The sequence below is a fragment of the Sphingomonas echinoides ATCC 14820 genome (genome assembly GCF_000241465.1).
Lineage (GTDB): Bacteria > Pseudomonadota > Alphaproteobacteria > Sphingomonadales > Sphingomonadaceae > Sphingomonas > Sphingomonas echinoides.
The window spans coordinates 1548478-1663820 of the sequence record NZ_JH584235.1 but is presented as its reverse complement, the minus strand read 5'-3'; the positions used below and the strand labels follow the sequence as shown (position 1 = coordinate 1663820).

Below are 115343 nucleotides of genomic sequence, written 5' to 3'. Positions count from 1 at the left end.
GCGGTGAGCGCGGGCGAAATTGTGCCTTATTATCAGCCGCTAGTTGCGATCGATGGCGGACGGCTCGTCGGGTTCGAGGTGCTGGCGCGGTGGATTCATCCGCATTGCGGGGTCGTCATGCCCGACGTGTTCATTCCAGTAGCGGATGAAATCGGCGTGCTGACGGATTTGACCTATCGGCTGTTGGAACGGGTTTGCCGCGAGGTTCAGGAATGGCCGGAGACGCTGACCTTCTCGATCAACTTGGCACCAAGCCAATTGCGCGATCCGCAGATCGCATCGAAGCTGGTTGCTATCCTGGATCGCTATGGCATCGCGCCGCAGCGGATCGAGGTGGAAATCACCGAAAATGCCCTGATCACCGACTTTGGTACGACCAAGAAAGTGCTCAGTCGTCTGCAAAAGAACGGCATCCGCGTTGCGCTCGATGATTTCGGGACCGGCTATGCCAGTTTGAACCATCTGCGCGAATTCAAGTTCGACAAGATCAAGATCGACCGGTCATTCCTGCGCGGGCTCGACCACGGCAGCAAGAACGAGGGGATCGTGCGCGCCATGATCACACTCGGGAAAAGCCTTGATCTTGCGATCACTGCCGAGGGCATTGAAGAGATGAGCCAATGGGCACATCTGTCCGATTGGGGGTGCGATTTTGGCCAGGGCTATCTGTTCGGCAAGGGCATGCCCGCCGGCAAGGCCAAAGCCCTGATCGCGACCGGTGGGCGGGAACTGGGCGGGCTCGCACGGCCGTCGCTCCGCGCGGTGCCGATGCGCTCTTGACGGTTGCGATCGTGGATTCAGCTCGCGAAGATGGTGCGGAGGCGTTGCAGCAGGTCGCGCGCGCGTAGGGATTGCGCGCTGGCATCCTTGACGAAGCCGGTGATCGTTTCGGGCGCGGAGCCCGCCATCAGGGCGATTTGCGCGGCGGCCAGAAAATTGGTCATCGCGGTCATCGGTTGGTTCAGCTCATGCACCAGCAGTGCCGCGATATGCTCCGATCCAATCGCGTTCGCCTCCCCGTCGTCCAGATGCGCGGTTGGGGCACCGGTGCCAAGCCAGTCCGAAAGGGTCTGCAAGGAACAGGCAAATACCCGTTGCCCGTCGATCACCACTTCGCTGACGAGGCCCGCCACCGGAATGTCATAACCGTCGCGATGGCGCGCGATGAACACGCGACTTTGCGCGATCCGTTCGCCGTCCACGCTGGCGGCATAATCCGCAACGGTCTTATCGCAAATGTGATGATACAGTTGCGGTATCAAGTCGCTGATATTGCGGCCCGGGGCGATCCTGCCCTCAAGGCCGAACAACATCTCGGCATGTTGGTTGGACGACTGCAGAATGCCGCGATCGTCGACGATCATCATCGGAAACGGAACAATGGCCAAGATGGCGCGCGCGACCGCATGATCGTCATCCGCTGGCTTGTCCGATTCCCGCGCACCGTTCATCACCGTTCGCTCACAGCCCATGATGCCGGGCACCATACACCATATCGGAACGGTTATTGGGGCGAATAGTGGAGCGCCTGTCTGAAAAAGACGACACCGCACGGAGAGCCGCACGCAGTGTCACCGCTGCCGCCGCGGACTGAAGCTCCACCACAGTGCAGCTTGATCAATCCACCAGCCCGGCAGCAAACGCGATGCGCAGCGCATCGGGTAGCGACCGGACATGGAGCTTGGTCATCAAATTGGCGCGGTAAACCTCGACCGTGCGCGGGCTGATGTCGAGTTCGTGCGCGATCACTTTGTTGACCTTCCCCGCGATCAAACCCATCAAGACGTCGACCTCGCGTGGAGCAAGGCGCGCGATCGATTGTTGTGCGGCGAGGACACGCGCGGCGTCCGCCCCGACCTTTTGCAGGCGATCATAAGCGCGTTCGATGGTGTTGATCAGCGACCCGTGATCATACGGCTTTTCCAGAAAATCGATCGCGCCCGCTTTCATCGCCTCGACCGCCATGCTGATATTGCCATGCCCGGTGATGATGACGCAAATCAGCGGCAAATCGCGCGCGCTGATCGCCGTCAACACGTCCATCCCGGACGCGCCCGTCATGTGCACATCCAGCAGCACGACGCCGGGTTCGAGGGTTTGCGCCGCCGCCAGGAATTCGTCGCCCGAGCTGAAGGTGCGAATGATGAATTCGGAACGCATGTTGAGCAAGGATTGCAGCGACTTGCGCACTGGCTCATCGTCGTCCACGATATAAATCTGTTTCAACATACCTACCCCGCTGGTCGTGGCGAACTTGTTCTCTGAAACCCGTTCTTCGCAACAAGGAACGGCGGCGCACGGATCACATGGCGATCCGCGCGGTCGACGGAAGCAATTTCACCGCAATAAAAGCGAGTCGACCAAAGCGGTCTCTCTTGCACTGCAGCAATATTGTGCAAATGCACATCCGCGCCCGGGGCGTTGTCGCTGTTGTGACGTGTCCGATGGCGACATGAAAAACGTACAACAGATTCAAGCCGACAATTGCGCCGGTTAGATGTATGGATCGAGGATACTGCTCGTAAAACCACATTTCATCATTACACCTAAAAAAAGCACTTTCCATAACAAAAATGGATGATGAGATTGGGGAAAAAAGGGATTTACTTTGGCGACAAAGCTGCTCTCGGTCACGCACCGAGGCCTGCGTCCAGGCGTAACCAACGGGTCGCTCCCGTCATCGCACGCTATCGCGTGAGACGATAGCGACGCGCTCGCGCGCGACGGCCGCAGGCACGCGACAAGCTTTGGCCGGTCTTGAATTTCCACCCGACTGAGTTTGCGGATCGCCCGTTGGGCGCGAGGTAGCGCTCCAGCATCGCCCCGACGTCGATTTGTGCTTTGAGCCGTGCCGCCAAAAGCGCGGTGCCGCTGATCTTGCGCTGGACAAACAGCATGTCGGGCGGGGGGATGTGCCACGCGGCGCGATCGGCGGCGACCTCCATCCCTTGGTTGCGCAGCACTTCGACAAAGCCGCGGTCGCCAAAGTCGAACGGGCCGGTCCGCTGCATCTCGGCCACCACCACCGCGATCATCCGGTCAATCGAGTCGCGGTGGTGGGTGATCGCGCCCGCACCGACAAAGCCCGCGGCCAGCGCTGCCGCGCGGACCGAATCGGGATCGCCCGCCATCGCGGCGCGCAGCAGATCCAGATAGCCCGTTGAAATGGCCGCCGGAACCGGGCGCGCCGCGCCAAAGTCCAAGAGCACCAACCGACCCGTCGCCGGTTGATACCGATAATTGGCGAAATTCGGATCGGTCTGCATCACGCCAAACTCGAACAGCTCGCGCAGCACCAAGGCGATGAAGGCACCCATCACGCGATTGCGCGTGGCGGGTGGGGCATCGGCCAGGGTTTCGATCGGCTGGCCTTCGACAAAGTCCATCGCCAGCACGTGCTGCGTGGTGAAAGCGGGGTCGAGCGCGGGAACGACATAGTCGGCATCGGTGGCGAGCAGCGCGCCGAACAGCGTCATCTGTTCGCCTTCGCGCAAATAGTCCGCCTCTTCGCGCAGCTGGCTTTTGGCGACCGCGAGCAGCGGCGCGATGTCGAGATCGCGCGGCAGCAGGCCCGACACGCGCAGCAAGGTGGCGACATTGTCGACATCGGCATCGATGCTTTCGCGCACGCCGGGATATTGCACCTTGATCGCTAGGTCGCGGCCATCGCGGGTGCGCGCACGATGCACCTGCCCGATCGAGGCGGCTGCGATCGGTGTTACCTCGAAGCGGGCAAAGCGCGTCCGCCAGTCCTTGCCCCATTGCGTGGCGAGCACCTGCTGCAATTGCTGGGGCGGCATGCGGTGGGCGTTCTGGCGCAGCCGCGCCATGATGTCGGCCAATTCGGGCGGCAACATGTCGCCGGCATCCATCGAAATCATCTGCCCAAGCTTCATCGCTGCCCCGCGCAAATGCGACAGCCGGTCGGCGATGCGGCCGACATTGGCAGGGGTCAGCAGCATGTCGCGCATCTGCGGGCGTTCGCCCTCGGCCAGCCGCCGCGCGCCCTCGGCGATCATGCCGCCCGCGACTCCGCCCGCCAGCCGCCCGAACTGGCCCAATCGCGACAATCGACCGCTCGGCACCGCGCGCGCCTTTGCATCGCGCCGTCCGTCCGTGTTGTCGGTCATGCGGGCCACCGTGTCCTGGCGAGGCGCTGCAAACGCGGCCGTATGCGCAAGAAGGCTTGGTAGCCCCGTTCCAGCAGCCTCAACACCCATGGAGTGCGCGCAGCCAGCCCGAGCGGGCGCAGCACCGGGATGGCGCGCCACATCGCCGCGAAGGCGGCGGCCCCGCTCAGCATCGCCCCATCTTCGCAAGCGTGAAAGCGCGCCAACAGCGCGGCCCGGTCAATCGGGCAGACCGTGTCCTCGGCGGCGGCATCGATGAAGCGAATTGCGCCGCAGCGATCGAGCCGCCGCATTACTGCGATTTCCCGGGCGCAGAGGGGGCAGGCACCATCGTGCCAGACGATAAGCGTGGTCATGGGCACTATGTAGGGCGGCATCGTCGCCGTCGCACAGCATTCTTGAAATTATGATGGTCGGGAAGGGGTAGGGTGTTTGAGATGCGCCCGATTTTGGGAATGGTGCGCCCGACATAGCGAAGATGGGCACTGCAATCATTGGGAAATTTCGCTACCCTTGATAAGCGAGCGCGAAGTTAAGCGCGAGTAGACCAATCGGATCCAGCGGAACAGCTATCAGTGCGATAATCGCGATGATGAGGCGTATCGACATCGGTAGTTTTAATGCGCAGTTGATTCCTTGAAGTTACAGTGAAACCGCAGATGGCGACAGCCACGTATCCAATACCAAACGTCCGACGTTCATGACTATGCCCTCTGCGAGTCGCAACAGCGGCTACGCTCGGGCAACAGCAGATGAACGGCGATAGACACATCGGGAAGCTACAGATCACGAATTTAAACGAATGTTCTGCAAAATGACGCAAAAAAGCAGCCACTCATTAGGAGCGGCTGCTCTTTTTGTGCTGGATCAGAGATCGTCGCCCAAGGCGCCCTTGATCTTGCCCTTCAGTTCCTGGCCTTTGCCCTTCAGCTCCTGGGCAGCACCTTCGTCACGCTTCTTGGGGTCGGCGGATTTCTGTTTGGCCTTGCCAATAGCCTCGTTGACATTGCCCTTGATCTTGTCGGTCAGTTCACCCATCGGTCGTCTCCTCGTGGAACACGCTTAAACGAAGATATAGAATGCCTGTTCCGGCGGACCCAAGGCCCGCTGAGAATGGCGCTCCGCTGACAACTTATCAATCTGGTCGCGCTCCGGGCAGCGTTCCTCAGGGGCGCTTTCAACCAGCGATTGAAAACTCCTTTCAGGAAGATCCCCTCGGCGCCTGACAAATATCATGCGGTTTGCTGACGCCGTCGACCTGTCGAAAATGGTCGCGATTTGTTAACGCCTGAGCTATAGCGAGAGGTGGCTCACGGATTTCGTCCGTGAGCCGGGGCGTGGAAACCCCGAATCGAGAGCCGGCCGAGAGGTCGAGGTCGCAGGACCCATTCTGTGGCCGGGTGGCGGACGCGTATGTCCAGGCACCCGCTAAAGGCGTTCGCGCCTGTCTCGTTTCAGGTTTCCAACATCCGGTTCAGGGCCGGCATCCCCGTTTATCGAGGATGCCGCCGGCTGTCTGGACGACGCCGTCGCGGTCTTGGGGGCACGCGATGGGGGATTTTTCGAAAACTAAGCTGCAAATTCTGCTGGCCGGCGCGGGAGCTTTCGCTCTCAGCGCCTGCGGCGGCGGTGTAAACTCAGCCGGGTCGATTCCGGCGGCGGGTGGCGGTGGCCCGTCGATACCTGTACCGACGCCGACGCCGACGCCGACGCCGACGCCGACGCCTGCGCCAGCACCCAGTCCCACGCCCTCACCGACGCCAGTTCCAACTCCAACACCCGCGCCAACTCCCACGCCGACGCCGACGCCAATCCCGATACCTACTCCCACCCCGACTCCGACTCCGACGCCCTCGCCGCCGCCGACCTATTCGGCGCCCGTGCCGCCGCCCGCCGGTTACACCATCACGCCATCGAACCAGCAGCCGACCCGTTCCGCCAACGACACGGTCGAGTTCCGCCGCAACTATGGCGCGAACGAGTTCGTCAACGCGCTCTATGCGCTGGACCACGGTTTCTCGGGCCAGGGAGTGACCGTCGGCGTCATCGACGATGGCGTGAACACCTCGCTCTCGGCCTTCACCGGCCAGATCGACACCAGCCTGTCGAAGGACTTTGGCTACATCACGACTGGCGGGGTGCGCACCAAGCGCAACGAGCTCGGCAGCGTTGACGTCTCCACACATGGCACGCCGGTTGCCGCGATCATCGCGGCCCGTCGCGACGGTGACGGCACCATGGGCTACGCGCCGGATGCCCGCATCGCTGTGCTGCGCGTCGACGACTACAACACCGACACTGGTGAGAAGATGCTGACGCACGCCTACGAGGCCATGGGCTTCGCGGCGGACCACGGCATCAAGGTGCTGAACATGTCGCTGGTCAGCGGCGGTGATCCGAACTTTGGCACCGCACTGACCAACTACGCCACCAAGGCGAAGGGCCTCGTCGTCCAGTCCGCCGGCAATGGCGGTCCGACCGCAAGCGGCGGAAACCCTGCCGACTATTCGGTCGTCAACGGCACCAACGCGGATTCGATTATCTTCGTGGTCGCGTCGAACGGCGCGCTGCTGACCAGCCAGTTCGGTCTGGCAAGCTATTCGAACCAAGCTGGCTCGATGATGCTCCGCACGCTCACCGCGCCCGGTACCAACGTCACGACGCTGGTCGACGGTTCGGTCGGTAACTTCGGCGGCACGAGTTCGGCCGCGCCGGTGGTGGCGGGGATCGCCGCGGACATCCTGTCCAAGTGGCCGCAGCTGACCGGCCAACAGGCGGGGTCGATCCTGCTGAACACCGCGCGCGACATCGGTGCACCCGGTCCGGATCCCGTCTACGGGATGGGCATGGTCGATGCGGAGCGCGCGCTCTCGCCGATCAGCCCGACGCTGTCGAACGGCATGACGCAGTCGAGCATCGACACCTCCGTCATGGTCGTGCCGGGTCCCTTCAATATGACTCAGATGCAGGCGGTGCTGTCGAACGTCACCGTCCTCGACAGCTACGGACGCGACTATGCGGGATCGGTTGCCGGCATGGTCATCAAGCCGCAGGTGACCGACGGTCACTGGCTGCGTCGCCGGGTCAACCAGATGGCGCCGGGCGGCGGCACGAGCTTCGCGCTCGGCGGTCTCTCGGGCAGCTTCGGCTTCGCCACCGAGCAGTTCGCTGGCCGCCCGGGCGACGTGCGCTCGTTCGTCACGAACGGCCGCGTCGACTACATCGCCGGCGGCTACGGGGTGCGTGCAAGCTGGAACGGCTCGGACGACCTGCAATCGGACGTGATGGGTCTCGCACCCTTCGCGGACGGGGTGCTCGCCTATGTCCCGCAGGCTGGCAACAGCTTCGGGGTTGACCGCTACCTCGGTGACGGTTCGAAGGTCGGCGTGACGGTCGCCTTCGGACGCTACGCTGGCTCTTCGGCCAACGCCGCGACGCTCAACTGGTCGAAGGGCCACACCGAGGTGCGCGCTTCGCTGATCGACGAGCAGGGCACCCTGATGGGCATGCCGACCGGTTCGGGCGCGCTGCGCCTGGGCCGCGGCGCGACGACTGCGATGGTCGAGGCGCACCGAACGTTCGAGCTGGCCGATGACTGGACAATCGAAGGCTACGGCTCGCTCGGCATCACGCGCCTCAAGATCGACAGCGTGTCGTTGGTGACCGGCTCCACGCCGATCCTCAGCTCGCGTCTGGGAATCCAGGCGAGCGCACCGTTGTTCGGCGGCATGGCGAGCTTCGGCATCGCCCAGCCGCTGACGGTCGAGGCGGGTGCGGCCCGACTGACCTACGGCAACGGCTACGACCTCGCGTCGCAGTCGCTGACCTATGCGACAACGGACGCCAGCCTGGCGGGACAGCGACGCTTGATGCTGACGACCGGTTTCGCTCGCGGCGGGCCGCGCAGCAGCTTCCGTCTCGGCGTCGGACAGTATGTCGGCAACGGCTCGGTGCGCGCGCTCGGCAGCTACGCCTTTCGCTTTTAACCCAAAACGAGGAGAATGAAATGCGACGACTGGCTGGTATCCTGATGGTGGCGGTCGCTTCGGGCGGCGCGAGCGCGGCTCAAGCCCAAAACAACGTCTTGGCACAGCTGCTGAAGCGGGTGACGGGATCGAACAGCGCGGCGAGCCCCTCCCGACCTGAGGCCGCCACATCCGCCACCCCGACACCGGCGCAGATCGACACAGTCCGCAGGCGATTGTCGGTCGTCACCGCGACGCCGGCAATCCGCCAGGATCTCGTGGCGGCCGGCCCGCTCATCGAGACCACCATCGTGACGTTGGCCTGCGCGACCGATGCCACCGCGCTACGGGGCCTGAACAGTCGCCGGCTCACCCCGCGAAACTACGGCACACCCGACGACACGCTCAATTTCACCGCCATGGGTGGCATGCGTTATCATGACCGGACCGCCTGCGTGGACCTGAACCGCATCGGTGCGGTAACGAAGCCGGCACTTAATGCGCTGCAATTAACATTGAACTTCGTCTCGGCGTCGAGCGGCGAAGCCAAGGTCCAGATAGTCTCGTTCCGACGCGTCGGCGATGAATGGCTGCTCGACCGGCTGACCGATTTCGAGGTGTTGTGACGATGTAACCGGCGTATCTGGAGCGGATCCGTTCTTGCTCCAGATACGCCGATTTCACGTCACGCCGCCTCGACGCTTAGCCAAGGTGCCAATGTCGCCGCGTCATTCGCTGCCTTTGCAAATTTGGCCGCGAAGCGAGTGCGCCGATGCTCTTCTAGCGCGGCAATGTAGCCGCGCCCTTCGCGTAGTTCGATTGCACGTCGGAAGATACGGCACATCGTCCCACCGGCCGGCGTAGCTGAGGTTTTTCACGGCGAACGGTGGGCAAGTCATCTTGCCGGGAATGTCCACCGCCGCCAGCACTTCGGCGAGATGAATCGGTTTCATCTTCATGCCCGCGGTCTTGGCACGAGCGAGATCGAGATGGCACTCTTTGTGAAACCCGCCATGTGCAAGCCAGTCCCAGCCGCGAGGTAGCGTCAGGCATGCCGCATGCAGCCGCTGATGAAAATCGGGATGTCATGTGCGAGTCACATCCATGTGCATCGTTCGGCGTTGGCCGGCGCCTCGTTAAACACCTGCAAAATGCCAGTGAGCACGTCGGATTCGCTATGGTCCGGCATCGAGAGTGTGACGAACCGGCTGACGTCGATGCCGCCCTGCGGATCTTCGATCAGCACCATCATCGCGGCGGTCGCGATGGTCTGAAACACCCACGCGGGTGTTCTATCAGCGCCTCGACACCTTCGAGGACGCGGATGCATTTCCCCGTCGAAGGCGAATCATCCGTGCGATGATGGTGGTCGCCACTACGGCCGCCATCGCGATCAGTCCCAAACGACCTGTTGGAGATACGCTCCACTCAAGCAAAAGAAACAGGCTCGCCAGCACAACACATATCAACGGCAATAGTGGGTGTGCCGGTGCCATAAATCGCGACCACTTTGCACGACGACGTCCCACAAGCACTGCAAGTGCGACAAGCAACGGGCTGATCAGTTCTGCCGATAACACGATCAGCAGCGTCTTCTCAGACAAGAACAGCAGCAGTATGGCAGCGATCACCAACAGTGCCGTGGCGGCGATCGGCACATCATGGCGATTGAGGCGGGCGAGCGAGATCGCCAGTCGCGCGGGCCAGATGCCTCCCCGTCCAGTAGCAAAGACAAACCGCGACAGCGCGATCGTCATAGTCAACATGTTGGCGAAAATCGCCACGACGACGACAAGGCTCAATGAGAGCGCAAGTCCGGTTCCGGCGCGCTCGGCCACGAACGTCACAAGCGGCGAATCGCTGCCGATAGTGCTCGCGAGATCGGGAATAGCGAGGGTGACCAGAATCAATGGCACTGCGACCAGCAGCGCGCCAAGAAGCCCCGCCAGTGCCAGCGTGCCCCCGAACTGTCGTGGCCCTTGACTTGTCTCCTCACCCAGATAGCTACCCCACACGGCCCCGGAACAGGCAAAGGTGGCTGCGATCGTCGCAAACGCCAACGCGACATTTGTGACGGGGTGGATTGCGCCGGCTGCAACCAGCACCGGCGCTGCAACAATCTCGTGCAGCGGGCGCACAACGTGGGGCGCAGCCAATACGATGAGTGTACCGACCGCCAGCAGCTCGATCAGCAACAGCATCGATGCGATGAGAATGCCGCTCCGCAATCTCAGGCCCGCACCAATGCCCGCCGCGATCAACGCCGCCCCAGCAATCGGCAACGTGCCGGGCAGCGAGACGACTTCATTCAGGTAGCGCGCGAGGCCTTTGGCCGAGAACGCTAGATAGGCCGGAGCGGTCAACAAGGTGAGTGCGACCGTGATGTCGCTCGCCCACTGTCCGAGCAAGACGCGAAGCCCTGCGTAAACACCACCTGCGTGCGGCGCCGCCCCCGCGACTTCGGCGTAAAGCAATGCCGCCAGCACTGCGATGATCGAACCCGCGATTAACGCGGGCGCAGCGCCGGTCCCTACCAACTTCAGCAAGACCGAGCCGGTAATGAAGATCGATGCGACAGGGGACAGCGCCGAAAGCGTGAATCCGATTAACCCGAGTCGGCGAAGTCCCGTTGCGCCTTTGCGATCGTCGGCCGCCACTCGCTAGCCGTCCGCGCATGAAGGCAAGTCGAGCGCTATCAATGCGCGAATCAAATCCTGCTGTCGGCTGCATCCAGTCTTGTGAAACACCGATTTCAATTGATTGCGGATGGTGTGAATTGATACTGTATTCTGATCCGCTGTCGCCTGCAAGCTTGCTCCCGCCAAGAGGGATAGCGCGAGCCTTGCCTCGGCACCGGTCATGCCGAAGCGCTCGCGGAGTATGTCATGCGAAGTGGATTGAGTCGGACTACTCTTACTGACCGCAACGAGCAGGCAGCGGAATGTTGAAAATCCGGCCATGATGCGTTCGCTCATGCGCGAAATGGTTATGCTAAGATTGGAGTCTGGCCGAAGACCCTGCAGGAGCAACGGTTCGGGCGGCGGACCCGACCGGAATGCTGCTTGCAGCGCCATCTCGAGGGACGCGTTGGCCGCGGGAACGGTGGCGCGCAGTCGGCCATTTACTAGTCGAAATAATGGATTGTCCCGAATAATTGCTTCGGCGGCCGCCGTGCATCGAATTACTCTCAGATCGTCAGCAACGAAGAACAGCGCATGCGAGGAATCTTCGAGCAGGACGTCCAGCCGATCCAATTGGCTTTGCTGCAGAGCAACAAGACGCCGAACTCGTGAAGCACGAATGAGATGGGAGTGAAACGGCGCAATTGCCGCAATGTCGCGCGTCTCGAACTGACCTTTCCGCTTTGGCCGCCCTAACCCAATCGTGGTGAGCCATGGGCCTTCGAGCGATAGTCTCATTGTTAAATTATACGATGCCTCGATCGGAATCAGGAACTCGTTCATGTAAGCGCTTCGCTCGAAATCGTCGCGATCAATCCAGTCGTTGTCGCGCAAAATGCGCGGTGTCCAACCCGCCGAATAATCGAACAGGTTATCCACCAATAACAAAGGGTTGGCCTGAGTCCACCGAGTACGATAGACCTGCAGAGTGTCAGACGGGGTTCGCACGGACAAGCCGTCGCCATGCCCCTCGATGACATTGAGTTCCGTGATGTTGGCCGGATGGGCCCCGCAGCGATCTGCCAACTCGCTCAGCAATGGCGTCCATAGCCGATCGTCAAAAGGCGAATCGTAGATCAGGTCGATCAGTCGTTCGTCGCTTACCTCACCGGTTCCGCTAACCCTCATGGCCCACTCCCCGTGTCCGCCCGAATGTGAAGCGGAAGCAGTTAGAGGAGATTGTCAGCAGATCATAGCGCAAATGGGTCATGCGCCGCCCACGTAAACCCGCGAAGTGATCGCGGGAAGAATTCGGTTCAGCATTTGCAAGGGGTTTAGCATGTACGCGCAATTCAAATTGTCGGCCACAGTCGTTACGCTGGCCACAGCAGCGTCGATCGCGGTCGCTCCAGTGCTCGCGCAAAACGTCGCGTCAACGCCGACCACACAGGTCTCGCCAAAAGCCAAGCCAAAAACCAAACCGCACCACAAATCTCGCCTACATCTGAACACTGCCCTGCCTGCTGTCTTCGCTGCGGGAATTGCAGGTGGTGCAATTGCGCTCGCATCTCATTCCCCGACGAGAACGCCGACGCCAACCCCGACCCCGACACCGACGCCAACCCCGACACCGACGCCGGCTCCCACGCCGACGCCGACGCCGACCCCGACACCAACCCCGACACCAACCCCGACACCGACGCCGGCTCCCACGCCGACGCCAACCCCGACGCCGACTCCCACGCCGACGCCAACCCCGACGCCGACTCCCACGCCGACGCCAACCCCGCCGCCCACGACAACCACGTTCTCCGGGCCTCCCGCGCCCGGTACGGTTGGTACCACGGTGCCCACGACACCCGCTGCTGGGTACCAAACCGCTACCTCAGCCGGCTATAATTTCTCGGATGGCCAGCAACGTTACCCCAATCAAGTTGATCAGCCAGGTAATATTCCAGCCAGGCCAGCCCCTGCCGGTACGACGTTTGCGCTCACGCAATCAGCTCTCGCATTTTCCTCAAGTGGGCAGACACTCGACGCAAACGGCCATGCGCAGGGCGGCGCGGCGAGTTATGGTGCGGATGCCGCCACCAATGCGCAGGGCGCGACAATCTCGATTGTCTCGCCACAGCCCGGGCCGATCGAGAATTCGGTTCTCTCAATCAGCATCCCAAGCCTAGGCGTCAACCAGACTTACGACCTGACCAAGGCAGTTGATCCCAATGTGTCGTCTGGCTCGGTTCCGATCACAAGTGGAGCGAGCGCAGGAAAATATTTGGAGATAAGCATCTCCTCATTGGGCTGGCTGGCATCGGGCAGTTGGACTGTAACCAATGTTCCGACGGTCGCTACTAAAGACACAATCAATGCCTCCGGCAATGTCAGCGTGTTTATTATGGGGTATCAAACGCCGACATCGGCGATGCCGACGACGGGCAGCGCCATTTACCACGCAGGTAGCGCTGCGCAGCCGGTGGGTTTAGGTGCCTTCTTCAACGGCAATGGCGGGCCCTCAGCGGCCCTCGCGGGACAGATTGATATCACCGCCGACTTCGCCGGGGGAACCGTGAACGGCACCCTTACCAACACGGTGGCTGTATACGGAACCGGTACTTACAACAGCAACGGCGAGATCTTCGCAAAACTCCCCTGGAACAATGTTGCTATGACCGGTTCGATCTCGGGTAACACCATTTCCGGCACGTCATCCGTTACCAGCAACCCTGCCAACCTGACATCCATCGGCCCCGGGGCAACAGGCACGATTAAAGGCGGCTTCTACGGCCCAACTGCCGACCAAATCGGACTCATCTGGACTTTGAGTGACGGCAAAAGCGCGGCGCTGGGTACGATCACGACAATCAGCAAAAGCAACGTGATTGTATTGCCGTAAAGAGAATTGGCGGTGATTATTCGCCTCACCCACTGTTTTCGGTCGATTTTGTTCGTGACTGTAGGATGTTTTGCATTTTGTCTGCATGTTGGTGCACAGACGGTTGGCCAAAAGCCAACCGTCATACACCAAACCGTATCAGATAATGAGGCAGCGGCACTGCTGATGCAGCATGGTGATTTCGATGACGCCCGCAAAGTACTGCTGCGCGCGGAAAAGTCCGATCCGGACGAACCGCAAACGCAATTTTTGCTGGCGATGCTTGATCTACAAGACAAGGATTACCCGGCAGAAATTCGCAGGCTGCGTAGAATGCTGGTGCGCCATCCCAAGGCAGCGCGCGTGCGGTTGGAACTGGCGAGAGCATTCTTTCTTGCGCATGATTACGACAATGCGGAGCGCCAATTTCGTTTTGCGAGTGCCGGAAAATTGGAGCCGGGGATCCAGATAAATATCAACCGCTTTCTTGCCCGGATCAGACAGCTACGGAAATTCACCTATAACTTCTCAATTGCCTTTGCCCCGGACTCAAATTTGAATGCTGGCCCAGCAATTGATTCCGTCAATTTATACGGCTTACCGTTTCAATTGTCGCAAGCAGCGCAGAAGCACAGCGGGGTTGGCCTTGCGCTTGATGTAGGCGGGCAATGGGCACAACCGGTGACCGGCAAGATCAAGTTCTTGTTCGCCGGTCAGCTCCACCGTTCCCAATACGTCGACGGTGCATTCAACGATATGACATTGTCGACGAGCGCGGGCCCACGCATTGTTCTGCGGCGCTGGGATGTCAGCTTGCAAGGATTTGCCGCGCGGCGCTGGTATGGTGGCGCGGTCTATAGCGACACGCTCGGTGGAGGTATTGATGCCACCTACTACGTGAACGCTCGCTTTGGGCTTCAGTATGGCGCGTCGCGCCAGCACACCAACTATCCCCTGAACCCATTGCAAAGCGGTCTAGGAACAACGTTGTCACTGGGCGGCTTCTATACGCCAAACTCGAGCACGGTTATAAAGACATACATATCAGAAAGCCGCCAAACGGCCGCTATTGCAAGTTATGCAAATCGATCGAGTCTGGTCAGCTTTACAGCTTATCATGATTTTTCGGGCGGATTTTCTGCGTCTGTTCAGCCAAGTTACGCGCGCACAAAATACGATGCCCCATTGGCCGCCTTCGGAGTCGTGCGTAATGATCGATTGGTGGCGGCTCAGCTGGCAATCCTTAACAGGCGGATTGATTATTTTGGCTTCACGCCTCGAGTAATAGTCTCATATGCCAGTAACCGAAGCAATATTTCGCTTTACACTTTTAATCGCACACGTGTTGAAATGGGTTTGACGCGGGTATTTTAGGCATCTGTAGGGAGGTTATGTGGACTTAATCTGCTATCTATTCCCGAATTGGGCGCCCCGTATTCGGTCGGCTAATTCGCGCCGTGACTGGATGGACAATTCAGTTGAATCGTTTGCCTATCGCTGCCTGCCGCTGAGCATCGCGAATGCGCATGGCTGGGAGATTCTGAGCCCCTGCGGCTTTGAAGCAGTGTGGAATGGCGGCCCAAATCCGGATGACGTCGCCATTCGAGTCGATGAGGGAACAGCGCATCCGATTGTTCCGGTGGCCTTGTTTGGTCAAGCGACACTAACGTTTCATGTCGAAGGGATCATGCGGACACCCCCTGGTTGGAACCTGTGGGTCGGTGGGTGCCCGAATATCGCGAAAGACGGCATCGCCCCGTTAAGCGGAATTATCGAGACGGATTGGTCGCCTTATTCCTTTACAATGAACTGGCGGTTCACTCGTGCCAATCACCCGGTACGATTTGAGGAAAATGAGCCGTTCTGCTTCTTCTTCCCGGTTCAGCGGCAGTTGATCGAGGCGGTTCAGCCCCATTTCCAATCGATTGAGGCCGCGCCGGAACTCAAGGCGCAGTATCAGGAGTGGAGCCAGTCGCGCGACGCCTTTCAAGCCGATGTCGCTGCTCATCCTCCTTCAAAACCCTCCGATAAATGGCAGAAGCTCTATTATCGTGGCGTAGACGCTAACGGTGAAGCGCAGGTCGATGATCACAAATCCAAGTTGCGCATTGGCGACTTCGACTCGACGGCCGCCGCCGGTTACGCCTCCCCGAAATGCCCCGTCGCGCATTCGGCGCGAGGGCAACAAACTGCTGCCGCGCCCGCTCCCGATGCACCCACAGTCGCGCTGAGCAAATGTGATTGGATGATCCGCACCCAGGCGGAACTTCGTGGGTTGTCACCGGCCGCCAGCGGCATCTTCCGCAAAGAGGGCGTGACGGGGCAAATGTTCCTCGATGAATATTACGCACGCAATCATCCCGTTGTGCTGGCCAACGCGGTCGCGGAATGGCCAGCGCATAAGCTCTGGTCCCCGACCTATCTGCGCACAAAAATCGGCGATGCGCTGATCGAAGCGCAGGTCGGCCGCACATCCGACCCTCAGTTTGAGCGCTACAAAGACGCACACAAACAGACTCTTCCGTTCAGCGCATTCGTTGATCAGATCATGTGTTCTGGCGCCGGCAATGATTTATACGTCACTGCTTATAATTCTGCGTCCAATCGCGATGCACTTTCGATCCTCCACGACGACCTTGGCATGATCGAAGGCATAATCGATCCTCTCGCTGAAAATGCGCGTGGCATGATGTGGATCGGCCCTGCGGACACCTTCACGCCGCTCCATCATGACCTCACCAATAATCTTCTGCTCCAGATCACTGGGCGCAAGCGTGTGATCATGGCGGCACCGAGCGACACTTGGCGACTGTACAACGATCACCATGTCTTCAGCGAAATTATCGACCTCCAAAGATCAGATCTCGATTTTGAACGCTTCCCGCTGCTGCAAGGCGTCACATTGCATGAGATTATCCTGGAGCCTGGCGATGCACTCTTTCTGCCCGTCGGCTGGTGGCATCAGGTAACGGCGCTCGATTTCAGCGTTTCGATCACCCACACCAATTTCGTTTGGCCGAACGACGCGCATTCTACCTATCCGACTTAGCCGGCATCCAACTATATTTCTGAATTACGAAAATACGAACGGAGTAACAACTATGTATTTCTCTATAATACTTCGATCCGCATGTTTGGCAGGCCTGCTTTCTGCCACAACGGTGCAAGCGCAGAGTTATCGGAGTTGCGGTGGACGCCCCGATTTTGACGCGTGCATGGCGCGGATCACGACAGGCAACCAAAATCGCCTGGCGCAGGCGCAGCAGGCGACATTTGCACGCTATATGAAAATCTACGGTCCATGGGTGCGCAAACAATACGCTAAATATCGTGGACCACCCATGAGCTTCGAGCGCTTTGCCTATTTTGAAATGATGTCCGCCAACGGCACTAATGTGGCCGGCGGCCTGCAAGCCCAGCGAGATCAGTTTGCGGGCCAGCAGCGCGCGCAAAGAACGCGCGAGCAGGGATATTCCAGCTACCGACAGGGCATGTACGCCAACAGCGCTCGCATGGACCGTAGCGCGGAGCGCTTTGATCAGAATGTAGTGCGCGGCAATGTTGCGCAGATCGATCCAAATACCGGCGAAAAGCGCTGGCTGCCGAATAATGCCCCTGAAAATCGGCCGTTCCAGCAAGGCGGGCACACCTATGTGCAGCATCAAGGTGGTTTTTATCAGTGGAACGGCAATGGCTGGGCGCCGATGCGGCGGGGTCAGTAAAAACGATCGGAAAAGATCGCGGTGAAAACGATCCTCCGTTCGCTGATTTACAAATTAAGGGGCGCCGAGAATGCATTTATATTTTATGAAACCAGCAACTCGAGGCACGAATAATGCGGCAGCTTTGCCGTGTAGTAGTGATCTGGATTCAAATCGGACCAGAAAAGTCGGCGCAAAGCGGACCTTGCGCATAGTTCTACAGGCCTCCGGATCGATCGCGGCAATGCTGACGGCGAATGCCGCCCACGCGGATTGCTCCAACACCGCTCCTGCGACCGGGGCCAATGTTGCGTGCACCGGCGCGAGCACCACGGGCGTGATCGCGGCAAGCAGCGATCAGGTGACGCTCGATCTAGCGATCGGCGGGTCGATCGTGCCGGCGAGTGGCCCGTCGATCTGGCTCGGCAAGCAGACGCATGTCCATCTCGAAGCCAATACGACGACCGGCAACCCGGCGCTGCCGAACAATTCGGCGCTGCTTCTGGGCGACGGTTCTACCGTCATCGTCGACGGCCTGATACAGAGTCAGGGCGGCATCACCGGCCCTACCCAGGGCGGCAATGCCACCGGTCTGGCCGGCGCGACGGTGACGGTCGGCCAGACCGGCGCCATCACCACCAACGGCACCGCCAACAACCGGGCGATCGATGGTCGTGCTGGCGGCAATGTCTATGTCATCGACGGCAGGATCAGCGCGACCGGGACCAGCGGCCAAGGCATCTCGGTCGGCAATGGCGACATGCTGACGATCGGCGCCACCGGATCGATCGGGACGCTGTCGGGCGACACGTCCAACCCGATCGACGGCTTCGGCAAGACCGGCGTCACTGTCGTGACCGCAGCCGGCTCGTCGATCAGCCTCCACGGCATCGGCCGGGCAATCCAGCTCGGCGCCAACGCCAACGTCACGATCGGTGGCGCGATCACGTCTCTCGGCGACACCGCGATCACCAATTCGTCCGGGGGCGTCGCCGTCGAGGTCGGCGTCAATTCGACCGTGCACCTGCTGTCGACCGGCAGCATCACGACAGGCAACACATCGGCACTCGGCAATGGCGGCAGTGGCGCCACCGGCATCAGCACCTATTCGACGACCGGCACGAGCCATTCGACGATCATCGTCGATGGCACGATCAGCACGCAGAAGGCGACGGGCATCCTGGCCGGCGTCGGCGACAGCATCACGATCGGCGCGACGGGGAAGGTCACCAGCCGGGGCGCTTCGCGTGCGATCTTCGTCAATGCCTATTCGGCTGTCGGCAACGATACGGTGACGATCGACATTGCCGGACGCGTCGAAGCGTTGGGAACCTCGAACGCACTCTATATTTCGGGGAGCCGAGCCTCCGGGCAAACGGTGAAAACGCCGGTGCATGCGAACGTCACGATCGAGCAAGGCGGCTCGTTGTTCAGCCAGAGCGGGGTCACCTATGGTCAGGATCCCGGCAGCAGCGTCTATCCCGAAGTCATCGACAACCTGGTGGTCGCCGGCACCATCCAGCGCGGCACGCCAGGGGTCGCGATCAATCTTGGCGATGGCGCGGACACGATCACGCTTCTCCCGACCTTTGTGATTGGCGGCTCGATCGATGGCGGCATCAATAGCGGCGGTCCCTCCGTGATCGACACCTTCGCACTCGACGGTGCAGCCGGTACGGCGGGTGTCTTTGATTTCGGCGTCAACGCATTGGCCAATTTCGGGGCCGCCCGAAAACAGGGAGCCGGAGTCTGGGCTCTCAACGGCGTGTCCGGCGCAGGCTTGACCGGCACCTTTTCCGTCAACGCAGGCACATTGCTGGTCAACGGCACGCTAAGCAATGCCAGCGTGGCGGTCGCCTCGGGTGGCTCCCTGGGCGGGGCTGGTCAGATCGTCAACGCGGTCTCGATTGCCGATGGTGCCACGCTTGTTGGAATGACCGGCCAGACACTGACAATGGGGCAACTCACCTTGTCCGGCGGGTCGATCGTCAATGCGACGCTCGGTGCGCCGGGCGGCGCCGGCTTGTTCAACGTGGGCGGCAACCTCACGCTCGACGGAACCCTCAACGTCACCGGTGCCGGCGGCTTCGGCGCGGGCGTGTACCGACTGTTCGATTATGGCGGTACGCTGACCGACAATGGCCTCGCGATCGGCAGCGTGCCGATGGGCACCAATATAGCCGATTTGACCGTGCAGACCTCGGTCGCCAACCAGATCAACGTGGTGGTCACCAGCGGGCCGGGGCCGATCCAGTTCTGGAACGGCGCCACGACCGCACCAACCGGCACGATCGTCGGCGGATCGGGCACATGGAGCGCAGGGCCGACCGCCAACTGGACCAATGCCGCGGGCGCACGCTCGGATCGCTGGCTGGGCAATTTCGCGGTGTTCCAGGGCGGCCGCGGCGCCGCGAACGGGACCGTGACGATCGACGACAGCCTGGGCGCGGTATCGGCCAAGGGCGTGCAGTTTATCGGCACAGGCTGGACGGTCGCGGGCGACGCGCTGACGCTGGCCGGCGATGGCGGGGCGACCACCATCCGGGTCGGCGATGGCTCAGCGGCGGGCGCTGGCGACAGCGGGACGGTCGGCGCGACACTGACCGGCGCCAGCCGGCTGGTGAAGGACGATCTCGGGACGCTCATTCTCACCGGTACAAACACCTATAGCGGCGGCACCACGATCAACGCCGGCACCCTGCAATTGGGCAATGGCGGCACGACCGGCACGGTGACCGGTGACATAGTCGACAATGGCACACTGGCTTTTTCGCGCAGCGACGCGGTGACCTTCGGCGCGGCGATCGGCGGCACCGGCCTGGTGCGCAAGCTCGGCAGCAACATGCTGACCCTCGCCGGCGATTCGAGCGCCTTTACCGGCGAGACGCGGATCGAGGCAGGCACGCTGTCGGTCGGGGGACGGCTTGGCGGCTTGCTGACCATCGCGTCGGGCGGGCGGCTGCAGGGCACCGGCACGGTCGGCTCCGTCACGGTCGCCTCCGGCGCGACGATCGCCCCGGGCAATTCGATCGGCACGCTCAACACCGGCGCGATCACCTTTGGCGCGGGATCGATCTACGAGGTAGAGGTCGATGCGGCGGGAAACGGTGACCGTATCGCGTCGAGCGGCGTCGCGACGATCAACGGCGGTACCGTGCGGGTGCTGGCTGGCGCTGGCAATTATGCGCGCGGCACCAACTACACGATCCTGACCGCGAGCGGCGGCGTGACGGGCAGCGGCTTTTCGGGCGTCACCAGCAACCTCGCCTTCCTCACACCGACCCTGACACAGGGCGCCAACAGCGTGATCCTCACATTGACCCGCAACGACATCGACTTTGCCGCGATCGGGGGCAGTTTCAATGAACGTTCGTCGGGGCATGCGCTCGACGCGATCGGCAGCGGGACGATCTACAATGCTGTAGTCCAACTCGACGCGCCGACGGCGCGCGCCGCGTTCGATGCGCTGTCGGGCGAGGTGCACGCGTCGGTCCGCACCGCGATGATCGAGAACAGCCGGCTGCCACGCGAAGCGGTACTGCGCGCCCTGGCGGCCGATGGCACGGACGGAGCGCGCTCCTGGGCGCAGGGTTACGGCAATTGGGGCCGCAGCAATGGCGACGGCAACGCCGCACGGTTGGATCGCGACGCGGCTGGTTTCGTCATCGGCCTGGATGCGGCGCTTGGTGCGAACTGGCGGTTGGGCGTGGCGGGCGGCTATACGCGCACCGACCTGCGCATTCCCGCCCGCGCCAGCGCGGCCAATGCCGATCAGGTGCAGGTGCTGGCCTATGCCGGCGCGGCCTATGGGCCGGTGCGGATCCGGATCGGTGGCGGTTATGCCCATGCCGCTATCGCTACCGCGCGCTCCGCCGGTTTCCCCGGCTTCAGCGACAGCCCGAGCGCCAGCTATGACGGATCCGTCGTGCAGGGCTTTGGCGAGCTCGCTTATGATCTGAACGCTGGGCGCGGCAGTATCGAGCCGTTCGCCGGCGTGAATGCCGCGAACGCGCGCACCGGCGGCTTCACCGAACGGGGCGGCGCGGCGGCGCTGACCGGCGACAGGGCAAGCGAGACGATCGTGCAATCGGTGGTCGGCCTGCGCGCGTCCACGGCGGCAACCGCGCCGGTGTCCTTCAATGCGCTCATCGCGTGGACGCACGATTATGGCAATCTCACACCGCAATCGATGCTGCGTTTTGCAGGTCAGGCCTCGTTCCCGATCGCCGGAACGCCGCTCGCGCGCGACGGCGCGTCCGTCGATCTCGGCCTGACGTGGCACGTCACCACGCGCCTGTCGCTCGCGGCGACCTATTCAGGCGTATTCGGCGATGGCGTGCGCGATCACGCCGCGAAGGGCGGGCTGCAACTCACGTTTTAACGGTGACGAAACAGGGGAAAAGCAATGAAGTTCGACGACATCAAGACCCGCTGGCAGGGCTATAGCGCCCGTAAGAAATGGACCATTGCCGGGATCGGCGCGGTGCTGTGCATCGCGGCGGCGGGCGGCGATCGCAATCAACGTGACGGCGGCCGTAGCGACGCGACAGGCTATGCCGCGGCCGGCGGCGCGCCCGGTTATCGACAGCAACCGGGTTATGCCGGGCAGGGTCAGGATGGTCCGGGCGATGGTAGCCCGGCCTATGTCGGCGGCGGTGCGCCGGCCAGCGGCTCGGCGTCTGCCGGTGGCTCGGTCGACATCATGTCGGGCTGGCAGCACAATCAGGAGGTGCAGGACCGCGCGGCGCGCGCCTTCGACCAGAATATCCGCGACGAGTCGACGATCCGCTCGAACACGGACGGCCAGGTTTACAGCGGCGTGTCCAACCCGGTTGCCGATGGCGCGGTAGAAAGCGGCGCCGCCGTTCAGGTGCCGACCGCGGAATTGCCGACGACAACCACGACCAGCGAGCCCGAACAATGACCCGCCGGCGCACGCTGTGAACGTCGCAGATTTGCAACCGGCGGCCGACATTGCGACGCCGATCGCGGCGACGGTCGCGACATGGGTCGGCTTTGCCATGATGTGCCTCGGTCTGTTCATGGCGATCCTCGACATGCAGATCGTCGCCACCTCGCTGCCGACGATCCGCGGCGCGCTCGGCATCAAGCCCGAGGCGATGAGCTGGGTGCAGACCGCCTATATCATCGCCGAGGTCATCACGATCCCGATCACCGGTTATCTGACCCGCGCCTGGACGATGCGCGGGCTGTTCGTCGTCGGCATCTCGGTGTTCACGATCGCGTCGATCGGCTGCGCGGCGAGCAACGGCTTCATCGCGTTGATAATGTGGCGGGTGGTGCAGGGCTTTGCTGCGGGCACGTTGATCCCGGCAGTGTTCTCCGCTGTCTTCCTGCTGTTTCCGCCGCGCGTCGAGGCGCTCGCCACCTCGATCGCCGGCATCCTGGCGGTACTCGCGCCGACGGTCGGGCCGATCGTCGGGGGTGAGATCACGCACGGCCTTTCCTGGCACTGGCTGTTTCTCGTCAATGTCTTGCCCGGCGTGCTCGCTTGTGCCGGCGGCGCGCTGTTCCTGCCGCGCGGGCGGGCGCAACATGGTTTGATCCGCCACATCGATATCACCGGCCTGCTGTGGCTGTCGGTCGCATTGGCCACACTCGTCATCGGACTGAAGCAGGCGCCGGACCTGGGCTGGGCGTCGCAAATCGTGCTCGGGCTGTTCGCCGCGGCCATTTTGACCGGGTGCCTGTTCTTCCGCCGCGCGCTCGATCGCCCCAATCCGGTAGCGTCGGTACGGGTTCTGGCGGATGCGCGCGTGGCGGTCGGCTGCACGCTCAACTTCGCGCTCGGCTTCGGCTTTTTCGGGGCGACCTATCTGATGCCGGTGTTCCTCGCGCTGGTGCGCGATCACGACGCGCTGGAGATCGGCCGCATCATGCTTGTCACCGGTCTTGCACAACTCGCCGCGGCACCGGTCGTGGTCGTGCTGGAAAAGCGCATGGATGCGCGCCTGCTCAGCGCCTTCGGTTTCGCGCTGTTCGCGATCGGGCTGGCAATGAGCGGTTTCGAAACGCGCGAGACCGATTATGACGCGATGTTCCTCCCGCAGATCATACGCGGCATCGCCATCATGTTCTGCCTTGTGCCGCCGACGCGGATCGCACTCGGCCATCTCGCGCTGGCCGACATTCCCAATGCCAGCGGGCTGTTCAACGTCGCGCGCAATCTCGGCGGCGCGATCGGCCTGGCTTTGGTCGATTCCGTCATTTACGGTCGAGCGCCGGGTTGGGGCGAGACGATCAAGAACCGCTTGCTGGCCGGCGACGTGCCAACGGCGCGCGCGGTCGGTATCCCGATCGATGCGTTTCTAGCCGCGCGCGGCCAGCCGATCGACGACGAGACGCGTGAATTGCTCGCACCGATGGTCGAGAAGCTCGCGCTGACGCACGCCATCAACGAGGCATGGCTGGTGCTGGCAGCGATCACGCTGGTGGCCATCGTCTCGCTTGCGTGGCTGCTGCGCCGGCGCGTCGAATCCTCGGAGAGAGCGGTCTTGGGAAAGGAGTTTTCGGACGTATGAACCAGAGGCGATCAATCCGCGGTAGCGATGGCCTGAACGCATTTTGGGTGAGCGCGACTCTCCTGCTGGCATCTACACCGGGCCATGCCGAAGACATCGGCCGCAAGGCCTGTTTCGCGGATGCCAAGCTGCTGTGCCCCGCGGCGGTTCACGCGTTCAACCGGAAAGCGGCAGAGGCGTGCCTGTTCGAGAAAATCGCGCAGACGACGCCGCACTGCCGTGACACGATATTGCTCATCCACGAGCAACGACTCCGGAAAAACTCGAAACCCAACAACCGCTGACAGCGGTGGGAACTGGGGAGACTTGTCAGAACAATCTGGCAGGCGGCGTCGGCTGGTGATAACAGCGCGAATGAACCGCAAATCGAGAGCAAAGTCACCTAAATCGTATGATCGTGCTCTCAGGGCGGCCCACCCGGAGCTAAGCTGAAGACGAAGGTTGCTCCGGATAGGCCGGAGCCGAGCCCCAAGCTCAAACCAGGTGAACCATGCAGGAGAATAGCGAGTTTTCCGCAGGACTAGATACGCAGGAAAGTTCGCCGCGTGTTACAACGCCACTGTTGGCCAGTTAGTTCAATATAAGGAGAAACTATTAGAAAGGACGGCCGAGCACATTAATCATGAAAATCATGCTGATTGGTCGCCACAGTATTCGCGCTATTTCTATCATTACAACGGCAGCCTGTCGGAGAATCCGTCAACGAAGGGATTTTCTCGAAATTATTTCTGCGAAGTAGGCCGCCTACGTTTTCAGCGGGTGGCAATCTTGATGGTGCATCGTACCGGGCGCTTGACGTTGATGGCGGCCTGTTCGCAGGCCTCGATAGCCTCGCGATTATCGCGTATATCTCGGCGGCCTCCTCGATGGCCTACCAAGCGCTCGGGCTGTCCGCGCGCATGATCCGGGTTCCCGCTTCCCAACGAGTCAGCTCGCCGACTATATGCTGCGCCATGCGCTCGGGCATTTGCCAGTCCTCGGCAGCGTACCCGCGTCCACTTCGCCGGGCAGGACGATCACGTCGTGACAAGTGGCGCCGGCGATCGAACGCGTGGGCGATTTTGCGGTTTTTTGGGGCGCCGTTCGACGATGCGAGGACTATGCCGCGCTGCGTAAGGCTGAAAGCGTGGGACGGCCCGCCGGATCGCCGGCGTATCTCGCCGATATGGCAGCAAGAAAAAATGGAACAGACGCTCGCTCCGCGCAAGTGCGGGCCGAAGAGGGACTAGCTGCGATTCGTCACCCGCGCTAGAGCGAGGCGCCGGCATAAGGACCTAGGCGCCAGGTATCGCGGTCGGCGGCGGTGGCGTTGGGGAATAGATGAATATCTGAGCGGCGTATCTGGAGCCGTTTCAATCTCGCCCCAGATACGCCCATCTCACGTCATGCTGCCTCGTCGTTCAACCACGGCGCCAGGACGGCGGCATCGTTGGCCGCCTGCGTAAGTTGCGCAGCGAAGCGCGCATCACGCCGTGCCTGCAACGCCGCGACATAGCCGCGATCCGGTTTCAGTTCACAGATCTGCCGCAGCAGCCGGTCCTCGGCCGCATCGGCCTCGGCCCGGTCGTCGAACAGCCGACGCCAACGGATCAGCAGGCAGGCGCCGGTGATGACGTCGCCTTCGCAGATCTCGGCGACCAGATCCCAGCGGCCCTGATCGATCAGTTTGGTGACCATGAATGGCGCGGCGGTGATCTTGGCGGGGATGTCGAGCGCAGCGGCATATTCGGCTTGATGGATCGGCTTCATCTTGAACCCGCCCGTCAGGACACGTGCGAAATCGACGTGGTGGACCCGCCCGTCACCGCCGAACGCCATCCACCGCCAGTCATGCGGAAGGGTCATCTTGTGACGGAGAACCGCGCATAGCAGCAGCGGAAGATCGTGCATGGCGCCGCCCCAGGTGACGAGTTCGGTGTTCTTGGGGGCGTCGGCGAATGCTTGAACCAAGCCCGCAATCACGCCGCGTTCGTCGCAATCCGGCGCCGAGAAGGTCTCGAACGTAGCAATCTCCACGTTGCCGTCAGGGTGGTCGACGAGCCGCATCACCGACGCCGTGACGACCGTCTGAAACGGCCATCGCGGCGTCTTGAGCGGGTCTTCGTGCCGCTGATAGCCGCGCCGGCTGGTCTGCTCGTCCGTGCCGGGCGACCAGCGTTCCATCGCTTGGTAACGGCGGTGGCCGGTATCGTCGAGCACGGCGGATTCCAGGTCGATGATGATGTAACTGCGGGGGCCGCGCGGTTCGGTTGGGAAATCGATCTTCATGGCAATTCTCCAGGGTGGTGGTGACAGCTCAGCCGAAGCGGACCACGGTTTCGGCCGGCGCTTCCGGCTCGATCGATGCGCCGGGTTTCACGAAGCGGTTGGTCTTGAGCATCTCGCTGCCCAAGGTCGCTGCCGTGGCCTTGATCCGTTTCATCGCCAGCTTGCGGCCCGTCCCGATGTTCTTCGGCTTGCCGGGCATGCGCACGAGGGTTCCGCGCCGATCGATGGCGAAGAGCTCGTCGCTCCGGGTGCTGACCAGCACGAGTGGCGCCTCGTCGTTGGCGGCGTAGGCAACCAGCCTGTCGACGATGTCGACGCTGAGCATTTCGCGATACGCGACGGTGAAGCCCACAGGCGCGGTCGCCTTGCTGCTTGCCCAGCCCGAGTAGATGACGTCCTTGCCGAGCATCTGCGCGATGCGCGCGATTTCCGTTCCGTTCTCGAAGTCCATCGGCCGGCCCGAACAGAACGAGATGCAGTCGTTGGCCGGTTTGAACGCCGGCCAGCCCATTTCCTTCCGGAGCGCGAGCATCATGTTCTGGTGGTGAAGCAGCATTTCCATTGGTCATTTCCTCTTGGTGACGGCCTGCAGGCCGGAGCACTTTTCCCGTTTCCACGGTGCCCAACCGTGACTTCACGATCTTCCCTTCAGTTGAGTGTCCGCGGCACGTGCCGTACGGACACCGCCACCAGCGTCTCGATCGCGCGGCGCAGGCGGCGGACCGAACGCGTGTTGCGGAACAGGCGCAGCAGCATCGTTTCCGCGGTCGCCTCGAGCCGGGGTAGCGCGGCCGGCGGCAGCCCGAGGTCACGGGCAACTTCGCGCCAAAGGGTGGCGAGGACCGCCTCGGCATGCTCCGGGCCGGGCCCGCTCACCTCGACCACCTGCACCCGCGACAGCAACGGCGCCGGCAGGGCGTCGATGCGGTTCGCTGTCAGCACCCAGTTGACGTGGCTGAGGTCGATTTCAGCGGCGAGACAGCCATCGAAGTACCGTGCCGCCGTCGATCGCTCGAGCATGCCAAGCAATGTGGCGACAGGATCGCCCATATCGCCGGTGCAGGCCTTTTCGACCTCGTCGATAATAACGACCGGGTTGGCAGTGTTCGTGCGCAGCATCGCCATCGCCGGAAAGCACGGCTGCTGGTGCCGAAACCCACGCGGGTTGCCCGCCAGCTCGGCGTTGCTGTTGACGCCGGCGAACGACAGCACGGCGTCACCGCAGCCGGACAGCGCTCCAAGTCGCCGCGCCAGATGCGTCTTGCCGGCACCGGGCGGCCCGACCAGCAGCATCGGTCGCAACGACAACCACGGGCGTCCCGTCCACAGGCTCATCGCCGCCTGATCGGCGATGCGGTCGATCGCCGCCCCCATCCACGGTGCTTCCGCGCGCAGGGTCGCGGCGATGCGGGGCTCGCCACGGTGCCGAACGGGCGTCAGTACCGAGCTGCCCGCCAACGGCTTGAGCGTGGTCAGCTGTTCATAGAGCGCGCCGATCGATGCGATCCACTCGTTGGTCTCGTTGCCGTCCGACGGGATCGAGCGGCACGGGCGGACGTGCGGCTTGCCATCCACCACCTGCATCACAGCCGCACCTGTGCGTCCGGAGTTGCCAGCCAGGCCTCGGTCATGGCGGTCAGCGTCTCGGTATCTTCGCGGCTGGCCAGCCACAGCTGCCAGATTGCCTTGACTCGTGCTGCGAGATGCTCGCGGATCGCGCCGTGATTGCCGGTGCGGTGCGCTTCGGCGAGATCGGCCCGTGTCATCGGCACGAACTTCAGGTCGGCGCCGTGCGCGACTGCGTCGAAGGAGGTGGCGTTCGTGTGGCCGTAGGCCTCGGCGACATCGATCACCTCACCGGTGAACACGAGGTCGAGTTCGCGCAGCATCCTGGCCGACGCGAGTGCGTCGCGCGCGGTCTCGGCCGCGGCGATGAGCGAGGGCACGACGATGTCTTCCGCACGCCACAGCAACAATCGCCCCGGCGGGATATGGAAGCTGTCGGCCAACCACGAGATCGTCTCGACCGGGTCGTCGGTGACGGTGGTGCTGTGGGCCGCGAGGTCGAACCCCGCGCTGCCGAAGCGATAGCGAAAGGTCAGGGTCGCCGCGCCGACCAGCAGCGTGCGCGCGGGACGGTCGCCGAGAGCCGGCTGATGGATCCAGGATGTGGCGAGAATAACGGTATCGGTGGTCATGAATATTCCTCGAAATGAAAGCGGCCCGGTCACCTGAGAGGATAACCGGGCCGGCAGGGCGTTGATGGTGGTGACAGGATCAGGAGGTGGCGAAGGCGCGCTCATCCTCTTCTCTGCGCAGCCGGGCGGTGACGCGCTTCAGCGCGGCGCCGATATCGGCCTTCATTGCGCGCGGGCGACACCAGCGCATCAGCGAGCAATCGACGAAGGCGTGCAGATGCTGCAGGCCCGGCGTCGCCTCGATATGCCGGGCAAGGGCTGCCATGGGACGCGTGATCGCCGCTTCGTCGGCCGATCGCGCTGCACCCCACGCCAGATACAGGCACAATGTCGCGACCGAATCCTCCATGACATATCGGCGGATGCGTTCGTGTTCGCCTGCTTCCCACAGCGCGCCAACGTCACTGCCCGCGACATCGGTTTTTACGGGGATACCCACTTCGTCGCAAATCGAAGCCAGCCCGACCTTGCGGCCATGGCTGGCATAGAGGTCCGCGAGGTCGGCGTGCTCGCCGCCGAAGCGGTTAGCGGCAGCGTGATCGGCCAGCGCCTTTAGGCCCCACAGACGTTGGCGTTGGGCAGCGAGACGAAGAACGAGCGCATCGAACTGGCGCCCGTTATACGAGGTCACGACCTCAGCTGCGGCCATGCGCCGGTCCGCCTCGCTGATCATTGTCGCCTCGTCGCACTCTCCGGGGATCAGAACCATCGCGTCGATGGCGAACGTCCAGCTACCGCGGGATAGCCTGGCGTCCGCAAAGCCGATGGCGACTGGCTGGTGGGTGGGCCATGGCGGAAACGATCCATCCTCGACCTGCGGGGCGATGGTTTCGATATCGTAGGCCAGGATCGAGCCGGGGACGCGCACATCATCCGGCCGCCGCGTTGAACCGCGCATATTGCACCTCGTTGGTTGGAAGCGGGCAGCAGCCCGCGGGCTTGATCAGGGTGCGCGGACGGTCCGGCGCACCAGCACCTTTTTTCCATCCTTCACCCTGATCGACAGGACTGATCCTCAGTCCGTTTTCCACGACGAGCTCAAAGTGATGTCATCCGCGAGCGCAGTCGAGGCGATAGCCAGATGTTAAATCTCGGCGCGTATGCGGGCTTTCATGACCGCCGACGATCGCGACCTGCTGGAACAGAACCAACACCTTCAGGGGCCCACGCTGCTTGGGGCGCCGATCCTGCTCGGCGCAATGAAGCGAATCCCGGTCTGCGCGGTGTGTCCGTCGGCCCGCTGGTACCGAATAGCGGACAAGGCCGGCGCCGAACGGCTCGAATGCTTTTGCACCGAGTTCCGCGGGGTGATGTACGGCGTCAAGGAAGAGGCCGTAATGTCCTGCGATGCGCGGACTGACGCCCTGGATCGCCGGCAGCCGGACGGTGCCAGCGCCGGCTGATCTCAATCACCAAATCCTCGGTCCGGAAGAGGTGGCCGGTGGCGCACCACGTCTGATCGATCTGCATTCTGCGACACGCCCGGACGATCGATCTGCTGACCGGGGCGGGGCATGCCACGGCCATCGGATCGCTCGTTCGCATCCCACGCCGCCATGGCACGATCCCGGCTCGCTCGCGCCTGCCGCCAGGCACTACCGGGAGCATCTTTCGCCTCCGGCACGGCAACCTCGGCGACAACCCCGGGTCTTGCCCCAGCAAGGCGGCTGAGCGCCGCGTTGAATGTGCGGTCGTTGCGCCATGCCGTCACGAGCTGACGGATATCGGCGGGCGCGCCCGCATCAAGCGCCCAATGCTCGCCGTCGCGGCGCAAGTGATCCGGCGATGCCGAGATATAGGCATGGATCCGCGACAGCTCGCCGTTTTGAACCTGCGCGAGTTGTTCAAGCTGGTCCTGCATATGGGCAGCTGCAACGTCATCGTCCGACAAGCCGAAGCGCAGAAGAAGGGCTGCATCGACCGTTCGCAGGCCCTGCTTCTCGGCGAGGTAATGACGCTCAGTCCTGATCGCCAGCAGCAGACGATCGACCGCCTGGCGCTGGTCGGTTGCCGCGCTGATCTCGCGTTCCCTGCGTACGGTTTCATCGCGCTCGCGCTGGCGGCGTTCGTCATCAAGACGTGTCGCGTTATTGGCGCGGTCGATCACGCGATCGATGAAATCGAGATTGGCCAATATGGGCAGTGCCCCGATCGACACTTGCATCCCTATCGAAGCCGGTTGGATCGATCGGCTCGGCACCGGTCCGGTCGGTATATCATGGATCGATCTCGACACCATGACCGCTGTGACCATCGATAATTTGGGAACGATCGCCCTTGCGGTGTCTGGCGGCATGATGGCGATATGCTCGGTCTGCGCCGTGCGAAGCGGGCCGGCGAGCGGCGATGCGGGCAACGATGGAATGGCCGCCCGGGGCGGTGCGGACGGCAAGTTTGCCGACTCCAACTTGTGCATAGTTGCAAGCGGGAGTGCCGGAATTCGCAAATTTGCGATTTCGAGGCGCGCGGGGCGCGCAAGCCGTTGCGGCGGCGTCGCAGATGCGATCGTGACGGAAGAGCGGCGGGGCACTTTCCGCCCCGTCTCGACGATCGATCCGATGACCTTCGCGGGCTCGATCCTGCCCTGCTGAATTACCGCCGGCACGATGATAGACGCGGACGACAGTCGCGGCAGCGCGCCGAACGCCGGCACAGGCAGCGCCATCGTAGCGGCGACCACCCGCTCCGGAATCCGCATCGGCACCGTCGGCGTCCGGGCGAAGCGGGCGATGACAGAGCGCGCGACATACTGCGCTTTCGCGACCGCCTCGTCGGCATGGCGCAGCTCGTCGTCGATCACCGCCGCCTTCGAGCGCATGACGCGCTCATGGTTCTCCTCGTTCTGTTCGACACGCTCGCCGCTGCGCGCGCGGTTGGTGCCGGCTCCGCCGAGATGGACCTGCGGTTCGTGCGGCAGGCCGCGATCGACGTTGCTCTTGGCGGTCCACACCTGGTTCTGCCCGGCCTCGAACGACATCTCGGTCATGACGCTCGCGAACATCTCGCGGAACACCTTCATCGCGGCGGGATTGTCGAGATCGGTGCGCAGCATCTCAGCCACCTGCCATTCATGGTCCCCGGTGCGGACCAGAGGCCGGAACGACCACACGATGTGCAGGTGCCAGTTCCTCTGGTCGCCGTCCGGCGGCGGGGCGTGCAGCGTGACCAGATACGGCAGGTCGAACCGGCCGAGCGTCTCCTCTGCCCAGCGCACGCCGCAGGTCATCATCTCGTCAGGCGACTGACGATGATCGACCGCCAGGATGCCGTGCATCAGCAGCTTGGCGTTTTTCTGCGACGCCCAGTTGACCTGTTCGAGATGGTCGAACCCGCACAGGGCCTCGTCGATCGTCAGCCCGACGTTGGTCGCGACATACGGGTTGCCATCCGGATCGATAGCAGCACCGTTGTAGCAATATTTGACGACGCGCTGCGACACGCCAGCTTCCGCTGTGCGCCGCGAGTAATAGCGTATCCGCAGGAACACGCCGCGCTCGCCGCGGCGATCGATCACCGGGCCGTCATATTTGGGCAGCGCGACTGCCGAGTAGGGCCAGTGGCGCTTCCGATCCCTCGGCGGCGAATGCCGCACCTTCTTTTCCGGTCGCACCCCGGTCCTGAGCGAGCGCCACATTAAGCGGATGCGGTGGTCGCTCTCGCGCAGGTCGGCCGCGACGCTGCGCTCGGCCGCGCGCCATTCGCGAATCTCGATACGGCGAAGCTGCTTTTCCTGCCGTTCGCTTCTGAGTTGAAGCGATTGGGACGCGGTGTCGAGCTTCTTCCTGGCGAAACCGTTGGCGCTGTAGGTGGTCAGCTTCGACTGGCGGCCGAAATCGTCGCCGACGAGCGCATCGATGTAGCGATGCACCTTGGGTTGGGGGGCGTTTCGAGGAGCCCGAACGGGGGATGAGGGGTTCGCCATCGGTGAAACATTTCTTGCGCCAATCTTAGCCCCCCAACTCTACCCCTCCTGAATCCGTCATCCTTCCCGGACTTAACTCCGGGAAGGATCATCGTCCGAATCGCCCGATCATACCGCTTCCACCGAAGGAGGAAGCACCATGAATTCGCAAATTTACGAAAACGCCGATGGCCAGCCGGACATCGACCGCGTGTTGGCCAAGGCCGACGCCGATATTGCGCGGCTTGGCGAGAATCGGGCGGCCATCACCGAACGCCGCCGTGCGCTTGTCGCACCCCGATTCAAGACGGTGGTCGCCGAGCCGACCGAGGTCCACAATAAGATCGCGCTGGGCGGTGTGCTGGTGAACATCGGCCTGTCGGCGATCGACGCCGATGCGCTGGCCGGGCTGCTGGCATTCTGGGCCGACCAGGTCTGGGGCGACATGGACGAGCTGATAGACATCGATCCGTCGGTGTCGTTCGGCCAGGCGATCGTCATGATGATCGACCGCTTCGACCGCGACCTGTCTGCGCGCGGACTCTACGAGACCTGGGCGCGCCGGCTCGCTGTCTATGACGGGGATCGCGCGGAATGGCTCGCGCGCGACGCCGAGTTCCGGCTCGAGGGCGCGTGGCGCGAAGAAGGCATGACGCGTGACCAGCGCTGGCTGATCCGGGTCACCTGCCGCCTGCGCTGCATCGACGTGCCGGGGCATGTGTCGCGCGGCCATGCCGCCGACTGGCTGGAGGCGCATGGCGCCAACATGAACTATCGCGAGTTCGTGGCGTGAGCGCGTTCATGTGGACCGACCGCGACGGGCGGCGACACCAACTCGACAGCCCAGCGCCGATCGAAGCCGAGGCGGCGGCCATTGCGGAGGAGATGGATCGCTATGTCGCCATGCTCGACAATCCGGACCGCATGATCCGCGACCCGGCCCGCGCCGCGATCAGGAAGCTCCAGCCCCGGCTCGACCAGCTACGCGACGATCTTGCCCGCTGGAATGCGCATGCCGTCGCGGTGACGCGTGCCGAGGCCGCGAAGCTCGCCGAGCATATCGACCGGTTGCCGGCGATGATCGCCGACATCACGTTGGTCGTAGCGTTGCATGGCGAGCACGAACGAATTCTCGCCGCGACCGCTGGCGCGCCCGAGACGCGCGCGCAGATCCTGGCCGCGCCGATGACGGCGCTCCAGCGCCGCGCGATCGCGGCGTGCGAGTCGCGAACCGCGCCGCCTGACACGGCGACACGGGGAGAGGCGAAGGCGTGGCTCGATGAACAGACGCGCTTCGCGCGGCGGGCGCAGGCGGATGATGGCTGGTTCGCCTGGATCGATCGCAACGGGCATGCGCACCGTCTGCCCGATCCGCTCGCGATCGAGCGGGAGGTCGCGATCATCGCCGGGGAGCTCGCCGAGCTGCGCCCGGCGCTCGCCGACTCAAGCGCGCCCGACGCGCTCTACAAGGCCGTCAATGCGGCGTTCGCTTCTTGGGAGCGACTCCAAATCCTACAAGGGGACTTGGAGCGGTTCGAGTCCGAGGACACGGCCCGCGAGGACGCCGCATGGAACAATTATGCCGCCGATTGGCGGTCGAAGAGGAAGACGTCATGACTGCATATCCCGGCCCGATCTACGGGGAACGTATCGACCAGACAATGGCGACCAAGCTGTTGTATCCGTTTCGCGGCGTGTGGGCGTATGCTGATCGGCTCGCCCAACGCCCCGAGGGATGGTTCGCCGATGACCCGGACACCGACCTGGTGTCGTCGGCGGAGATGCGGCGCGCCGAGCGCGACCAGATCCGCTTCCCCGGCGTGCGCGACATCCTCGTGGTCGGACATCCCGTGGTCTCCGGCCTGTCGGCCGATCTCGCGGCCGACCGCGACCGTATTCCCGCGCCGGAGCGGGACGTCGTCGCCGGCCTGTCGGCGCTGGACGGGTTCGCGTTCGACGGCACCATCGTCACTATCGATGGCGTGCCGGTTCCGGCCGGCAAGCGGCAGACCGACTATTTCGTCGTGCTGCGCTGGCGGTCGCTCTACAGTCCGTTCGCGCTGCCGCACCTGATCTATTGCCGCGATTCCGGTGAAGTTCGCCCCGCCGATCGCGCGGCGCTCGGGATCGCCGAAGGCGAAGACCGTGACGTGATCCACCTCGTCGATCACGACGCTCGTCATGTGACCGACGAGACGCAGCTGTCGCTGCTGATGTTCAGCACCGCGACGCATCGCGACAATCTTGTCGCGCTACAGGAGAGCAACCCGGCGCTGTTCGTCGCGCTGTGGCGGCGCGACATGGTGACGGCCTGGAAGCTCGGCCGCAAGATGCGCAAGGGCGATCTGCCGGTGTCCAACCCGAAGAGCGGCATTCCCAGCCGGCTCCGCCGGCTGATGTATGGCACCGCCTTGATGAGCGAGTTCGAGCGGCTGTTCGAGATCATCGACTGTCTGCAGGCCGCAAAAGGCGTCACCCGCGACGGCGTGAAGGCGGCACTGCTGGGCTGCTCGTCGCTGACCGGGGTAGCGGCAATCGAGACCGACGCGTTCATCGCCGAAGGCGCGGCGCACGTCCGCGCTCTCCACCCGACGATGAACCCGGCATCGGATGAAGACGGCGATCGCATCGCCACCGCCTTTACCAATTGCGCGGTGTTCCGGTCCCGCTATCGCGGCGTGCGCTGGGTCGCGGGCGCCATGCCGGTGCGCTACTTCCTCGGCGTCGAGCCTGGGATGCTAGCCGCTGTCGCGCTGATCCACATGGCCGACAACATGAAGGGGCTCGAAGGCGACTATCGCCAACCTGGCCAGCACGGCCTGGAATCCGACAACAGGCTGGGCACTGCCACCATCGAACTCGCCGTCGTCATCACCGCCGGCCTCTGCCTGCCGACCGCGCGCAGCATCCTCCAGCGCGAGAGCAAGTTCGGTGGATCGGACGACGGCTGGTGCCGCGCTATCGTGCCGACGCTGATCGACAACCCGCACCTGCGCGACGAGGTGGAGAGACTCTACGAGCGCCAGCACGGCCTTACCCGCGCGCTGCCGCAGCTGGCCGAATCCGAGTGCGATCGCAAGCATCGCTCCAGCCCCTATGAATTGGCCGGCGACCGCGCGAAGCGCTGCGCCCGCCCGATCGGCGAGCCGGGATGGACGCAGGGGTTCCGGTTCGAGGCATGGCTGCGGCCCGACGCCGAGCTCGCGTTCCTGCGCAACTGCTGCCGCTACGTTCAGTACGACCCCGCGCAGGCCGTGATGCGCGATGCCTGCCTGGCAGAGCGTTTTTCCCGCAGCCCTAATGCGGAGGACGATGCGCTGGCCGAATGTACCGACCTGCCACGTCAGCATCCGCTCGAGCGGATCCAGGACCTGTTCCGCCGCTTCTTTGACCGCCTGCAGGTCGCCGAACTGGCGGCGGATCGCGCGTCCCAACATTCGCGCGCGTATCGCGAGGCCATTATCCGCGAGGTCGCGCTGCTGCTCGCCGCCGTCAGTCCGATCACGGTGGATCCCAACCTCCGCGAGCGGATGCTCGCACCGCCCGGCAAGGATCGGCAGCGGTTAGCGGTGGAGGCCTTGTGGAATCTGTAGGATTGGGTCTACCAAATGCAGGCCATTTTGTGCAGGGGTGGGACGAGCTCGTCGCACATGCCGCTCTTGCCCATTTTGATCAGCGCTTGCCAGCTGCAAGGTCATCCGTCAGGCAAGCAGTGCTTGAATGTCTGGTTGGAACAAGTCCCTATGCCGCCAACACCAACCTGTTCCGGCCGTTCGCCTTGGCATCGTACAGAGCCTGGTCGGCGATCCTGAGAAGCTGATCCGCCGTTGTGCCGGGCGTAATCGAGGCGATGCCGACACTGACCGTCGCGCGGATAACTCTCCCATCCTCGGCTCTGCAGGCGGCAGCTGCAAAGTTCGCGCGAACTCGTTCACATACCAGCTCCGCCTGCTCGACGGTTGCCCCGTCCAGGATTGCGACAAATTCCTCGCCGCCATATCGCGCCACCAGGTCCGATGTTCGCAGCGTGGATTGGAGAAGGTTCGAAAATGCGCGCAGGACCGCATCGCCTGATACGTGACCGAAGCGATCATTAACCGATTTGAAGTGGTCGAGATCGAACATTGCCAAGCAGCCGGCGCGCTGCTCCTTGTCGGTGAACGCAATCTGCCGGTCGAGTGCGAGATCGAACGCTCGCCGGTTTGCGAGCGACGTAAGCGGGTCAGTCAAGCTATCCTTGGTCAACGCGTTTTCGAGTTCCTTGCGACGAGTGATTTCACGCAGGATGCTCACCACACCGGTGGGCGTGCCTTGTTCATCGATGGTTGCGCGGGTGTGTGTCTCGAACCAACCAAGGCTGCCATCGCCGCGCCGGGCGCGGTATTCCACGATGAACGTGTCGTTGGGGGCAGCGAGTGCCAAGCGATGAACCCGAACCACCTCGGGAACGTCCTCCTCGTGGATCATCGTGTGGGGGAGCTGACCCAACATATCTTCCGGCCGGTAGCCGGCAATCGCAAGAAGAGAAGGTGAAACATACCGAATCGTCCCATCGACATCCAAGCGCATGATGATGTCGCCGGTCCGGTCGAGGATGAGGCGCGAAAGTGCCGACGCTTCCTGAAGCGAGTTGAAGAGCTGCTTGCGCCGGCGTAGCTCCGCTGCTGCCGGCAAGATCGTCAGCACCGCGACCGTTAGGTAAAACTGCAAGAACTGTGCTTTGAGGCCGTCGTCTCCGGCGATGAGTCCGATCGGCCCGGTGCCATCCAGCGTCGCGGCAATGGCAAGAACGGTGAGGATGACGATCGACGCCGCGGCACCAAGCCGACCGAGCCGGAACACCGCGACCATCATCGGCAGAAAGGGCAGGAAGAGCAGCGGGAGCCATGTTTGCGAGAACACGATCAAGGTGGCGGACCCGACCAGGAGCGCGAGAATGACGGCCTCCATCCCGTCAGCCGGTCGGGCTTTGCGAGTCCAGCCCGCCACGTCACCGCCTCTGGCGAGCATCAGCAGCGGGGTGAAGGTGACCGCGCCCAACGCGTGACCTGTCGCGAAGTGCAGCCAATTGGACAGAATCGGGCCACTGGTGATCACATGGACGATCAGACCAGCGGCTCCTCCAAGTAGCGAAGGCACCGCTAAGCCGACGATGGCGAAGAACGCGATGATCTCAGGCAGCGACTCGAAATGGCAGCAGTGCGAGACAAAACGCCGCAGCAGCAATGCGCCCAAAGCGGCCTCTGCAACATTCACGACTGCGAACGGGAGGGATGCGACGATACCCAAACCGAAGCACGCGGTTGCCGCGCCCCCGGCAACGAAGCACATAGCCAGAGGCAGCGGCCACTCGCTTCGCGGACGCACGACGAGATCGGCAAGTAGGATAGCGGTCGCGCCCCAGATGAACGCTACGCCACCGTCGAAACGCGTGTAGGCAACTGTCAGGCTGGCCGCGACAAAATAGGACATGCCAAGCAGGCCTATGTGCACGAGATGTCGGCGAGAATGCCGAAAAAGGTGGGACGCGAACATCGCCGCAGATTAGGGAAAAAAGGTTAACGGCTACCCTCATTGTGCAGCCGTGGCGCACTTGGCGATCCCGAGCGTAACGACCCAGACCCAGTCATCCCGGCCGCCTCAAATCACGCCTGGAAGCCGCCGTTTGGAGGAATTCGAGCGCCGTCCCTTCACGAACTGCCCAGCGTTCCGCAAAGGCGTAAAGTGGTATGAAATGCTGGACTAACTCGGTCCCATGCTCGGTCAGGCAGTATCCCGAGCCTTTTTCCAGTCTCACCAGTCCTGCGTGCCTCAGGTCGTTCAGTCGCGCGTTCAGGCTGCTTGGGGGAGCACCGCCGCAACGACTGCGTAAAGCCCGTGCTGTTAGCGCGCCCTCGCGTAATTCCCACATTATCCTCAAGGTCCAGCGACGACCTATCAGGTCGAGCAAGGCCATGATTGGCTTGCCCGTTTGCGATCCTCGAACCGCGCGATGGCCGGCTGAGTTCATAGCTCCGGGAAGGATCGCCCCGCGAATCGGTTGATCGGATTCCCCGCGAATACGTGGAGCATGGAGCGCCGCGGCTCGCGGGAGACCTGTCATGGCCGCAAGCAACAAGAACGAACTGCCTCTCGAGAGTCCGTCTAATGGAAACCTCGCCCTCGGCGAGGGCGAAAACATCGACTACACCGCTTCGTCTAAGCCTGGCGACGCAGCGATGGCGGATAGCGGCGCCGCGCCGGAAATCGCGAGCGAACCTGTCGTCGAACCCCAAGGAGCGGGCGAACCGGACGATGCAGCCGACGGGGTTCTCGACGAGAAAGATGCCCCTGACGCTGGCGAGGCGTTTCAGCCCGTCCCTATGCATGATGGAGAGTTCGTCCTCCGCCTTTCCGAACTCGGCGAGTGGCAGCACCACCCGAAACGCGGCTCGCGGCTGGAGGCGGCACACGGGCCGGCGCTGAAGCTGAGCGCCGCCGATCCCGCCACTCTCCGCCCGATCGTCGTCCTGCCTGCCGTCGATGGTGTCTACCCCATCGTCGATGGCCGCTTCCTGTGGGCGGCCATCCGCGAAGCGAACGCCGGCAACGAGGACATCGAGGTCCGCTGCGTCCTGTTCGACGGCGACGAGAAGGAAGCTGTCGCCGCGGTGTGCGACGCGGCGCTGGGCACGATCGACGCGAGCGCGATCGAAAAGGCGCAGGCGCTGCTCAGCCTGACCCAGACCAACGGCATCAGCCGCACCGCGATCGCCGAGCGGTATGCAGGCCTGACCATCTCGAAAGTCAGCAATATGCTGATCGCTGCCGGGATGAAGGCGGCATATCCCGCGCTCTTCGCCATACTCCACGAGCCTGACCGCGCACCGATCTCCTATGGTGTCGAACTCAACAAGGTGCGCAAGGCGATGGGCGACGACTTCCAGTCGGTGCTCGACCGCGCGATCGATCTCGATGTGAACGGCGAACGGTGCAAGCCCGCCGAGGCGTTCGATGCGCTTCAGATCGAGCGGGAGATGGGCGACGACGAAGTCGCGCCGACCGTCGCCGCCAAGCCGAAACCGATCGTGCCGATCACGAGCGAGGCGATCTTCGGCGACGACGACGCACCGGTTGCGGCCTACGAGCGTCTCGCCGACAATATCGATCGCATCCGCTTGCCGGATGCGTCGGCTATGTCGCTCGACGAGCGCGAAGCCGCAGCCGAAGCGTGCATCGTTCAGATCCGCCGTCACTTCGGCTTGGACCAGCAGGGCTGAAAGGAGGCGCGGCGGAGGCATAGGCCGTGGGCACGCCCTCATCCGGCGATCGGCGCGGGGTGTCCGGTGCCGGCGATTCGCGCCGGTACCGCTCGCCTCGTGCCGCTGGCGTAAGTGGGCCGCAATTCGAGGTCGTCGACGCTCTCGCGGACTCTTTCGCTCTGCTGCCCGGTGAGTCACAATGGCTGATGGCCCTGCTGGCCGACGACCTCGCGAGGATCCTTGCCGATGACTGACCCGATACCCTTGCGCGCCTGCGCCTATGTGCGGGTCAGCACCAAGCGGCAGGCCGAGCACGAAACCTCGCTCAACGAGCAGGAAACCGGGATTGCACGCAGCGCGGCCGAGCGCGGATACGAGATCGTCGAGACCTATATCGAAGCGGGCAAGTCCGGCATGACCGACCGCCGCCCGGCGCTTCAGCGCATGATCGCGGATGCTTGCGCCCGGCCACAGCGCTATGACGCGGTCTTCGTCTACAACTTCTCGCGGTTCTTCCGCGACGAATATGAATGCGAAGGCTATCGCCGCAAGCTCGAGAAGGCCGGGGTCAAGCTGATCTCGGCGACGCAGGACGTCGGCGAAGGCCCGCACGCCCGGCTGATCCGCAGCATCTTCACCTCGCTCGATGCGGCGTCCAGCGAGATCAACGCCGAGCAGGTCAAGGTGGTGATGAGCGCCAACGCCGAGGCGGGGTTTCACAACGGCTCCGCACCGCCGCTCGGCTATCGCACCTATGTCGCCGAGCGGCGCGGCAAGAAGGACAAGAAGAAGCTGGAGATCGATCCGGCAGAGCTACCGCTGGTCGAGTTGATCTTCCGCCTGTACCTCGAAGGCGACGGCACGAGCGAGCCGCTCGGCATCGGCAGCATGGTAAAGTGGCTGCGCGAGCGCGGCTACACCCACCGCAGCCAGCATTTTCACACCGGCTTGATCTACGCGATCCTGACCCGCGAGACCTATGCCGGCCGGCATTATTACGGCTGTCGCGACAGCCGCACCGGCAAGGTCCGTCCGCGCGACCAGTGGATCGAGGTTCGCGTTCCGGCAATCCTGAGCGAGGAGAGCTTCCAAGCCGTGCAGCAGCGCCTCAAGGCGCGCAATCCGCACATCACAGCACCCCGCTCGCACACGTCGCCGGTGCTGCTGTCCGGGCTCGGTCGCTGTGGCTGCAACGGCTGCACGTCGACGATGATGCTGATGACCGGCAAGGGCGGACGCTATCGCTATTACGCCTGCTCGAACCGCCGGAAGAAGGGCGACCTGTCCTGTGGCGGCAACAACGTGCCGATGGATCAGGTTGACGATGCCGTTGTCTCCGCGCTGGAACACCGCCTGTTCCAGCCCGGGCGGCTCAAGGCGCTGCTCGGTGAGATGCTCGATGCCTCCGACGTCGCCGACGCCGACCGTCGGAAGCGGCTCGCTGTGCTGCGCACCGAGGAAACCGAGGTCAACGCCTCGATCCGTGCGCTGTTCATGATGGTCGAGAGTGGCGCAACCACGCCCGACGATCCTTTCCTCAAGGAGCGGCTGGCGACGCTCAAACTGCGGCTGTCGTCGATCGGCGAGGAGATGGCCGCGCTCGAGCGCCAGATCGGCGCCAGGGGCGGCCGAATCACGCCGGAGAAGGTCGAGCGGTTCGCCGCCGCGATGCGCACGAAGCTGCGCGATACCGACGATATGCAGGTTCGCCGCCGCTATGTCCGCGCCTTCGTTGGCGAGGTCGTGATGAGCCGCAAGCGGATCATCATCCGCGGCCCCAACCGCGCGCTCGAACTCGCCGCCGCAGGCGATATGCCCGCCGACGACAAGGTTCGTACTTTCATGGGTAATTGGCGCACCCGACTGGATTCGAACCAGTGGCCTCTGCCTTCGGAGGGCAAGGCTGGTAACGAACGCAGGCAACCTCAGGCAAACGAAAAGCACTGACAAGTTGCTATTTCGGCTTTGTTTTTTCCAGAATTCAAGCGAGAAGGAGAACGGAGACGAACGGGTCGAACCGCCCAAGAACGGACGCAAAGGCCCCTAAAAGACCCCTAGCGGGCGGATCGAAGGGAAACAGGCATGGCTAGACGCACCTGACAGAAGCCGCAGTGGAGCGCTACCGTCGCCCGCCGACTGGTCGGACTGAGGTGTCGGACACGGAGCCTGGGCTGTTCCTTTGGATCACACCAAACGGCACGAAGTCTTGGGTGGTCATCTTCCGCCTTCCCGATGCAGGCGGCAAACGCAGCCAGCGCCGCAAGATGGTAGTCGGTCGCTACCCGGCAATGCCCGTCGCTGCAGCACGGACGGCGGCCCGCGAAGTGATGGCCTTGGCTGAGCAAGGGATCGACCCGGAAGCCAAGGCGGCGGAAGCCCGAGCAGCGGCGGAGCACGAAGCCGCCAGCCGCCGCGCGCGATCCTTCCGCACCGTCACCGAGGAATACGTCGCCGCGATGAGAGCGGGCAAGTTGATCGGCGGACGCAAGCGCGCGGTCACGCCAGGCACCGCCATCGGTCGCGAAAGCCTGCTCAATCGCTTGGTTCTGCCGACGCTGGGCGATACGCCGTTGGCGGACGTGACGCCCACGATGATTGCCCGCCTGCTTGCCCATATCGAGAAGGAAGCCGGGCCCGTTGATGCCACGCTGAAAAACGTGCGCGGCGTGTTCAAATTCGCGCAGTCGCGCGGCCTGTTTCACGGCGCACCGCCCACCGGCGGCATGACAAACCGGCAAGCGCCGGTGAAGGAAGTTCGTGCGCTGTCCGATGACGAGTTGCGCGCCGTGTGGCACGCGGCGGCTCGTCAAGGTTCAGCGTTCGGCGCGGTTATCCGGTTGCTGATGCTGACCGGCCAGCGCCGGACAGAGATTGCCGCGCTGCGCTGGGATGAGGTCGATTGGGATCGGCAGTTGTTGATCGTGCCCGCTGACCGGGTGAAGAACCGGGCGGGTGCTCACGAAGTGCCGCTTGCGGAGCCTGCGATGGCGATTTTGCGCGAGATGCGGAGCGCATATGAGGCTCTGGATTCGACAAGCGGCTTGGTGTTCCCTTCGGAAACTGGCGACACGCCGATCAGCGGCTGGACCAAGCTGCGAGAAAAGCTGGACCGGGCTGTCCGGGGCGAACTGGCGAACTTGAGCGAAGCGGAGTGGCGAGCGATCCGCGCGGGAGGCGCGCTGCGGCCTGAGACGCGCCAGCTTAAGGCAGATGCGCTCGCCAAGATCGAAGCGACGCCGCTCACCCCGTGGCGTATCCACGACCTCCGCCACACCTTCATCACCCGTTGTCGCGACGGCGAAGAGAACGCGGCGGGTGAGATCACATGGTCCGCACCGCTCGATGTGCTGCAAGCGACGGTCAATCACGAAATCACGGCAGGCGTAACGCAGCGGTATGACCACGGGGACATTCAGCGCCGCTATCGGCTGCGGAAGCGGGAACTTATGGACTGGTGGAATAGGAAGCTGCTGACCATTGTCGATGGCGTGGAGCACGAAGCCGTAGTGCTTCAACTGCCGAATCGTCGCGCATAGGCTACCCGCACGCCTTTCAGGCTGAAATGTACGACCGCTTCCGATAGAGACTGCCTCATGGCCAAAAAACCCGCTGCACCCGTCACGCCCTTTCCCGCTGAAGGGCTTCACCGCTCCGGCACCCTCGTTTGGGTGCCGTTGAAGCACGAGTGGCGCGAGTTAACGAGCAAGCCGGAAGAGGAAGTGCGGCAAGAGTTCGTCCGCCACCTTCATCTGAAACTGGGCTATGACCTCGCCCAAATGGGGCAGGAATTGCGGACGCAATCGGGCACCAAGTCCGTGCGCGCCGATATTGTCGTTTGGGGATCGGCGGACGACAAAGCCAACGCGGCTTCGCCCAAGATCGTGGTCGAGTGCAAGGCGGAAAGCGTCAGCCTCAATCTCAAGGATTACTATCAGGGCGAAAGCTATGCGCGCTCGATGGGCGCGGAGTTTTTCGTTGCCCATAACCGCCGCTTCACGGAGCCTTTCGAAGTCGTGCCCGCCGCGCCCGGACAGTTCAAATCGGTAGCGCGCATTCCGGCTGCGTCGGATTGGGGCGACGCGAAAATCATCAAGGAAATCAAAGAGGCGCAGCGCGCCTTCAACCGCACCGAGTTCACGCGCCTGTTGCAAACCAGCCATGACATCATCCGCGACGTTCATAAAAAAGACCCGACCGCAGCGTTCGACGCCATCTCCAAAGTGCTGTTCATCAAGATGTTTGTGGAGCGATCCGGCCTCCACGGCACCTTCACGACTGAATATCTGGATAGCTACAAGAAGTATCGCATATTGACCAATATGACGATCCATCAAGCGCTCTTCGACGAAACAAAAAACTTCTACCGAGCCGACAATCTCTTTACAGAAAAAGATACGCTCGACATTTCGGAAGCAACCTTCCGGCGCATTGTTAAGCGCTACAAGCCTTCGACCTCGCAAAGACTGGCGACGACATCAAGGGCATTGCCTTTGAAAAGTTCCTTGGCGCGACCTTTCGCGGCGAGTTGGGCCAGTTCTTCACGCCCCGGCCCGTCGTGGATTTCATGGTCGAAATGCTCAACCCGCGCGAAGGGCAGCTTGTCTGCGATCCGGCGGCAGGCTCCGGCGGCTTCCTGATCCGCGCCTTCGAACACGTCCGCAACGACATTGAAGCCGACCTCCAGACGCAGAAGGACGCCAGGCGCGCTGAGATCGAAGCGCAGGGGTTTGACGCCGACGCGGAAGCCGACGCCATCGAAGCCGCCTTCATGGAGATCAACAAGGAACTGCTGCCCTCCACCGACGACAACAAGCCGGTCGATACGCGGCTGGGTCGCCTCGCATGGGGTTGTATCTTCGGCACCGATGCGGAGCCGCGCGCGGCGCGCACCGCGAAGATGAACATGATTATGCACGGCGACGGGCATGGCGGCATTCACCACCACGACGGCCTTGTCGATGTGAACGGCATTTACCCGGACAGGTTCGACCTGATCGTCACCAACCCGCCTTTCGGCTCCACAGTGGGACGCGACCAGCGCCTTGGCGACAGTGACGAAACGCAGATCACCACCGACGATGATCTCATCAAGAAGCATCGCGACCGCTACGGCGAGGTGTGGGAAGAGAACCACGCCCGCTTGCTCAAGGCGCAAGAGGGACGGACGCCTGTGCTCGACTTGTTCGAGATCGGGCGGGACAAGGCCAACCGCGATACGGAGGTCATCTTTGTCGAGCGGTGCCTAAACCTGCTCAAGCCCGGCGGACTGCTCAACATCGTTCTGCCCGACGGCAATCTCAACAACCCGTCGCTTAACTGGCTGCGCCGCTGGTGCGAGGGCCGGGCGAAGCTGCTCGCCGTGGTGAGCTTGCCGGACGAAACCTTCCGTTCCAGCAAGGCGACGGTCAAATGCTCCATCGTGACGCTGCGGCGCTTTGTTGCGGAGGAAGAAGCGGAATGGGAAGCGGCTTGGGAAGCCGCCCATGCCGCGCTGGACGCCACTTATGCCGCCGAACGTGATGCGGCCTGCGCCGCGGCGCGCGATACGATCCTGACGGGCGATGATGCGGGTATCGCGCAGGCGCTCGCCGAACTCGCCGCGCTTGGCGAGGAACAGGTAGGGCCGGGCTGGCGCGCAGGGGTTGCGCCGCCATACCCCCGCATGGCCACGCCGTCGCGCGTTGAGCCGATCCGCTGGCGCAAGGAAGGCACGGACACCAAGAAGCTCCGCGCCGCGCGGACGGTGCTCAAGGACGCATGGACGGACAATGCGACAGCGAAGGCGGCGGCCAACGAGGCCGCGCGCGGGCTGGCCCGGAAGTTGAAAACGATCGACGCCGATCATACTGCCGCGCTGTGGACGCATGTGCGCGCCGCGTTCGACTATCCGGTGTTCCTCGCCGCTCCCAAGACAGTAGGAATTAGCTCAACCGGCGACACTGGCGAGAATGTGCCCAACGAGTTGCCGCAGGTGCTCGAAGCATGGCGCGCGTTCCATGCCTGGGTGGACGCCGGGGCGAAGGCGGAGGAACTGCCGGATTTTCAGGTGCCCCTCGCTGCCTGATTCGGCAGTGGGGGGAGTTAGACAGTTGGGCTGTGCATGAGGCTCTGACGGCACAGGCGAGCGTATATCCGCTGGCCTCTATCGGAGACTTGGCAACTCCGCGCATGGAGACGACCACGGCAGAGAAATTCGGCGACCACAAGCCGATCACCGTTCACTTGACCGGTGAAATCTCCGTCCGTGATCGACCGCAGCCGTTCCAAGGCGCAATGTTTGTCGGGCATCCCGGCGACATTGTGTTTTCCAAGATCGACGCCAGGCTAGGCGCGATTGGTGTCATTCCCGAAAGTATCGGCACCGCTGTCGTCACCGCAGAATATCCAATCCACACTCCCGATCCGGACGCGCTGGATGCGGACTATCTTAAGATGGTCCTTCGAACCGGCCACTTCATCGCGGACCTTCGCCAGAAGGCGAGCGGCACCAGCGGTCGAAAGCGGGTGACACCTGAAGGATTTCGCTCGCTGCGCGTGCCGTGCCCCGGCATTGACGATCAACGTGCGCTGGTCGCTGCCTATCACGAGGCGCTGGGGCAGGCAGCGGCGCTTGAGGCGGAGGCGGCGGAACTCGAAACCGATGGGCTGCGCGCTTTCGAAGCGGCGCTGGGCATCGTGGCACCGCCGCCGCTGCCGGATCGCCCGTTGTTTGTCGGGCGCTTTTCCGATCTTGCCCGGTGGAGCCATGAAGCCGTGCTTCGCCGCGTCACCGGCACCGAGCCGCCACCTAGCCCTTATCCCATCGTCGCGCTTGAGGACGTGATCGCCGATCTTGAGAACGGCTGGAGTCCGCAATGCCTGACGCGCCCCGCCGATGGTGAGGAGTGGGGGGTGTTGAAGGTCAGTGCCGTTTCCTCAGGCACGTTCAAAGCAAGCGAGAATAAGGCGCTACCGCCTCAGCTTACGCCCAGAGCGAACTTGGAGGTTAAGGCGGGCGACGTGCTGATTGCCCGCGCCAGTGGTGCGGCTTCGTTGGTGGGGCGGTGCTGCTATGTGGATGCAACCCAGCCGCGGCTAATGGTCTGTGACAAGATTTTTCGAGTGATCCCCTTTGCAAGCGAACCAGTGGACCTTCGCTTTCTTGCCCAAGTTCTCAGAACCGATCACGTCAGGCGGCAGATTTTGGGCGAGTTTTCGACCGAATCCGGCATGATGAAAAATGTCACAAAGCCCGTCCTCCTCGGTTTGACCTTCCCTCTGCCAACCGACCTCGCCGTTCAAACCGCGCTGGTTGCCGATCTAACCACCTCGCAAACCGCCGCCGCCGCCCGTCGCGGCAAAGCACTGACCACGCGGCGCGACGCATGGCGCGCATTCGAGACGGCCATTTACGGCGACGCCTCCGAACCGCCGCTGATCGAAAGCCCGGAAGATGAAACGGACGAAGTAAGCATGGAGACGGTGGAGTGATCCTCCATATCGGCGGAAGAGGGGGATTTTGCACGAAAGAAAAAGAAAAATTTGCGACTTAATGCGCGATGATATTTCACTTTATTGGTATGAATAAAAGAAAAAGAAAAATTCTTCATCACCGGTTGAATTGAAGTGACGTCCTGAGTAAAATATAGGACTTTACTTCGTCTTTATAGCGCGGCATAAAGGTTGCGTTCGGATGCGTAAGCATTCGGACAAGAACGATGTCGGCGTTTTCTAGGCGGCATCATCCTGACAACCTCACCGAGTGATCGGTGTTGACTGGGTGATGATGTATGCCTGCTCGAAAGCACCGCGAGGGTGATGCCCTCGCCGACTGGGAAGCCCGCAAGGCCCAACATGTCGAACAAATGGAGCTGGCCCGCGCACGGGTGCAGTCGCTCACCAATCATGTTCTGCTCCGCCCGATTGAAGTCGCGGCGATGCTCGGCACCACGCGCAAGACACTGCGCGAGATGGAAGCGCGCGGCGAATTGCCACCGCGTGTCAGCTTCAGTCCGAAGGTATTCGGCTGGCGGCTGGCCGATATGGAAGCCCTTATCCGGGAGAAGATGGGCGCGGCGGCATGATTGCCGACCTCTCCGACCTCTCCGACCTGCCCGCAGTTTGGGCATATCTCCGGCGGATTGGCGGGGAAGTCCGCTCAATGCGGACGGCAGCCGTCCGGGAGCGTGAAGGGCGCTATCTCCGCGACCGGGCAGTCATTCGCCTGTCCCCGGATGGAAACGTCGCCGTAGCACCTGCCGACGGCGAAAACGCGGCTGATTTCGAGCCGACCGATGCCGAGCGTCACGCGATCAAGATGGAAGCCGTCGTTGCGAAATGGCCGGAGGTCAAGCCATGCGCGACGATCCGCAACGCCCCGCCGGAGATTGCTGACGCGCCGAAGGAAGCGGTGTTTGAGTTCCGGGACAGCGACGGCAACATAACCATGTTGCAGGTCCGGCGGGAAACCAGCAGCGGCAAAGCCTATGTCCCGTGGACCTACTGGACCGATGGCCATTGGCGGAAGATGGAGCCGGAAGGCGACTTGCCGCCCTGGGGGCTGGATCAACTCAAAGACCATGTGACGGTGTTCCTTCACGAAGGGGCGAAGGCGGCGCGGGCGATGCGGCGGTTGGCTGCTGCCATGACGCCGGAGGACAAGGCGGCGCTGGCGGCGCATCCGTGGGGCGCACTTCTTCAACACGGTGCCCACATCGGCTGGATCGGCGGTGCGCTCAGTCCGCACCGGACAGATTGGCCTCTGCTGGGGAAGTCCGGCGTGACCAAACTCTACATCGTCGCCGACCGTGACGCGCCCGGCGAAGCCGCCGTGCCCAAGATCGCGAAGTCGCTCCGGCAATATTCGATGACCATCGAGGCGGTGCGGTTCGACGCGCGATTTCCACTTGGCTTCGATTTGGCCGACGCCTTCCCGGATAAGATGTTCAGGAAGGGCCGATACTCCGGGCCAACCTTCGCCGACTGCGTAACCCCGGCAACCTTCGCAACACGCGTGGGGCAACCGCCCGCCGCTACCGGTCGTGGCCGCCCGCCCACAGCGCCGATTTCCCTGCGACCGGAGTTCATCGCACAATGGATCATGGTCATCGTCGGCGGCAAGACGATGTTCGTGGACCGAAACAACCCGACCCGGCTCTGGTCGGAAGATGAGTTCAACACGCTGACGCGCCCGTTCAGCGACGTGCAGCGCCTCTCCGATCTATTCAAGAAGCAGGGTTACGAAGCGACCGTCCCGGCACTGGCGTATGAGCCGGGAGAAGCCAGCCGGGTTATCACAGTGGACGGGGTGCGGTCGGTCAACCTCTACATGCCGCCGCGCATTCGGGCCGTAGCGGGCGAGGTCGCACTCTTCGAACAATTTTTACAGCATCTGTTTCCCGACGACACTGACCGCTGGCAGGTGAAGCGGTGGGTGGCGACCTTGATCGCCTGCCCTGGCATCCGCATGAGGTATGGGCTGCTGCTCGCTTCCGGGTTGCAAGGCGTCGGCAAGACGACGCTCTGCGAAATATTGCGGCGACTTGTCGGCGAGCATAATTGCAGCGTGCCTTCCGCCAAGGATGTAGTTGAATCGCAGTTCAACGGGTGGATCGTTCGTAAGCGATTGGTGTTCGTCAACGAGATTTATGAAGGGACGGCTTGGACCGCTTACAACAAGATCAAATCCTTCGTGACCGACGACACCTTGCAGGCGAATGAGAAGTTCGTTCCCGGTTACAGCATCAACAACAAGGCGCACTTCGTCCTTTGTTCAAATGCCACCGTCGCCCTCAAGATTGAGGCGTCGGATCGGCGGTTTCTGATTCCGGCGGTGACTGAGACGGCGCAGTCACCTGAGTTCTGGCAACGGCTTCACGATTGGCTCGATGGCGGCGGCTTCGGGATTATCCGGCATTGGGCCGAAACCTTCGTTGCCCGGCACGGCAATGTGGGGCCTGGCGAGGTCGCACCGGAGACGGGGCGGAAGGATCAATTGATCGAAGACAGCCGCGCCCCGGAAGAGCGGATGGTGTTGAGCTTGGCCGCCGCCGCGCGGGAGCTATCCGTCGCGACGGGACAGCCGGTTGTGCTGGTCGATCACGATGTTGGGGCGTGGCTGGCGCAGAACACAAAGCGGGAGCGTCCGCTCTATGTCGTGCGCGATTGGCTCAAGGCCGGTGGTCTGAATGTCGGCAATGACCGCCTTAAGGTGGACGGCTTCAAGCGCCAGATCGCAGCGACAACCGATGTCGATGGCAAGGGCTGGGGTGAGTTGAAGCCCTATCGCGCCAATCCGGCCCAGTTGCTGGAGCAAGAGCTTTGATCGGGGCGAGAAGGGCGAAAGGGGCGGCCACTACTCTTCTATCGCGCGGAAAATTCAAGGTCGGAATTTACTTACCTAGAGCTCGGCGGGACCGACCTTTTCGCCCCTCCCGCCCCTCGCATTAAAGAGGACACGGCCATGCCGCACTATTTTGACGATGCCACCTCTGCCCGCCTTGCTGCCCAGCGCGCCGCTATCGACACGGCAGAAAAGCGGGCTGATACCTTCGCACGGTCGGAGCTTGACCCTGCCGGTTCTCACCTTGCAGCGCTGATCGAGGGGCGTGACCGTCTCGGATCGCCGCCGATGCCGGATGCCTTCGCGAGTGCTGCTGAGTGGCGCGACGCCTCCGACCGCCACACCTTCGCCCTCAGCCGCTATGATCGAGAAATCGCGGAAGCCGAGGCGCAGATGAACGCTTTGCGCGACGAACACGCGGCGATGGTCGCCGAGGTGCCCGCGCTCAAGCAGGAATACTGGCGCGCCGTGGCGCTCGCCTTGGACGAAGCGGTTTTGTCGAGGATGCGTGATGCCGCCGAAGTTGCGCACGTCCGGCAATCGCTTCTCAGCCGGGTGCCGTTGGAACAGCACCCCGCGCCGACGCGGAATAACCGGACCTACAAAGTGACCACCGGCGGCTTCGCCGACATCTCATTTTTCCACGCGAATGTTCAGTGTGACGGGTTCGCACCCGCCAAGAGCGCGGCGCTGGTTGCCGAGCTTGGTCTTTTTCAGTGAAGCAATGAAAGGAACAAAACATGACCACGCCGACCGATAACAATCCCAAAATGCCCACGCCTCCCGCACGCATCGCGATCCCGGACGGCAAAGGCGGCTACACGTATGAAGAATTGGAGATGTTCGATTTACGCCAGCCAAAGGTGCTGCCTTCCGAGGCGGGCTGGCGAAGCGGTGTCGTTGCCGCGCCCGATCAATCCCCACTCAGGCAGCCCACTCCGGGCGGGAAGAAGCCGTAATGTTCATCGGCGGCCACGATTTGCCGTGCATCGGCTTGATCCGTCCCAAGGAGCTTGGCGACGGGCGCGTTATGCTGACGATCTATCCGCCCGGCCCCGGTGCGCTTGCCGGAGCCGGGGCGGCCACGATGGTTGAGATCGTGGTGGACGAAGCGGAAGTGGAGCGCATCGGCGATGTGGCTCCGCATCTGCTGGCGAAACGCCCCCATTCAAGGGAGCGTTGACGCGGAGTTATTGTCTAAGCTCAATGCCCCCCGACGAATTTGAAGCCGGACAAGCCCCATGCCCGCCCGGCTCCATGTTGTTAGACCTCTTCAGAGTGGCGTTCTTCGCCATCTTCTGGTTCGTCACCTGCCTCCGCATCCCACTGATCTTCGATTTCCTCATCAAACTCGTCATCGTGCGCGTCGTCGCTGGGCTGCGCAGCGACGGGGTTGGCGCGCCCGTGCCGCTTACGGTAGGTGCGCGACCAAAGGATCAATTCTTCATCAACAGAACGGAGGATGTCGCGCCAAGGCCCTGTCAGCCGATCCTCAACACCACGACGATCGACGATCGGCTGGTCGTCGTCGCCGACGACGTTGGCGAGGGCCTCGTACGAACGCCTAAGTTCCTCCATGGTATCGGCGAGCGCCACGACCGCCCGGTCATAACGATCAGTCGGCGAGTCTCCGGGCCGCGCTGCCTTTGCCTTACCCGCAGGAGGATACTCGTTACGCAACCACACGTCGCTGATGACCTGTTCTTCCGAACTGCCTTCCAGCTTGCGGATCGCTCCGTCCTCTCCGACTGCCCGAATAGCAACACCCTCTGAGTAATCGCGCAAGGCCCGCGCGAGCTGGCGAACCCCCTGCGGGTTACGCCGCATTGCATCGAGCACCTCCCCAGGCGTACGGCGGTCCGGCTGATCGTTGTTGGACGTCCCCCGGTCCGCGTTCAGGCGACCATCAACGACAAGCGGGAAGGCTGCCCTGACTGCCAATTCGACTGATGCTGGTCCCGGCTCTTCGCCCTGCGTCGCGATGGCCTGCGCGACTTCCTTCAGTGCTGAGTTCTCCAAATCAGCAACGGACCGGCTGGTGGCCGTCCATGCGTCGCGACGATGCGCCGCCTTGCCAAAGGCATGACGAAGGTAACGGCGAATCTGGTCAACGTCAGCGCGGTCCTTAGAAACCGCGCGCAGGATCAACGCAGTCGCGAGATCGTTCTTCAACTTCGGAGTCATGCGCTTGCGCGTCGACTGGCTTGTTACGGCCATGCGGATGGCCTCGAAGACTTCGCCATCCCCTGCGGTAAACAAGTGCACAAGCCGAGCCGCACGCAGGACAGGATCGTCTGGCAAATGCGCAGCGCGTGCTTCGGCCTTCGTGCAGGAGCCTGCATAATACTCGCGCTCAGTTGCGGTAATCAGACCACGGCGCAAAAGCTCATCAAGGACTTCGTCAGCCAGTGATTCATTTTCCGGCCCTTCACCCCAAGGCTTTGGCGGATCGACATGACGGAGCGCCACGAACGAGCGAACGGCAGTGGGAAAACCGGTGGTTCCGCCGGGATACGGCTCGAAGCCAACCAAGATGAGAGCCGGCATGCGCTCGCAGCGCAGCGCAACAAGCGTGTCAGAATCCCGCTCCCCCCGGTCGAAGGCATCGTTCAGCCGCTTCACCCGCGCGCGCATACCAGCGTCGTTGTCGTCATAGGGCACATCGCCGGACACGACCTGAAGAAGCTTGTGCACAGCCGTTGCACGCGAGGAGCCTTCCGCCGTGGTCAACGTCGTTGCAGGGTCCGCCCCATCGGCGTGCTTGAACGTCGTGGCGACCAACCAGACAGCTTCCATTACTCCCTGGCTCCGGATCGAGATGCTCCAGTCATTTTCGCTCAGGACATATGCGGCAGTCTGCTGCGCGGCCCACGCCAAGTGATGGCGACTCTCTACCTCGACGGCGAGTTCCGCTGACTGCGGCCTGTCCCAATCGAGCGGCTGCGGTTCGGGAACAGGCCGGAACCGCGAATCCTCATCGCCGGTCCCCGGATCGACCGCAAACGGATGCTTACGGGACGGAAGCGTGCGGGGGTTGCGAGGGTCGGGCATGATCCGCCGCGCCCAAACCTGCGTCCGAATGCCCAGCAGTGTTCCGCCCGGCACGGGGATGCGCTCAACGTCGGGATCGCTGGGTTCACCAATGGAGCGCCGAACCTCGCTGGGATTGACGATGGCATTTGAGATGGTGGTGGCAGAAGACTCCGTCAGACCGAAGGCATCGGTCAGCCGCTCAGCAAGCGACTGGCGTGCCTTGGCATTGGCGTAGTCTGGGAGACGTTCTACCGGGCGCGGAAGAACGTGGTCGTCAGGATTGATCTTAACCATGGGAGTTGCCTTTCGAGCTCATCGGCTCGCAAAATGAAACATAGGGCGAAGAAGGGCCGCGCGAGGGCAAACCCTCGCGCGGCCTCGCTGCTCAACAGTCGTTCGCGGCACGAAGCTTGCGCTTGAGCAGCGCGAGCATGTTCTTCACGCCCCGGTGATCGGACGGAGTGCCCGGCCCGATGATGCATCCGCTGATTGCGGGGTGCTGGACCTTGATGTGACCCTTCCTCGTGCGGGTCGCAGTGAAGCCGTCACGTTCGAGTTCGCGAATCAGCTTCATCATGTCGGTGTGAGTAGGCATAATTAACTCCTCGGCAGGTGCCGGGAGCACGCGGCTAACCCGGACACGCATTGGTTGCGGTTATCCAGGTTGCCAAGGAGCGATCGCTCCGTGCGCATCCCCCAAACGCTTACCGACATCTGTCGGCGTTACGCAGGGCGGCAACGGCTCGTTAAGGCGAGTCCAAGGCGTAAGGGCTGACCGATATTATCGGTTATCCCAAGTTGCCGCCCCTTCGATCGAGTCGAAAGGTGAAACGCCCGCAAATCCGTGTCGCGGTTCATATAACATACAGATACTCGGGGGAGTTGCAACAACCGATTTGGCATGTTGTGCGTCGGCGTGCGGAAACGGCTGCTCTAGCGTTTCCGAGGCGCGGCCAGCCGCTTCCGCTGGGATCGCTTCGCATTGCGTTCGGCGGCTCTCCGGCCACTTTCGCTACGGCTTCTAAAGTCCGAATTCCCATTGCTATTGCAGAACGGAAGTTGATTGACTTCCCCAAGCAGCTAGATGAGCAACGGAAGTCATCGTTTGTGGGGACGTCGAATGACTAAACGAATCGGGAAAGGCGGGCCGCAGACGCAGGCCCAGGCGCAAGTTGAGCTGCAAAAGTTCGTTCAGCGAACTGGGCAGGAGGGCGGGCCAACTTTTACACAGGGCGCAGCCGAGTTCCTAAGCAAAATGGCCGCCGCAGGCATAGCGCAACGGGGAGGTCGTCGGCAAACGCCAGCGCGCGTGGACGACGCCAAAAATAGCTTCGCCGACGTAGTAAAACAGATTAAGGATCACGCTAAAGTTCAACGCATCGACCTGCGGACTGCGCGCCAACTTCGCAGTCAAGAGCGATTTTGCGGTGTTCGGCCATGGTGTTGAAATGACAAATTCGACGCCTTCTGCTGATGCACTCAAGCTCAATTTTGACATGACAAAACAGGTTATGTCGACGACGGCGACGGTGGTTACGCTTCTTGTCATTTATCTCAAGGCAAGCGGTTCAGCGCAATCTTCTACCGCGCCAGCAATCGTTACAAGATTCACCGCCGTACTCTTGCTCATCTCGTTGCTGCTTGGGATGCTCTGCATGGGGCGGCAGATCGCCAATATGGAGGATGGCAAACTGAGCACGCAAGAAGGTGGCATGAAATGGCTTGGCATAGGCCAGCATGGCAGTTTTATACTTGGAATGATAGGCGTCTTAGTGCTCGTTTTTGTTGCTGGATAAAAGGGCCAATGGTAAATTACCTAATATTCAGGAAGTAAAACTGTTCAAATCTGAATAATTATTACCAGATATGCGTTAGTTGCAGATTGAGAACTTCATAGCTGATGACAGCAGTAACAAGAAAGCTCGCTGCTCCGGTCCGAATAACGGACGCAGTTGGATTGTCGCGATTCTCGAACACTGCCAGCCCAGCAGTAATCAGCGTTGTAAGTCCCGTTGCAATTGCGGTTAGTGTCATATTGCTCCCGCTCTGTGAAATTCCCTGTCCGGCGAAAAAGGCAATCACAAAGCCAAGGGTCGCGCAACCAAGATTGGATATGGCTCGGGCGCTCAATGGTTGCGCTCCTCCAGTTTGCAATGAGCGAGCGACCAAGGCATCAACGCTCGTGGCCAGTGTTGCCACGAAAAGCACGATCGCAAAATGAATCCACAAATAGGAAAGGGCGAGCAATAGAGCGGAGAGGCCGTGGTTCATTAGCAGGACCCTCCGGCGTCACGGCATGGCTCGCGCGCTGCAGTCAGGACACGAGTGTCGTCTTGATAATGCTGTAGGTACACATAATAATCGCGATAGTCGTCGCCATAATCTTGATCATCCATGTTCTTGCGTGAGCGGACGCGCGCGATCCGTTCAAGCACCTGATCGTGAAAGACTTGCTTATTCGCAAGGGGCGCAGAGGACCGCGCAAATTGTTGCTCGATCAAAATGATCTTCGTTGAATAGCGAGACACGTCGACCGGGAAGCGCTTGAGATAGAAGAGATTGTAGCGCTCAAGCTCGTTAATGCAGGACTGGATTGCCGTGTAACGAGCAATCCGGCTAGCCGCCGTTTGCCATCCATTTTGACAACTGGGGTATGAAGCGGCTGCAAGCTTAGGAACTTCGGGTAAGCTGGGGTAGGCAAAGCTGTCAGCGGTTGGGGGTCCGCTTCCGGGAGGCGGCGGCACCGGAGCATATGTCTGGGCCGAAGCAGCAGCGGCCAACTGAACCATGCTGGCGATAGTGAAGACGACACCGCGCACTAGAGCAAAACAAAACCAATAGCGGTGTTGATCGCCTGACGCACAACACCGAGCGCGGCGTTGATCGCCTGCTCTGCCATAAGCAGCCCCATACCCTCGATCGACAAAAAGACGGCTCGCGTCGCGTTCTTTTGCATTTCCAAGAGTAAGGCCGCCTCACCTTCGTTGATCTGACCTGCAACCTTGAGTTCAACAATTTGAGCTAGACTGTGTGCAAGCTTAGCTGCCTCACTGGTGGCATACGTCTGGATGTTCGGATAGTTTTGCTGTAGTATGCCGAGCATTGCGTTAAGCATACTTTGGGCGGTCGCATTGACATCAATCGGCATCATCGTTCCCCAAAAAGCTTAAAGCTCATTTTGCTTTAGCGGTCTGCCCACGCTTTTTCCCGATCTCAAACACGATAATCGCATTTAGGCACTGATCGATCAGACCATGTGCGACGTCGGCAACGCCTGACAGCAGGATATGCTTCGACTGATCGGGGAGGTCGTTATCCGCACCAAAATCCTTGCGGCACGCAATCGATGCGTCGATGCCCTTGGTCCTAATTTTCATCAACTGGTCGCCCGTGGGTATCTTCGACACGCAGCCCTTGTGGAGAAGCGCAAGGATTGCGAGATTCTCGCGCACGGTCTCGACCTGCTGCATAGTTATACCGTTGCCGGGGATAGCACCGACACGTGTTGTCAGAGTTTGGATATCGACCGCAGATTTTTCGTAAAAACCTTTATAATTGCCGAACGCAGCTTCGGATGGAACAATCGAGGTGTCTATCTTAACGAAGAAAGTATCGACGTCCTTCTGCATTGCAGACGCGATGTTGTCGGTTTGTTCATCATATTTGCTGACCAGCTCAATCGGTGCACACGACGCGAGTGCCATGATGAGCGCTGCCGCCACGGTGCGACGATATATGATATTCATCATGGAATCCCCCCAGAGCCCGTAGACAGTTTACCGTACTGACGAAACAAAGACCAGAGTCATTTCAAGCGTACTGAACAGAAAATCTGGAAGCACTGGATTTAGAACGGCAGTTTTCTGAGTGGTACGCTTCGCCCCTGAGCGAGAGTATCAGAGCATTAGCCCTACGGCTTCCGTCGCGGGAGCCAACTTTGTCGGTCGAAATGGGTAAATACGAACGGCTGATTTAGCACCCGTCTTTGCGTGCCGGGGCGTAGCAAGACCTTGTTGCCTGCGAAAGTTCCGTTGTCTCACTAGGAGGGACGGCGGCTGGCCCTCTCCGCGCACACTTCGGATCGCGGGGTCGGTCCTGAGCAGCGAAAGTACGATATTGCAATCTGCCATAATGGCATGACTGCTATCAGATGAAGAACAGGGTGCTGCGCCGCCAAAAAGACCCCTTAAAAGGTCCCTAAAACGTGGCGCCAAGCTCCAATTTGCCCGTGTGTTAACTGTAAGCCATTGAAAAGATGGTGCACCCGACTGGATTCGAACCAGTGGCCTCTGCCTTCGGAGGGCAGCGCTCTATCCAGCTGAGCTACGGGTGCCTGTGTCTTCGCCTAGCAAAGCCGATCGCGCTGCGCCAGTCCCTACCTTCGGCCGTGCGCAAACGGATCCCTGCTTCCAAGGCGCAGGTCAGGTTTCCGTGCTCGCGCCTCGCTTTGGGGCCGCTGACTTCGGCTTGAACGCGCAAAGGTCGCTGACGACGCACCGCCAGCATTCGGGCGTGCGGGCCTTGCACACATAACGGCCGTGCAGGATCAGCCAATGATGTGCATGCAGCCGGAAGGGCTGTGGCGTCGCTTTGTCGAGCTTGAGTTCGACCGCGAGCGGCGTCTTGCCGCGCGCCAGACCAGTGCGGTTGCCGACGCGGAAAATGTGCGTGTCGACCGCGAAGGTCTCGGCCCCAAAGGCGACGTTCATCACGACATTGGCGGTCTTGCGACCGACACCGGGCAGGGTTTCGAGCGCGTCGCGGTCGGCGGGAACCTCGCCGCCATAAACGTCGATCAGGCGCTGCGACAAGGCGATCACGTTCTTGGCCTTGGTGTTGAACAGGCCGATCGTCTTGATATGCTCTTTCAGTCCGTCCTCGCCGAGCGCAACCATTTGCGTGGGCGTTTTGACCTGTTCGAACAGCCGCCGCGTCGCCTTGTTTACGCCGATATCGGTGGCTTGCGCCGACAAGGCGACCGCGACGACCAGTTGGAAGGGGTTGCCCGCTTCCAGCTCGGTTTCCGGATGGGGATTGTCCGCCGCCAGCCGGGCATAAAATTCGACGACGTCGGCTTTTTTCAAACCCCCAGTACCTGGTCCATGCTGTAGCGTCCAGCGCTTTGCTCGGCGAGCCACAGCGCTGCGGTGATGGCACCGCGCGCGAAAATCGCTCTGTTTTCGGCGCGGTGCCCGATCTCGATCCGCTCGCCCTCGCCAGCAAAGACCACCAGATGATCGCCCGCAACCGATCCGCCGCGCAGGCTGGCAAAGCCAATCGTGCCTTCGGAGCGTGCGCCGGTCAGCCCGGCACGGTCCGCCACGCGCGCTTCGGCGAGGGTGATGCCGCGCCCGGCGGCGGCGGCGTCGCCGAGCAGTAGGGCGGTGCCAGAGGGGGCGTCGACCTTGTGGCGATGGTGCATCTCGGCGATTTCAATGTCCCAGTCGGGACCAAGCCGCGACGCCGCTTCGCGGACCAATTTGGCGAGCAAGGTGACCCCGAGCGAGACATTGCCGGTCTGCAACACCGCGATGTCGGCGGCGGCCGCCTCGATCAGCGCGTGATGGGCAGGCGCAAGACCGGTGGTACCGATCAGGATCGGGGTGCGCGCTTCCCGGGCGGCGGCAAGCGTGCGTTCCAGCGCTGCCGGTGTCGAAAAATCGACCAGCACGTCGGCAGCGAGCGCCAGCGCGACGGGGTCGCCGCCCGCGTCGATTCCGCCAGCCAAGGTCGCCCCCAGGTCGGGCACAGCGGCGGCAAGCGCTTGACCCATTCGGCCCGCGCTGCCGATAATCCCGATCGCGGTCATCGCACGTCTCCCGATTTGCTGCGTGGCGGCTCTACCGAAGCAGAGCCGCCGACGCCATGCCGGAATTGGTCGAAACGGCGGGATTAGCGAAGGGCCCGGCCGTTCGTCAGAAGCGGTAGCTTATCCAACTGGCCAGATAGTGGGAATTGACATAGCCGAGCTGGTCAAGGATCGGGCCCGGAATGAAATATTCATAGCGCCCAACGACCGACAGCCGACGCGTGACCTTCCACGTCGCCTGCAGGCGGATCGCATCTCCGACATTGCTACCCGGAAGGGTTTCGCTGCCGGTATAAGGGGTGCCGGCACCCCGGTAGATCGCATCGTGCGGGCTGACGCGCCAGCTATGCTGATATTCGGTGGTGACATCGAGCGTTTTGAACGGCGAGACCGTGAAGTTGGGCGACGCCTGGAACAGGTTGGTGAAGTTGAGCGCGCCCTGATAGCTATACGCAATCGTGCCTGCGAACGGGGCCTTGGCGACGTGAATGGTGCCGGTGCCATAGCTGCCACCGCCTTCGCCAAAGTCGAAATGAATGCCGACCTTTGGCTTCCAGTTTTTGGGGTTGATGACATAGGTCTGGGCGATGAAGGCGTTCCACGCGCTGATGTCGCGCCCGGCAAAGCTGCCGCTTTGATGATCGACCGTCCAATCGAGGGTCAACTGATCGAGGCTGCCCCACAAGCGCGCGCCGTAATAGTTGCGCACTTCGCGCCCGGTGACGCGACCCCATTTCAGCGAATCGTTGCGCTCGCGCCAGGCGAACGGATCGAAGAACAGCTTGCGGGTCTTGGAATTGGCGAGCACCAGGCCGAAGGTCGCGCCCGAAAAGCGCGTCTTGTCATCGGCGACGTCATCGCTCAGCCCCTGCGTGCCGAGCGTGACTTGCTTGAAATCGAAGAAATCGGCGCGGACGTTACCGGTCTGACCCCAGGTGCGCAGGCCCTGCACCGAGGTGTGGATGGTGTTGTTGTCCTTTTGCGACACCAGATTCGACGGGCCATCGGTGAATTCCTGACGGCCGTAGCGCACGCCCAGGCCGAAAGTGCCGATGGTACCGCTGATTTCGCCGAAGAACTGCTGCGCGATCAGGGCATCGCGCGATTTCGCCGGAGCGACGCCGTAATTATACCCGCTCAGCCCGCCATGCGCGAGTTCCCCATAAAAGCGCACCGGGCCGATATGGACGTCGGCTCCGCCGACCAGGCGCGTCTGCTCTTCCAGGCGATAGCCCGATTTGACGAGATTGGGTTCGGAATAATCGTTGAGGCGATAGCGCACTTCGCCGGATAGCGTGACGTAGATTTTGCCCGCGTCGTCGATCGGGATGTATTTGAGGCGATCGAGGATGTCCTTGCGCTTCTTGGAATCGCGCATCATCCGCCAGTCTTCGGCCCAGCGCGACATATTATAGCCGCCCAGCATGACGCCATGGCCGTCGGCCTGACGCGGATAGGTGCGCACCGACGGGTTAGCGGGCGAGCGCTGCTCGGTCGATTCGCTCGGCGGGGTCGAGCGCTGTGCGGGCGGCACTGGCCGATTGGGATCAACGCTCGCTTGCTGCGCCGGCTTGGCGACGCTGGCGACGGCGGTCGGCTTGGCGCTGCCGGCTTCGGACGTTGGTAGAGTGTTGGCGGCGGGCGCGCTCGCCAAAGCCGAAGCATCCGGTGCCGCGTGGGCGGTGCCCGACGCGATGACGATGGAAAGCAGGGAAGCGCCAATGGCGAAACCGGAGCGGGAGATACGCATGATGATCCTCGATCTTGGTGGCAAGGCTCCGCCAAGCGCCCAGAAGGGACGGGAAGCGGTGGTGCGGTGGGGTGGCGGTTGGGGGTGGCACCGGCGGTGCCACCCCGCGATATCGGGCTAGAAGCTTGCCCAGTCGGCGTTGGCGGCGGTCTGCGCGCGGGCTGCGATCGGCGGCGGGGCGGTTTTCGCGCTTGGCCGCGGGCGTGATGCAACCGGTGCTGGCTTCCGCATGCCGGCCGACGAATCCGAACCGACGTTGAAGCGCGCCGATTGGCGGCTGAGCGTGGCGACTTCCCCCGCCAGATTGCGCGCGGCGGCCGAGGTCTGTTCGACCATCGCGGCATTCTGTTGGGTGGAATGGTCCATCGCATTCACAGCCGACGCGATCTCGCTGATCGTCGAGGACTGGGCGCGGTTGTCGTTCGCCATCGACTCGACGAACTCGTGGACTTGTTCGACGCTCCCGCTGATTTGCTGCAGCACGTTGTCGACATTCTTCACCGCGTCGACGGCAACGACGATATCGGTCTGCGTCGCGGTCAACTGTTCGCGCGCGCGGCGTGCCTCTTCTTCTGCCCGCATCGCCAGCGCCGAAACGAGATCGGCGACCACGGCGAACCCACGCCCGGCCTCGCCCGCGCGACCGGCTTCGACCGCCGCGTTCATCGCGAGAACGCGCGTCTGGAAGGCGATCTTGTCGAGACCTTCGATGACACTGTCGATGCCGCGCGCACTGTCGGAAACGCGGATCATCGCGGCGGTGGCCTGCTCGGCGGTGGAGCGACCTGACCCGACCACGCCAATCGCTTGCTGCGCGGAGGTGACGGTACGATCCGCCGCCTCGGCGCTGGAGCGCAGGCGGGTGTTCATCTGCGACAGCGCCGCAGAGGTTTCTTCCAGGCTGGCGGCATTGCTCTCTGTGCGGCGTGCAAGGTCGTCCGACGCGGCGGCGATTTCATGCGAACCGGTTTCGATCCGCATCGAACCCTCGGCGAGGACGCCGATCAGATCGCGCAGATTGGCAAGCGCGGTATTGAAGTTGTTGCTCAGCGCCACATAGTCGGCCGGAACGCCGTCGTGCAGCGTGCTGGTGAGATCGCCTTCGGACAGCGCTTCCAGCTTTTCCGACAGGAGCGACACGATCGCCTTTTGATCGGCGTCCGACTTGGCCTGGACGGCTTCTGCAAACGACTTGGCAATGGCGTTGTCGCGGAAGACGAGCAGCGCACGGGCCATGCCGCCCAATTCGTCGCCCCGTTCCGTGCCGGGGATCTCCGCCTGCGTATCCCCCTCGGCCAGGCTTCCCATGCGGGTGGTGATGTGTTTGAGCGGCGCGGTAATCGAATTGCTGATCGTCAGGATCACGGCTGCGAGCGCGGCCAGAATCAGGACCACGACAATGGCGAGGTTCCACGCCGAGCGGGCAACGGCTTCGTTGATTTCGGAGTTGAAAACGCCGGTGGCGACGACCCAACCCCACGGCTTGAACACCCGAACATAGGAGATTTTCGGCTTCGAACCGGATCCATCGGGGAGCTTGAAATTATAGTCGACAAAGCCCGCGCCCGCGGGCGACAGGGCGGTCTCGACCATCGTCTGATAGTGCGTCCGGCCGTCGGCATCCTTTTCGTCCCGGACGATCTTGCCCTGCTTCTCGGGCTTCACCGGGTGCAGGATCATCCGGTAATTGGTGTCGAGGATGAAGAAGTAGCTGTCCTTGCCGAAGCGCATCGTTCGGATCGCTTCTTTTGCGGTGGCCTGGGCCTGCTCGTGCGTCATCCGCCCGGCTTGTTCTTCCGCCTGGAAGCGCTGAAGCTGGCTATACGCCACTTCGAGCGTCTGCTTGGTGCGCTCGTTAAAACCCTGCCGCAAAGCGGAGTTCAACTGATTTACGGACAGGATAAGGACCAGCGCAAGGCCCAGCAATGATGCTGCGCCGATGATAAGCAATCGTTTACCGATTTTAACTTGTGTGAGAAAGTTCATCCGAAAATCCAATCGCTCTTTTTTCGCATTGTAGAGCGTTGGAGAGTCGGCACGCCGCAGGGATGAATGTTTTGTAATAAATCATAAAATATTAACTATACATTGGCGTTGTCATTTCGCTTTACTCGTAAATTGGCCGATCGATGGCACCGGGCAAAGCCTTTGGCGGTGGTCTGCGCGCAAGGATGGCACTATGCTCGCGGTGATGTCCGTGCCGCGCAATCTCGTGATCCTGACCGGGGCCGGTGTTTCGGCCGAAAGCGGAATTGCCACGTTTCGCGGTCCTGGTGGCCTGTGGGAAGGGCACCGCGTCGAGGATGTCTGCACGCCCGTCGCGCTCGCGCGCGATCCGGCGTTGGTCCATCGCTTTTATGATGCGCGGCGTGCGGCACTGGCAGCGGTCATGCCCAATCCGGCGCATGACGCGCTGGCACGGCTGGATGCTGCGTGGCGCGGCGGATTGCTGATCGTGACCCAGAATGTCGATGATCTGCATGAGCGCGCCGGGGCCAGGCGATTGGTCCATATGCACGGCGCATTGCAATCGGCCTTATGTGCGGCCTGTGGCGTGCAGGTGCGCTGGGAGGCGGATTTGCCGCCTGGGGCAGTGTGCGGCGCATGCGGCGGGCCGACGCTGCGGCCCGACATCGTGTTCTTCGGCGAAATCCCCTATGCGATGGACCGGATCGAGCGGGCGCTGGGCGAGGCCGATCTGTTCGTGTCGATCGGCACCTCGGGCGCGGTCTATCCCGCCGCCGGGTTCGTACAGGGTGCGCGCTATGCGGGCGCGCGAACGCTGGAGCTGAACCTCGAACCGTCGGCGGGCAGCGGCTATTTCCACGAAACCCGGCTTGGCCCGGCGGGGGAATTGGTGCCCGCCTGGGTGGAGGAAGTGCTGGCGGACGCGGGCGTCTAAGCGCGCTCGCGCATCAGTCGACCCAGTCCAGCCCCATTTCACGATAGACGTCGCGTTCGTCGTCCCAGCCGGGGCGCACCTTTACGTGCAGATAGAGGTGGACCGGGCGGCCCATGATCTCGCTGAGTTCGGCCCGCGCGCGCGCGCCGATTTCCTTGATGCGTGCGCCGCCCTTGCCGAGCACAATGGCGCGCTGGGTCGGGCGTTCGACCAGGATCTGCTGGTGGATTTCGACCGAACCGTCCTCGCGTTCCTTATATTGTTCGGTCTCGATCGCCGAGGCATAAGGCAGTTCGGCGTGGAGCTGGAGATAGAGCTGTTCGCGCGTCACTTCGGAGGCGAGGCTGCGCTCGCTCGCATCGGACACCTGATCCTCGGGGAAATGCCACGGCCCCTCGGGCATCGCCTTGGCGAGATGCGCCTTCAATTCGGGCAGGCCGTCGCCGGTCGCCGCGCTGACGAAGAAGGTTTCAGCGAACTCGACCATGCCGGTCAATTTCTCGGCGTGCAGCAGCAGCTTGCCCTTGTCGGCCAGATCGACCTTGTTGAGGATGAGATATTTGGGTTCACGGCGATCCTTGATCGCCTCGGCAATATCGGTGACCTTGGCGCCGAGCCCGCCCTTGGCATCGACCACCAGCGCCAGCACGTCAGCACCCTCGGCACCGCCCCAGGCGGCCTGCACCATCGCGCGGTCGAGCCGCCGCTTGGGCTCGAAAATGCCGGGGGTATCGACCAGCAGGAGCTGCGTCTCGCCCTCGATCGCGACGCCCATCAGCCGCACGCGCGTGGTCTGCGCCTTGGGGCTGACGATCGCGACCTTCTGGCCGACCAGCGCATTGACCAAGGTGGATTTGCCCGCATTGGGCGCGCCGAGAATGGCGACGAGGCCGCAATGTTGGGGAGGGATAGTCGGGGGCGTCGTCATGAAATGTCCTTCGTCACCCCAGACTTGTTCCGGGGTCCACGGTTCCGCAAGGGCCGCACTTGCCGTTCCTGCCGCACGGTGGACCCCGGAACAAGTCCGGGGTGACGCCGTGTCAGCGCAATTTCGCGAGCAACGCCGCCGCCGCCGCCGTTTCCGCTTCCTGTTTGGAGCTGCCCTCGGCTTCGGCTTCGGCGAAGGTGCCGAGCGTGGCCTTTACGCGGAAGCGTGGGGCGTGGTGGGGGCCCGAGCGTTCGACCACGTCATAAGCGGGCGTCTTGCGGTTGTGCGCGGCGGCCCATTCCTGCAGCGCGGATTTGGGGTGTTGCGGGGCGGCGAGCTGGCGGCTGGGGCGGTCGGCCCAGACTTTGCGGATCGCACGGCGCGCGCCGTCCAGCCCGGCTTCGAGATAGAGCGCGCCGATCAGCGCCTCCATCACGTCGCCCAGCACATTGTCGCTATCAGAGGCACCGTCGTCGCGGGCCTGCTTGCCGAGGCGGAGTTGGGCTGCAACGCCGAGGCCGCGCGCGACATCGGCGCAGACCGCGCCCGTCACCAGCGCGTTCAGCCGCTTGGACAGCGCGCCTTCGGGTTCGCCCGGGAACAGTTCGAACAGCCATTCGGCCATCACCAGGCCGAGCACACGGTCGCCCAGAAATTCGAGCCGTTCGTAATTCGCCGCCGCCTGGCTGCCATGCGTCAGCGCGCGTTCGAACGGGGCAAGATCAATCGGCGCGTGGCCAAGCGTCGCGGTCAGCCAGTCGTGCAGGGCGCTGCTCAAAAACCCGCCCCGATCCGGTTCCAGCGTGCCGCGGAGAACCAGGTCCAGGGCAGGAACCAATTGGCCGAGCCATCGGTCGAGAAGAACGACACGACCGCTTTGCCCTGGATGCGCTCCATTGGCACCATGCCCATGCCTTCGGGCGGATCGAAGCGGCTGTCGCCGCTATCGTCGCGATTGTCACCCATCACGAAGACATGGCCTGAGGGTACTGCATAGACGCCAGTCTCATCGGCATTGGGCTGTTCGCCGCGGTCGAGCACATTGTAGCTTTTGCCATTGGGCAGCGTTTCGCGGAATTGCTGGTAGCGGCAGATCGGCGTGCCCTTCAGGCTGTCCTCGAACTCGCTCGGGCATTCGGTGCCGCCCGGATAATTGGGGCTGAGCGGGATCGTGAAATCGGCGATCCGGACCTTGGGCACCGGCGTGCCATTGAGAATCACCTGGCCATGGCGCATCTGGATCGTGTCGCCGGGCAGGCCGATCACGCGCTTGATCACATCATGATCTTCGCCGGGCGGGCCGCGAAACACCACCACATCGCCGCGTGCCGGATCGCGGCCGAGGATGCGGCCCGGAATCAGCGGCACGCCCCAGGGCAGAGACCAGCGCGAATAACCGTAATTCCATTTCGACACGAACAGATAGTCGCCAATGTACAGCCGCGGCAGCATCGATTGCGATGGGATGCTGAACGGCGCGAAGACGAAGCTACGAAACACGAACACGATGATCGCGAGTTTCAGCAGGAAGACGAGCGTCTCGCGCGTTTCGGATTTGCGGGCGGGGGAGGAGGGGGCGGCCATGCGCGCGGTTTGGTGCCGCTCCGGTGTCGCGTCAAGCTGGCGGTTGTAACTGCACGGCGCTAGGGCAATCTAAGGCGGATCCTCCCCCCGCCCCCATTTGCCAAAGAGGTGCCCTAATGCCTGCCGACTGGACCGCGATCGAAGCCTTGCCCGCGCCGCGCCTGGAAACCCTGTTCGCCGAAGACCCCAACCGGCTGGCGACCTTCAGCGTCGATGTCGCTGGCCTGCATTTCGACTGGTCGAAGACGCATTTGACCGCGCAAGCGGTGGCCGCGTTCGAGGCGCTGGCCAAGGCGCAGGATCTGGCGGGCAAGCGCGAGGCGCTGTTCGCGGGTGACGTGATCAACACCACCGAGGGCCGCGCGGTCACGCATGTCGCCGAGCGCGGCGAAGGCAGCGTGGATGACGTAGCGAAAGCGCGCGTGTTGCACGCGCGGATGCGCGCGCTGATCGACGCGATCGAGGGCGAGGCGCTCGGGCCGATTCGCCATGTGCTGCACGTCGGTATCGGCGGATCGGCTTTGGGACCGGACCTGCTGATCGATGCGCTGGGGCGCGACGATAGCCGCTATGATGTTGCGATCGTCTCCAATATCGACGGCGCGGCGCTGGAAGAGGTGTTCAAGAAGTTCGATCCGACCGCTACGCTGCTGGTGATCGCGTCGAAGACCTTCACCACCAAGGAAACGCTGACCAACGCCGAATCGGTGCTGCAGTGGATGGGTGAGGCCGGGGTGGACGATGTCTATGGCCGCGTCGTCGCGCTGACCGCTGACCCCGACAAGGCGGTCGAATGGGGCGTCGATGAAACGCGCGTGCTGCCCTTCGCGGATTCGGTCGGCGGGCGGTATTCGCTGTGGTCGTCGATCGGCTTCCCGGCGGCGCTCGCGCTTGGATGGGATAATTTCCAGGACATGCTCGATGGTGCGGGCGAAATGGACCGCCACTTCCGCCAGACTTCGCTCAGCCAGAATGCGCCCGCGCTCGCGGCCTTTGCCGACCTGTATTACACCCAGGTGCGCCACGCCGAGACGCGCGCGACCTTCGCCTATGACGAGCGGCTGCGTTTGCTGCCGTCCTATCTCCAGCAACTCGAAATGGAATCGAACGGCAAGGGCGTGACGATCGACGGCGTGAAGCTCGACCGACCGAGCGCTGCGATCACCTGGGGTGGCGTCGGCACCGATGCCCAGCACGCCGTGTTCCAGCTTCTGCATCAGGGCACGCATCTGGTGCCGGTCGAATTCGTCGCGGTGATCGAGCCGGGCGACACGCTGGCCGAGGAGCATCACCGCCAGTTGCTGCTCAACGCCTTCGCGCAAGGCGCGGCGCTGATGAAGGGGCGGCCCAATGACGATCTCGCGCGCAGCTATTCGGGCGATCGGCCGTCTTCGACGATCCTGCTCGAAGTGCTCGACGCGCGTACGCTCGGCGCGCTGATCGCCTTTTACGAACAGCGTGTGTTCGTGAATGGCGTGCTGCTCGGCATCAATCCGTTCGACCAGTTCGGCGTCGAGCTGGGCAAGGAAATGGCCAAAGCAGCCGATGCGGGCGGGCAAGAGTTCGACGTGTCGACCGCCGACCTGATCAAGCGCGCGTTCGGCTGATGTTGCTGGCGGCGCTGGCGTTGATGACACAATCGGCGGTGGAGATGCGTCATCACCACCGATTGCTCGTCATCGCCGCGCCCGCCGCAACCGATCGGCAGGCGCAGCAGCAGATCGCTGCGCTTGCCGCACGCCAGGAGCCGCTCGCCGCGCGCGACGTGGTGATCGTCACGATCCTGGCGGATCGCGTGGCAGGTGCGCGCGATTCCGCAGCCGCGTTGCGCCGAATTTGGTCGCTCCCCCGCGACCGTTTCACTGTCCTGTTGATCGGCAAGGACGGGCATGAAGCCCTGCGCCAGACCGATCCGATAACCCCCGCAACCGTGATCGCCGCGATCGACGCCATGCCGATGCGCCGCGCGGGCTTGCGCTGAATGTCCTTACGGAGTTTTCGATGACCACCGCTTCTTATGATTACGACCTTTTTGTCATCGGTGCCGGTTCGGGCGGCACGCGGGCGTCGCGCGTCGCGGCCGCGCATGGCGCGAAGGTGGCGGTGGCCGAGGAATATCGCGTCGGCGGCACCTGCGTTATCCGTGGCTGCGTGCCCAAGAAGCTGCTCGTGTACGGCGCGCACTTCGCCGAGGATCTGAAGGACGCCAGGCGCTTCGGCTGGGACGTGCCCGACACTCTCGGCTTCGACTGGGTGCGGCTGCGCGACAACGTGATGGAAGAGGTCAGCCGCATCAACGGTGCCTATACCGCCACGCTCAACAACAATGGCGTCGACATCATTCTCGATCGTGCGGAAGTGACCGGGCCGCACAGCGTGCGGCTGGGCGACGGGCGCGAGGTGACCGCGAAATACATTCTGATCGCAGTCGGCGCGACGCCGGTGGTGCCGGAATGCCCCGGCCACGAACTTGGCATCACCTCGAACGAAGTGTTCCATCTCGACGCCGTGCCCAAGCGCATCTTGATCGCGGGCGCGGGCTATATCGCCAATGAATTTGCCGGTATCTTCAACGAATTCGGCGCAAAGGTGACGCTGATCAACCGCAGCGACGTGATCCTGCGCGGCTATGATGAGTCGATCCGCGACCGCTTGTTGCAGATTTCGATGATGAAGGGGCTCGATTTCCGCTTCAACGCGGCGTTCCGCGGCATCGAGAAGCAAGCCGATGGCAGCCTGCTCGTGTCGATGACCAACCACGAGCCGATCGAAGTCGATTGCGTGCTGTTCGCGACCGGGCGCACCCCCAATACCGCAGGGCTGGGCCTGGCGGCGGCGGGTGTCGATCTGGACGAGAAGGGCGCGATCGTGGTCGATGCCGACAACAAGTCGAGCTGCGACAGTATCTATGCCGTCGGCGACGTCACTAATCGCGTGCAACTGACCCCGGTCGCGATCCGCGAGGGGCAGGCCTTTGCCGACACGCTGTTCGGCGGCAAGCCGCACCGCGTGGACTATGAGAATATCCCGAGCGCGGTGTTCAGCCATCCACCGATGGCGGGCGTCGGCCTGACCGAGGCGCAGGCGAAGAACAAGTTCGGCTCGGTCAAGGTCTATACCTCGGACTTCCGCCCGATGAAGAATGTGCTCGCCGGCCGCAACGAGCGCGCGCTGTACAAGATGGTGTGCCATGCCGAGTCGGGCGTGGTGCTCGGGCTGCACATGATCGGCCCCGACGCCCCCGAGATCCTGCAGGCGGCGGCGGTCGCGGTGAAGGCCGGGCTGACCAAGGACGCCTTCGACCAGACCGTCGCGCTGCATCCGTCGATGGCGGAAGAACTGGTGCTGCTGCGGTAATCGATCGTCCTTCCCGCGCGGCGGGAAGGGCGATCCATCTTTCACCTTACCAGATGTGAACCCGGTCGGCGGGGGCGAGGTACAGTTTGTCGCCGGGCTTTACGTTGAAGGCGGTGTACCAGGCATCGACATTGCGCACGACGCCGTTGACGCGGAAGAAGGCCGGGCTGTGCGCATTGGTCAGCAATTGCTGGCGCAGCGCGCCTTCGCGGTCCTTTTCCTGCCAGACTTGCGCCCAGGCGAGGAAGAAGCGCTGGTCGCCGGTCAGCCCGCCGATCACCGGCGCCTTGCCGTGCTTGGCCTGATAGCGCTGATAGGCGGCATAGGCCATTTCCACGCCACCGAGATCGCCGATATTCTCGCCCATGGTGAGCGAGCCCTTGATGTGCGTGCCGGGGATCGGTTCATAGCCGTCATATTGCTTGCCGAGCACGGCGGTGCGCGCGGTGAAGGCCTTTTTGGATTCGGGCGTCCACCAGTTGCTGATCTTGCCGGTGCCGTCGAACAGACTGCCCTGATCGTCAAAGCCGTGCCCGATTTCATGCCCGATCACCGCGCCGATCGCGCCGTAATTGACCGCAGCATCGGCCTTGGGGTCGAAGAAGGGCGGTTGCAGGATCGCGGCGGGGAAGGTGATCTGGTTCGAGAGCGGATTGTAATAGGCGTTCACCGTCTGCGGGGTCATGTCCCACAGGCTGCGATCGACGGGCTTGGTCAGCCGGTCGAGATCGAGCTGGTGCTGGAACTCGCCGCTGCGCATCGCATTGCCGAGCAGATCGCCGCGATCGATCTTGAGGCTGGCATAGTCGATATATTTGACCGGGTGGCCGATGCGCGGGTCGAACTTGTCGAGCTTGGCCAGGGCCGCAGCCTTGGTCTTGGCGTCCATCCAGCTGTTCGCCTTGAGCCGTTCGCCCAGCGCGCCGCGCAGATCGCCGATCAGCTCGCCCATTTTGGCTTCGCTCTCGGGCGGGAAATAGCGCGCGACGTAGATCTGGCCGACCGCTTCGCCCAGCGCGCCGTTGACGAGGGCGACACCGCGCTTCCAGCGGTCGCGCTGGGTCGGCTGGTCGCGCAGCGTCTTGCCGTAAAAGGCGAAGCTCGCTTCGTCGAACGCCTTGGGCAGGAATTGTGCGTGATCGCTGACGAAGCGGAACGCGACCCAGTCCTTCCACGTCTGGAGCGGCACCGAGTCGAGCAATTTGCCATTGGCGGTCAGCGCGGTGCTGGTCGCCATGATCACGGTCGGGATGCTGTCGAGCCCGGCGGTCTTCAGCATCAAATCCCAGTCGAATTGCGGCGCGAGCGCTTTCATGCCCGCGCGGTCCATCGGCTTGAACATTTCCATCAGATTGCGCTGGCGTTCGGGGCTCCATTGCTCCTTGGCCATCGCGGTTTCGAGCGCGATGATCGCGTCGGCCTTGGTCGTGGCATCGGGAATGCCCGCCAGCGTCTGCATCTGGATCACATAGTCGCGATAGGCCTTGCGGAAGCCGTCATATTTCGCGCCTTCGAGCAGGTAATAATCGCGCCCGCCCATGCCGAGCCCGCCCTGGCTGGCGGCCGCAACATAGCGGGTCGGGTCGGACGGATTGGGCAATTGGCCAAGCTCGACCGGCGAGGCATAGCCGACGCTGGCGAACAGCGTTTGCAGCGCGGCCTTGTCCTGCACGGCGGCGATCTTGGCGAGATAGGGTTGGAGTGGCGCGGTGCCATGCGCATCGATCGCGGCCTGGTCCATCCAGCTCGCATAGAGATCGCCGATCTGCTTGCCCGATGCGCCAAAGCTTGCAGGGTTGGCGGCAAGGTCGGTCAGGATGTCGCGGACGTGTTGTTCGGCTTCGTCGCTGATCACCACCCAATAGCCGGCCGAGGTGCGATCGGCGGCGATCTGCGTGCGCTGGTCCCAAGCGCCATTGGCGAAGGTCCAGAAATCGTCGCCGGGCTTGATCGCCTTGTTCTGCGTCGTGAGATCGACGCCGAATGTGCCGTAACGCGGCCCGCTTTTGGCATCCTTGGCAAGCGTAGGTGCCGCGAGCGCGACGATGGCAGCCGCGGCGGCGAGCCGGGCGAAGGTGGATGTACGCATGAAGGAGCCCCCTAAAACCTGTGTTATGCTTGACCATAACAGTGGGGTGGGGGCTCCGCAACACGTGCCTGCGCGCGTCAGGCCACGCGGTTGGCCACCAGATCATCGACCACCGAGGGATCGGCGAGCGTGCTGGTATCGCCCAGGCTCGACACGTCGCCCTCGGCGATCTTGCGCAGGATGCGGCGCATGATCTTGCCCGAGCGTGTCTTGGGCAGGCCCGGCGCGAATTGCAGCTTGTCGGGCGCTGCGATCGGGCCGATTTCCTTGCGGACCCAGCTGATCAAGTCCTTGCGTAGCGCCTCAGACGGGGCATGCCCCGAATTGAGCGTGACATAGGCGTAAATGCCCTGTCCCTTGATGTCGTGCGGCATGCCGACAACGGCGGCCTCGGCCACTTCGGGGTGCAGCACCAGTGCGCTTTCCACCTCGGCGGTGCCCATGCGGTGGCCCGAGACGTTGATCACGTCGTCGACCCGGCCGGTGATCCACCAATAGCCATCGGCATCGCGGCGCGCGCCGTCACCCGTGGTATATTTGCCGGGATAGGTGGTGAAATAGGTCTGGAAGAAGCGTTCGCGATCGCCCCACACGCCGCGCATCTGCCCCGGCCAGCTCCGCGCGATGACGAGATTGCCCTCGGTCGCGCCGCTCAACACCTCGCCTTCCGGGTTGACGAGTTGCGGGTCGACGCCGGGCATCGGCTTGGTCGCGGAGCCGGGTTTCAGCGCGGTCGCGCCGGGCATGGGGGCGATCATCGCGCCGCCAGTCTCGGTCTGCCACCAGGTGTCGATGATCGGGCAGCGTCCGCCGCCGACGACCTCATGATACCAGCGCCATGCCTCGGGGTTGATCGGTTCGCCGACAGTGCCGAGCAGCTTGAGCGAGCTGCGATCGGTCCGGGCCACGAAATCATCGCCATCCTTCATCAGCGCGCGGAGCGCGGTCGGGGCGGTGAAGATGGTGTGGACCTTGTGGCGATCGACCACTTGCCAGATGCGGCTGGCGTCGGGCCAATTGGGCACGCCTTCGAACATCAGCGTCGTCGCGCCATTGGCGAGCGGGCCGTAGAGGATGTAGCTGTGACCGGTGACCCAGCCGATATCGGCGGCGCACCACCACACATCGCCAGGACGATAATCGAAGCACAGTTCGTGGGTCAGGCTGGCCCACAACAGGTAGCCGCCGCTGGTGTGCATCACGCCCTTGGGCTGGCCGGTGCTGCCCGAGGTATAGAGGATGAACAGCGGGTCCTCGGCACCCATCGGCTCGGGCGGGCAGGTGGCGGGAACGCCCTCGCGCGCTTCATGATACCAGCGGTCGCGCGTCGCATCGAACGGTACTTGTGCACCCGTGGCGGCCACCACGATCACCGTCTTGAGGCCGGGCGCGTGCGCGGCGGCGGCATCGACATTGGCCTTGAGCGGCACGCGCTTGCCACCCCTGCGGCCTTCATCCGCTGTGATGACGATGGTCGATCCGCAATCCTCGATCCGTCCGGCGAGCGCCTCGGGCGAGAAACCGGCGAAGACCACCGAATGGATCGCGCCGATCCTTGCACATGCGAGCACGGCAAAGGCCGCTTCCGGAATCATCGGCAAATAGATGGTGACGCGGTCGCCCTTGGTTACGCCTTGCGCCTTCAGCACATTGGCGAAGACGCTCACTTCCTGGTGGAGCTCGGCATAGGTGAAGCGGCGGGGCTGCTCGCTCGGTTCGTCCGGCTCCCAGATCAACGCCGTGTCGCCACCGCGCTTTGCCAGATGCCGGTCGAGGCAATTGGCGGCGACGTTCAATTTGCCGTCGGCGAACCAGCGGATGTGGAAATCGGCCTTGTCGAACGACCAGTCGCCCGCGATCTCGGGCCGCTTGATCCAGTCGAGCCGCTTGGCCTGATCGAGCCAGAAGCTGCCGGGATCGGCCAGGCTGCGCCCATAGAGCAGGTCATAGCCGTCCGCGTTGATGCGCGCGCGCGCAGCCCATTCGGGTGGGACGGGGTAAAGCTCCTGCTCGGGCATCTTGGTCTCCTATGCGCGCGCATTTGCCGTTCCCTGCTGGTGCTTGGCAAGGGTGCATGGCTTGCGTTCCGTCGCCAAACCGCGAAAAGACGCTGCAAAGAGTTTTAGGGAGTGATCATGTCTTCGACCATCGCCGAACTGGAACGTAAACGTGAAGCCGCTCGCCTGGGCGGCGGTGAGAAACGCATCGCTGCACAACATGCCAAGGGCAAGCTGACCGCGCGCGAGCGGCTCGATGTGCTGCTCGACGAAGGCTCGTTCGAAGAGCTTGATATGTATGTCGAACATAATTGCGTCGATTTCGGCATGGCCGAGCAGAAGATTCCGGGCGACGGCGTGGTTACCGGATCGGGCACGATCAACGGACGGCTGGTGTTCGTGTTCAGCCAGGATTTTACGGTGTTCGGCGGCTCGCTGTCGGAACGCCATGCGCAGAAAATCTGCAAGATCATGGACATGGCGCTGAAGGTCGGTGCGCCGGTGATTGGCCTCAACGATTCGGGCGGTGCGCGTATTCAGGAAGGCGTCGCTTCGCTTGGCGGTTATGCCGAGGTGTTCCAGCGCAATGTGCTGGCGAGCGGGGTGGTGCCGCAGATCAGCCTGATCATGGGGCCGTGCGCGGGCGGCGCGGTGTATTCCCCGGCGATGACCGACTTCATCTTCATGGTGAAGGATTCGTCCTACATGTTCGTCACCGGCCCTGATGTGGTGAAGACGGTGACCAACGAAATCGTCACGCAGGAGGAATTGGGCGGCGCGGTGACGCACACGACCAAGTCGGGCGTGGCCGATGTTGCGTTTGAAAACGATATCGAGGCGCTGCTGGCAGCACGCGACTTCATCGATTTCCTGCCCGCCTCGAACCGCGAAGGCGCACCCGAGCGGCCGTCGTCGGACGCGTGGGACCGGATCGAGGAGTCGCTCGACACGCTGGTGCCAGCCTCGGCCAACCAGCCCTATGATATGCACGAGCTGATCCGAAAGACCGTCGATGAAGGCGATTTCTTCGAGGTGCAGCCGACCCATGCCGGCAACATCATCACCGGTTTCGGGCGGATCGAGGGGCGCACGGTCGGCTTCGTCGCCAACCAGCCGATGGTGCTGGCCGGCTGCCTCGACATCAATTCGTCCAAGAAGGCGGCGCGGTTCGTGCGCTTCTGCGATGCGTTCGAAATCCCGATCGTCACCTTTGTCGATGTTCCGGGCTTTTTGCCCGGCACTGCGCAGGAATTGAACGGCATCATCAAGCACGGCGCGAAGCTGCTGTTCGCTTATGCCGAGGCAACCGTGCCGAAGATCACCGTGATCACACGCAAAGCCTATGGCGGGGCGTATGACGTGATGGCCTCCAAGCATTTGCGTGGCGACCTCAATTACGCCTGGCCGACCGCCGAGATCGCAGTGATGGGCGCGAAGGGCGCGGTCGAGATCATCTTCCGCGGCCGCACGCCCGAGGAGATTGCCGAGCAGACCGCACAGTATGAAGCACGCTTCGCCAACCCGTTCGTGGCGGCGAGCAAGGGCTTTATCGACGAAGTGATCCAGCCGCACTCGACCCGCCGCCGGATCGCTTTGGGGCTGCGGAAATTGCGTGGCAAGCAGTTGGAGAACCCGTGGAAGAAGCACGACAACATCCCGTTGTGAAGGCTGCTTGTCGCAGGCGCACGAAAACCTTATAAGGACATGATAAGGAGCGCCTCGATGCGGACCGAACGTGTCACCTTCCTGACCACGCCTGAGAATAAGGCGGCACTGGACTCTTATGCGTCCGGTGCCGGGAAATCCGTTGGGCATGTCCTGCGTGAGGCTTCGACCCGATACCTTGCTGAACGGCAAAGCGAAGTGGACAGTTATGACGAGGCGCTCGCCCTGGTGCTGCCGGAGCTTGAAATCAGCCTGGCGAAGTGGAACCGCCAGTTGGACGCGATGAATGAATCGATCGACCGCGCCTGCGCGGCGATCGATCGCGCCTTGGCAGGCGACCCCGCGTGAGCACGAGCGAAAAGGCATTCGGCCTCATCAAGGCCGTTTTGACCTATCAAGAGCGCATGGATGGGCTGGAGAAAAAACTGGCCGCGCTCAGCGACGGCCGGACGCGGTTGGCGGATAGCCATGTCGCGCTGCGCGACCGGGTCAGCACGATTGAGGGCTACCTGCGCGGTCGCAGGGATGCCGCCGCTGCATCTGACCTGCCGAGGATCGAAGGATAGTATCGGAACATCCCCGCTTTCCGACGCGCCGCAATCTGGTAGCAGGGACGCCATGATCCATCGTCTTGCCCTTTTTGTCCGCAGGCATAGCGTGTCGCCGGAGCTGAGCCGTGCCTACTGAGACCCCCCTCGATCGTTTCAAGGCCGTGCTGGGCGGCGCAGCGCGCGCGGTTGCGCATGAGCCCGAGATCGAGCTCGCTTTCACCGCCGATTCGCCGAGCCAGTCGGGCAAGCACATCAAGGTGCCAATGCCCGCGCGCACGCTGCCGCCCGAGCAAGTGGCCGAGGCGCGTGGTTTCGCCGACGGTTTCGCGCTGCGGCTGCGCTATCACGACACCGCGCTGCATGGCCGGATCGCGCCGCATGAGGCGGTGGCGCGCGCGGTGTTCGACGCGGTTGAGGGCGCGCGAGTCGAGGCGCTCGGCGGGCGCGGTTATGCCGGGATCGCCGCCAATCTCGACGTTGCGCTGGAAACGCGGTTGCGCGCCGACCCGATTACGCGCGCCCGCACGCGCGACGAGGTCCCGTTATCGACCGCGCTCGGGCTGATGGTGCGCGAACGGTTGACCGGTGCGCCGCCGCCCGAAGCCACCGCGCCGGGGCTGGACCTGGTGCGCGACTGGATCGAGCAGAAAGCGGGGCGTGACCTTGATGCGCTGGGTCTCGCGATCGACGATCAGCGCGCCTTTGCCAGCCTCGCCACCAAGCTGCTCGAAGATCTCGAATTGATCGAAGGGGACATGATCCCCGACGAATCCGAAGAAGGCGGTTCCGAGGATGAAGGGACCGAAGAGCAGCAGGACGATCAGGGCGACGAAGGCGAAGACGAAGGCGAGCAGGGCCAGGGCGAAATCGAGGCGCGCGGGTCCGAGCAGGATTCGGACAGCGAAGAGGGCGAAGGCACCGAGCAAAGCGACGAATCGTTCGACGATATGGACGGCGAGCCCGGCGACGAAGGCGAGGAGGGGATGCTCCCGGTTCGCCCCAACCGACCGTTTGCGGATTTCGCGCCGCAATTCGAATATAAAGCCTGGACCACCGCCTATGACGAAGTCATCGCCGCGACCGACTTGTGCGATGCCGATGAACTGACGCGGCTGCGTTCCTATCTCGACCAGCAATTGGTGCATTTGCAGGGAGCGGTGACCAAGCTCGCCAACCGCCTGCAACGCCGCTTGATGGCGCAGCAGAACCGCAGTTGGGATTTCGATCAGGAAGAGGGCATTCTCGATGCGGCGCGCCTGGCGCGGATCGTGGTCAACCCGACGCTGTCGCTGAGCTACAAGGTCGAGCGCGAAACCGACTTCCGCGACACGGTGGTGACGCTGCTGATCGACAATTCCGGATCGATGCGCGGCCGCCCGATTTCGATCGCGGCGATCAGCGCCGATATTCTGGCGCGCACGCTCGAGCGGTGCGGGGTCAAGACCGAGATCCTCGGCTTCACCACACGCGCGTGGAAGGGCGGACAATCGCGCGAGACCTGGCTCGCCGCCGGGCGGCCGCCGCAGCCGGGGCGGCTCAACGACGTGCGCCACATCGTCTACAAAAAGGCGGACGAGCCATGGCGGCGCGCGCGCACCTCGCTTGGGCTGATGATGCGCGAGGGGCTGCTGAAGGAGAATATCGACGGCGAGGCGCTGCTCTGGGCGCATTCGCGCATCATCGCGCGGCCCGAGGAACGCAAGATCCTGATGGTGATTTCGGACGGCGCGCCGGTCGACGATTCGACGCTGAGCGTCAATTCCGGGTCGTATCTCGAGCGCCATTTGCGGCAGGTGATCGGCTGGATCGAAGCCAAGTCGCCGGTCGAACTCGCGGCGATCGGCATCGGCCATGACGTGACGCGCTATTATGCGCGCGCGGTGACGATCATGGATGCGGAACAGCTAGGGGGCACGATCATTGAGCAGATCGCCGCCCTGTTCGATGCCCCGATGGGGCGAGGGCGTGGTTGAAGCGCCGCCGGGCGGGTTTATCGGCCCGGTCAAGCGCTCGGTGACCATTGCCGGACACCCAACCTCGATCAGTCTGGAACCGATCTTCTGGCGTGCGCTGGAGGCGCAGGCGGAAAAGCGCCTGCTGCCGCTCAACGCGTTGATCGCGCAAATCGATTCCGTGCGCATCCTGGCGGACGATCCCCCCAACCTCGCCAGCGCTTTGCGAAGCTGGGTGCTGGCGGCGCAAAAATGCGAATAAATCGCAATAGCATTGACAATGCGAGTGACTCGCAATAGCCGATCTCCATCTTCAAGGGGATCACACTTTGTCACACGCCGTTCGCAAGCCCGCTTATCTCGCTTTGTCCTGTGTCGGGGCCTTTGCCAGTTTCCCGGCCTTTGCCAACGATGTCGCTCCGCCGCCCGCCAACGATGAGGATCCGGATCGCAAGGCCGATATCATCGTCAACGGCATCCACGAACGTCGCCCCGCTGACCCCAAATTGGTCGCGCCGATCGTCGACACGCCCAAGTCGATCGTGGTGCTCGACAAATCGGTGATCGAACAAACCGGTTCTACCACCTTGCAGGATGCGCTCCGCACCGTCCCCGGCATCACCTTCGGCGCGGCGGAGGGCGGCAACCCGATTGGTGACCGCCCCTTCATCCGCGGCTTTGACAGCCAAGGGTCGATTTATGTCGACGGCGTGCGCGACCTTGCCTCGCAGACGCGCGAAGTGTTCGCGATCGATTCGGTGCAGATCGTGCGCGGATCGGATTCTACGCTCGGCGGGCGCGGCAGCGCGGGCGGGACAATCAATATCCTGACCAAGCTGCCACAGGCGCGCACCTTTGGCTCGATTGCGGGCAGCTATGGCAATGCCGACTATAAGCGCATCGTTGGCGATCTGAACCTCAAGCTCAGCGATACCGCCGCCTTCCGGATCGAAGGCCTGTGGCACGATCAGGATGTCGCCGGACGCGACGCCATCTATCAACGGCGCTGGGGTGTCGCCCCCAGCTTCACGATCGGGCTTGGCACGCCGACGCGGTTGACTGTTGGATATTATCGCCTCGAAAGCCACGAATTGCCCGACAGCGGCATTCCCTATCTCTACACGATCGCCAATGCGCCTGGGACGGGCGCGATCCGCACCGAACCGGCGCTGGGGCAAATCACCACCGCCAACGGGCAGACCGGCTATGTCGCGCGCTCGACCTTTTACGGCCTCGCCAGCCGCGATTTCCGCGATAGCACCACCGATCAGGCGACGGTGCGGGTCGAGCATGATTTTGGCGGGGTAACGCTGCGCAACACCGCGCGTTTCAGCCACGATAGCCAGGCCTATATTTACACCCTGCCCGACGATTCGACCGGCAATGTCTATGGCAGCGGGCAAGTGTGGCGGCGCTCGAATACGCGTTACAGCTATGCCGAAAGCATCATCGACCAGCTTGATCTGTCGGGCAGCTTCAACACCGGCACGATCAAGCATGATTTTGCGGTTGGTGCCGAAGTGTCGTGGGAAAAGGCGCGGCGCGGCACCTATGTCACGCGCGGCTATCTCAATTCCAGCGGGGTCGAGATCCTGTCCAACGGTTCGACCATCTCGCCCCGCTGCAACACCGCAACCGTAGCACGCTATTATTGCGCGAGCATCTTCTCGGCCAATCCGAACGACCCCTGGGTGAATTACGCCAGCGACACGTCGTCCACAGCGTCGCCGATTGTGCGCTCGCTGCCGCTGGAAGAGACGCAGAACGACGCCGAAACCCAGGCGCTTTACGGCTTCGATTCGATCACGCTGCTGCCGTCGCTGATCCTGAACGTCGGCGCGCGCTATGACCGCTTCACTTCGCGGATCACGCCGGGTCAGGCGGCCAATGCGACCACGTCGTTCCGCTTCTCCCGCACCGACGAGCTGTTCAACTGGCAGGCGGGGCTGGTGTTCAAGCCGACCAAGGAAACCAGCCTCTACGCCAGCTATGCCACCGCAGCGACGCCGCCCAACAGCCTGCTGGGTGAGGGCCGTGAGGACAATGCGCTCCCGACGACCTCGGCCACCGCAAACGTGCTCGATTCATTGAAGGTGCAAAAGACCAAATCGTATGAAGTCGGCGCGAAGGCCAGCTTGTTTGGCGAGAAGCTGGCGCTGGGCCTCGCGGTGTTCCAGACCGACATCGCCAATGCCCGCGTGACCGATGCCAATAACAACATCGCCTATCTCGGCTCGACGCGTATCCGGGGTGTCGAACTCACCGCCAGCGGCACTGTGCTGCCGGGCTGGACGGTGTTTGGCGGCTATACTTTCCTCGACGCCAAGATCGTCGATGGCGGTTATACCGCGCTGACGGTCGCCGCGAACGGCGCGGCGAAGGCGACGACGGTGCAGGTGCCTTCGGTCAACACCGGCAAGGATGTGCCGCAGACCGCCCGCAACAGTTTCACTCTGTCGACCAATGTCGAGCTGACCAAGCGCTTCTCGCTCGGCGGCGGTGCCTATTATATGGACAAGCAGAATGGCGGGTACGCCGACAATCGCACCGCGACGCAGACCAGTGCGGGCGTGATCACGGTCAACCCCGCAACCAAAATCCTTACGCGCGGTATCCCCAGTTATTGGCGCTTCGACGCGCAGGCGCGCTTCAAGCTGAACGACCGGCTGGAACTGTCGGTCAACGCGCAGAACCTGACCGACAAGGTCTATTTCACGCAGACCTACACCAGCCATTATGCGTCGATCGCGCCCGGCCGCACGGTGTTCGGCACGGTGAAGGTGGCGTTTTGATCACGCTGTCGGAAGCGGAGATCGCCGCGCGGCTGGCGGGATCGCCGGAAGAGCGCGCCGCCTTCCTGCGCGCGTGTGCGGAGGAAGGCGTGGCCGAGGCGCAGGCGCTCTACGGTCAAGTGCTGCTCGATGGCGCGGGCGTCGCGCAGGATGCGCCCGCCGCGCTCGGCTGGTTCATCAAGGCGGCCGCGCAGCATCACCTGATGGCGATCAACATGGTCGGGCGATGCTACGACCTTGGCTGGGGCACCGTGCCGGACAAGCAACGGGCCGCCGCCTGTTACCGCATCGCCGCCGAACGCGGGCTCGATTGGGGCATGTACAATTACGCGACCTTGCTGGCGCTTGGGCAGGGCGTGGCCGAGGACAAGCCGCTGGCGCTGGAGTGGTTCTGCAAGGCGGCGGCGCTCGGCAACGCCAAGGCGATCAATTTCGTCGGCAGCTTTCATGAAGATGGCTGGGTTGTCACGCGCGATCTCGCCAAGGCGGCAACCTGCTACGCCCGCGCGGCGCAGGGCGGTGATTTCCGGGGCGCGTTCAACCACGCTCGGATGCTGGCGACCAAGGGCGCGATTGAGGAGGCGCTGAGCTGGCTCCGCCGCGCGGGCGCGACCGCGACCCCGGCCTTTGTCGAGAAGGCGGCGGCGTGGCTGGCGGTGTCCGATATCCCCGCGCTGCGCAAGCGCGGCGTTCAGGCCCTCAGGACTGCTGCAGCATGCTGACCGTCATTCCCGATCTGTTAACCGCTGCCCAAGTTACGGACGTGCGCGCACTGATCGATGCCGCGCCGTGGATCGACGGCAACGATACGTCTGGCAACCAATCGGCACTGGCCAAGCACAATGCGCAATTGCCCGAGGATTCGGACGCGGCGCGGCGCGGCGGGGCGATGGTGCTCGATGCGCTGGCTGCCTCGCCCTTGTTCGTGGCCGCCGCATTGCCGCTCAAGGTGTTTCCGCCATTGTTCAACCGCTATGCGCAAGGCGACGGCTTTGGCGCGCATGTCGACACCGCGATCCGCATCCGGCGCGGCAGCGATTTTCGGATTCGCAGCGATTTGTCGGCGACGCTCTTCCTCGCCGATCCCAATAGCTATGACGGCGGCGAACTCGTTATCCAGATGCAGTTTGGCGAGCAGCGCGTGAAGCTGCCCGCCGGGCAGATGGTGCTCTATCCCGCGTCCAGCCTGCACCATGTCGCGCCGGTGACGCGCGGCGTGCGCGTGGCGAGCTTCTTCTGGATCCAGTCGATGATCCGCAACACCGAAGCGCGCGCCACGCTGCTCGATCTCGACACCGCGATCCAGTCGGTCGGCGCGCGGCTGGGGCAGGGGGATAGCGAAATCGTCCGGCTGACCGGCGTCTACCATAATTTGTTGCGCCAGTGGGCGGAGGTGTGAGTGAGCAAGATCGGTCTGCGTAAAGCCTGGTTCCAGGTGCATAAATGGATCGGCCTGATTCTGGCGATCCTGATCCTCCCGCTGTCGCTCACCGGGGCTGCACTGGTGTGGGATGATGCACTGGACCATGCACTGAATCCGCAACGCTATGCGACCAGTGGCAATGGGACGCTGGCCCCACAGCCATACATTGCTGCGGCGCGGGTGGTGCTTCAACCCGGTGACGCGATCGCTTCGCTAACCTTACCGGACGCGCCCGGCGAACCCGTGGTCGTCTCGGCCAGCCCGGCAAGCGGCCGGCAAGGGGTGCAAGGGCCGCCGGCGCGGATCACGGTCTGGATCGATCCGGCGAGCGCGCATGTGCTCGATGTCGCCAATAACAGCGGGGGCCTGATCCGCACCCTGCACATGATCCACGGATCGCTGCTGATTCCGGGCGTCGGGCGGCAGATCGTCGGCTGGATCGGTGTTGCGATGCTGCTGTCGTGCGTATCGGGGCTGTGGTTATGGTGGCCGACGGTCGGGCGCTGGGTGCGCGGTTTGCGCTGGCGGCGGCATCGGAACACCGACACCAATCTGCACCATTTGCTCGGCTTCTGGATCGCGCTGCCGCTGTTCGTACTGTCGCTGACGGGGGCGTGGATTGCCTTCCCGCAAGTCTTTGGCGGTGGCCCCAATGCCATGCGGACGGGGCCTAAGGGAGGACGACCGGTGCCGCTCGCGCAGCCGCAGCAAGCGCTCGATGCCGTACTCCGCAGCGCGCGCGCCGCGCATGCGGGTGCGGTCGCAAAAATCGACTGGCCGACCGATCAGAAACCGATGTGGAAGGTCGCGTTCGTGGCCGACGCCACGGGTGTTGTGGTCCATGATGCCGATGGCGTGGCCGAAATTGCGCGCGCGGCACCCGAACCGCTCGCGCGCACGATGCGCCGCATCCACGACGGCACCCAGATGGGGCTGCTGTGGCAGATCGTGATCTTCCTGGGCGGCCTGCTACCGGCAATTCTGGCGGTGACGGGGATCATCATGTGGTGGCGCGCGCGGGGATGGCGGGCGCAGTTGAAGGCGCGGCAGCGCGCGCGGGCCTGATCTTTCCCGGTGGGGGGAAGAGATCGTCGCTGCGCTGGTTGGGTCATCCTGCAGGAATTGATCGGGCAGATAGCTGTTGGGTTGGATATCAGGGTGCGACTGACGGCCGAGATGCGACAGTTGCATCACGATCTGACCACCCCGGGCACGGACGGCATCGGTGACCGCCTGCCATCCGGCGATCTTGGTGTCGTCGGAGATGCCCGGCGCGTCGGCATAGCCATAATCCTGCCGTAAGACCAGCGTGGCTTCCGAAATCATCAGGCCACATCCTGATGCGCGCGCTGGCTTATGATATTCGCGCGTTAGGGCATTGGGGATATAACCGGGATCAGAGCGCATTCAAGTCAGCGGTATATTACAGCGCGCTGCCCGAGCGAGAGCCCGCCAACTGCACCCGGTTTCGTGGACACCGAGATAAGGTGTTTTTGGAGCCGGAGGGTGATGATGCAACGACGGAAGGTCGGCGGGGAGTTCAAGCTTAAGGCGGTGAAGCCAACACCACGGCGGGACACAAAATCCGACATTTACAAAAAAATGTATGGTGCCGCTTACAGGACTCGAACCTGTGACCCCCGCATTACGAATGCGATGCTCTACCAACTGAGCTAAAGCGGCATGGCGTTGGTTCCTGCGAACCAAGGCGAGGGCGGGCGCTTATCAGGTCGTTCGCGGGCTGACAAGCGTTGCGATGCGGGGGCATCGCGCATTCTCCGAAAACGCATGCCCTTTACCCGACGTTTACCACGCACGGCGCACAAGGCGTGCCGGTGACGCTCGCCCATGTCGGGTCGGGTCGCGCCAGGTGAGGCGTTTGCGCAATGGATAGTGTTCGCGGTTTCGAGGAAGATCGGCTCGGCACGGATGAGATCGACAGCGGTCGCGCCGACCACGACGCCGATACTGGCGTCGCCGATACCCAGATAGACGTCGGCACCGACGAACGGCGGATGCACGTTCGTGCCTATAACTATTGGGTTTCACTGCTTGGCGGGCGCGCTTATCCCTCGATCGAGGATCTCGATCCCGCCAATATCACCGATTTCGGCCCGCACAGCGTGCTGCTCGATTTCTCCGCCGGGATCGAAAATCCCGCCATCGCCTTTCTCGGCAAGGCGCTGCGCGAGGAATGCGCGCTGGATTCGTCCGTCACCCACATCGCGCACGTACCGAGTCGCTCGCTCTTGTCGCGGCTGACCGACCATTATCTGCAAATCATCGCGAATCGCGCGCCGATCGGGTTTGAGGCGGAATTTGTCAGCACGCGCGGGTTCAACACCATGTATCGCGGCATCCTGATGCCATTTTCCTCAGACGAGGATTCGATCGACTTCATCTACGGCGTCATCAATTGGAAGGAGCTGGTCGACGCGGAAACGCAAGCCAAGCTCCAGGCCGAGATCACAGCCGCCGTCGCCACGGCCCCCAAAGCGGCCGCGACCGCGCCAGTATGGGCGGACGGCCCGAGTGCAGGGATCGACGAAGAGGCCCCGCTCGACCCCGAAAGCCCGACGGCCGCCGGTGCCACGCTGAGCGACCAACTGATGCTCGCACAGCAGACCGCCGCCGCGCTCCGCGCCGCCGACACGCGCCACAGCGCGACGCTGTACCGCGTGCTCAGCCGCGCCCACGAATTTGCCGCAGCGGCGGATGCCGATCCGGTCGGTTATGAGACGCTGCTGGCATCGGCAGGGATCGCCGTACAGTTGCGCGCGCCGATGACACCCATCGTCAAACTCATCTTCGGTGCCGATTACGACAAAACCCGCCTGACCGAATATGCGGCCGTTCTTGCCCACGCCCGCCGCATGGGCGTCGCTCGTGGGGCCCTGGGCGAGTTCCTCGATTCGTTCGAGGGCGGCATCAAGGGCGTGGTGAAGGCCGAGCGTGCCGCCCGCACCCCGAATCCGAAGGCGCGTGTCGATCGTGCGGCCGCGCTGGCCAATCGCCCGACGCTCGCCAGCGTGGCGATCGAAAGCAGCGTCGCACCGGGGGATTATGTCCTGCTGCTCGCCCGCGCGAGCGACGGCGGTATGTTCGATATCGTCGCTGAAATCGGCGACGATGCCGCGTTGACCGAACGCGCGATGCGCAGGATGGTGTGATCCGCCATCGCGGCCGCGCGACGGCCTGAATTTTGTGCGCTGCCACAAGTCTTGAGGTCGTCACGCGACCGGCGCATAGGGCGGCTATGGCAAAAACCACGCTGAAATCGCTGTCGGATGCATTGGCCGTCCGGTTGACCAAAGGTGCGCTTCCGGGCGAATTGCAGGGGTTCGGCAAGACCGAGCGCGCGGATGCCGCGGCCTTTGTCGCCGCCACCGCCGAGCGGCGCGCGACCGGTATCCCCAATATCGCGCTCGAGCCGCTGCCCGGCACCGACCCGCGTCGGCGGATGCGGCTGGCGATCGTCAATGACGACATGCCCTTTCTGGTCGATTCGATTGCCGCGACGATCGGTAGCCACGATATTGCGATCGATCGCATCATCCACCCGGTAGTGTGCGTAAGCCGCGATTCGGACGGGGCGCTGGTGAGCGTCGACGATACGGGCTCGCCCGAATCGATGATCTATATCGAGCTGGAACGCGCCGATGCGCGCGAACGGCGCGATCTCGTTGCCGCGCTGGAGCGCAATCTGGCGGATGTGCGTGCCGCCGTGGGGGACTGGCAGGCGCTGCAGGACGCGATGGCGGCGGACATCGCGACCCTGCCCGCCGGAGAAGGGGCCGCCTTGCTGTTCTGGCTGCTCGACCAGAAGTTCACGCTGCTGGGGCATGAATGGTGGGTCGGCGGGAATGAAACCGCGCTGGGGATTGCCCGCAACCCCAGCCCCGTGCCGATCCTCGCCGAAGCCTCGCGCGCGCTTGCGATGGAATGGTTCGCCAAAGGCGGCCAAGCGCCCTTGTTGCTGAAATCTAATTTGATTTCGAGCGTGCACCGCCATGTCCCACTCGATCTCGCGGTGGTGCCGGTGCGGGACAAGGGTACGGTCACGGGTCTGTCCATCCATGCCGGGTTGTGGACCAGCAGCGCGCTGAACGCGGCCCCGCAGGATGTGCCCGTCCTGCGCGAACGCCTCGCCGCGCTCGAGGCGAAATTCGGCTTCGATCCCAAGGGCCATACCGGCAAGGCGCTGACGCATGCCCTGGCCGGGCTGCCGCATGATCTGGTCATCGCCTTCACGCCCGAATCGCTCGAGGATGTCGCGCTGACCGCGATGTCGCTGGCCGATCGCCCCCGGCCCAAGCTGCGACTGGTGCGCAGCGTGCTCGGGCGGCATCTGTTCGCCTTCGTGTGGCTGCCGCGCGACGATTTGACCACCGCCCGCCGCACCGCCATTGGCGAGATGCTGGCCGATGCGGCCAATGCGAGCGTGCTCAATTGGTCGATCGAAGTCGATGACACGATCGCGCTGATTCGCTTCACGCTGGACCTGCGCGATGGCGGCGTGCTGCCCGATACCGACGCGCTCGACACGCGGATCGCGCGGATGGTGCGCGGCTGGGTGCCCGCAGTTGAGGCGGCGCTGGTCGAGCAGACTGATGCGGCGCGCGCCGCGCGGCTTGCGCTGAAACATGCCGCCAGTTTCCCCTCTGGCTATCGCGGTGCCAACACCGCCGAGGAAGCGGCGCGCGACATTGTGCGGCTGGCGCGACTGGAAACCCCGGCGGATCGCTCGGTGCGGATGTATCGCGACGAACACGGGGCCGCCCGGCTGAAAATCTATCGCCTGGGCGGCGCGCTGGCCTTGTCGGACGCGGTGCCGGTGCTGGAGAATTTCGGCTTCCGCGTGATTGAGGAATTGCCGACCGCGCTGATCGGCGACGAACAGGGCTTCGTCCATGAATTTCTGGTCGAGGCGGCAGGCGTGCGCTTGTCCGCCGATACCAGTGTGCTGGAGAATGCGATCCAGGCCGTGCTGGAGGGCAAGGCTGAGAACGACGCGTTCAACCGCCTGATCGTCGATGCTGGCATGGCACCGGCATCGGTGGTGCTGTTTCGCGCCTGGTTCCGCTATCTGCGTCAGGCTGGCCTCACTTATGGTCTGGTCACGGTGGTCGATGCGCTGCGCCGCGCGCCTAAAGTTGCCGCTGCGTTGATCGAGCGGTTCACCGCCGCGCATGACCCGGCGGGTGCCCTCCCCGGTGGTGTTGAGCGTGGCGAAGCACCTGCGCGCGGCAAGGCCCTTCGACAGGCTCAGGTCGAACGCGGGCGGGAGGACGCCGCATCGCAGCGCTTCGGTCGGATCGCTGCCGCCGACGCGGCGATCGATGCCGGGCTCGACACCGTCTCCGCGATTGACGACGACCGCATCCTGCGCTCGCTGCGCAGCGTCATCGCCGCCACGCTGCGCACCAACGCCTTTGCCCCCGCTGGCCAGGCGGCGCTGGCGTTCAAGCTCGACAGCCATCTCGTCCCCGGCCTGCCCGCGCCCGTGCCATGGCGCGAAATCTGGGTCTATTCGCCGCGAATCGAGGGCATCCACTTGCGCGCGGGGCCAGTCGCACGCGGCGGCTTGCGCTGGTCCGACCGGCGCGACGACTTCCGCACCGAAATCCTGGGCCTGATGAAGGCGCAGCGCGTCAAGAATGCGGTGATCGTGCCGACCGGTGCCAAGGGCGGCTTTTACCCCAAGCAATTGCCGCCCGCCTCCAATCGCGATGCGTGGCTGGCGGAGGGCACCGAAAGCTACCGCGCGTTCATCCGCGCCCTGCTGTCGATCACCGACAATATCGTCGAGGGTGCGGTGATGCATCCGGCCGATGTCGTCATCCATGACGGCGATGACCCCTATTTCGTCGTGGCCGCCGACAAGGGCACCGCGACCTTCTCCGACGTCGCCAACGCGATCGCGCTCGAGCATAAATTCTGGCTGGGCGACGCCTTCGCCAGCGGCGGCTCGGTTGGCTATGACCATAAGGCGATGGGCATCACCGCCAAGGGCGCGTGGGTCAGCGTCCAGCGCCACTTCGCCGAGCGCGGCGTGGACGTGCAAACACAACCGATCCGCGTCGTCGGCTGTGGCGACATGTCGGGCGACGTGTTCGGCAACGGCATGTTGCTCAGCAAAACGCTGAAGATCGTCGCGGCGTTCGACCACCGCCACATCTTCCTCGACCCCGATCCCGATCCCGCCGCCAGCTGGGCCGAGCGTGCGCGCATGTTTGCCCTGCCCCGTTCAAGCTGGGCGGATTACGACGCCTCGCTCATCTCCAAGGGCGGCGGGGTATTCCCGCGCACCGACAAGGTCATCAAACTCTCGAAGCAGATCCGCGCCGCGCTCGGGCTGGAGGAGAGCGAGATGGAGCCGGGCACGCTGATTTCGGCCATCCTCAAGGCCCCGGTCGACCTGATCTGGTTCGGCGGCATCGGCACCTATGTGAAGGCGCGCGCCGAGAACAACATCGCGGTCGGCGACCCCGCCAACGATCGGCTGCGCGTCGATGCCGAGGATCTACGCGCCACCGCGATCGGCGAAGGCGCGAATCTTGGCGTCACCCAGGCCGCGCGTATCGCCTTTTCGGCGCGCGGCGGGCGCATCAATACCGACTTCATCGACAATTCGGCTGGCGTCGATTGCTCGGATAATGAGGTCAACATCAAGATCGCGCTCAACCGCGAGATGATCGAGGGCCGCCTCGGCTATGACAAGCGCAACACCTTCCTCGCCGGGATGACCGACGATGTCGCGCATCTCGTGCTGGAGGATAACCGCCTGCAAACGCTGGCGCTGTCGATCGCCGAGAGCGACGGCGCGCGCGATGTGCCGAGCTATGTCCGCTTGATCGAGATCTTCGAGGCGGGCGGTTCGCTCGACCGCGCGGTCGAGGGGCTGGCGGGCAATGACGATTTGCTGCGCCGTGCCGCCGAGGGTCGTGGGCTGACCCGGCCCGAACTGGCAGTGCTGCTGGCGACCGCGAAGCTCGCGCTGCAGGCCGCGATCGAAAAGGCCGGGCTCGGGCTCGATCCCGATCTGCTGCCCGATCTCCACGCCGCCTTCCCGCCCGCGATGCGCAAGAAGTTCGGCGCAGCGATTGACCAGCACCGGCTGCGCGGCGAAATCGTCGCGACCAAGCTCGCCAACCGCATCATCAACCGCATGGGCGTGCTCTATCCGTTCGAACTCGCCGAAGAAGAAGGTGCTGCGATGAGCGACATCGCCGCGATGTTCGTCGTCGCCGAGCGCCTGTTCGACCTGCCCGCTTTGTGGCGCGAGATCGAGACGGCAGCGATGCCCGAAAATGCGCGCATCGCGCTGTTCGATGAAGTCGCGGTGGCGACGCGCTCGCAAATCGCCGATTTGCTGCGCGTAACGCGCAGCGGCACCGGACCGGGCGCGGCGTTGGCGCGGCTTCAAAAAGGCATTGCGCAACTCGACAAGCAGACCAAGGCCTTGCTGCTCGAGGAAGCGAGCGCGCAAAGCGCGCGTATCGCCACCACCCTCGAAACCGCCGGTGCGCCAAAGAAATTGGTGCAAAAGGTGGTGCGCTTGTTCGAGCTGGATGGCGCGGTCGGTTTGGCCGATCTCGGCGAGCGGCTCGGACTCGACGAGACCGTGCTGACGCGCGCCTTCACGCGACTGGGCCAGGCGCTGGGGCTCGACTGGGCGCAAGCCAATGCCGCGCGTATTTCGTCGAGCGACCCGTGGGAGCGCCTGCTGATCGCGGGCCTCGCGCGCGACTTCCAGCAATTGCGGCTGGAATTTCTGGGGCGCGGCGCTGCGGCACCCGGTGCCGACCCGCAGACGCTGGTTGAAACGTGGCTCGCCGAAAATGCCGGCCGCGTCGGCCAGTTCAAGGCGGTGGTCGATCGCGCGCGCATGGCTCCCGCCCCCAATGCCGCGATGCTGGCGCAGATTGCGGGCCAGGCGCGCGTGCTGCTCGGCCGCTGAAACAGCAACATGGTGGCCCGTTTGAGAACAGAGCGCGTTTTCTGCTCGAGATCACTTAGGGGCCACTGATGTTTTTGGCGCGGACCGGGTCGGTGTGCGGCTCTCGCCCAGCGCCACTTACCGCTCTCGATGCGGGACAGCGATTCGCAAGCGACCTTTGACTATGCCGCGCGCCAGCTCGACGCGCCGGGCGTCGCCTATCTCCACATCGACCAGTCGCGCATCAAGGGTACCGAGCTGATCCTATGGACGATGGGGTTGGTGTCGTTGCTCATCACCTTGGTGGCGACGTCCAGCACATCGCGCTTGGTGAAGCCGGCGGCGATGAAGGCATCTACGTAAGCCGCATCGGTGCTTGCTCAAACGCGGACATGCGTCCCCGCAATCGGCGGCGGGTCAGTGTTGCTTTTGCAGGTAGGCAATCACGTCGGCGCGGTCGAGTGGATCGGCCAGCCCCGCAAACCCCATCGCCGTGCCAGGCACCATCCGCTTCGGATTGGTAAGCCAGACATCCATCCGCTCGGGCGTCCAACGCCCGCCGAGCAGCTGCAACGCGCCGCTATAGGCAAAGCGTGGCCGGCGTTGGCCGACTTCGGCACCCATGACGCCGAACAGGTTCGGCCCGCTACGATCCGCAGCGTCGCGCTGGATCGAATGGCAGGCGAAGCACTGATAGAAAAGTCTTTCACCGCTGGATGCGCTGGCAACGCGCAAGAGCGCCGCGGCCGAGGGGGCAGGGCCCGCAGCGCGGCGTCGCGCCTCCTTGTCGTCGTTCGACGAACAGGCGTTCAGCAGGAGCGCCGCAGCAGAGGCGATAACGATCGAACGGAACACCATTGCGGTGACATAGGGGGCGCAGTGCTGATCGACAAACCCCGCATTTGCGAGATTGGCAAGGGACCGCCAGCGCCCCGACGAGTGCGTCGACCGTATGCGGTTCTGCGGCGAGGGCGGGCCGTGCTCGCCGGGATTACAGTTCTGTCCGCGTCAGGCACGAGCAGCCGGGTCGTGGTCTCGCGGTGGCGCTGGCCGCCCCTTCAAGTCGTAGCCGGCTCCCGCCCGGATTGGGCTGCGCCCGACCCCAGCTTCCAATAGGTGGCGTACCGTTCGTGCGCGATACGGTAATAGGGAACCAACCGCACCGGTCGTTGCTCCGCAGACACGATCGTGAACTCCAGCGGACTGGCGCTTGGGTGTAGGGAGTGCGGCGAGCGAGCGGCGGCTTGCGACCTTAATCGACACAGACGACCAGCTTGCCGGTGACGCGGCCCGATTGACTGACCGCTTGTGCCTCTTTGACCTGATCCAACGGGAAGGTTCGGTCTATCTGCAGTGTAAACGACCCAGCCGCACATAGCTCGGCCATCGTCGCAAGCAGGCCCGCTGGATCGACGGGCGGGCCCTGCGAGAATTTGGCACCATGTTGCTCGGCGGAGAAATCGGCAACGGAAAGGACGTGCACGGGGTCGCCGACAATTCGAACCAGTTCCGGGATGACCCCAGACCCTACGACGTCAATTGCCGCATTCACGCCGCCGGGCACCAGATCGCCCACGCGCTGCTCCAGTCCATCGCCATAGGTGGTAGGAACCACGCCTAGCCCGCGCAGATAATCGTGTTTGGCCGCACTTGCGGTGCCGATCACGGTAATACCACGCAAACGGGCGAGTTGGACGATCGCCGTCCCCACGCCGCCGGCGGCACCGCTGACCAGCAGGGTCTGCCCCTGTGCCACGCCAACCTGATCCAACGCCCGCGTGGCGGTGTCGGACACCACGGGCAGAGCCGCCGCTACTTCAAATGACAGACTATTGGGCTTTTTGGCCCAATGGGTGAGGATCGCTTGCTCGGCCATGGTGTTCGTGCCGAAGCCGAACACCATGTCACCGATCGTGACATCCCTTACGCCCGGCCCGACCTCATCGACGATACCAGAGCCCTCTACGCCGAGCCCGGCCGGAAAGACCACCTCCTCGAACGTGCGATACTGGCCTTCGCGGCGCTTCCAGTCTGACGGGTTCACGCCCGCAGCACGGACCGTGATTCTGACTTCGCCGGGGCCGGGATGGGGTGGCTCGACATCGACGATATCAAGCACGGCGGGGCCGCCATATTTGCTAAACTGAACTGCCTTCATCATCGCGTTCCAACCATCTCTTGGCATCGATCGCTGGCCCAATGGCTATGTGCGATCGCTTGGGAGACGCTGGCCGAACCGTGCCAAAAGCAAGGTTGACGTGTACTCGACGGACCGAAGGCGAGGCGTGCCTCCAGCGGTCGTTTTTCGCGATGCCATTGGCGTAGATCAGGTGGTGCCTCGAAGCAACCTTTGCTCGCGGCAGCTAATGCCGTCTGTCATCCCGAAACCTGTACCACCTCGTTCCCGCAGACTTTTGCGGGGTGGTCGGATCTAAGGTTTGCCGAAGAACCAACGGATCCGCCCTAAGCCGCCTTTCCGCCATGCAACCGCAGATCTTGGAAGCCGCCATCCGTTCGATCGAATTTGCCGCGAGCACGCATTGCTGCAAGTGGATAATATGAAGATAACCTTTACAGATTAACTGTGTGTGAGTAACTTGCGGACATGAGCGCAGAAGAGACTCAGGAAGACCTCCGTATCGCGGCTTTGGCGCAGGGCATTCGTGGCGTCTCCGGAAAGCTGAAACGACGGCTGCGCGAACAAGGGGGAGTCGGCGACCTCACCCCGTCCCAGATCGCCGTCCTGCTTCGCCTGGAGAAGGACGGTCCCGCCACGACCTCCGAACTGGCCCGTGCGGAAGCGATGCGACCGCAGTCGATGGGGACCGTCATTGTTGCACTCGAAAGCGCCGGCCTGGTGCACGGCGCGCCGGACCCCACCGATGGGCGTAAGACACTGCTATCGCTGACCGACGCGTGCAGACAGTGGGCCAGCGAAGGGCGTGCGGCGCGGCAGGACTGGCTTGCGCGCACCATCCGCGCGCGTCTGTCGTCGCAAGAACAAGACCAGCTCGCGACCGCGCTCACCCTGCTGCAACGCCTCGTCGAGGATTGAGCGCGCCCGCTTTTCGCCTTCGAAAGGACCGTCCCATGGCGCTCACCGCGCTTGATCCGAAAACTGCCCTCATCATCGTCGACCTCCAAAAGGGCATCGTCGGCACCTTGGTCGCGCCTCCTATCGGGGACGTGATCGCACGCAGCCGCACGCTGGCGGATGCGTTTCGCGCACATGGTCTGCCGGTGGTTGTGGTGACCGTCACGGGCGTCCCGCCAGGGCGAACCGAACAGCCGAGACGTGATCTCAGCACAGTGCCCGCGGATTTCGCCACGCTCGTGTCCGAACTCGGCCAGCAGCCGGACGACATTCTGATCACGAAGCAAAGCTGGGGGGCGTTCGCCACCACTGATCTTGAGCTGCGACTGAAAGCGCTTGGGGTCACCCAAGTCGTCATCACCGGCGTTGCGACCGCAACGGGTGTCGAGGCCACGGCTCGACAGGCCTATGAGCACGGCTTCAACGTCATCCTCGCCACCGACGCGATGACCGATACGCGGCCGGAAGCGCATGATCACAGTATCCGCAGCGTCTTCCCGCGGCTGGGCGAGACCGGATCGACCGACGACATCCTCGCCCTTTTGGAAAGGACCGCCTGATGCCCTGGCTTCACCTGCTGGCTTATGCCTTCGGAGGCGCCTTTCTGGCGAATGCGGTTCCGCACTTCGTCAGCGGAATGATGGGGCGGCCGTTCCAAAGCCCCTTTGCCACGCCGTCCGGTGAGGGGCTGTCTTCCTCGACCGTGAATGTGCTGTGGGGCTTTGCCAATCTCGTTTTCTTCTATCTGCTGGTCGCCCAGATCGGTGATTTCGATGGGCGCAACCCGGCGCATGCCGCTGCGCTCGGGCTGGGCATGCTGGCGATCGGGCTCTTTGCCGCCCGGCATTTCGGGCGTTTCCATGGCGGCACCATGCCCGAGCGTTCGTGAGCGTGCCCGCGACCGGCATGTTCCGGTCGCTGCGGGGGTATAATTACCGGGTGTGGGTCGGCGGCGCGTTCGTCTCCAACATCGGCACCTGGGTGCAGCGTACCGCGCAGGACTGGCTGGTCCTGACGGTGCTGACCCAGCATAGCGCTGCTGCGGTCGGCCTCGTTATGGCGTTGCAGTTTGGTCCGCAGTTTCTGTTGCTGCCCTGGACCGGATTCGCCGCCGATCACCTCGACCAGCGCAAGTTGCTGATCGCCACGCAAGCGGCAATGGGGGTGCTCGCGCTGGCGCTTGGCGTGCTCACCGTCAGCGGCAGGGTGCAGCTTTGGCACGTTTATGGTTTCGCCTTCCTGTTCGGGAGCGCGGCGGCATTCGACGCGCCGGTGCGGCAGGTGTTCGTCGCGCAGCTGGTGGGCGACGCTGATCTCGGCAACGCAGTCGCGCTCAATTCGACCTCCTTCAACGCCGCGCGGATGATCGGCCCGGCGATAGCGGGTTTGGTGATCGCCGCGATCGGCACGGGATGGGCTTTCCTTATCAACGGCGCGTCGTTCGTCGCCGTGCTGGTTTCGCTGCTGTCGCTGCGCGCGCGCGAACTGCATCCGCAACCGCGCGCGCGCCGCACGACCGGCAGTTTTACCGAGGGCTTCCGCTACGTCTGGGCGCGCGGTGACCTCAAGGCGATCCTGATCATGCTGTTCCTGATCGGCACCTTCGGGCTGAACTTCCCGATCTTTATCTCCACCATGGCGGTTAGCGTGTTCCATGCGGACGCGCGCGGCTATGGCCTGTTGTCGTCGATCATGGCGATCGGCACGGTGAGCGGGGCGTTGCTCAGCGCCGGGCGCGAGCAGCCCGGATTTCCCGCGCTGCTCGTGGGAGCTTGCCTTTTCGGGATCGGCTGCGCGCTGGCCGCGATCGCCCCTGGCTACTGGTTCTTCGCCGCTGCGCTGGTTCTGATCGGGGTCGCGGCGCTCACCTTCACCAACACGACCAACAGCCTGATGCAGCTGTCGACCGAGCCGAACATGCGCGGCCGCGTGATGGCGCTGCGCATCGGCGTTGCCATGGGAGGAACGCCGATCGGGGCCCCGATCGTGGGATGGGTTGCCGACCATATGGGGCCGCGCTGGGCGCTTGGCGTAGGAGCCGCGTCGGGCTTCGCCGCGGCTATCGTCGCCCTGGTCTTTCTGGAGAAGAGCCGACACTGGCGGCAAGCAAGCGATCGAAGAGCAGATTGAGTGCCACCACCGTCAGACCTCCTGCCACGGTTGCGATCAGTCGGTCGGTTAGCAGGGCGGGGGTGATCGGCTTGCCGATATCGAGCACCAGCAGGATCAGCGGGGTGCTGACGATTGCGTAAAGGAGATAGCTTCGCGCGCGGGCCCATGGCACGACCGTCGCGAGCAGACACGCGACGCTGCCAAGCGCAATCGGCGACGAGAGGCAGAACAGGATCGCGGCCGTCAGGGCAACGCCGCCGAGCGTGCCCGTCAATCGCTGCACCGTCTTCACCGGTACATGTTCGATCGGGCGTTGCGTCAGCAGCGCGACCGTCAGCAGGATCCAGAAGAAATGATGCGTCGGCCATAGCTGGCGCAGACCGCTGGCGATGCCGAGACCAAGCGCAAGCCGAAGCGGAAACTGCCATCCCTCGAGCCGGTACAGCGTGCGGCGAAAGTGGGCGCGACGTTGCGCGTTGGTCGGCCCTTGCCGGGTCTTTTGCGCAGCGCCTTCCCGGTTGCTGCCGCCACCGGACAGGAGGCCGCGTAGCGCAATATTCCACAACGCGCCCGATCCGAATATCAGCGCGGCAGCGCCACGATGCGCCGGGGCACCGTCGAGAAAGCCGACGCTCAGCACGAGATAGATGATGAAACGGATGGCACCCCCTGCGATTGGTCGACTGTAACCCGACAGGAGAGCCGCCACTGCGGCGAGCAAGACCAACGCGATGTCGGGTTGCGGCAATCCGGCGATCGCCGTCGCGGCAGCAACGGCGATCAGCGCAGGGGCAACCGTCTGGCTGAGGGGTGGAGGCGGTGCTGCCGTGCTGCCGCCCGTGCCGGCCAGCAGGATCGCGCCGAGTCCGATCGTGAAGCCCGCCTCCGCGTGTTTGAGCATCAGGCCGACGACAACGGGGGCTCCCATGCCTAGCGCGGCGATCAGCAACATGCGCACGCTGACGGGCTCCCCCCGATCGATCGCCATGACATCGCGCCAAAGCCGGGAGGGGGCGGTCCGCCGCAGGACGGCTGTGGTTCTCGCAAGGTCCGGCACGCCCACGCTCCTATTGTCGGTCACCAATTAATACGCTATGCGTAGTATTATGTCGAGCGCGCACGATCGGGAAAGTGACGAGGCGCGGATCGTGCGGGCGGTGCTGCGCCTTGCACGGGCCATGCGCCGGTCGGCGGGTGCAGCCGAGCTGACGGGCGGCGGGCTCGCGCTGATTGCTACGCTGTATCGTAACGGGCCGATGAGTGCGGTGGCCCTCGCCCGCGCGGAGGGGCTGCAACCGCAGTCGCTGAGCCGCCTTCTTGTGCGGATGGAGGGCGATTCGCTGATCGAGCGCACGGTCGATCCCACGGACCGCAGACGCCACGTCATCACGCTGACCTCTCGGGGACGCAGCGCGCTGGGTTCGGCGATGACTCAGCGCCGCGAATGGCTCGGCACCATGATCGCCGAACGACTGAGCGAGGCTGAGCGCGCAAGCTTGCTCGCCGCGGCCGAGATCATGCTCAGGATTGCCGATCCCTTGGAGGACGACCATGCCGCCGATTGACGAACCGACGCTGCTCGCCGCCGAGCCGCAAATCTATGTCGCGAATGTTGAGACGGCTGCGGCCTTCTATGTCGGTACGCTCGGCTTCGAGCTGGTCTTCTCGCACGGCGAGCCCCCCTTTTACGCGCAGGTCGCGCGCGGCGCGGCAAGGCTGAACCTGCGGTTTGTTGACGGCCCGGTTTATGCCGAGGATTGTCGCGCGAGGAACACGGATCTGCTCGCCGCCGTCATCACGGTGCGCGGCATTGCGGCGTTGTTCGCCGCATATGCGGCGGCCGGGGCGGAATTTCATCAGCAGCCGAGGCGCGAGCCGTGGGGATCGAACACCTTCATCGTTCGCGATCCGGACGGTAATCTGATCGCATTCGCGGGCGATTGAACATGCCTGACCGGTACGAACGGTAGCGGCTGCGGCGTTTCTTACCTGACTTGCGCGGCGGGTGAGACCCAGCCTCGGCCTGTTTTCAGGTCAAGCGTGAGATCACCGTGAGAGCAATGCGTCACCCGCGCTGGCGCGGCCTTTCCGATCATTCGCCGATCTTGCTGGAATATTGAGGCAAACTGGAAGCTTCCCACAATCACGCCGGAAGCGTTGCCTCAAAGGCTGTTTTCCCCGAGCGCGAGAAGGCCAGTGTCAGATCGCCGCCATGGCCGCGCAGAATCTGGCGTGCGAGCGACAGGCCTATTCCGCTACCCTCGGCTTTGGTCGTAAAAAACGGTCGAAAGATTTCGCTCGCGTCCTGCGCCGCGATTCCGGGCCCGTTGTCGACGATCGCGATCAGCGTCCGGCCGACATGCGCCGTAAACATCAAGCGGATTTGGGCGGTTGGCAGATCGCGCAGCGCCTCTACCGCGTTCTGCAGCACGGCCCAGAGCGCGGCGGTGATCTGATCCGGGTCGATCATCACAGATGCCGGGGCTTCCTGCGTTTCGACCACCAGGTCGATCGCCGGCCAGCGCGACGTGAACAGCTTGGCGAGATCGCTTGCGAACCCGGCGACCGCAATGCGGCGTGGGTCGGGGTGCGGCAGGCGCGCGAGTGCGCGGTAGCTTTCGCCGAAACGGTGCAGGCTGGCCGCACGCCGCGCGACGGTTTCGATCGCTTCGCGAACCTCCGGCAGCTCGGGTACGGGATCGTCGAGCATCGCCACGGCTGTGGCGGCAAGCGAGGCGATCGGCGTCAGCGCGTTGACGATTTCGTGGCTCAGCACCTGCACGAGCTCGCGCAAAGCGGCGGCCTCTGCGGCCTTGAGTTCGGTGTCGATGTCGATCAACGCACCGATCCGCAGCATCCGGTCGGCCAGCGCCAGGTCGCTCGTGGTAAGCGCATAGCTTCGCACCGCACCGGCATCGTCCAGTTCGATTTTTGCGGTGCGGCCGGGGCGGGTGGCGGACAGCGCTTCGATCAGCGCGGTCGGCGCATCGGGGACCAGATCGTTTGCGCCCAGCAAGCGTCGCGCCGCGCGGTTGACCGCCTTCAACCGGTCGCCATCGAGTGACACCAGCGGGGCAGGGGAGAGGTCGAGATAGGCGGTCAGGCGGTGTAGCGCGTCGGAGTCGGACGGTGCACGCGGCGGTGCGGCTGGCGCGGGGAGCGGCGCGGTGGCATCGATCGCGCCGAGTAAGCCGGTCCAGATCGCGACCATGGTCGCCAGCACCGCGGTCGCATACATTCCGCGCGTCGCGGCGAGCGCGAGCAGCGCGCCCGCCGCCGTAAGCACGAGGGCTTGGACGAAGCGGCGGCGGCGCTCAGAGGCCATAGCGCGCCATCCGCCGATACAGCGCCGCGCGTGTCAGTCCCAGTTCGGCGGCAGCGCGGCTCACATTGAACGCGTGGCGCTTGAGCGCGGCATCGATCATCGCCTGCTCGCTCTGCGCGAGCGACCGGACGGTTTCGGGCGCGCGTTGGGCATCGTCGGCGGCCGAAGAGAGCCGATCGTCCAGCCCGGTCGCACCGTCGGTGCCGAGCAGCACCGCGCGTTCCATGAGAAGGCGTACTTCGCGGACATTGTCGGGCCACGCGGACTGCGCAATGGCCTTTGCGGTCGCGTCGGAGATCGGTTGATCGACCTTGCCATGCCGGTGCGCGAAGACCGACCGAAAGTGGCGCGCGAGCAGGAGCGCGTCGCCCTCGCGTGCGGCGAGCGGTGGCAGGAAGATCTCGACGGTGTTGAGCCGGTACAGCAGGTCTTCGCCGACTGCGGCACGCAGGCCCACGCGATCGAGCCGTGTCGTCGCGATCACGCGCGCGCCGTCGAGCCGCTGTGCAAGGTCGGCCTGCAGCCCGCGCGCCAGGCGATCGACCTGGTCGATCACCAGCGTCCCGCCCAGCGCGGCGGTGGATTGCACCGCAAGCGTCGCGCTGTCGGCGGTCTCGGCGTGGAGCGTGACGAAGGGCGCATCGGCGCGCGTCGAGCCCTGATGGAGCAGCCGGGCGACCAGCGTCTTGCCTGTGCCCGTCGCCCCGCTGACCAGCACCGGTGCCTCGGTCGGGGCGACGCGGGCGATCAGATCGCGCACCCGCGCGATTGCGGCACTTTCGCCGAGCAACAGGCCCTCGGTAACCGGCGGTACGCTTGTCGCGTCGAGCTTTGCGCGGCGCAGCGCAATGCCGCGCTGGACCGTCGCGAGCAGGCGTTCGTTGCTCCACGGCTTGATCACGAAATCGGTCGCGCCCTGGCGCATCGCCTGGACCGCGACGGCGATCCCGCTATGGCCGGTGACGACGATCACTACGGCGTGGCGGTCGGCGGCGATGAGCCGGTCGAGCAGCGCGAACCCCTCTTCGCCGCTGGTGCGCCCACGCGCGAAGTTGAGATCGAGCAGGATGACGTCGATCGGACGCTCGGCGAGGCGCACCCAGGCTGCCGCTGGATCAGCCGCGATCGAAACGGCCATGCCTTGGCGTTCGAGCAACAGGCGCGCGGCCTTGGCGACGTCGGCATCGTCTTCGACGATCAGGATGACGGGCGATTCGCTTGACATGGTCGCACATAGTGTCCGGAAACGGACAGTCCGTACAGATGCGGTGCCCGGCCGCTCGGATCAGCCCGTAAACCGTCGGATTTCCGCGCCTTAGCGCGATCGTCTCGCATTCGGTAAAGTGTCCTCATGACGCAGACGACCCCTTCCGGAGCCGCGATGGACCGGCGCATCGAGCGGCCGCATGCCAAGCGGCGGCGCATGATCGCGCGCAGTGCGATCGGCATTGCGGTGGTCGCGGCGGCGATCCTGCTGTGGTGGCTGATGCCCGGTGCCAATGCGCTGAGCGTGGACGCCGCCGCGATCCGCACCGGGGTGGTGGTGCGCGCGCCATTCCGCGATTTCGTGCCGTTGCGTGCCGAAGTCGCGCCGCTGCGCACTGTGTTTGTCACCGCCATCTCGGGTGGTCAGGTCGCCGAACTGGCGGCGGCTGATGGTGCGATGGTCGCGGCGGGCACACCGCTCGCGCGCCTCTCCAACCCGACGCTCGCGCTCGATGTGGCCAGCCGCTCGGCAGAGATCGTCGGCCAGTTGAGTGCGATCAGCGGACAACGCCTGTCGGTACAGAATACCCGCGAGGGCGGTGCGCGCGATCTCGCCGAGGCGCGCAACGCGCTGTCCAAGGCGCAGACGCTGCTCGGGCAAAAACAGGTGCTGTTCGACAAGGGCATTATCGCGCGCGCCGCGATCGATCCGGTGCGCGAGGATGTCGCGTACCAGCAGGCGCGGGTCGCCACGCTCCAGCGCGGCGCGAGCGAGGCGGCCGTCACGCTGGCTGACCAATCTTCGGGGATCGCCGCGACGGCGCGGCAATTGCGCGAGAGCCTGGCGATGGTGCGCGCGAGCCTGTCGGCGCTGGTGATCCGCGCGCCGGTCGCCGGACGGCTCACCGCCTTTACGCTCCAGCCGGGGCAAATGCTCAAGGGCGGCGATCCGGTCGGGCAGATCGATTCCGAAGGGCAATGGAAGCTGACCGCCGATGTTGATCAATTCTATCTCGGCCGCGTTCGCACGGGCCTAGGCGCGACCGCCGACCTTGACGGGCGCAGCTATCCGATGACCGTGCTGAAGGTGTTGCCGCAAGTGACCGCCGGCCGCTTCCGCGTCGAACTCGCCTTCCGGGGCAGCGCGCCGCTCGGGCTCAACCGTGGCCAGACGCTCGACGTGCGGCTTGTGCTCGGGGCGGACCGGCCTGCGATCGTCGCGCCCTCGGGCGGCTGGCTTGATGCTGGCGGCACCACGGCCTTCGTGCTCGACGGCGATGCGAAAGCCGTGCGCCGCGCGATCGTTACCGCGCGGCGCAATCCCGATCAGGTCGAGATCATCTCCGGCCTCGCCCCCGGCGAGCGGATCGTGACCACCGCGCTCAGCCCCTATTCCGCCTTCCAGACGCTTTTTCTCAAATAGCCAGACTCTTCTCCTCAAACAGGATGTGTCCATGATCCAGCTCCAGGATGTCAGCCGCACTTATGCCTCGGACGAGATCGAGACGACCGCGCTCGGCGGGATCGAACTCGCCGTCGAGGCGGGCGAATTCGTCGCGATCATGGGGCCGTCGGGGTGCGGCAAATCGACCCTGCTCAATATCCTCGGCACGATCGATCGCCCGAGCGGCGGGCGCTATCTGTTCGAGGGCACCGACATTGCGCGCGCGCCGGAGGGCGAGCTTGCGAAGCTGCGGCGCGACCGGCTGGGCTTCATCTTTCAGAGTTTCAATCTGATCGACGAGTTGACGATCGCCGAGAATGTCGCGCTCGGTCTTGCCTATCGTCCCATGTCGTCGCGGGACAAGAAGGAGCGCGTCGCCGCGGCGATGGATCGCGTCGGCATCGCGCACCGCCAGCGGCACCATCCCTACCAGCTTTCGGGAGGCCAGCAGCAGCGCGCCGCGATTGCGCGCGCGATCGTCGGCACGCCGCGGCTGATCCTCGCCGACGAGCCGACCGGTAATCTCGATACCGAGAATGGGGCGCAGGTGATGGACATTCTTGAGCAGCTCAACGCCGACGGATCGACGATCGTGATGGTCACGCATTCGCCGGCGCATGCCGACATCGCCAAGCGCACGGTGCATATGCTGGATGGCCGTATCCTCTCCTCCGCACGCCGGGCGGCCTAAGATGCTGACCTCGCTCTATCGCTCGCTCACGCACCATCGGCTGTTCGCGGCGCTCAACATCGGCGGGCTCGCGCTCGGGATCGCGACGTTCATTGTGCTGGCCCTGTTCGTCCGGTTCGAAGCGAGCTTCGACCGAGCGCTGCCCGGGCAGGACCGGCTGTGGCTGGTGGAGGAACGCTATATCATGCCGGGCTATCCGCCCGACACCAACCCGTACACGATGGGCAATCAGCTCCAGATCATGCGCGCCGATTATCCCCAACTGGCGGGGACGCGGTACAATGCCGCGTCGGTGACGATCCGCCAAGGCGCGCAAGCGACCGCCGAGGAACTCGGTACGGTTGACACCAACTTCTTTGACCTGATGCGCTTTCCCGCGGTCGAGGGCGATCCAGCCGCGACGATCGTCGACCCCGACGGGCTGGTGATCACGCAGAGCGCGGCGCGGAAATATTTCGGCAGCCAGCCCGCGATCGGCCAGACGCTCGGCATCTCGGTCCAGGGGAAGCTGTACGCCTACCGCGTTGGCGCGGTGCTGCGCGACATGCCCGCCAACGTGACGTTCAAGGACGAGATGTTCGCGCAAATCGTGCCCGCGCGCTTCGCCAGCGAATATTGGGATCATTGGGGCAGCACGTCGCTGACCACCTTGCTGCGCTTCCCCGACGAGACGGCGGCACGCGCCTTCGAAGCCCAATTGCCAGCCTTTCTCGATCGCCACGCTTATGCCAGCGGCAACCTCAAGAAAGGCCAGTATTTCCAGACGCTGCGTCCCCTGACCGGCATGCATCTCTACACGCCGGGCGACCGTGCGATCGTGACGACGCTGGCCGTGGTCGGGTTGCTGACACTGCTGATCGCCATCGTCAATTACGTGAATTTGGCGACCGCGCGCGCGGGGCTCCGGGCGCGGGAAGTGGCGATGCGCAAGGTGCTGGGGGGCACGCGGCGCGCGCTGGTGCTACAATTTCTTGGCGAAGCCGTCGCCACGGTCGCGATGGCGGCGTTGACGGGCCTCGCGCTTGCCGAGATCGCATTGCCGTTCCTCAACGCACTCGGCGGGACCACATTGGCGATACACTATGGCGGCTGGGACAGTATCCTGTTGCCGATGCTCGCCCTGGTGCTGGGCGTTGCCTTGGTCGCTGGGCTATACCCGGCGTTCGTGCTGTCCAGCTTTCGCCCAGCGGCGGTCCTGGCTTCGGCGCGTGCGCCGGGCGGCGGGCGTGCCGGTGCGCGGCTGCGTGGAGCGCTGGTGGTGTTCCAGTTCGCGATCGCGATCGCGTTTGCGATCACCACCGCTGCCATGCTCGCGCAGACCGCGCATATCCGCGACGCGGATCTCGGCTTCCGGCGCGATGGGTTGATGATCGTCCGCTCGTTCCGTGACCCCGCCCTCGACGTCGCGCAAAGCGCCGGGCTGTTAAGCGCGTTCGCCGCGCTGCCCGGCGTCACCGGCGTCACGGTCGGCAACAACGCCCCGGGCGACCAGAATTCGACGAACTTTTCAGGATATCATCGGCCCGGCACGCCAGACCAAAAGACGTCGATCATGGTTGTCGGCACCGGACAGGACTATTTCCGGGTGTACGGCGCGCGCTTGCTTGCCGGTCGCCTGTTCGATGCCGTGCATGCCGATGACCGTGGGCATTTGACGCTCGAACAACGCAAAGCCACCGGGCCCAATATTGTGCTCAACCGGACGGCGGTGAAAGCGCTCGGCTTCGCCGCGCCGGCGGCGGCGGTGGGGCAGACGATCAGCGACGGCAATCGCGCCGCGACGATCATCGGCGTGATCGACGACGTGCGCTTCAAAAGCCCGCGCGACCCGGTCGACCCGACCGCCTATACGTACAATACGGTCGATATCGACGAGCCGTTCGCTGTCGTGCGCTACACCGGCATCGACCCCAAGACACTGACGGCGCGACTGGAAGCGGCGTGGAAGCGCGTCGCGCCGGGCGTTCCGTTCAAAGCGCGTTCGGTCGAGGACAATCTGTTCGAGCGCTATTACAAGGAAGACGCGCAGCGCTCGCGACTGTTCACGATCGGCGCGGTGCTGGCGGTCCTGATCGGGTGTATCGGCCTGTATGGGCTGGCAGCATTCGATACCGCGCGACGCGTCAAGGAGATTGGCATCCGCAAGACGCTCGGCGCGTCCACCGCGGAGGTGTTGCGGTTGCTGATCGGCCAGTTCCTGCGGCCGGTGCTGCTGGCCAACCTCGTCGCCTGGCCGCTGGCTTTTGTCGCGTTGCAGCGCTGGCTCGGCGGCTTCGATGACCGCATCGCGCTGTCGCCGCTGTTCTTCCTTGGCGCGACGCTGGTGGCGGTGCTGATCGCTGCCGCCACGGTGTTTGGCCAGGCGTGGCGCGTCGCACGTGCCGAACCGGCGCGCGCGCTCCGCTATGAATAGGCGCGGCACCGTCGCAATGTGGGCCGCGTTGGGGAGCAAGTGGTTTGTTGCGACACGGTCGATTTGGCTGTTTACGAATCGTCTTTAATGTCCCAAAAATAACAAGATAGTGACATAAGTCGAGCAGCGTGGCGGGGTGGCGTACCTCTCCGTCGCCGGGTCGATGGGGATAAGGACCGGCGGATGCGAAGGCTTTGGGTAGTCGCTGTGGCCTTTGCCGTGGCAAGTGCGCCGTACGCCGTGGCGCAAACGCCGAGCTGGGTTGCCGAGGAGCGCGGCGAAACCCCGGATCCCGCGATCCATTATGGCGAACTCGCCAACGGGCTACGCTATGCCGTCATGCGCAGCGCCGAGCCCAAAGGCGTCGCAGTTGTCGAGTATCGCATCGCGGTCGGCACCGCGCAGCAAGCGGCGAACGAAAAGGAGTTTGCCCATCTCGTCGAGCATATGGCGTTCGGCGCGACCACCCCTTTCCCGCAGGGCGATGCGATTGCGCAATTGCAGTCTGCGGGTCTGCAATTGGGAGCGGATGTCAACGGCACGACGACGGCGCGCGGCACCGTCTACAGTCTTTCGATTCCCCAAGTGACCAGCGAGAAGCTGGCGCTGGCCTTGCGGTTTCTGCGCGGGTTTAGCGATGGCGCGCTGTTCGACGCCAATGAGGTCGAGCGGCAAAAGGGCGTGGTGGGGGCGGAGATTGCGGGTGGCGAGACGCAGGCAACGCGCGCCGCTCGCGCGCTGCGGCAGCAACTTTATCCAGAATTGCCCTATCTGTGGGAGACGCCTGCGCAACGGCTGGCCTCGCTTCACACGATTACGGCGGACCAGTTGCGCGCGTTTCATGACCGCTGGTATCGCCCCGACACCGCCTTTCTTGTCGTGGTCGGCGATGTCGATCCGGCCGAAACCGGCAAGGCGCTGGAGGCCGCGTTTGCGAGCTGGAAACGACCGTCGGGGCCACTGCCTGCGCTCAAGCCCGTGCCGTTTCAACCGCGCACACCTTCCGCTTCCGTGGTGCAGGAAGCCGGACTGACCGACTCGCTGACGCTGAGCGTGGCCAAACCGCAGCCCGATGCCGTGCTGACCCCGGTGACACGTCACGACACGATCTTGGCGACGCTCGGCATGGCGATCGTGCGCGACCGGCTTGAACGGCTCGTGCTGACGACCCCGCAATTGCCGATCACCTCGGTGTCGTTGCAAACCTCGCGCTGGCCGGAACTTGCCGAATTCTATTCTCTTTCCGCAAATTTCCGGGCCGGCAAATGGCAGGAGGCGCTGGCGCTGCTCGAAGAGGAAACGCGCCGCCCCTTGGTGACGGGTTTCACCGTCCCCGAAGTGGATCGCGCCGTCACCAACACCTTGAAGGGCGCGCGGAGCGCATCGCTGCGCGCGGCCGCGCGGACCTCGGCCGAACTGGCCAATGGCATTGTCGGTGCCTATACCGATCGCCAGGTCTTTGTGCTCCCGGAACGCAACTTCCAACGCATTTCGGAAGTGCTCAACGCCGCCTCTCCGGCGGATATCGCGGCGGCCTATAGCGCGGTGTGGCGCGAAACACCCCCGGCGATCGCTCTCGCGGGCGCGGAGGCGTTGCCCGCATCGCCGACCGTGGTGCGGGATGCCTATGCCGTGGCGCATCGGGGGCCGCTCCCGGCGCGCGATCTCGCCCTCGCCGTCGCCAAGCAATTGCCCTTGCCCGGGCCTGCAGGCAAAGTTGTCGAGCGGCACCATGTCGACGATCTCGGCGTCGAACAGGTGCGCTTTGCGAACGGCGTCCGGCTCAACATCAAACATACCGATTTCCGCGCGAATGAAGTGTTGACCACGATGCGGGTGGGCGGCGGGGTGCTGGCGCTGCCGCATGGCGAACGCCCGGTCGCGCCGCCGCTGGCGATGCTGTATCTTGGCGGCGTCGCCGGATTGAACGCCGAGCAACTGCTCGCCGGGTTGCGCGCGACCCAGGTGTCGATCGATTCGGTCGCGCTGGGAACCAACGTCGTCCAGTATCGAGGACAGAATAACCCCGCATCGCTGTCCGATCAGCTTCGGCTGTGGGCGAACCTTGTCGGCAAGCCCGACTTTGATCCGCGTGCCGACGGTTTGGTGCAAGCGCGGGTAGAGGCGGCGCTGCAAAAGGCCGACGCGACCGCGGTCGCGGCGTTTTCGCGGCGCTGGCCGGCGTTCAGCAATAGCGATTCGCGCTTCGCACCGTTGGATGTGGCCGACGTCTCCGGATTGAGTTTCGCCCAGAGTCGGCGCCGTTTCGCGCCCATTCTCGCCGATGCGCCGATCGAGGTGACGATCGTCGGCGATATCGATGTCGAGAAGGCCATTGCGGCGACGGCGGAAACGCTCGGCGCGCTGCCTCCGCGCCGCAGCCAGCCGTTGCGCGACACCGGGCCCGATCCAAAGTTCCCGACGGGAGGCGAGCCGCTGGTGTGGACGCATCACGGCGATGCGGGGCGCGCGCTGGTGGTGTCGGCCTGGCGCGCGCGCGACGGGTTCGATCCCAATGACGGCATCGTGCAGGGGGTTCTCGATGAGATTCTGCGCAACCGGCTGTTTAACGATTTGCGCCAGACATCGGGGGCTACCTATTCCCCCGCACCGCTCTTTGCGGCGTCGACCAGTGTGCGCGGCTTTGGCTATGTTGGCGCAATCGTCGAAGTCGCCACCAGCGACGTTCCGCTCGCCGAGCGCACGCTGCGCACGATTGCGAGTTCGCTCAGCGAATTGGGGCCGACCGCCGAGGAACTCGCGCGCGTGACCGCCCCGATGAAAGCCCGCGCCGCGCTGGATGCGCGGAGCAACGGCTGGTGGCTCAACGCGCTCGACTGGGCACAGACACAGCCGGATGCGTTGGCGCGCGCGCGCGGCTATCAAAGCGCGCTGGCTGCGCTGTCGGTTGACCAATTGAAAGCCCGCGCCGCCGAAGTCTTTGGCACGCAGCCGGTCACGATCCGCGTTATGCCCGGTCCCGCCGCCAAGCCCTGAGCCGCGCGGCCCTGCGCGGGCGACTCTACCGCACCACCGGCAGCACGATCTTCGACCCCGCGCACACCTGTTGTGTTGCCTTGACGAAATCGGCGGGCGTGGCGCGGGCGATGTTGGGGACGAAGCTTTGCGGGTTGCGGTCGATTACTGGGAACCAGCTCGACTGCACCTGCACCATGATGCGGTGGCCCTTCAGGAAGACATGGTCGTGCTCGCGCAAGGGCACGTCCCAGTGCGTCACCTTGTTCGGCACCAGCGCTTGCGGTGTGGTGTCGCTGGCGAGGAACCGGCCACGGCGGACGTCCATCGCGATCGGCAATTGGTAGCCGCTCAGCGACTTGGCATAATCGCCGGGCTTGGGATGTTCGGGGGCCTTTGCCGCATCCTCGGGATAAACGTCGATCAGCTTGACGACGAAATCACTGTCGGTGCCGCTGGTCGCGGCGGCGAGATCGGCGAGCACACTGCCGGTCACCGTCAAATCGGCGTCGAGCGGCGCGCTGGTGTAGCTCAGCACATCGGGGCGGCCCTGCAGGAAGCGCTGGTCGGCGGCTTCCCACCATGACCAATCGGGCGAGAGATAGGTGCCTGACATCGGGCGCGGGCGGAACGGCACGGGGTTGGCCGGATCCGACACATAGTCGCGGCAGCCCTCGCTGGCAGCGGGCGCGGTGAAGGAAAGCGAGCCGTCGGCGTGGAGATACAGCTCGGTCGCTTTCGCACCGGGCACGGGCCAGCCGGGATAGCTTTTCCACGTCCAGCTCCCGCTCTGGAAGCTCTTCACGCCCGAGGTCGGGCGCAGGCCGGTGCCGTGCAGCCAATAAGCGAAGAACGGGGCCTGGATCTGTTCCTGGAATTGCGGGCCGCTGGGGACGCCATAGGGGATCGGCCCCAGCGCGGCCGTCGGGCCTTGCCACCAGCCATGCGCCCACGGCCCGGCGACCATCGTCGCCAGATGATCGGGGTCGTTCTGCGCTTGCTTGAAATAGATTTGCCAGGAGCCCCACGGATCTTCCTGATCCCAATAGCCCGCGACGTTGAGTGTCGGCACGGTCGTCTTGCCGAGTTTGTCGCTCCAGCGCTGATCGGTGTAGAAACGATCGTGATTGGGATGATCGAGCAAAGCGGTGAACATCGGCACCTGGCCCTTGAACACTTGCCGGTCGATTTCCGCGACCGGGCCCTTGCTCAGGAACCAGTCATAGGTGTCATAGCGGTCATACTGAAAATCAGTGTCCTTGGTCTTGTCGAGCTGCAGCATCGACAGCCAGTCGATGGCGTAGCTCAGCCGCAGCGCGCCATTGCGGTGGAGATCATCGGACTTCCAATAATCGATCCAGGCGGCTTGCGGGCTGACGGCCTTTAGCGCGGGGTGCGGGCCGATCAGCGCCACGGCGGCGGCGAAGCCGGGATAGGACACACCCCACATGCCGACCTTGCCGGTGTTGCCCTTCACATGCTTCACCAGCCAGTCGATGCTGTCATAGGCATCGGTCGATTCATCGGTGACCTTGGGCTTATCCGGATGGACGGCGGTCGACAGCGTGAACACGCCGTCCGATTTGAAGCGCCCGCGCATCGACTGGTAGACGTAGATATAGCCATCTTTGTCGAGCGAGACCTGGTTGCCGGGGACCTTGGCCGGGGGCGCATCGGGCACGCCATAAGGCGTGCGCTGGAACAGGATCGGCAGCGGCCCGGTCTTGTCCCTTGGGCGCAGGATGACGGTTTGCAGCCGCGCGCCATCGCGCACCGGGACCATCACTTCTTCATAGCTATAGGGGGATTGCGCCTGCGCCGTCGGGGCGGGGGCGGCTTGCGGGCGGGCGACGAGCGCGACCGAGAGCAGCGCGGCGCTGGTCGCGAGAAGAACCTTCAGTGTTCGCATAACGCCCCCAATACAAGCCCGTCACCCCGGCCTTGTGCCGGGGTCTACCGTGCCGCGACTCTTGACGTTGGGAGTGTGCGGCACGGTGGATGCCGGGACAAGCCCGGCATGACGGATTTCGGGTAGGCCGTTTCGCCTCAGATGCGGTGTTCGCCCTTGACCCAGCGCACCGTGCCCGAGCTGGCGCGCATCACCACGCTTTCGGTGGTCATGACATGCCCCTTGCGCTTGACGCCGGCGAGCAGCGAGCCGTCGGTGACGCCAGTGGCGGCGAAGATGCAGTCGCCGCGCGCAAGCTCGGTCAGATCATATTGCTTGTCGAGATCGGTCACGCCCCATTTGGCGGCGCGGGCGCGCTCGTCATCGTTGCGGAACAGCAAGCGCCCTTTGAACTGGCCGCCGACGCAGCGCAGGGCCGCTGCCGCCAGCACGCCCTCGGGCGCGCCGCCCGCGCCCATATAGATGTCGATCGTGGTGTCGGGATTGGTGGTGGCGATCACGCCCGCCACGTCGCCATCGCCGATCAGCATGATGCCGCAGCCGACTTCGCGCAGCTCGGCGATCAGTTTTTGGTGGCGCGGGCGATCGAGCACGCAGGCGATGATTTCGTGCGGTTCCACCCCCTTGGCAGCGGCGAGCGCGCGGACATTCTCTGTCGGCGACTTGTCGAGATCGATAATGCCTTCGGGATAGCCGGGGCCGCAGGCGATCTTGTCCATATAGACGTCGGGGGCGTTGAGCAGCCCGCCTTCCTCGGCAATGGCCAGCACGGCGAGGCTGTTGGGTCCTGCAGTGGCGCAGATCGTGGTGCCTTCCAGCGGATCGAGCGCGATGTCGATCTTGGGGCCCTTGCCGATCGCCGAGCCGACCTTTTCACCGATGAACAGCATCGGCGCTTCGTCGCGCTCGCCCTCGCCGATCACCACGGTGCCGTCCATATAGAGGTTGTTGAGCGCGGCGCGCATTGCCTCGACCGCCGCTGCGTCCGCTGCCTTTTCATCCCCGCGCCCGGTGAGCTTCGACGCGGCGATCGCCGCCGCTTCGGTGACGCGCACCATTTCCAGCACGAGGACTCGGTCGAGCGTTTTGGAGCGGGTGGTGTTCATCAGGAATCCTCTTATCGTTTGCGTGCCGGTTAGCAGAGCCTTTGCGTGTGTCGAGCCGGATTTCCCCTCCCGCTTGCGGGAGGGGGTAGGGGAGGGGACGTGGCCGGTAGCATTACGCTCGCGGCAGACTGCCCTCCCCCAGCCCCTCCCGCGAGCGGGAGGGGAGAAGGTTAGTCCCGCAGCAGTTCGTTGATGCTGGTCTTGCTGCGCGTCTGCGCGTCGACGCGCTTGACGATCACCGCGCAATAGAGCGCGGGTTTGCCGTCGCCGCCGCTTATGCTGCCGGGCACTACCACTGCGTAGGGCGGGACTTCGCCGCGAAACACCTCGCCGGTCGCGCGGTCGACGATCTTGGTCGAGGCCCCGAGATAGACGCCCATCGACAGCACCGCGCCCTCGCCAACGCGAACGCCCTCGGCCACTTCGCTGCGCGCGCCGATGAACGCGCCGTCGCCGATGATCACCGGATCGGCCTGGAGCGGTTCGAGCACGCCACCAATGCCGGCCCCGCCCGAAATGTGGACGTTCTTGCCGATCTGCGCGCAGGACCCGACCGTCGCCCAGGTGTCGACCATCGTGCCTTCACCGACATAAGCGCCGATATTGACGAAGCTCGGCATCAGGATCGCGCCCTTGCCGATGAAGCTGCCGCGCCGCGCGACCGCGCCCGGCACGACGCGGAAGCCGCCCGCGCGGAACTCGGCCTCGCCCCAGCCGGCGAATTTCGAGGGCACCTTGTCGAACGCAGGCGCGCCGCCCGCGCCACCCTCGACCAGGCTGTTGTCGTTGAGGCGGAAGGAGAGCAGCACCGCCTTTTTGAGCCACTGATTGACGGTCCAGCCATCGCCAGCGGGCTCGGCGACGCGGACGGTGCCCGCGCCCAATTGGTCGAGCACGCTGTCAACCGCGTCGCGAACCGCGCCGGTGGTGCCAAAGCCGATCGTGTCGCGCGCGTCCCACGCGGCTTCGATGGTGTGCTGTAGATCGCTCATGCTTCCCCCATATGGTCGTGGAGCCACGCCGTCACATCGGCGCAGGTAAAATCGATATGGCTGCGGTCCTCGCCCGGCCCCTGTTCGGAGCCATTGTCGACCCACACCGTCGTCATGCCGATCGCCTTGGCGGGCGCGAGGTTGCGGGCCATGTCTTCAAAGAAGATCGCCTCAGCGGGCACGATGTCGAAAGCCGCACACAGCCCGGCATAAGCCGAGGCTTGCGGCTTGGGTAGCAAGTCCATCGCATGAATGTCGTGGATCGCCTCGAAGCTTTCGCCCAGGCCCAGCCGCCCGAGCACGCGCGTGGCATACGGCGTGTCGGCATTGGTGAAGACGATCTTGCGCCCGGGGAGCCGCGCGATCGCGGCGGCGAGTGGGGCATTTTTTTCGAGCACGTCCATTTCGATATCGTGGACGAAATCGAGGAACGCGTGCGGATCGACGTCATGCTCGGCCATCAGCCCGGCGAGCGTGGTGCCGTGGCCGTGGAAATAGCCCTTCTGGATACGGCGCGCCTCGACCAGATCGACCTCGAACTTGGCGGCGATATAGGCCCCCATCTTGGCGTCGATCTGGTCGAACAGCCGCGCGCTCGCCGGATAGAGCGTATTGTCCAGATCGAAGATCCAGGTGCGGATATGGGCGAGGCGCGGGTCCATGTCGCGCAGGCTCTAAGCGGGGAGCGCGGGGGGGGCAAGGCGTGCGACGCTTCCGGTCTTCCTATCCTTACTTCCCCGGCGAAGGCCGGGGCCCAGTCGCGACCGGTATGTTGTCGAGCGGTGCGCATCACGTATCCCGCTCCACTCCTGGGCCCCGGCCTTCGCCGGGGAAGAAAGTGCGAACGGGAAGGGGTGGCGCGAACGCGCTGGCCTCCCCACATCCCTCTTATGACCCATTATTCCCTGCTCGATCTCGTCCCCGTCATCGAAGGCGGCAGCGTTGCCCAGGCGCTGGCCAATGCCGCCGACATTGCCGCGCATGTCGAACGGCTCGGTTTCACGCGCTATTGGACCGCCGAGCATCACGGCATGACCGGCATCGCCAGCGCGGCGACATCGGTGGTGCTGGCGCATATCGGCAATGCGACCTCCACCATCCGCATCGGCGCGGGCGGAATCATGCTGCCCAACCATGCGCCGCTCGCCATTGCCGAACAGTTCGGCACGCTGGATGCGCTGTTTCCCGGGCGGATCGACCTGGGGCTGGGCCGCGCGCCGGGATCGGACCAGATCGTCGCGCGCGCGATGCGCCGCAACCTCGACAGCGACGCCAACGCCTTTCCGCAGGATGTGGTCGAGCTGCAAAGCTATTTCGCCGATGACGGCCAGACCGGCATTCGCGCGACGCCGGGGGCGGGGGCGGATGTGTCCTTGTGGATCCTGGGATCGAGCACGTTCGGCGCGCAACTCGCGGCGATGCTGGGCCTGCCTTATGCCTTCGCCTCGCACTTCGCGCCCGATGCGCTGATGGCGGCGATCGACATTTATCGCCGCACCTTCCGGCCTTCGGCGGTGCTGGCCAAGCCTTATGTGATGGCGGGCTTTAACGTATTCGCCGCCGATAGCGATGAGGAAGCGGAATTGCTGGCGAGTTCGCAGCAACAGGCATTTGTCGCCTTGCGCACCGGCCATCCCCGGCAATTGCCGCCGCCGGTCGCGGGGTATCGTGCGAGCCTGGGCGCGCAGGGGGCGGCGATCCTCGATCATGTGCTGTCCTGCTCGGCGGTCGGCGGCCCGGCCAAGGTCGCTCGCGACATCGCCGCTTTTGTCGCGCGCACCGGGGTGGATGAACTGATGATCGCGAGCGCGATCTATGATCATGGCGCGCGCAAGCGGAGTTTGGAAATTACGGCGCAGGCGATGCAGGACGTCGCCATCGCCGCCTGACGCGCTGTCGTCACCCCGGCCTTGTGCCGGGGTCCACCGTGACGTGTATCCTGCCACCGTAGAATGGGTGGCACGGTGGACCCCGGGACAAGGCCGGGGTGACGAACGTCGGTGGTATTTCATCGGCCCTCAAGCTGTGTTACATAAGTGCATCACTGTCGAAGGATGGCCCGATGCGCTACGAGATTTCCGGCACCGTCATGCAGACCGTTTCGATCGATCTGTCGCCGGGCGAACGGATCGTCAGCCAGACGCACGCCATGGCGTGGATGAGCGATGGCATCACGATGGACACGCATACCGGCGGCGGGCTGTTCGCAGGATTGAAGCGCGCGCTGTCGGGCGGGAGCATCTTTATCACCGAATATGGGGCGGAGCGCCCCGGCCATGTCGCCTTTGCGCCGCGCTTCCCCGGCACCATCATCGCGCGCGAACTGCGCGCCGGGGAATCGCTGATTTGCCGCAAGGAAACCTTCCTGTGCGCCGAATATTCGGTGTCGCTCGAAATCGCCTTTCAGCAGCGCTTCGGCGCGGGGGTGTTTGCGGGCGAGGGCTTCATCCTGCAGCGCGTGACCGGGCCGGGCACGGTGTTCCTCGATCTGTCGGGCGAGGTGATCGAAAAGACGCTCAGCCCCGGCGAACGGCTGCGCGTCCATGCCGGGCATATCGGGATGCAGGAGCCGACCGTTTCCACCGACATCCAGATGGTGCGGGGTTTCCGCAACATCCTGTTCGGCGGCGAGGGGCTGTTCCTCGCGACGCTGACCGGGCCGGGCAAGATCTGGCTGCAATCGATGCCGATCCTGAACCTGGCCGAGGAAATCGCGCGGCATTTGCCCAGTAACGAAGCCCGCGATGTGGGCGTGGGGGCGGGCGTCGGGCGGCTGGTCGGCGGCGGTGCGGCGGGCGCGGTGGTCGGGGGATTGCTCGGCGGGTTGTTGGGGAATGAGTGAGGGGTGGGTTGTGACGACCGAGACGCGGTTCGCTCCTATTCTTGCTGGGCGATGAGCGAGCGCAACGTGACGTCACCCGTCCACAATGCTGACCTCCAGCCCCGTTCAATCGCGCCCTGGACGTTGGCAAGCTTGTCGTCGATTAGGAAAAGGTCGTTCGGACGGAATCCAGTGCGCGCTTCAATGCTTTTGTAAAATGCCGCTGCTGGTTTCGAGCAGCCAAGCTCCGCTGCATAGTGCAGGCCGTCGAACCGGGTCCGTAAGCCGAGTGCGTCCCAAATGTAGCGGGCGCGCTCATGTTCCTGCACCGTTGCGAGGTGGACTTCGGTACCCTCGTTGCGGATCGAGACGAGTTCAGCCAGCAAGGCGTGGTTTAAATGAGCGTCGTTGGTGAACCAATAATCGATCAGAGCGTCGCAACGTATCTCGGGCCAGTGCTCTTGCAGCACGGGCGTCAGGCGTTCGCGCAACGGTGCGCGGCCATGTACCACGTCGTCCCAGTGCTGCTCGAAAAATGCCGACTGAAGCTGCGTTGACGGGATGCCGAGATCGCGTTCGAGATTGACGGTCCACCCGCGCTGATCGGGATGGACGATTAGCACACCATCAACGTCGACCATGATCGCCTTGATCGTCATCGGCTAGACCGAGGTCGGGCACGCTTTGCTATTATCAACGATCGCTGGAGGGACATCAATTCGCCGCCGGCAGCCGCAACCGCACCAGCAACCCGCCCAGATCCTCGCTTTCTTCCAGCGACACCGTGCCTTCGTAAATCTCCGCCACGTCGCGGACGATCGCCATGCCAAGGCCGGTGCCGGGCTTGCCGGAATCGAGCCGCACGCCGCGATCGAAGATGCGGATGCGTTGTTCCTCGGGGATGCCGACGCCGTCATCCTCGATCAAAAATTCGACGAAGCCCGAATGCTTGGACACGGTGACGAACACGCTGCCGCCGCCATATTTCGCGGCATTCTCGATCAGATTGCCGAGCATTTCGTCGAGATCCTGCCGCTCGACATGGACTTGCAGATCCTTGGGGCCATCGGTGTCGATGCGGACGTGGCGATAGAGCACGCCGACCGCGCGCTCGACCGATTCGAGGCTTGGCCACACGTCCGCCCGGCTATGCGCCGACCCACGCCTGCCGACGGCGCGGGCGCGGGCGAGGTGGTGGTCGACCTGGCGGCGCATCGTCCGCGCTTCGCGCACCACGGTTTCGCCCAGATCGTCGGCGTTAGCGGTGGCGGCGTTCATGATAACGGTCAGCGGCGTTTTGAGCGCGTGGGCGAGGTTACCGGCGTGGCGGCGCGCTTCCTCGGCCTGGCGCTCGTTATGCGCGATCAGCCCGTTCAGTTCCTCGACCATCGGCGCGACTTCGATCGGCATCGGCCGTTCGATCTGGCGCGATTTGCCCGCGCGCATCCGGGCGATTTCCTCGCGCACCTTGCGCAGCGGCCACAGCCCGTAAAAGGTCTGCAGCGCCGCCATCACGATCAAGCCAAAGCCGAGCAGCGCGAAGCTGCGCACCAGCGTCTTGCGCAACACCTTGATCTGCGCGTCGAGCCCCTCGCGATTCTGTGCGACCTGGAAGCGCCAGCGCACTTTCGAGCCGGGCAGCGTTGCGTCGCGTTCGACGATGCGCAGCCGCTCGGGGTTGTCGGTCGTGGGATCGACGAACTGGTCGCTATCATAGGCATGG

100 protein-coding genes and 2 tRNA genes (2 of these 102 only partly in view) are annotated in these 115343 nt (G+C 63.7%); 55 read left to right on the top strand and 47 right to left on the bottom strand.

The window, feature by feature from the left end:
- Positions 1-780, top strand: partial view of a putative bifunctional diguanylate cyclase/phosphodiesterase gene (locus ON00_RS19820; protein WP_169313330.1) — the final stretch only. It extends 1350 nt beyond the left edge of the window; the window shows 780 of its 2130 coding nt (coding positions 1351-2130); the start codon falls outside the window, past its left edge; the stop codon is at positions 778-780.
- Positions 781-797: 17 nt separating this feature from the next.
- Here the strand turns inward: ON00_RS19820 and ON00_RS07790 are convergent, their stop codons facing one another.
- The 5 genes from ON00_RS07790 to ON00_RS07770 form a co-directional block, all read right to left on the bottom strand.
- Positions 798-1487: a PAS domain S-box protein gene (locus ON00_RS07790; RefSeq protein WP_010404658.1), complete on the bottom strand. Its 690-nt coding sequence runs from the start codon at positions 1485-1487 to the stop codon at positions 798-800.
- 130 nt (positions 1488-1617) lie between these two features.
- A complete protein-coding gene (locus ON00_RS07785) occupies positions 1618-2229 on the bottom strand; it encodes a response regulator transcription factor (RefSeq protein WP_010404657.1) in 612 nt (203 codons plus the stop codon).
- Positions 2230-2687: 458 nt separating this feature from the next.
- Positions 2688-4130: an ABC1 kinase family protein gene (locus ON00_RS07780; protein WP_010404656.1), complete on the bottom strand. Its 1443-nt coding sequence runs from the start codon at positions 4128-4130 to the stop codon at positions 2688-2690.
- Complete coding sequence (locus ON00_RS07775) at positions 4127-4486, bottom strand: thiol-disulfide oxidoreductase DCC family protein (protein WP_029622532.1); 360 nt, start codon at positions 4484-4486, stop codon at positions 4127-4129. Before ON00_RS07775 ends, ON00_RS07780 begins: the two co-directional genes overlap by 4 nt.
- A 511-nt stretch (positions 4487-4997) precedes the next feature.
- Positions 4998-5168, bottom strand: coding sequence for a CsbD family protein (locus ON00_RS07770; RefSeq protein WP_010404653.1), 171 nt, complete (start codon positions 5166-5168; stop codon positions 4998-5000).
- Positions 5169-6010: 842 nt separating this feature from the next.
- On the opposite strand from ON00_RS07770, the gene ON00_RS07765 reads away from it, so the two are divergent.
- Together ON00_RS07765 and ON00_RS20550 are read left to right on the top strand one after the other, a co-directional pair.
- Positions 6011-8116, top strand: coding sequence for a S8 family peptidase (locus ON00_RS07765; protein ID WP_010404651.1), 2106 nt, complete (start codon positions 6011-6013; stop codon positions 8114-8116).
- Positions 8117-8136: 20 nt separating this feature from the next.
- Positions 8137-8721, top strand: coding sequence for a hypothetical protein (locus ON00_RS20550; RefSeq protein ID WP_154651299.1), 585 nt, complete (start codon positions 8137-8139; stop codon positions 8719-8721).
- Positions 8722-9191: 470 nt separating this feature from the next.
- Here ON00_RS20550 and ON00_RS07750 read toward each other — a convergent pair whose 3' ends face one another.
- The 4 genes from ON00_RS07750 to ON00_RS21035 form a co-directional block, all read right to left on the bottom strand.
- On the bottom strand, positions 9192-9374 hold the full coding sequence (locus ON00_RS07750; protein WP_010404649.1) for a hypothetical protein: 183 nt from the start codon (positions 9372-9374) through the stop codon (positions 9192-9194).
- A 16-nt stretch (positions 9375-9390) separates the two neighbouring features.
- Entirely contained in the window at positions 9391-10752 is a 1362-nt protein-coding gene (locus tag ON00_RS07745) for an amino acid permease (protein WP_010404647.1), read from the bottom strand.
- A gap of 3 nt (positions 10753-10755) precedes the next feature.
- Complete coding sequence (locus tag ON00_RS07740; protein WP_010404645.1) at positions 10756-11904, bottom strand: helix-turn-helix transcriptional regulator; 1149 nt, start codon at positions 11902-11904, stop codon at positions 10756-10758.
- A gap of 381 nt (positions 11905-12285) precedes the next feature.
- A complete protein-coding gene (locus tag ON00_RS21035; RefSeq protein ID WP_211207118.1) occupies positions 12286-12570 on the bottom strand; it encodes a hypothetical protein in 285 nt (94 codons plus the stop codon).
- On the opposite strand from ON00_RS21035, the gene ON00_RS20875 reads away from it, so the two are divergent.
- The 8 genes from ON00_RS20875 to ON00_RS07695 all read left to right on the top strand — a co-directional run bounded on the left by ON00_RS20875 (position 12563) and on the right by ON00_RS07695 (position 24115).
- The gene (locus ON00_RS20875; RefSeq protein ID WP_211207117.1) at positions 12563-13609 is read left to right on the top strand and encodes a transferrin-binding protein-like solute binding protein; all 1047 of its coding nucleotides are present in this window, start codon (positions 12563-12565) and stop codon (positions 13607-13609) included. The genes ON00_RS21035 and ON00_RS20875 overlap by 8 nt on opposite strands.
- A gap of 12 nt (positions 13610-13621) precedes the next feature.
- Complete coding sequence (locus ON00_RS20120; RefSeq protein ID WP_154651297.1) at positions 13622-14962, top strand: surface lipoprotein assembly modifier; 1341 nt, start codon at positions 13622-13624, stop codon at positions 14960-14962.
- Between the two features lie 19 nt (positions 14963-14981).
- Positions 14982-16637 carry a DUF6065 family protein gene (locus ON00_RS19815; RefSeq protein WP_083834082.1) on the top strand — a complete coding sequence of 552 codons (1656 nt, stop codon included), beginning with the start codon at positions 14982-14984 and terminating at the stop codon, positions 16635-16637.
- 166 nt (positions 16638-16803) lie between these two features.
- Positions 16804-17310 (top strand): hypothetical protein, encoded by a 507-nt coding sequence (locus ON00_RS07715; protein ID WP_010404638.1) that lies wholly within the window; start codon positions 16804-16806, stop codon positions 17308-17310.
- Between the two features lie 223 nt (positions 17311-17533).
- Positions 17534-21670 (top strand): autotransporter outer membrane beta-barrel domain-containing protein, encoded by a 4137-nt coding sequence (locus ON00_RS07710; protein WP_010404636.1) that lies wholly within the window; start codon positions 17534-17536, stop codon positions 21668-21670.
- Between the two features lie 24 nt (positions 21671-21694).
- Positions 21695-22213: a hypothetical protein gene (locus ON00_RS07705; RefSeq protein ID WP_010404635.1), complete on the top strand. Its 519-nt coding sequence runs from the start codon at positions 21695-21697 to the stop codon at positions 22211-22213.
- Between the two features lie 16 nt (positions 22214-22229).
- Positions 22230-23831, top strand: a complete 1602-nt coding sequence (locus ON00_RS07700; protein WP_010404634.1) for a DHA2 family efflux MFS transporter permease subunit — start codon at positions 22230-22232, stop codon at positions 23829-23831.
- A gap of 47 nt (positions 23832-23878) precedes the next feature.
- Entirely contained in the window at positions 23879-24115 is a 237-nt protein-coding gene (locus tag ON00_RS07695) for a hypothetical protein (RefSeq protein WP_211207116.1), read from the top strand.
- A gap of 1099 nt (positions 24116-25214) precedes the next feature.
- Here ON00_RS07695 and ON00_RS07690 read toward each other — a convergent pair.
- The 5 genes from ON00_RS07690 to ON00_RS07670 form a co-directional block, all read right to left on the bottom strand.
- Positions 25215-26099 (bottom strand): hypothetical protein, encoded by an 885-nt coding sequence (locus ON00_RS07690; RefSeq protein WP_010404630.1) that lies wholly within the window; start codon positions 26097-26099, stop codon positions 25215-25217.
- A 28-nt stretch (positions 26100-26127) separates the two neighbouring features.
- Positions 26128-26661, bottom strand: a complete 534-nt coding sequence (locus ON00_RS07685) for a PDC sensor domain-containing protein (RefSeq protein WP_010404628.1) — start codon at positions 26659-26661, stop codon at positions 26128-26130.
- Positions 26662-26747: 86 nt separating this feature from the next.
- A complete protein-coding gene (locus ON00_RS19810) occupies positions 26748-27683 on the bottom strand; it encodes an AAA family ATPase (RefSeq protein WP_010404627.1) in 936 nt (311 codons plus the stop codon).
- Positions 27683-28297 (bottom strand): hypothetical protein, encoded by a 615-nt coding sequence (locus tag ON00_RS07675; protein ID WP_010404624.1) that lies wholly within the window; start codon positions 28295-28297, stop codon positions 27683-27685. Before ON00_RS07675 ends, ON00_RS19810 begins: the two co-directional genes overlap by 1 nt.
- A gap of 79 nt (positions 28298-28376) precedes the next feature.
- Positions 28377-29195 (bottom strand): ribonuclease H-like domain-containing protein, encoded by an 819-nt coding sequence (locus ON00_RS07670; protein ID WP_010404621.1) that lies wholly within the window; start codon positions 29193-29195, stop codon positions 28377-28379.
- A 214-nt stretch (positions 29196-29409) separates the two neighbouring features.
- On the opposite strand from ON00_RS07670, the gene ON00_RS07665 reads away from it, so the two are divergent.
- Positions 29410-29700, top strand: a complete 291-nt coding sequence (locus ON00_RS07665) for a hypothetical protein (RefSeq protein ID WP_154651295.1) — start codon at positions 29410-29412, stop codon at positions 29698-29700.
- A gap of 2 nt (positions 29701-29702) precedes the next feature.
- On the opposite strand, the gene ON00_RS07660 is transcribed toward ON00_RS07665, so the two are convergent.
- Positions 29703-32165, bottom strand: coding sequence for a hypothetical protein (locus ON00_RS07660; protein WP_010404617.1), 2463 nt, complete (start codon positions 32163-32165; stop codon positions 29703-29705).
- 193 nt (positions 32166-32358) lie between these two features.
- Between ON00_RS07660 and ON00_RS07655 the strand changes: the two genes are divergently transcribed.
- The 3 genes from ON00_RS07655 to ON00_RS07645 are packed head-to-tail and all read left to right on the top strand — an operon-like array spanning position 32359 to position 35791.
- On the top strand, positions 32359-32991 hold the full coding sequence (locus ON00_RS07655; RefSeq protein WP_010404616.1) for a hypothetical protein: 633 nt from the start codon (positions 32359-32361) through the stop codon (positions 32989-32991).
- On the top strand, positions 32988-33815 hold the full coding sequence (locus tag ON00_RS07650; RefSeq protein ID WP_029622524.1) for a hypothetical protein: 828 nt from the start codon (positions 32988-32990) through the stop codon (positions 33813-33815). Before ON00_RS07655 ends, ON00_RS07650 begins: the two co-directional genes overlap by 4 nt.
- On the top strand, positions 33812-35791 hold the full coding sequence (locus ON00_RS07645; protein WP_010404612.1) for a hypothetical protein: 1980 nt from the start codon (positions 33812-33814) through the stop codon (positions 35789-35791). The genes ON00_RS07650 and ON00_RS07645 overlap by 4 nt, the downstream gene beginning before the upstream one ends.
- 148 nt (positions 35792-35939) lie before the next feature.
- Here the strand turns inward: ON00_RS07645 and ON00_RS07640 are convergent, their stop codons facing one another.
- Together ON00_RS07640 and ON00_RS21400 are read right to left on the bottom strand one after the other, a co-directional pair.
- Positions 35940-37670 (bottom strand): sensor domain-containing diguanylate cyclase, encoded by a 1731-nt coding sequence (locus ON00_RS07640; protein WP_010404611.1) that lies wholly within the window; start codon positions 37668-37670, stop codon positions 35940-35942.
- 154 nt (positions 37671-37824) lie between these two features.
- Positions 37825-38154: a winged helix-turn-helix transcriptional regulator gene (locus ON00_RS21400; protein ID WP_211207115.1), complete on the bottom strand. Its 330-nt coding sequence runs from the start codon at positions 38152-38154 to the stop codon at positions 37825-37827.
- Between the two features lie 145 nt (positions 38155-38299).
- On the opposite strand from ON00_RS21400, the gene ON00_RS07635 reads away from it, so the two are divergent.
- From ON00_RS07635 to ON00_RS07590, 11 genes are all read left to right on the top strand, one after another.
- Complete coding sequence (locus ON00_RS07635) at positions 38300-39457, top strand: chromosome partitioning protein ParB (RefSeq protein ID WP_010404607.1); 1158 nt, start codon at positions 38300-38302, stop codon at positions 39455-39457.
- A gap of 228 nt (positions 39458-39685) precedes the next feature.
- Positions 39686-41386, top strand: a complete 1701-nt coding sequence (locus tag ON00_RS07630; RefSeq protein ID WP_010404603.1) for a recombinase family protein — start codon at positions 39686-39688, stop codon at positions 41384-41386.
- Between the two features lie 149 nt (positions 41387-41535).
- A complete protein-coding gene (locus ON00_RS07625; RefSeq protein ID WP_281048003.1) occupies positions 41536-42975 on the top strand; it encodes a tyrosine-type recombinase/integrase in 1440 nt (479 codons plus the stop codon).
- A gap of 57 nt (positions 42976-43032) precedes the next feature.
- Positions 43033-44076: a type I restriction enzyme HsdR N-terminal domain-containing protein gene (locus ON00_RS21030; protein ID WP_211207114.1), complete on the top strand. Its 1044-nt coding sequence runs from the start codon at positions 43033-43035 to the stop codon at positions 44074-44076.
- Positions 43965-45503, top strand: coding sequence for an HsdM family class I SAM-dependent methyltransferase (locus ON00_RS21025; RefSeq protein WP_245535546.1), 1539 nt, complete (start codon positions 43965-43967; stop codon positions 45501-45503). Before ON00_RS21030 ends, ON00_RS21025 begins: the two co-directional genes overlap by 112 nt.
- A 104-nt stretch (positions 45504-45607) precedes the next feature.
- Positions 45608-46909: a restriction endonuclease subunit S domain-containing protein gene (locus ON00_RS19805; RefSeq protein WP_010404598.1), complete on the top strand. Its 1302-nt coding sequence runs from the start codon at positions 45608-45610 to the stop codon at positions 46907-46909.
- Positions 46910-47283: 374 nt separating this feature from the next.
- Positions 47284-47502 carry a helix-turn-helix transcriptional regulator gene (locus ON00_RS07610; RefSeq protein ID WP_010404594.1) on the top strand — a complete coding sequence of 73 codons (219 nt, stop codon included), beginning with the start codon at positions 47284-47286 and terminating at the stop codon, positions 47500-47502.
- The gene (locus ON00_RS07605) at positions 47499-49742 is read left to right on the top strand and encodes a primase-helicase family protein (RefSeq protein WP_010404592.1); all 2244 of its coding nucleotides are present in this window, start codon (positions 47499-47501) and stop codon (positions 49740-49742) included. The genes ON00_RS07610 and ON00_RS07605 overlap by 4 nt, the downstream gene beginning before the upstream one ends.
- Positions 49743-49880: 138 nt before the next feature.
- Positions 49881-50480 carry a hypothetical protein gene (locus ON00_RS07600; protein ID WP_010404589.1) on the top strand — a complete coding sequence of 200 codons (600 nt, stop codon included), beginning with the start codon at positions 49881-49883 and terminating at the stop codon, positions 50478-50480.
- Between the two features lie 20 nt (positions 50481-50500).
- Positions 50501-50719, top strand: a complete 219-nt coding sequence (locus ON00_RS07595; RefSeq protein WP_010404585.1) for a hypothetical protein — start codon at positions 50501-50503, stop codon at positions 50717-50719.
- Positions 50719-50943: a hypothetical protein gene (locus ON00_RS07590; RefSeq protein ID WP_010404583.1), complete on the top strand. Its 225-nt coding sequence runs from the start codon at positions 50719-50721 to the stop codon at positions 50941-50943. Before ON00_RS07595 ends, ON00_RS07590 begins: the two co-directional genes overlap by 1 nt.
- 80 nt (positions 50944-51023) lie before the next feature.
- On the opposite strand, the gene ON00_RS07585 is transcribed toward ON00_RS07590, so the two are convergent.
- From ON00_RS07585 to ON00_RS20545, 3 genes are all read right to left on the bottom strand, one after another.
- On the bottom strand, positions 51024-53087 hold the full coding sequence (locus tag ON00_RS07585) for a hypothetical protein (protein WP_010404580.1): 2064 nt from the start codon (positions 53085-53087) through the stop codon (positions 51024-51026).
- A gap of 91 nt (positions 53088-53178) precedes the next feature.
- A complete protein-coding gene (locus ON00_RS07580; RefSeq protein WP_154651294.1) occupies positions 53179-53388 on the bottom strand; it encodes a type II toxin-antitoxin system HicA family toxin in 210 nt (69 codons plus the stop codon).
- Positions 53389-54039: 651 nt separating this feature from the next.
- Positions 54040-54207: a hypothetical protein gene (locus ON00_RS20545; RefSeq protein ID WP_154651293.1), complete on the bottom strand. Its 168-nt coding sequence runs from the start codon at positions 54205-54207 to the stop codon at positions 54040-54042.
- Positions 54208-54220: 13 nt separating this feature from the next.
- Between ON00_RS20545 and ON00_RS07575 the strand changes: the two genes are divergently transcribed.
- Positions 54221-54589, top strand: a complete 369-nt coding sequence (locus ON00_RS07575) for a hypothetical protein (RefSeq protein ID WP_211207112.1) — start codon at positions 54221-54223, stop codon at positions 54587-54589.
- 61 nt (positions 54590-54650) lie between these two features.
- Here ON00_RS07575 and ON00_RS20540 read toward each other — a convergent pair whose 3' ends face one another.
- From ON00_RS20540 to ON00_RS07535, 9 genes are all read right to left on the bottom strand, one after another.
- Positions 54651-55064, bottom strand: a complete 414-nt coding sequence (locus ON00_RS20540; RefSeq protein ID WP_154651292.1) for a hypothetical protein — start codon at positions 55062-55064, stop codon at positions 54651-54653.
- On the bottom strand, positions 55064-55582 hold the full coding sequence (locus tag ON00_RS20535) for a hypothetical protein (RefSeq protein ID WP_154651291.1): 519 nt from the start codon (positions 55580-55582) through the stop codon (positions 55064-55066). Before ON00_RS20535 ends, ON00_RS20540 begins: the two co-directional genes overlap by 1 nt.
- A gap of 29 nt (positions 55583-55611) precedes the next feature.
- Positions 55612-55941, bottom strand: a complete 330-nt coding sequence (locus ON00_RS07565) for a hypothetical protein (RefSeq protein ID WP_010404573.1) — start codon at positions 55939-55941, stop codon at positions 55612-55614.
- 25 nt (positions 55942-55966) lie between these two features.
- Positions 55967-56542, bottom strand: a complete 576-nt coding sequence (locus tag ON00_RS07560) for a hypothetical protein (protein WP_154651290.1) — start codon at positions 56540-56542, stop codon at positions 55967-55969.
- Between the two features lie 507 nt (positions 56543-57049).
- Positions 57050-57126, bottom strand: a tRNA-Arg gene (locus ON00_RS07555).
- An 88-nt stretch (positions 57127-57214) separates the two neighbouring features.
- A complete protein-coding gene (nth, locus tag ON00_RS07550) occupies positions 57215-57877 on the bottom strand; it encodes an endonuclease III (RefSeq protein WP_010404571.1) in 663 nt (220 codons plus the stop codon).
- On the bottom strand, positions 57874-58602 hold the full coding sequence (gene dapB / locus ON00_RS07545; RefSeq protein ID WP_010404569.1) for a 4-hydroxy-tetrahydrodipicolinate reductase: 729 nt from the start codon (positions 58600-58602) through the stop codon (positions 57874-57876). The genes nth and dapB overlap by 4 nt, the downstream gene beginning before the upstream one ends.
- 106 nt (positions 58603-58708) lie before the next feature.
- Positions 58709-60352 (bottom strand): alginate export family protein, encoded by a 1644-nt coding sequence (locus tag ON00_RS07540; RefSeq protein ID WP_010404568.1) that lies wholly within the window; start codon positions 60350-60352, stop codon positions 58709-58711.
- Positions 60353-60469: 117 nt separating this feature from the next.
- Positions 60470-62338, bottom strand: a complete 1869-nt coding sequence (locus ON00_RS07535) for a methyl-accepting chemotaxis protein (protein ID WP_010404566.1) — start codon at positions 62336-62338, stop codon at positions 60470-60472.
- Between the two features lie 205 nt (positions 62339-62543).
- Here ON00_RS07535 and ON00_RS07530 point away from each other — a divergent pair, with 205 nt between their 5' ends.
- Complete coding sequence (locus ON00_RS07530) at positions 62544-63254, top strand: NAD-dependent deacylase (protein ID WP_029622515.1); 711 nt, start codon at positions 62544-62546, stop codon at positions 63252-63254.
- Between the two features lie 13 nt (positions 63255-63267).
- Here ON00_RS07530 and era read toward each other — a convergent pair whose 3' ends face one another.
- The 3 genes from era to lepB form a co-directional block, all read right to left on the bottom strand.
- Entirely contained in the window at positions 63268-64182 is a 915-nt protein-coding gene (gene era, locus ON00_RS07525) for a GTPase Era (RefSeq protein WP_010404562.1), read from the bottom strand.
- 112 nt (positions 64183-64294) lie between these two features.
- The gene (gene rnc / locus ON00_RS07520; RefSeq protein ID WP_010404561.1) at positions 64295-64960 is read right to left on the bottom strand and encodes a ribonuclease III; all 666 of its coding nucleotides are present in this window, start codon (positions 64958-64960) and stop codon (positions 64295-64297) included.
- Complete coding sequence (gene lepB, locus ON00_RS07515; protein ID WP_010404560.1) at positions 64957-65766, bottom strand: signal peptidase I; 810 nt, start codon at positions 65764-65766, stop codon at positions 64957-64959. Before lepB ends, rnc begins: the two co-directional genes overlap by 4 nt.
- A gap of 116 nt (positions 65767-65882) precedes the next feature.
- On the opposite strand from lepB, the gene pgi reads away from it, so the two are divergent.
- From pgi to gorA, 3 genes are read left to right on the top strand one after another with little or no spacing between them, the layout of a single operon-like run.
- Entirely contained in the window at positions 65883-67373 is a 1491-nt protein-coding gene (gene pgi, locus ON00_RS07510) for a glucose-6-phosphate isomerase (protein WP_010404559.1), read from the top strand.
- Positions 67373-67747: a DUF4174 domain-containing protein gene (locus ON00_RS07505; RefSeq protein WP_010404557.1), complete on the top strand. Its 375-nt coding sequence runs from the start codon at positions 67373-67375 to the stop codon at positions 67745-67747. The genes pgi and ON00_RS07505 overlap by 1 nt, the downstream gene beginning before the upstream one ends.
- Positions 67748-67767: 20 nt before the next feature.
- Positions 67768-69123, top strand: coding sequence for a glutathione-disulfide reductase (gene gorA / locus ON00_RS07500; RefSeq protein WP_010404556.1), 1356 nt, complete (start codon positions 67768-67770; stop codon positions 69121-69123).
- 46 nt (positions 69124-69169) lie between these two features.
- Here the strand turns inward: gorA and ON00_RS07495 are convergent, their stop codons facing one another.
- Both ON00_RS07495 and acs read right to left on the bottom strand, forming a co-directional pair.
- Entirely contained in the window at positions 69170-71212 is a 2043-nt protein-coding gene (locus ON00_RS07495; RefSeq protein WP_010404555.1) for a M13 family metallopeptidase, read from the bottom strand.
- 77 nt (positions 71213-71289) lie between these two features.
- Entirely contained in the window at positions 71290-73230 is a 1941-nt protein-coding gene (gene acs / locus ON00_RS07490) for an acetate--CoA ligase (protein ID WP_010404553.1), read from the bottom strand.
- A 117-nt stretch (positions 73231-73347) separates the two neighbouring features.
- Here acs and ON00_RS07485 point away from each other — a divergent pair, with 117 nt between their 5' ends.
- The 9 genes from ON00_RS07485 (at position 73348) to ON00_RS07445 (ending at position 82657) form a co-directional block, all read left to right on the top strand.
- Positions 73348-74874, top strand: a complete 1527-nt coding sequence (locus ON00_RS07485; RefSeq protein ID WP_010404551.1) for an acyl-CoA carboxylase subunit beta — start codon at positions 73348-73350, stop codon at positions 74872-74874.
- Positions 74875-74931: 57 nt separating this feature from the next.
- A complete protein-coding gene (locus ON00_RS07480; protein ID WP_010404549.1) occupies positions 74932-75222 on the top strand; it encodes a hypothetical protein in 291 nt (96 codons plus the stop codon).
- Positions 75219-75440: a hypothetical protein gene (locus ON00_RS07475; protein ID WP_010404547.1), complete on the top strand. Its 222-nt coding sequence runs from the start codon at positions 75219-75221 to the stop codon at positions 75438-75440. Before ON00_RS07480 ends, ON00_RS07475 begins: the two co-directional genes overlap by 4 nt.
- A 110-nt stretch (positions 75441-75550) precedes the next feature.
- Complete coding sequence (cobT, locus tag ON00_RS07470) at positions 75551-77398, top strand: cobaltochelatase subunit CobT (protein ID WP_010404545.1); 1848 nt, start codon at positions 75551-75553, stop codon at positions 77396-77398.
- Entirely contained in the window at positions 77370-77639 is a 270-nt protein-coding gene (locus ON00_RS07465; RefSeq protein WP_010404543.1) for a ribbon-helix-helix domain-containing protein, read from the top strand. Before cobT ends, ON00_RS07465 begins: the two co-directional genes overlap by 29 nt.
- A gap of 67 nt (positions 77640-77706) precedes the next feature.
- On the top strand, positions 77707-80169 hold the full coding sequence (locus ON00_RS07460) for a TonB-dependent receptor (RefSeq protein ID WP_010404541.1): 2463 nt from the start codon (positions 77707-77709) through the stop codon (positions 80167-80169).
- The gene (locus ON00_RS07455) at positions 80166-80891 is read left to right on the top strand and encodes a tetratricopeptide repeat protein (RefSeq protein ID WP_010404539.1); all 726 of its coding nucleotides are present in this window, start codon (positions 80166-80168) and stop codon (positions 80889-80891) included. The genes ON00_RS07460 and ON00_RS07455 overlap by 4 nt, the downstream gene beginning before the upstream one ends.
- Positions 80885-81568, top strand: a complete 684-nt coding sequence (locus tag ON00_RS07450; RefSeq protein ID WP_010404537.1) for a Fe2+-dependent dioxygenase — start codon at positions 80885-80887, stop codon at positions 81566-81568. Before ON00_RS07455 ends, ON00_RS07450 begins: the two co-directional genes overlap by 7 nt.
- Complete coding sequence (locus tag ON00_RS07445; RefSeq protein ID WP_010404533.1) at positions 81569-82657, top strand: PepSY-associated TM helix domain-containing protein; 1089 nt, start codon at positions 81569-81571, stop codon at positions 82655-82657.
- Here ON00_RS07445 and ON00_RS21395 read toward each other — a convergent pair.
- A complete protein-coding gene (locus tag ON00_RS21395; protein WP_083834078.1) occupies positions 82562-82999 on the bottom strand; it encodes an oxidoreductase in 438 nt (145 codons plus the stop codon). The two genes, ON00_RS07445 and ON00_RS21395, sit on opposite strands and share 96 nt — an antisense overlap.
- A gap of 200 nt (positions 83000-83199) precedes the next feature.
- Positions 83200-83275: transfer RNA gene (locus tag ON00_RS07435), tRNA-Thr, on the bottom strand.
- A gap of 203 nt (positions 83276-83478) precedes the next feature.
- Between ON00_RS07435 and ON00_RS07430 the strand changes: the two genes are divergently transcribed.
- The 3 genes from ON00_RS07430 (at position 83479) to ON00_RS07420 (ending at position 89894) form a co-directional block, all read left to right on the top strand.
- Positions 83479-84762, top strand: a complete 1284-nt coding sequence (locus ON00_RS07430; protein ID WP_010404530.1) for a PAS domain-containing protein — start codon at positions 83479-83481, stop codon at positions 84760-84762.
- Positions 84763-84848: 86 nt separating this feature from the next.
- Positions 84849-89552 (top strand): NAD-glutamate dehydrogenase, encoded by a 4704-nt coding sequence (locus ON00_RS07425; protein ID WP_010404528.1) that lies wholly within the window; start codon positions 84849-84851, stop codon positions 89550-89552.
- A 129-nt stretch (positions 89553-89681) separates the two neighbouring features.
- Positions 89682-89894 carry an N-ethylmaleimide reductase FMN-linked gene (locus ON00_RS07420; RefSeq protein ID WP_010404526.1) on the top strand — a complete coding sequence of 71 codons (213 nt, stop codon included), beginning with the start codon at positions 89682-89684 and terminating at the stop codon, positions 89892-89894.
- Positions 89895-89948: 54 nt separating this feature from the next.
- Here ON00_RS07420 and ON00_RS07415 read toward each other — a convergent pair whose 3' ends face one another.
- A complete protein-coding gene (locus ON00_RS07415; protein WP_010404525.1) occupies positions 89949-90389 on the bottom strand; it encodes a c-type cytochrome in 441 nt (146 codons plus the stop codon).
- A 394-nt stretch (positions 90390-90783) separates the two neighbouring features.
- Positions 90784-91689: an alcohol dehydrogenase catalytic domain-containing protein gene (locus ON00_RS07410; protein ID WP_010404524.1), complete on the bottom strand. Its 906-nt coding sequence runs from the start codon at positions 91687-91689 to the stop codon at positions 90784-90786.
- Positions 91690-92136: 447 nt separating this feature from the next.
- Between ON00_RS07410 and ON00_RS07405 the strand changes: the two genes are divergently transcribed.
- From ON00_RS07405 to ON00_RS07390, 4 genes are read left to right on the top strand one after another with little or no spacing between them, the layout of a single operon-like run.
- Positions 92137-92586 carry a MarR family winged helix-turn-helix transcriptional regulator gene (locus tag ON00_RS07405; protein ID WP_029622513.1) on the top strand — a complete coding sequence of 150 codons (450 nt, stop codon included), beginning with the start codon at positions 92137-92139 and terminating at the stop codon, positions 92584-92586.
- A 35-nt stretch (positions 92587-92621) separates the two neighbouring features.
- Positions 92622-93185 carry an isochorismatase family protein gene (locus tag ON00_RS07400; protein ID WP_010404522.1) on the top strand — a complete coding sequence of 188 codons (564 nt, stop codon included), beginning with the start codon at positions 92622-92624 and terminating at the stop codon, positions 93183-93185.
- On the top strand, positions 93185-93514 hold the full coding sequence (locus ON00_RS07395; protein WP_010404521.1) for a hypothetical protein: 330 nt from the start codon (positions 93185-93187) through the stop codon (positions 93512-93514). The genes ON00_RS07400 and ON00_RS07395 overlap by 1 nt, the downstream gene beginning before the upstream one ends.
- Entirely contained in the window at positions 93511-94755 is a 1245-nt protein-coding gene (locus tag ON00_RS07390; RefSeq protein WP_010404520.1) for an MFS transporter, read from the top strand. Before ON00_RS07395 ends, ON00_RS07390 begins: the two co-directional genes overlap by 4 nt.
- Here the strand turns inward: ON00_RS07390 and ON00_RS07385 are convergent.
- A complete protein-coding gene (locus ON00_RS07385) occupies positions 94685-95725 on the bottom strand; it encodes an FUSC family protein (RefSeq protein ID WP_010404519.1) in 1041 nt (346 codons plus the stop codon). The two genes, ON00_RS07390 and ON00_RS07385, sit on opposite strands and share 71 nt — an antisense overlap.
- A gap of 106 nt (positions 95726-95831) precedes the next feature.
- Here ON00_RS07385 and ON00_RS07380 point away from each other — a divergent pair, with 106 nt between their 5' ends.
- On the top strand, positions 95832-96302 hold the full coding sequence (locus ON00_RS07380) for a MarR family winged helix-turn-helix transcriptional regulator (RefSeq protein WP_245535544.1): 471 nt from the start codon (positions 95832-95834) through the stop codon (positions 96300-96302).
- Positions 96289-96681, top strand: coding sequence for a VOC family protein (locus ON00_RS07375; RefSeq protein ID WP_010404514.1), 393 nt, complete (start codon positions 96289-96291; stop codon positions 96679-96681). Before ON00_RS07380 ends, ON00_RS07375 begins: the two co-directional genes overlap by 14 nt.
- 199 nt (positions 96682-96880) lie before the next feature.
- Here the strand turns inward: ON00_RS07375 and ON00_RS07370 are convergent, their stop codons facing one another.
- Both ON00_RS07370 and ON00_RS07365 read right to left on the bottom strand, forming a co-directional pair.
- Positions 96881-98062: a sensor histidine kinase gene (locus ON00_RS07370; protein ID WP_010404511.1), complete on the bottom strand. Its 1182-nt coding sequence runs from the start codon at positions 98060-98062 to the stop codon at positions 96881-96883.
- A complete protein-coding gene (locus tag ON00_RS07365) occupies positions 98052-99287 on the bottom strand; it encodes a sigma-54-dependent transcriptional regulator (protein ID WP_010404509.1) in 1236 nt (411 codons plus the stop codon). The genes ON00_RS07370 and ON00_RS07365 overlap by 11 nt, the downstream gene beginning before the upstream one ends.
- 126 nt (positions 99288-99413) lie before the next feature.
- Between ON00_RS07365 and ON00_RS07360 the strand changes: the two genes are divergently transcribed.
- The 4 genes from ON00_RS07360 (at position 99414) to ON00_RS07345 (ending at position 106813) form a co-directional block, all read left to right on the top strand.
- A complete protein-coding gene (locus ON00_RS07360; protein ID WP_029622512.1) occupies positions 99414-100691 on the top strand; it encodes an efflux RND transporter periplasmic adaptor subunit in 1278 nt (425 codons plus the stop codon).
- Positions 100692-100722: 31 nt separating this feature from the next.
- Positions 100723-101403, top strand: coding sequence for an ABC transporter ATP-binding protein (locus tag ON00_RS07355; protein ID WP_010404505.1), 681 nt, complete (start codon positions 100723-100725; stop codon positions 101401-101403).
- 1 nt (position 101404) lies between these two features.
- The gene (locus ON00_RS07350) at positions 101405-103816 is read left to right on the top strand and encodes an ABC transporter permease (RefSeq protein WP_010404503.1); all 2412 of its coding nucleotides are present in this window, start codon (positions 101405-101407) and stop codon (positions 103814-103816) included.
- A gap of 207 nt (positions 103817-104023) precedes the next feature.
- Positions 104024-106813: a M16 family metallopeptidase gene (locus ON00_RS07345; protein ID WP_010404501.1), complete on the top strand. Its 2790-nt coding sequence runs from the start codon at positions 104024-104026 to the stop codon at positions 106811-106813.
- 25 nt (positions 106814-106838) lie between these two features.
- Here ON00_RS07345 and ON00_RS07340 read toward each other — a convergent pair whose 3' ends face one another.
- From ON00_RS07340 to ON00_RS07325, 4 genes are all read right to left on the bottom strand, one after another.
- Positions 106839-108701, bottom strand: coding sequence for a CocE/NonD family hydrolase (locus ON00_RS07340; RefSeq protein WP_010404498.1), 1863 nt, complete (start codon positions 108699-108701; stop codon positions 106839-106841).
- Positions 108702-108838: 137 nt separating this feature from the next.
- Positions 108839-109807 carry a class II fructose-bisphosphatase gene (glpX, locus tag ON00_RS07335; RefSeq protein WP_010404495.1) on the bottom strand — a complete coding sequence of 323 codons (969 nt, stop codon included), beginning with the start codon at positions 109805-109807 and terminating at the stop codon, positions 108839-108841.
- A gap of 170 nt (positions 109808-109977) precedes the next feature.
- A complete protein-coding gene (gene dapD / locus ON00_RS07330) occupies positions 109978-110799 on the bottom strand; it encodes a 2,3,4,5-tetrahydropyridine-2,6-dicarboxylate N-succinyltransferase (RefSeq protein ID WP_010404493.1) in 822 nt (273 codons plus the stop codon).
- Positions 110796-111461 (bottom strand): pyrimidine 5'-nucleotidase, encoded by a 666-nt coding sequence (locus ON00_RS07325; protein WP_010404490.1) that lies wholly within the window; start codon positions 111459-111461, stop codon positions 110796-110798. Before ON00_RS07325 ends, dapD begins: the two co-directional genes overlap by 4 nt.
- A gap of 228 nt (positions 111462-111689) precedes the next feature.
- Here ON00_RS07325 and ON00_RS07320 point away from each other — a divergent pair, with 228 nt between their 5' ends.
- Together ON00_RS07320 and ON00_RS07315 are read left to right on the top strand one after the other, a co-directional pair.
- Positions 111690-112688 (top strand): LLM class flavin-dependent oxidoreductase, encoded by a 999-nt coding sequence (locus ON00_RS07320; protein WP_010404486.1) that lies wholly within the window; start codon positions 111690-111692, stop codon positions 112686-112688.
- 173 nt (positions 112689-112861) lie between these two features.
- Positions 112862-113641, top strand: a complete 780-nt coding sequence (locus ON00_RS07315; protein ID WP_010404483.1) for a TIGR00266 family protein — start codon at positions 112862-112864, stop codon at positions 113639-113641.
- Between the two features lie 35 nt (positions 113642-113676).
- On the opposite strand, the gene ON00_RS07310 is transcribed toward ON00_RS07315, so the two are convergent.
- On the bottom strand, positions 113677-114279 hold the full coding sequence (locus ON00_RS07310; RefSeq protein WP_010404480.1) for an HAD family hydrolase: 603 nt from the start codon (positions 114277-114279) through the stop codon (positions 113677-113679).
- 55 nt (positions 114280-114334) lie between these two features.
- A protein-coding gene (locus tag ON00_RS07305) for a sensor histidine kinase (protein ID WP_010404478.1) crosses the window boundary here: on the bottom strand, positions 114335-115343 show its 3' portion. Its footprint extends 467 nt past the window's final position; only the last 1009 of its 1476 coding nucleotides appear in the window; its start codon lies off the right edge, out of view; the stop codon is at positions 114335-114337.

Bases quoted from the DNA above. Each gene is read 5' to 3' on its own strand.
- ON00_RS07790 (WP_010404658.1), bottom strand. From the start codon at position 1,487: ATGGTGCCCGGCATCATGGGCTGTGAGCGAACGGTGATGAACGGTGCG.
- ON00_RS07785 (WP_010404657.1), bottom strand. From the start codon at position 2,229: ATGTTGAAACAGATTTATATCGTGGACGACGATGAGCCAGTGCGCAAG.
- ON00_RS07780 (WP_010404656.1), bottom strand. From the start codon at position 4,130: ATGACCGACAACACGGACGGACGGCGCGATGCAAAGGCGCGCGCGGTG.
- ON00_RS07775 (WP_029622532.1), bottom strand. From the start codon at position 4,486: ATGACCACGCTTATCGTCTGGCACGATGGTGCCTGCCCCCTCTGCGCC.
- ON00_RS07770 (WP_010404653.1), bottom strand. From the start codon at position 5,168: ATGGGTGAACTGACCGACAAGATCAAGGGCAATGTCAACGAGGCTATT.
- ON00_RS20550 (WP_154651299.1), top strand. From the start codon at position 8,137: ATGCGACGACTGGCTGGTATCCTGATGGTGGCGGTCGCTTCGGGCGGC.
- ON00_RS07740 (WP_010404645.1), bottom strand. From the start codon at position 11,904: ATGAGGGTTAGCGGAACCGGTGAGGTAAGCGACGAACGACTGATCGAC.
- ON00_RS07715 (WP_010404638.1), top strand. From the start codon at position 16,804: ATGGCGCGGATCACGACAGGCAACCAAAATCGCCTGGCGCAGGCGCAG.
- ON00_RS07710 (WP_010404636.1), top strand. From the start codon at position 17,534: ATGCTGACGGCGAATGCCGCCCACGCGGATTGCTCCAACACCGCTCCT.
- ON00_RS07705 (WP_010404635.1), top strand. From the start codon at position 21,695: ATGAAGTTCGACGACATCAAGACCCGCTGGCAGGGCTATAGCGCCCGT.
- ON00_RS07690 (WP_010404630.1), bottom strand. From the start codon at position 26,099: ATGAAGATCGATTTCCCAACCGAACCGCGCGGCCCCCGCAGTTACATC.
- ON00_RS07685 (WP_010404628.1), bottom strand. From the start codon at position 26,661: ATGGAAATGCTGCTTCACCACCAGAACATGATGCTCGCGCTCCGGAAG.
- ON00_RS19810 (WP_010404627.1), bottom strand. From the start codon at position 27,683: ATGCAGGTGGTGGATGGCAAGCCGCACGTCCGCCCGTGCCGCTCGATC.
- ON00_RS07675 (WP_010404624.1), bottom strand. From the start codon at position 28,297: ATGACCACCGATACCGTTATTCTCGCCACATCCTGGATCCATCAGCCG.
- ON00_RS07670 (WP_010404621.1), bottom strand. From the start codon at position 29,195: ATGCGCGGTTCAACGCGGCGGCCGGATGATGTGCGCGTCCCCGGCTCG.
- ON00_RS07665 (WP_154651295.1), top strand. From the start codon at position 29,410: ATGACCGCCGACGATCGCGACCTGCTGGAACAGAACCAACACCTTCAG.
- ON00_RS07655 (WP_010404616.1), top strand. From the start codon at position 32,359: ATGAATTCGCAAATTTACGAAAACGCCGATGGCCAGCCGGACATCGAC.
- ON00_RS07645 (WP_010404612.1), top strand. From the start codon at position 33,812: ATGACTGCATATCCCGGCCCGATCTACGGGGAACGTATCGACCAGACA.
- ON00_RS07640 (WP_010404611.1), bottom strand. From the start codon at position 37,670: ATGTCCTATTTTGTCGCGGCCAGCCTGACAGTTGCCTACACGCGTTTC.
- ON00_RS21400 (WP_211207115.1), bottom strand. From the start codon at position 38,154: ATGGCCTTGCTCGACCTGATAGGTCGTCGCTGGACCTTGAGGATAATG.
- ON00_RS07635 (WP_010404607.1), top strand. From the start codon at position 38,300: ATGGCCGCAAGCAACAAGAACGAACTGCCTCTCGAGAGTCCGTCTAAT.
- ON00_RS07630 (WP_010404603.1), top strand. From the start codon at position 39,686: ATGACTGACCCGATACCCTTGCGCGCCTGCGCCTATGTGCGGGTCAGC.
- ON00_RS21030 (WP_211207114.1), top strand. From the start codon at position 43,033: ATGGCCAAAAAACCCGCTGCACCCGTCACGCCCTTTCCCGCTGAAGGG.
- ON00_RS19805 (WP_010404598.1), top strand. From the start codon at position 45,608: ATGGAGACGACCACGGCAGAGAAATTCGGCGACCACAAGCCGATCACC.
- ON00_RS07610 (WP_010404594.1), top strand. From the start codon at position 47,284: ATGGAGCTGGCCCGCGCACGGGTGCAGTCGCTCACCAATCATGTTCTG.
- ON00_RS07605 (WP_010404592.1), top strand. From the start codon at position 47,499: ATGATTGCCGACCTCTCCGACCTCTCCGACCTGCCCGCAGTTTGGGCA.
- ON00_RS07600 (WP_010404589.1), top strand. From the start codon at position 49,881: ATGCCGCACTATTTTGACGATGCCACCTCTGCCCGCCTTGCTGCCCAG.
- ON00_RS07595 (WP_010404585.1), top strand. From the start codon at position 50,501: ATGACCACGCCGACCGATAACAATCCCAAAATGCCCACGCCTCCCGCA.
- ON00_RS07590 (WP_010404583.1), top strand. From the start codon at position 50,719: ATGTTCATCGGCGGCCACGATTTGCCGTGCATCGGCTTGATCCGTCCC.
- ON00_RS07585 (WP_010404580.1), bottom strand. From the start codon at position 53,087: ATGGTTAAGATCAATCCTGACGACCACGTTCTTCCGCGCCCGGTAGAA.
- ON00_RS07580 (WP_154651294.1), bottom strand. From the start codon at position 53,388: ATGCCTACTCACACCGACATGATGAAGCTGATTCGCGAACTCGAACGT.
- ON00_RS20540 (WP_154651292.1), bottom strand. From the start codon at position 55,064: ATGAACCACGGCCTCTCCGCTCTATTGCTCGCCCTTTCCTATTTGTGG.
- ON00_RS20535 (WP_154651291.1), bottom strand. From the start codon at position 55,582: ATGGTTCAGTTGGCCGCTGCTGCTTCGGCCCAGACATATGCTCCGGTG.
- ON00_RS07565 (WP_010404573.1), bottom strand. From the start codon at position 55,941: ATGCCGATTGATGTCAATGCGACCGCCCAAAGTATGCTTAACGCAATG.
- ON00_RS07560 (WP_154651290.1), bottom strand. From the start codon at position 56,542: ATGATGAATATCATATATCGTCGCACCGTGGCGGCAGCGCTCATCATG.
- dapB (WP_010404569.1), bottom strand. From the start codon at position 58,602: ATGACCGCGATCGGGATTATCGGCAGCGCGGGCCGAATGGGTCAAGCG.
- ON00_RS07540 (WP_010404568.1), bottom strand. From the start codon at position 60,352: ATGCGTATCTCCCGCTCCGGTTTCGCCATTGGCGCTTCCCTGCTTTCC.
- ON00_RS07535 (WP_010404566.1), bottom strand. From the start codon at position 62,338: ATGAACTTTCTCACACAAGTTAAAATCGGTAAACGATTGCTTATCATC.
- ON00_RS07530 (WP_029622515.1), top strand. From the start codon at position 62,544: ATGTCCGTGCCGCGCAATCTCGTGATCCTGACCGGGGCCGGTGTTTCG.
- era (WP_010404562.1), bottom strand. From the start codon at position 64,182: ATGACGACGCCCCCGACTATCCCTCCCCAACATTGCGGCCTCGTCGCC.
- lepB (WP_010404560.1), bottom strand. From the start codon at position 65,766: ATGGCCGCCCCCTCCTCCCCCGCCCGCAAATCCGAAACGCGCGAGACG.
- pgi (WP_010404559.1), top strand. From the start codon at position 65,883: ATGCCTGCCGACTGGACCGCGATCGAAGCCTTGCCCGCGCCGCGCCTG.
- ON00_RS07505 (WP_010404557.1), top strand. From the start codon at position 67,373: ATGTTGCTGGCGGCGCTGGCGTTGATGACACAATCGGCGGTGGAGATG.
- gorA (WP_010404556.1), top strand. From the start codon at position 67,768: ATGACCACCGCTTCTTATGATTACGACCTTTTTGTCATCGGTGCCGGT.
- ON00_RS07495 (WP_010404555.1), bottom strand. From the start codon at position 71,212: ATGCGTACATCCACCTTCGCCCGGCTCGCCGCCGCGGCTGCCATCGTC.
- acs (WP_010404553.1), bottom strand. From the start codon at position 73,230: ATGCCCGAGCAGGAGCTTTACCCCGTCCCACCCGAATGGGCTGCGCGC.
- ON00_RS07485 (WP_010404551.1), top strand. From the start codon at position 73,348: ATGTCTTCGACCATCGCCGAACTGGAACGTAAACGTGAAGCCGCTCGC.
- ON00_RS07480 (WP_010404549.1), top strand. From the start codon at position 74,932: ATGCGGACCGAACGTGTCACCTTCCTGACCACGCCTGAGAATAAGGCG.
- ON00_RS07465 (WP_010404543.1), top strand. From the start codon at position 77,370: ATGCCCCGATGGGGCGAGGGCGTGGTTGAAGCGCCGCCGGGCGGGTTT.
- ON00_RS07450 (WP_010404537.1), top strand. From the start codon at position 80,885: ATGCTGACCGTCATTCCCGATCTGTTAACCGCTGCCCAAGTTACGGAC.
- ON00_RS21395 (WP_083834078.1), bottom strand. From the start codon at position 82,999: ATGCGCTCTGATCCCGGTTATATCCCCAATGCCCTAACGCGCGAATAT.
- ON00_RS07430 (WP_010404530.1), top strand. From the start codon at position 83,479: ATGGATAGTGTTCGCGGTTTCGAGGAAGATCGGCTCGGCACGGATGAG.
- ON00_RS07425 (WP_010404528.1), top strand. From the start codon at position 84,849: ATGGCAAAAACCACGCTGAAATCGCTGTCGGATGCATTGGCCGTCCGG.
- ON00_RS07420 (WP_010404526.1), top strand. From the start codon at position 89,682: ATGCGGGACAGCGATTCGCAAGCGACCTTTGACTATGCCGCGCGCCAG.
- ON00_RS07415 (WP_010404525.1), bottom strand. From the start codon at position 90,389: ATGGTGTTCCGTTCGATCGTTATCGCCTCTGCTGCGGCGCTCCTGCTG.
- ON00_RS07410 (WP_010404524.1), bottom strand. From the start codon at position 91,689: ATGAAGGCAGTTCAGTTTAGCAAATATGGCGGCCCCGCCGTGCTTGAT.
- ON00_RS07405 (WP_029622513.1), top strand. From the start codon at position 92,137: ATGAGCGCAGAAGAGACTCAGGAAGACCTCCGTATCGCGGCTTTGGCG.
- ON00_RS07400 (WP_010404522.1), top strand. From the start codon at position 92,622: ATGGCGCTCACCGCGCTTGATCCGAAAACTGCCCTCATCATCGTCGAC.
- ON00_RS07395 (WP_010404521.1), top strand. From the start codon at position 93,185: ATGCCCTGGCTTCACCTGCTGGCTTATGCCTTCGGAGGCGCCTTTCTG.
- ON00_RS07385 (WP_010404519.1), bottom strand. From the start codon at position 95,725: ATGGCGATCGATCGGGGGGAGCCCGTCAGCGTGCGCATGTTGCTGATC.
- ON00_RS07380 (WP_245535544.1), top strand. From the start codon at position 95,832: ATGCGTAGTATTATGTCGAGCGCGCACGATCGGGAAAGTGACGAGGCG.
- ON00_RS07375 (WP_010404514.1), top strand. From the start codon at position 96,289: ATGCCGCCGATTGACGAACCGACGCTGCTCGCCGCCGAGCCGCAAATC.
- ON00_RS07370 (WP_010404511.1), bottom strand. From the start codon at position 98,062: ATGGCCTCTGAGCGCCGCCGCCGCTTCGTCCAAGCCCTCGTGCTTACG.
- ON00_RS07365 (WP_010404509.1), bottom strand. From the start codon at position 99,287: ATGTCAAGCGAATCGCCCGTCATCCTGATCGTCGAAGACGATGCCGAC.
- ON00_RS07360 (WP_029622512.1), top strand. From the start codon at position 99,414: ATGACGCAGACGACCCCTTCCGGAGCCGCGATGGACCGGCGCATCGAG.
- ON00_RS07355 (WP_010404505.1), top strand. From the start codon at position 100,723: ATGATCCAGCTCCAGGATGTCAGCCGCACTTATGCCTCGGACGAGATC.
- ON00_RS07350 (WP_010404503.1), top strand. From the start codon at position 101,405: ATGCTGACCTCGCTCTATCGCTCGCTCACGCACCATCGGCTGTTCGCG.
- ON00_RS07340 (WP_010404498.1), bottom strand. From the start codon at position 108,701: ATGCGAACACTGAAGGTTCTTCTCGCGACCAGCGCCGCGCTGCTCTCG.
- glpX (WP_010404495.1), bottom strand. From the start codon at position 109,807: ATGAACACCACCCGCTCCAAAACGCTCGACCGAGTCCTCGTGCTGGAA.
- dapD (WP_010404493.1), bottom strand. From the start codon at position 110,799: ATGAGCGATCTACAGCACACCATCGAAGCCGCGTGGGACGCGCGCGAC.
- ON00_RS07325 (WP_010404490.1), bottom strand. From the start codon at position 111,461: ATGGACCCGCGCCTCGCCCATATCCGCACCTGGATCTTCGATCTGGAC.
- ON00_RS07320 (WP_010404486.1), top strand. From the start codon at position 111,690: ATGACCCATTATTCCCTGCTCGATCTCGTCCCCGTCATCGAAGGCGGC.
- ON00_RS07315 (WP_010404483.1), top strand. From the start codon at position 112,862: ATGCGCTACGAGATTTCCGGCACCGTCATGCAGACCGTTTCGATCGAT.
- ON00_RS07310 (WP_010404480.1), bottom strand. From the start codon at position 114,279: ATGACGATCAAGGCGATCATGGTCGACGTTGATGGTGTGCTAATCGTC.